The sequence below is a fragment of the Phycisphaerae bacterium genome (assembly GCA_019636475.1).
Taxonomy (GTDB): Bacteria; Planctomycetota; Phycisphaerae; order UBA1845; family UTPLA1; genus JADJRI01.
This window is the reverse complement of record JAHBXN010000012.1, coordinates 1-80897: the sequence shown is the minus strand read 5'-3', so window position 1 is coordinate 80897 and position 80897 is coordinate 1. Positions and strand designations below refer to the sequence as shown.

Sequence of the window (80897 nt, the reverse complement as noted above, 5' to 3'; positions counted from 1 at the left end):
GGATAGCTTGCAAAACCTGCAAATTCGCCATAAACTCCCTGATTATCAAGGTTTTAGGCCTTTCGGCAGGGTTGTCTCGGTACCGTTTACACCGAGGGGGTCGGGGGTTCGAGTCCCTCATCGCCCAGTGACAAAATTCTGATACATCCAACTCCCCCATGACATACACCCGAACGCGCCTCTTCGCCCCGAAGGGGCGCAAGGCAAGGTGTCGCGATCGCCTGAATTGAGCAGACGCATCTCTTCACCCCGCAGGAGCGCCGGCCTGTAGCCACAGGTGAAGCGCAGCGCAAACCGTGGAAGAAAAGGCCCCCCTCAAGCCAATCCCCGAAAAGGCCGATAACGACGTAACCGATTCCCCGCGCGGACAACGCGCGAGACAGATGACGAGCGCTTCCCATGACCGACGGCTCTCGACACCCCGATTCCGTCGACGCTTCGTCGGCCGGTCCGGATCAGATCGACGCATTGCTCGCCGAGGCCGAGGCTCTCTCCGCGGAGATCGTATCGGGCACGCTCGACACCATCTCCCCCCCCGATTCCGCGCTCGCCGCGGAGAATGTGGCCGAGGAAGTGGGAGTCTCAGTCGAGGACGTTCGGCCGGGCCCCGCAATCCTCGATGTGCCCGATCCGATCCGGGCCACCCAATCCGTTCAGGCGTCTGTGGACGAGTTGCGCGATCTGCTGAACGACCCCGATGGGAAGGTCGAATCACATCGGATAATCGAGTCGAACACCGGCGAAGAGCCATTCGCCGTCGAATCGAGCAAGCCGGGCGTCGACGTGGATGCAGGCCAGCCTCCCGCCGCGACGACGAAGAAAAAATCACGCAAAGGGGCCAGGTTCGATCTGTCCATGATGCAGCGCGAGGCGCCGCCGGCCCCGTCCATCGACCCATCAGCGCCGCCCGCGTCGCCTCCATCCACATCGGCCACAAACGAGAAAGTAACACCCGGCCCGGCCGAGGAGCTTGGGGAAGTGAGCCAGGCGGAATCTACCGAACGGCCGAGCAGGTCGCTCATCGTTTTCCGCATCATTGATCGAACGAAGTCAATGGCGATCGGGTCGGTGGCCGCTGTTCGCGGGTTGGTGATACTCTGTCTGAACGCGGTGCTCTCGGTCGTTTCCGTGATGGATTGGCCGTTCCGTTCGTTGTCCGGGGAGTTCAAGCGAGCCGTAGGGCTCTGCGGGATCGTCACGCTGGTGATGGGGGTCGCGGCATGGATTCTGCCGCTGCTGCTGAACGCCAATCCGTTCGAAGGCATGGAGACGGGCATTGCCGTGGAAGCGTCCGTATCGATGTGACGCGCATGTGGCACAACGGCGCGGCAATTTGCGGGAAGCCCGGCGAATTCCGTGGGGGATTACATGCCATAGGTGGCGGGTTCGAAGTCCGTTTCGGTCAGGCCCGTGTTGAATCGGACGCCGCGGTACTCGTATTTGCCGAGCAGGCTTTCGGGTTTCGCATCGGAATCCGAATAGCAGTAGACCGCGACCGGAATGTGGAGTTCCTGATCGATGTAGATCTCCGCCACTTGGTCGGGATACCGCCCCTCTTCACCGGTATAGGGCAGGCTTCGGCGGATCAGCCAGACAGGTCGGCCGTCAAAATGGGATTCGCCGCGGAACTCCAGCGCCAACTCGTTTCGATCCTTGGCAATCTCACAATACTTGATCAGCAGGTCGAGCGCGCGAACGAAGCCGAACTCATCGATCGCCCGACGAGAACTGCGCTTCGCGATGGTTCCGTTGATGGGCTGCTTGATGCTCTTGATGAGCAGATTCAGGCCCTTTCCGGGCATGCAGACCGCATGCTCGCGCAGTTCAGGATCCGGCTCGGTCTCATCCCGCCATTTGCCCTGCACGTAGATCACGCGCTTGGCCATGCCTTCGTTTCGCAGCCAGTGCATGACCACGCTGTACGGCTCAGGACGGAATTTGACCTCGATTTCCTGCTCGGCGCTCATTGCCGCGCCGATGCGCTCCTGTTTCACAAAAGTGCACGTATAGTCGCGTGAATCCCTGACAAGCCCCTCGCGAGCGACAATAAGGGCTTGAAGTGGGTCCATGCGAACAAGCTGTTCAAAGGGCGTTTGAACGATTTTGTCGTCAGCCAGTACGAACGGCAGGCCCTTATTGATCACGGGCGCATGTTCAGCATCGAACGCCAGCTCTGCGTAAAGAATTCCAGCCAGCAGCAGCGCGGAAACAATCTGGAGGCGCCGTCGCATTTTGGGATTGAGATCGCGGGGCATGAATACGACTTCCCTGATGGATATCGCGCGAACCGGAGGCCTAGTCGTTGGTTGCGTCAAATTGCATGATTGTCCAGTAATTATACACTACGGAACATCGATCGGCGCGTTCGGCAGCGGCTGGAAGCGCTCTTGATTTCATTTTCATCGGTCGGCAAGAGTTGCCGACTGAAGCAACCCGGCTGGTAACATTTGCGAATTTTTTCGCTCGCCGAAGTTCACTTGGCAGGCTCCGGCACTCCGCTCCGCATTGGCGTTGGTTACCGGACTTGGGGCGGCATTCAGGCAGAATCTGCGATGCTTCAATTGAGCGTCGCTCATCCATATAAACATACGTTTTCATGGTCGAAAATTCAACATCCGGATGCAATCCGACTTTGCACTTGCGACGATTATCTTATATCTGGAATTAGCTTAGGGCGAGCAATCGCCGCTAGGTATTTCCCTGATACAGCTTAAACTCGCGAATATACCGATCGACCGCGGCGGGAAGGAAATAGCGGATTGGGAGGTTCGAGGCAGCCCGTTGGCGAATTTCCGTTGAACTAATTTCGATGTGGGGTGTCTGAAGCACATGCCGCAGGAGAGACTGCGACTCGACCGTTCCAATCGTGGGGGCGAGGTGTTCCAGCGGCGGAGGCTGCCAACCCGGCCGTGCGGCCGTCACGATCTGCACGATGCGAACCAACTCACCAATTCGATACCAAGTCGGGAGCTGTGACAGCGAATCCGCGCCGATCAGCCAGAACAGTTCGTCCGAATCGCCCAGTCTTTTTCGAAACTCACTCACGGTTGCGAACGTGTAGCTCGGTCCCTTTTGATTGAGTTCGAATTCGTCGATATCGAATCGGGAATCGTCCTGAATTGCCAGGCGAATCATTTCAACGCGGTGCCGTCCATTTGACAGTGACTGGCCCGGTTTGTGCGGCGGCTTTCCACACGGGACGAAGATCACGCGGTCCAGCCGGAGTTGTTCAAGGATGCTCTGGGCCGCGATGAGATGGCCGTAGTGGATCGGGTCAAATCTGCCACCGTAGAGTCCGATTCGCATAAGGTCTCACCGCCACATCGCAACGGCCTGATCGTGGGCATGATCTGTCTTAGGACGACGACTCAAAATTCGTGATGATCCATCAGCCGGGCCGGCCCGCATTTTCCGGCGCGGTCTTCGACGATTCGTCAACGCGTGCGTCGATATCGAACTCCACGTTTGTCACGCGCACATCGGCGCTGATGTTCTCGCCTTTGGGCGAGGAGGTGACATCAGCTCGCCCGGCGATCACGAGATAGTAGCCGCGACTGGGTTCGAGTCTTGACTCGAAGATCAAATCGAACTTGCGTGATTCCTCGGTTGAGGCGCTGCCAATTGATGCGGCATGGAGTGTTTCCTGTCGGACGACCACACCGAGCGAGTCCTTGAGCACGAAATGGACCGAAGCGGCGCCGGATTGATCGACCCGGTCATCGGCGTATTTCCGCGCTTGCCGAAGCGCGCTGTCGACATCGAGCTTGAGGCGAATCGTCGCCGCCAGTGGCCGGCCGGTCATGTTGTCGAAGGTGTAACCCATTTGAAACGCGCCCCACGCAGTCCCCTCGCCCGTGACCTCGGCGGAGCAAATCGCTCCGTTCGGATCGAATCGGCCGGAGTTTCCCTGCGCGTTCGCGCCGTCCTGGCCGGAGGTGTACTTTGCAATATTGAATGGTTCGCCGGCGGGGATGGTCCGGCGGCCGGCGGCGACTGTCGCCGCGTCCCAATCCGGGCGATCTTTCTCAGCGACGCGCACATTGACATCCGCACCGCCGCCCGAGCTGCATCCGGCCGCAAGTTGCAAGCCGGCGAGCACGATGACGCTCGGCGCGATGGAGCGTATGTGTGACAGATGTCTGGTGTAGCGGGCGCTCATCGCGGGATGGACGATGAATCTGGCGAGGTGTTTCACGATACTGGCTCGCTTTCGTGAGTGGTGTTGGAGTCTGTTCCGACCTGGGAATTATCCTGTCTTCAAGGTTATGTCGCTGCCGCGTGACTGTAAAGCGGGCGCTCGCCACATGTGAGGGCGAGTTGGGCGTGGGCGGCCGGTGCCGGGAATGGAGGCTTCCGGCCGTGCATCCTTGACAATCCCGCCCGGTCGCCGTTCTGATCTACACTGGTCGTGCAGAATGTGGCGTTGCTTTCCGGGGGTATTGAGGGTCTATGTCGAAGCGAATCTGTGTCATCGGCGCTGGACGGTGGGGGCGTAATCATATCAAGACGCTCGACGCGCTGGGATCATTGGGTGGCATCGTCGAAGCGACGGAGGCCGGCCGTGACGCGATGCTGGCTGCTTATCCGTCGGCGAAGATTTTCTGTGACGTGCGTGAATCGCTCGATGACGGATTTGACGGCTACACGATTGCATCGCCGGCCGAGACGCATTTCGAGATCGCAAAGCTCCTGATCGAGAACGGCAAGCCCGTGCTGGTGGAGAAGCCCATCACATTGAATGCCGCGGACGCTCACGCTCTGAATCGCCTTGCGAAGGAGCGCAAGGTGCCGCTGATGACCGGGCATGTTCTGCTCTTTCATCCCGCGATTTCGAAGATCAAGGAGATGATCGATGGGGGCAAGATCGGGAAGCTTCAATATCTGTACAGCAATCGGCTGAATCTCGGCACGGTTCGCAGCGAGGAGAACATTCTCTGGAGTTTCGCGCCGCACGACATTTCGATATTTCAGCACCTGATCGGTAAACTGCCGACGGAGGTCGTCTCGCGGGGCGGCGCCTTCGTGCAGCCGCGAATTCACGACAGCACGATGACGATCCTGACTTATCCGGACAATATCGTCGGCCATATTTTCGTGAGCTGGCTGCACCCGTTCAAGGAGCATCGGCTCGTCGTGATCGGTTCGAAGGGCATGCTCTCGTTTGATGACTCGACAGAGGCGAAGGACGTTTTGTTTTACGAGAAAGGAATCGATTGGATCAAGGGCGAGCCGATCAAGCGCGACGGTCCGACCGAGTCGATTCCGTATGAGAAGCAGCAGCCGCTCACCGAGGAGATGCGGTACTTCCTCGACGGCGTGGCGGGCGCGCCGATCACGAAGGCGAATGGCGATAACGCGGCGGCCGTGCTGGAGATTCTGGAGCGGGCCACGGACAGCCTGCTGACCGGTCTGCCGGTCTCACTGGACGCGAAGAAGGTTACGACGGCCGATGCTCCGAAGCCGGCGTTCTATGTTCATCCGACATCATTCGTGGACGAGGGTGTGACCATCGGCGAGGGGACGAAGATCTGGCACTTCTCGCACGTGCAGACGGGTTCCCGGATTGGCAAAAAGTGCTCGCTGGGTCAGAACGTCAACGTCGGAAACAACGTGACGATCGGTGACCATGTAAAGATACAGAACAATGTTTCGGTGTATGAGGGCGTCACGCTGGAGGATTATGTCTTCTGCGGGCCGTCGATGGTTTTCACGAACGTGATGGACCCTCGCTGCAAGTATCCGCAGCGGGGTTCGGCGTTTTATCACAAGACGCTCGTGAAGGAAGGCGCTTCGATCGGCGCGAATGCGACGATCGTCTGCGGCAATACGATCGGGCGCCATGCATTCATCGCGGCGGGTGCGGTGGTGACGAAGGACGTTCCCGACTATGCCATCATGGTCGGCGTACCCGCACGGCAGCGCGGGTGGGCCTGCGAATGCGGGGAGTTTCTGCCGAAGTTCGATGTCACGACGGCGTGTCCGCGCTGCTCCATCGGGTACAAGCTCACCAATGGTCTATGCGCTCCGGCATGAGGCGTGGGGCGCCGGTTCGAATCTCGCAGAAGGAACCCCATCAGCGAATGTATCGTGACAAATCAATCGGCATCGTTGTTCCGGCCTATCGAGAGGAGACGCAGATTGAGCGGACGCTGCGGTCGATGCCGGGCTACGTGGATCATATCGTCGTCGTCGATGATTGCAGTCCTGACAGCACATCGGACGTGGTTCGGCGAATCGCCTCGACGGATTCGCGAGTCCACCTGATTCGGCATGAGAGGAATCGGGGCGTCGGCGGGGCGATTTCGACCGGCTATTGCTGGTGTCGTGATCATGACATTGATATCTCGGTGGTCATGGCGGGCGACGGGCAGATGGATCCGGACGACCTGCCGGCGCTGCTCGATCCGGTTGTGGAGGATCGAGCCGACTACACAAAGGGGAATCGGCTGGTCACGGGCGAGGCATGGCGGAAGATTCCGCGGGTGCGCTATCTTGGGAATTCCGTGCTGACGCTTCTGACCAAAATCGCCAGCGGCTACTGGCACGTTACAGACTCCCAGACGGGATACACGGCGCTTAACAAGCGCGGGTTGAAGCTCTTGCCGCTCGCCGACATCTACCCGCGCTACGGCATGCCGAATGACTTTCTCGTGACACTCAATATCCACAACATGCGCGTGATGGATGTGCCGGTGAAGCCGATTTACGGAATCGGCGAGCAGAGCAAGATTCGCATCCGATCCGTGGTCTTCACCATTTCCATGCTGCTTTGCAGGTTGTTCGTGAAGCGAATGGTGCAGAAGTACATCATCCGCGATTTTCATCCGCTGATTTTTTTCTATCTATTCGGCGTGGTCCTGCTCGTTCCGGGCGCGATCTTCGGCGTCTATCTGTTCATCGAGCGCCTTGTGGACGGCCCCATCGCCGCGACGAGCGCGTTATTTGCCGTGTTCATGTTTGTCTCCGGCCTTCAATCGCTGTTGTTCGCCATGCTCTTTGACATGGAGGCCAATCGAGACCTCAAGGGCGGCTGAAGCGCAGCGCGGGCGAAGTCGGATTGACGAAGTTCGGAAGAAGACTTGGATATCCTGATTGAAATCAACCATCCCGCGCAGCTTCACCTGTTTCGGCCAGTGATGGAGGCCTGGTCGCGCGAAGGAACGACGTTTCTTGTCGCCGCGCGTGAGAAGGACATCACGACGCGGTTGATGGACCGCTACGGCATTGAGTATGTGACGCTGGCGCCGGTGGGAAACGGCCTTGCGGGCCAGTTCCGGGAGCTGCTTCGGCGCGAGGCGGCGATGTTCGCTCTTGCGCGAAGATGCCGCCCTCGCGTCATCATGGGGACGAGTGTTCACGCGGCGCGAATTGCCCGATGCTGCGGAGCGAGATCGATGGTTCTTTGCGAGGATGATGCGAAGTATATTCCGCTGTTTCGGTGGCTGGCCTATCCCCTTGCGCACGCCATTGTCACTCCGGAGGCACTGGCATATGAGAATCACGGTCTGCGGCACTTCACCTATCCCGCATATCAGAAGCTGTTTTATCTTCATCCGGCGCGTTTTGCTCCGGACGCGGGGGTTCGGGGGGAACTGGGGCTGTCGGCGTCTGAGCGGTACGCCGTCATTCGGCTGAGCTCGCTTCAGGCGCATCACGACATCGGGGCGCGCGGCATGAGCGAGGAGATGATTCGCGACATCGTTGCGTTAACGTCTCCGGAGATGCGTGTTTTCATCAGCAGCGAGAAACCGCTCCCGGCGGAATTCGAATGCCATCGTATGCCGTTGCCGCCGGACCGGATGCACCATGTGCTGAGCCAGGCGGAGTTTCTGATCAGCGACAGCCAGTCGATGACGGTGGAGAGCGCGCTACTCGGGGTGCCTGCTTTCAAGATCAACACGTTTGCCGGCCGGATATCGGTGATTCGCGAACTGGAAGAGGCGGGTCTGGCGTTCGGGTATCGGCCGGGCCAGGAGGCGGACCTGGTGCGGGATGTGCGGTCGATACACGCCCTGCCCAATCGTCGCGACGTATTCGAGAAACGTCGGGCCACTATGCTGGCACGCCGGATCGATCCGGTGCCGTGGTTCCTTGAACTGACGCGGAGGATGTGCGATCGCCAGTCAACGGCGGAGATTCATGCCTGGTCGCGTGAGTACATTGCTCAGGCGCTCAGCCCGGCGCAGACTTGTCCTGTCGGCTGATGAAGTATCGCCGCAGCGCCGGCGGAATCTGTTCAGGCCACGGATTTGACAGCGGCAGCGTATCGAACGTGTGCCAGAATAGATGATGCCTGTCGTGGGTGCCGTGCAGTTCGATGAATTGAAGCGCTCCATCAAGCGTCTTGGACGTATAGGTGCCGTCGAGTCGAACGCATTCCAGATCGAGCATCTCCTGAATCAGGCGCCGGCCGCTCTCGGTCGGCTTCGCATAGCCTTCTCCGAGTGCATGATGGAAGACGGAAACATCGGATCTCGTTGGGTGGACATGCGGCACGGTGGGGTCATGGCGGTGCAGTAGCCGGATGGTGCGATTTGCGAGTCTCAGGAGCCGGCCGCGGGTGCAGTACAGCCGATACGAATTGGTGACGCCAACAATGTGCGCGTGAATTCCCGCCAGTTTGCAACCGAGTGCCAGACCGGCGGCAGTTCCGAGGCTGCCGAGCGGCACATAGATGTAATCAGGCATTGGCAGGATCCCGGCATCCACCTGATCTCGAAGCTCCATCGCCGCATTCACATGGCCGATGCACGTCAGGGGTGATGTGCCTCCGGGCGCGACATAGAGGCAGGGCGATCGCTCGCCCGAAGCGTTGCGCAGAACCTGCCCGAGAGTTTTGACCAGCACGGTGAGATAGCTGGCCGGAATGTATTCCGCGGCCGCGGTGATTCCGACGCCGAGATTCGCCTGAAGATATTCGGTCGGCGGCTGATCGACGATGACGGCGACGACGCCGATGTTGAATCTGCGGGCGTGAAATGCGGTCCGGCTGATGTGATGACTGCCTGCGGAACTGAAGGTGACAAGCGTCCTTATATCGCGGCTGCGCGCTTCGGCCAGGAGAAACTCGAGGCCGCGAACCTTGTTGCCGCCACAGAGCGGGTGGCTCTTGTCTTCTCGTTTGATGTGCAGGGATTTCAGGCCGTGCGCATTGGCGAAACGCGGCGCGTTGTGGACCGGCGTGGGCCACTCTCCCAGTTCGACCCTCGGCAACGCTTCACGCAGGCGCGGGAAACGGTCGAAGAGCGGCATCGCGATTGATCCGGACTGAGCGGTCGTCAAGCTTTTGCTCCCGCTTCGGCAAGCAGGTGTTCGATCACCCATTCGGCGACGGCCGCGATGGTCATGCTCGGGGCGACGCCGGTTGGAGTCGGAAAGAGGCTTGCATCCGCAAGATACAAGCCGGGATGTCCGAAGACCTCGCCAAACGGGTTTGTCACGCCTTGCGCCGGCGATTCCGCGATGACCGCGCCGCCCATTGGATGCACGGTGGAGGGCATGCGGCGGTCGAACCATGCCGGCGGCGCGAGCAACCTTCCGCCCACTGCCCGGGCCAGATCACGCAAGCGTGCGAGTCGTCGCTCGTCAAATGCAGAACTCCGCGCGGCATCGCGCGTGAATCGCCATCGGCCGCGTGGCGAGTGACCGTTGGTTTCCCAATTGAGCCGACAGGGATTGTCGTCGAAACCCATGACTCCGATCGACCAGGCGCGTCCCAGTGAAGTCGATAACGCCGTCAGACTGCCAATCGGCCAGACTCCTGTATCCATCAGGAACAGTCGATCATCGCTCCAGCAATCGATCCAGCCTGTGACGGGCGGCCCGCTGTCCGCGTCCGGCTCGGCCGCGCCGATGATGGCCGCTCCGAAGTCGCCGTTTGTATGGAATCGCCAGCCCAACGCGGCGCTGAGATGGGGCAGCGTGCCGATTGCGTCGCGGCAATGGAACAGCAGCTTCATTGTGCCGAATGTTCCGGCGGAGAGGACGACTCGCCTCGCCCTGAGCGAGCCTGCTTCGGTGCCGTATTCGTTTGAGGGGCGGTTGAATCGGACTTCGTAACCGCCGTCGATATCAAGCGGTGCAATAGCCGTGACATCGTGCATTGCACGGATTTCCGCGCCGGCCGATTCCGCCTGTGCGAGGTAGGTTCTGTCGAGTGTTCGTTTTCGGCATGTTCGACCGCCCTGCAGCCAGGTCGCGACTTCCCTGCGAAGGCCGGATGTTGTCGGCGGTTGTGCCATGTCGGAGGCATTTTCGGGCCAGTCCATGGCGAGCGGCAACCGGACGCAGCGGCCGCCGATGTGCGAAGCGGCAGACTGCATCGCGGCCGTTCGCGGCAGGGTGTGCGGCAGCCTTGTGGGCCGGATGATTGCCTCGACACGATCGTAATACGGATCCATGACCATACGAGAAAGCGCCGACCATTGTGGCGTGAAGGTTTCCTCCGGCGCGCGCAGGGTAACGGCTGTATAGAGATGGGACCCGCCGCCGACCGCGCTGGCGGTGACGGCGCAGAGTCCGCCCGCGAATTGGAGATCGACGATGCCGTCGGGAATGTCGGCGTTGCGCTGACGAGAAAACAAATCCTGCATTCGGAAGATCGGTCGGTTTCCGGCGGCGAGGTCTTCAAAGTGATCGGCTGACAATCGCGGTCCGCGTTCAAGAAGGACGACGCGGCATCCCGCTTGGGCGGCTCGAAGTGCGCAGACGGACCCACCAAAGCCGGATCCGATGATGCAGATGTCGCATTCGTAATCTCTCATGACGATGCCGCGGAGAGAATTGACCCACGTCTGTTACCGTGGCTTCGGACTGCGCCGCAAAGTCCGGCTGCAATCAGCGTACTCCGACAGGCCGATTCGTGGAATCCGAGGCGAAGATGCCGCAAAACGACGAGAGGCGAGGAATGGTCCTCGCCTCTCGCGGAAATACACTGAATGGACTCGGTCGGCCGCTACTGGGCTCTGGAACGCGATCCGAAGGACTTGGCGGATTCGCCGGATTCATCGGCGGCGGCCGCCTCCTTGTCCTCCTCCGAGGCGAAACCAGACACCCGAACCTTCACATCGGTCTTTTCAGCACCGCCTGCCTTGCAATTCGGGCAGGTGACGCCGGTTTCGGATCGGTACATCGCGGTAGATTCGGCCACGGTCAACTCGAACCGTGTGCCGCATTTTTCGCAGACAAATTCCTGCTTCTGGGCGGCGAGGTTCTGGTCGACCTCGTTCTCTCCCGGCCTTGTCCAGACATAGGCGCTGACCGCGGCTCCGAGAACCAGAATGGCAATTAGTATGACCTGACGTTTCATAGGGTTGACTCCTTAGGGCCGCCACAGCCAGTCGAGACACTGGATTCTAGTTGCAGGTCGGACCGGCAGCGGCACAATCGCCGGCACTGCTGTCAGGATACCACTGGTCGGGCAGGCAGTCCATGCGGCCCCAGGTGCCACGGATGTCGAGAAACTCCCGCTCGGCAGTGCGAGGATAGAATGTGCCTTTGCCCATGTCCACGTTGTTGGCGTGACCGTCCACAAAGCCGAGGTTGAAGAAGCCCAGTTTCTTGTGCGGCGTGGTCAATTCCAAGCCACCGGGAATGCTCAGGAAGCCGAAGATTTCGTTCGTCCAGAGCGTCTGAAATGCTCGAGCCTCCATGTAAGCGACGGTTACCGCCGTATCGGGAATTCGTGAGACCGGTCGGCCGAGCACGCCGAGCTGTCGGCCGTTGCTCCATGCCAACTGATTCAGGCGGAAGGAAGTTCCGTTGGATTTGAAGTACGGCTTCTCCAATTCGCGGGGATCGGCGCCGAAGCCCGGCACATCCTGCCAGCCGTAGTCGTCGCCTGCGCACTGGAAGTCCTGGAACCAGCCGCGGTCGCCGGGTGAACTATTCTGAGCGAGCGAGCCGTAGAGGAGCCTGTTGAGGGGGCGCGTATTCGGGCTGAATGCCTGATTCCAGTTCATTTCGTCCATGGTGCCCGGGCCTCCACCGTAGTCGGCGTAGCCGTCGTAGATCCAGCACGGGGCGCACGGGTGGACGGGGCCGTACACGCCTTTGACATCGTCGGCCGAGTAGGCGGTGGTGACCTGCAACACCGACTTCAGGGCGGCGAGGCACTTGACCCGCTGGCCAGTCACCTTCGCGCTGGTGAGCGCCGGCAGGAGAATGCTGATCAGAATCGCGATGATCGCGATGACCACCAGCAACTCGATTAATGTGAAAGCCTTATTCCTTCCAATGTATCGCTTCATCTCTTTGAGCTCCTTCATTCTCAATGTCTCTTTGCGTGGAGAGAGTGATTCTATTTTCTTCGGATGGTTTATCCGCCTCAATCCATTCGGTTTGCTGCGTCCGTCAAACGGAGGGAACACGCGACCGCCCGATTCGATTTCCTTGCCCACGTCGGCCGGTCATTGTGGTGCGGAGAGCGCAAAATAGTCACCCGGCCGACCTTGATTTTCGCAAAGCCGACGGATGCGGCGGATTCATGCGAAGTCAGTGTCCGAAAAACTACCTCGCCCCCACAGCGAGACCCCCTGTCGAATCAGCGGCACTCCCGCAACAATCGACAAACTGACTTCACTGCATGATAGCCGATCGACCCTTCCGAGGCAAAACGGCCGCGGAAGAATGTCCGGTATCCGCATTCCGCCACCTTCCTAGTCATAGGCGATGTGTGTCCTGTTTTCTTACGCCGAGTCGGTGGTCCAGGCCATTTTCCCGTTTGAGTCCCAGACCAAGAAAAACGGCGAGAGCCGGCAACCCGGTTTCTCGCCGCAGTTCTCGTATTAACATTTTGTAAAAGCGAAGCTTATGGTAGCTGTGGCGTCTTAGTGAAGCCCGGCATTCCATCGAAGGTCCATGGCGAGAACGGCGCGAGTTGCGGCGTCCAGGGCGTTACGAGCGCGTTCAGGTCCGGGACCGCCATCCAGCAGAGTGCCTTCGGCTGGCCGCCGAAGATCGACAACTGCTGGTCGAATGACACTGTCTGGGCCGGCGTCTGGGCGAGCTTGGCCGTTTCGAGGAGCGCGGTCACCCCGAAGAAACTCTCGGCCAGTTCTCCGAGCGAGCTGGGGCGGGGGTAGTGAACGAGCTTGATTTCGGCACTGGCCGGGATATCAGCCATGTTGCGGACAGCCGCGATCGCGTCATCGAGTCCGCCGAGCCGATCCACAAGGCCGATCTGCTGCGCTCGGCGTCCGGTATAGATTCGGCCGCCGGCAAGCTTGCGGAGTTCCTTCTTGGGCATCTTGCGGCCTTCGGCGACGCGGTCGAGGAACTGTTCGTATGTGTCGAGGATGTAGGTTTTGAACAGCTCTTTGTCTTCGGGTGACATGTCGCGATGACCTGATCCGAGCAAGGCGCGCTTGCCGCGTTTCATTTCATAGACATTGACGTCCATCCGATTGAGGGCCGATCGCTGATTGGCGAGCATTGCGATCACGCCGATGGAGCCCGTGATTGTTGTCGGCTCGGCGAAGATCAATCTGCCGGGCGCGGCAATGTAATAACCGCCGGAACCCGCAACGGTGCCCATGCTCACGACCAGCGGCTTCTCGTCGTTCAGTTCACAGAGCTTTTTCCAGATGATGTCCGATGCATAGGCCGATCCGCCGGGGCTGTCGATTCGGAGCACGACTGCGCGGATGGTCTTGTTCTTGCGGATTTCCTCGATTGTCTTGACGAAGTCGTCCCGCATGATCATCGACGACGCGAATCCGGCGCCGAGGCTCTGGTCCACGATGGGGCCGCGGGCGTGCAGGACAGCAATCTTCGGTCCGACCGCTTTGTAGCTGTCCTGGGCTTTGGACATTTCCTTTGTGATCTGCGTGAGCAGGTCCTGGAGCGACGTGATGTTTGCCATGCCGCTGGAGCCGTCGGAGCCCTTCTTGAATTTCTCACGGCGCAGAACGCGTTCGCGAAACTCCTCGTAGTATCCAAGCTCATCGACCAGTCCGGCGTTCTTCGCATTTTCGGCGTCGAACAGGCACTCGTCGATGATGCCACGAACCTTTTCCTCGCTCAGTTTTCGGCCTTCGGCGATCATCCGGACATAGTCGGCGTACTGGTTGTCCATGATCTCGTTCATCTCTTCGAGGAAGTGATTGTTCGGCTCTCGGCTGTTGTTAAAGCCGGGGTATTTGAATTCGCCGGCCGTGATCACCTCGTACTCAATTCCCTGAAGCTGGTACATTCCCTTCAGATAGGTGAAAACCCGGCCAAGTCCGGGCAGGGCGAGCGAGCCGCTGGGCGCCATTGCGATTTCGTCGGCGGCGCAGGCGAGGAGATAGCCGTTCGGATCTCCGGAGTTGAGATAGGCCTTCACCTTCTTTCCGGATGCGCGGAATTTGACCAGTCCCCGTCGAAGTTCCTCGATGTCAGGAATGGCGAGGGAAAGGCCGTCGAGGTTAAGCAGGATTGCGCCGACGGAGTCGTCCTTCGCAAGCTGCTCAAGGTTCTCCATGAATTCACGCGCGGTTCGGACGCGGCCGGGCAGCGGAACGTTGATCGCCCTGGCGGGGACGAGGAATGGGTCGACGCGGATTTCGATCAATCGTTTGATGGGATCGGCCTCGACGGCGGTCGCGCCCCCCTTTGCTTTGTCGGCGGCCCCGGACTCGGCGTCCGCCTTCTTCGATGCGGTCTTGTCCGCGTTCTTCTTTTCAGGCTCGTCGTCGGCACGAACCGGCGCGGCAACCACCGCCGCCACCAGCAGCATTGCAACCATTGTCATCCATTGCTTCCGCATCGCATTCACTCCTGTGTTGAATCGTTCGATCGAATCCCTGGTTCTTTGGTGATCCTGTCTTCGCTCGCGAATTTGCGTCGCGAGTTTTTATACGTGATTGCTGGGTGCTGCCGGGGTCAGCCGATCGCGGGTCAGAATCAATTCGCTCCCATTTCGTCAGATCGCCGGTCGCTTCCTTTTTTCTTCCTTCGCGGGCTTGCCATCACCTTTGCTCTTCTCTTTTTGTTTGTCGCCGGGTTTCCCTGCCTCTTCATTCACCGGCTCGGTCTTCGAGGCGTCGCTGGCCGGGGGCTCCGGCGCGGCGTCCCGCGTTGCTGCCGTCGGCGTGGCACTTATATCCGACTTTGTTTCGGTCGCCGAGGCGGGCGGGTCCTTCGGTACGCGATGGATCGTTCCGGCCGCATCGATGTAGATCGTCTTGAAGCTGTTGAACTCGTCGTCGCGGAATTTCAGTTGCCATTCGCTGTCGTCGGCAGACCACCGAATGACGTAGAGCGAGTCGTCGACCGCTTTTTCTTCGGCGTCGTCAGCAGGCTCTTTTGCACCGCGGCTCTTCGAGAACAGGGCGCTGGTCAGAGCCTCGCCAAACGACCGTCCGCGCCGGCTCAGATAGAGCAGGTTCGGGTTCGAGGCGAAATCCACATAGCCGTCCAGCTCCGCGACGTTGGCGGGCCAGCGTCCGTAGTCACGATTGAACAGCTTGGCGTGGTAGTGCAGCACGCGCAGGTTTCGGCAGGCAGTCTGCTCTCTGGCAATTTCGCTCGATGGGCTGGCCGACGCCGCCAGTGCCGCACCGGTGACAATTGGAACATAGATTGCGCCGATTGGAATGGGGCCTGTGTGCCGAGCGCGAATGCCACCGAAGCTGACTTCGACGCGAATGTCGGAATCAGACATCGCGTCGCTGATGGCCGAAGCGTCGGGCGGCATTGATGCGCCATCGGCGAAGCCCGCGAGGACACTGAGGTATGGCTGTGCCAGCTCGTAGGCACGAGACCAGTTGATTCGGGCCTGCCAGTGGTCGGACTTCGACGAGGGGAGCCTGATGGTGTCCTTCTTGACGGCGTTCCATCGCATGACCGCGTCGTCAGCCCACGTTGACGTATTGCAGATGACAAGACGTGCGACCTGTGATCCCGTTGAATCCGGATCGTCGGATGGAGGCCGGTCGACAAAAACGACCGATCGAAAAGTCATCGGCGTCAGGCCATAGATGCCGTCGGCCGCCGGATCCCGCCAGAACACGGCCTTTCCGCCTATTTTTTCTTCACGCCATCGCGGCGGCTGATCGTCGTCCGCCCGCTCCCGGTTTTCCTTCTTGATGGCCTGCCGGATTTCGTCTTCGATCAAGTCAGCTTGCTTTGTGCGGAGCACATAGAACAGATCCGGCACCGGCAGGAATCCGCTGCCGGGGACCACGGCGAACATCACCTCTGAATCCGCGAGATCAGCGATGGTATCGGCGGGCAAACCGGAGAGCATGTCGGCAACACCCTCGCCGACTCCGACGTGCACGACAGCCGTGGCATAGGCGTCGGTCGGACAATCGAACGGTTCCTTCACTTTTTGAAACACCAGCTTGAGGGCTGCGCCCAGCAGTGGATTCCAGGTGACTCCGAACTGCTCGTTCCATTCGCCGCGCTTGTTGAGCGATACGACGTATTGCACAGCGTTGACGCCCACCATGCCGGAGAACAAGGACGACCCGCGCTCCTCTTCGGTGCCGGCGTCGAGATTCAGACTGCAATAGACCAGGAACGGCCGCTTCTTCGGATTGTTGCGCACGGCCGATTCCCCGAACACATCTTCGGAGAGTTCAACCGGGGCTTCGGAGGCGAGCATCGCTCCGCTTCCCGTCGGCTTCAATTCGGCCAGCACCATGTCGGGGGTTTCGAGTCGATATCCGTCAGCCGGATTTTCTGCGGGCTTCAACTCGATGCCTTTGAACAGCTCTTTGGCTACTTCGTCGGCGAGCAATTCCCGAACGCGCTGGGCCAGATCATCGACAGGCCAATCAACGCGAATCAGCCATCGAGGACGGCCGTCACGATCCTGTGGGAACACAGCGATTGTGATGGCCGTATCGGGCCATGCTGCAATTCTGTCAAACAGTTCGATCAGGGAGGAGAGATCGACGCCCTCTCCGGTCTCGTTCTGCGGAACGGGGAACATGCCGTTCAGCGCATCGACGAGGCGAGCGGTCTTCGACTTGCTGGCGGCCTGTGACAGCGTGGTGACGGAAGGGATAAAGACCTCGACCTGCGGCTTGCCACTGCCCTTCGATGCTGCGGGCGCGCTTGTGGCGTCCGCCGGTTCCGGCGTCGTGATGGACGCGGTGTCGACTCCGGAGGCGACAAGGGAATTGCACCAGGCCAGAATCAGTACGACACCGAACAGCATTTTCTTGCAATGCACGACGGTCATCCCTCCCACAGACAAGACATTCCGGTTCCACATTCCCCCGTCGCGCGGTGCAGGTCACTTGGGTGCCTGATTGTGCGGCCCGTGCGCGGGGTGGTGCAGCCCGGGAAGGCGGCATGGCGTTGCCGCGCCGTATCTGACTTCCATCGAGCCGCCGATGTCTCGGCTGAAACATCCTCGGGGCGGACTCGAAATCGACTGTATTCGGACGATCGGATGGGGATGTAACGAGCTTGTATTATGCAATAATACCGGACGCGAAGTCAAAATGCGCCGCGCCGGCGCGACTTGATCGCTCGCACATCTGCCAAAGGCGTCTGGCCGCGACCATTCCTGCTTCGAATGCAGGTACAACCCTCGAATCCATCCCATAGACCGACAACCCTTCACACAACGATGCGATGCCGGCTGTCTCACGCGGGAGCAGTGTTTCGGTGGCGAACAGCCGGCGCGAACATCATGTCGCCGCGCTACTTGCCGTGGCAGTTTCGACACAGGTCCTGGCGGTCGTCGCGCAGCAGGAAGGCTGCATCCGCCTCCAGCGACGCTTGATGGCCCAACGGCGTGTTGTCGGCGAAGAGGCCGCGTTGATGAGGATTGTGGCAGGTGTAGCAGGCGACTCGGCCTTCATCAAGCGGATATGCCGCACCCGGCGGGGTTGAAGCCGAATCGGAGCTCGATGAATCGATGGCGGATTCCGCGCGGGCGGCGAGCAGTCGTTCGGCAATCCTGCCGGTGACCGCCTGGCCGAGGTGGCCGCCGGGAAAATAATCCCAGTGTTTGGAATGACAGCCGAGGCAGATTGATGATCCGGCGGCTCGTAGCTGCGGTTGGCCGGTACGATGACCATCGGCGGGTCGCGTCGGCGTTGCGGCGTGGCAGTAGGCACACGATTCTTCGCGAACGACGCCATTGGCGACAAGCTGTTGATGCGGGCTGATCCGCCATGCCTCGGCGTCGCCGTGGCACTGGAGGCAGAACTTCACGGAACCCTCAAGTCCTGAACCTCTCAGCATCGCCGAGTTTCGCGCGGGCCGGGTCGATGTGACATCGCAATGACGCCGGACGTCATGGCAGGTGAGGCAGCCGAGTCGGCCCTCATTCAACGGCCAGTCCTGCGGGACGGTTGTGTTGTTCGTCGTTCCGGGGCGGCCAACGGGATGGGCCTCGGCCACCGCGTGTATGCCGTCGTGGCATTTAATGCAGCCTGCATCCACGTCGGCGACTGGAATGGGCGCGGCCTGCGGGCCGGTCATCGTATGACATGTGTCGCAGCGGGTGGCGGACCAGTGCGGATTTTCGACGGTCGCCTGCACGAGCGATGTTGTCGACCTTTGACGCGATGCGCCGGCATCCGCGGCGCGATCGGCGAATCCGCGCCAGCCGAAGGCACGAATTCCGGGACGGCGAATTTGCTCGGCGACCAGCACGACATATTTCGGTTTGCGGGGACTCTCCTCGAGATTCGCGAGGAGCGTCGGGTCGTCGGAGATCAGTAGCCCGTTCGGCACGCTCAGCGCGGGAGCCGTTCGATCTTTTCGGCCCGAACTTTTCATCGATGTGACCGGATCGGAAGCGCCGCCAAACGCGGCCATAGCGCCGCCGGCTTCGTCGAATGCATGAACCCGTTGCGATGCGGCATCGGTGATGAAAATGGTGCCGTCCGGTCCGACTGCCACATCCTTCGGCCGCCCGAAGCAGCCGACCCGGTCGCCGGGCCGTCCGATGTATCGCCGCCAGGAGCCGTCGGCGTCGAGTTCCTGCACTCGGTCATTGAGCATGTCGACGACGAGCACGGTGCCTCGCGGTGTTCGTGCCATGCCAAGCGGTGAGCCAAATTGGCCGCGACCGGAGCCGCGATGCCCTATCGACCGGACGTGCTGTGCCGTCTTTGCATTGAAAACCTCGAGCCGGTGTGCTGCGGTGTTGCTGACCCAGACGGCATCGCCGACCTCGACCGAGGCGGCTGGACTAAACGAATCCGACTGAAGTGCATATCGAGCGACTTCCCGGCCGCGGGTGTCGAATCGAATGACCGCCTTTGCGCCGGCGTCGGTAATCAGCAGTTGTCCGTTTTCGGTTGATGCGATGGAGACCGGCCGCGAAACAAGCTCGCCGAAATCGAACGGTTTGAATCTTCCGGAGTGCGGCTCGTACCGGAAGATTGTCCGCAGGGCGGAATCGCAGATCCAGATCGCTCCGTCGACCTGTGCCATGGCCACGGGTTTGATGAGTCCGAGCGGAGTTTCGGGCGTGGTTCCGAAGAAGAATTCCGACAGCGCGATGGATGTTTCGCTCGGGCGTTCCGCGACGACGAGATTTCCGTAAGCGATGACGGGGCCGCCGCCGTGCGGCGCGGTGTCGTGTGAACCGTGGCGCTGCGTCACGCGCTGCGCGTCTTCGCGGCAGTTGAGAATGGCCAGGAGCATGGGCGCGGCAACGAGCAGGGCGCCTGCAATGCAGGCGCGTCGGCCGATGCCCTGCGCTCCTGACGAACTAATCAATCCTCGCCTCACAGTGCTTGGTGTCACTTGAAGGATTCGTTTTCTACAGGCGATGGCAGGCGAGACACAGTCGGCTGCCGCTGTTGGACTTCACCAGCATGCCCTCATGTCGTCCGGTGTTGTGCGGATCGTGACACGAAATGCACTGAACCCTTCCGTCGGGCAACTTGATACGTCCGTCGGCCGTGACGGCGGCCGGTGCTCGATAGGTCGATTCGGTTGCCGGGTACTTCACGCCGATCGGATGCCCCGCGAGCAAAGCGGTGCCGAGTCGCGAAGTTCCGAATTGGGCGGCGAATGTGGTCGCATGGGAGGCGGTATAGACGTCGCTGGCGATGACCCCATCGTGGCAACTCAGGCACAGCAGCGACGCTCCATCAAGCTCGACGCCATCGGCCTGATAGGAGACCAGGCGACCTCGGTCTTCCTCGCCGACGCCGGCGCCGCGCGGCAGGGGGAGGTGCGGTGTGTGGCAGGGTGTGCAGAGATCGAGCGATCGATCGCCTTGCTGGGTGAAATCGTGTCGACTGCCGACCAGCCCGGCTGAGTAGAGGACCTCTGTCTCAGAGACGCCGCCGAGCTTGCTGCCGGCGGAGGTCGAATCGCTGTTCTCGATGGGTGCGGTATCTTTGTCGCCGCAGGAGATCGTCACGCCGATAATGAGAAGGGATGCGCCGCAAAGCAGCAGCATGGTATTGAACGGATGTCGCGAGTTCTTATTCATGTGCGGGCCCCGGTGCGGGCGTCGACCAGACCGTGAGAATACCCGCATATTTTTTCGCGGGTAGTGCGGAAGTATACTCACTGCATTCCAAAATGCGACTCGTGCGGATATTCTCGCTGGACAGGCTTCGTCGGTATAAATAGCCTGTCGCGTGCTTGTCACTTCGACCCTCTGATTGATATTCACGGACGGCGCGGTGCTCCATCGGCTCGTCATCATGATCGCGGTCACGAGCCTCCTCGGAGTATCCACCGGGCTTGGCGATCAACCGGCGTCTACTCCGACGCGAAATGCAGAGAACGAAGGAACGCGCGCTGAGAACTCGCCGCCCGCCGAGGACGACCTGTCATCCGCCGAATCGGGCTCGGAGAATGGCGGTGCCGACGGATCGGAGCCTGATCCGACACAGAACGGCGCCGATTCGTCTGACGAGCGCGATGAGGGTTCGACCGATCGAATCAATCGGCCGGGCTTACGCCGCCGATCGCGTTCTTCGACCAGCCCGCGCGGGCCGATGAGCCTTGATGAACTGAATATGTCGCTCGGCCTGGACAGCGTCGCTGAGCGTCGAACCGTACGCACGGACGCGTACAACGCGTTCCGGCCGCGCTTTGCCCAGAAGAACAAGCGGTACTCAATTCTGGAATCGGTCGGACTTGATGCATCCGGCAGCCTCATCGATGAAAAAGTCCTGCTCTACGATGCGATGATGCGCTTCGGGCTTTCGCAGGAGGAATTCTGGGAATCGCGGCCGGGGATCGATCTGCATCGAAGTCCGGACGGCGAGTTATTTGAATATGACCTGAGCATGCAGCTATTTCCGGCCGGCAAGGTGTCTGCGTCGGCCTTTGCCTCGCAGTTGAACGATCGCGTGCCGCGGCCGTTCCTTCCGAGCCTGGATCGACGCCGTGAACGCTACGGCGGCGGCGTGTACCTGAATGATCCGAAGCTGCCGATGTCGCTCACCTATGAGCATTTGTTCGACGACGTCACGAGTCGATCGCGCGGCCTGTATGACGACGAGGAGCGCGGCGAAGATACACTGCGTTATGAAGCGACCTGGAATCAATCCGACGCCCACACCTTGAATGTGGAGTATGAGTACGAGCGTCGCAACGAGCAGTATTCCGGCACGCGGAACACGTTCAACACGACGCGAAACTACCTCGCCCTGACTGACACGATCCATTTCGGACGTGACAATCGCAGCCGGATCGAGTCGTTGATTCGTATGGAGGACGAGGCCGGCGATCTGCAGCGGGATTCGTTCGAGGTGTCGGAGAACCTTCGACTACAGCATACCGAATCCCTTTACTCCACCTATCGCGCGCAGTATCTGAAGGAGTCATACGGACGACTTGAGACCGATACCTATCGGGGAGATGTGGGATTGACCCACGAATGGGAGGATTTCCTCGTCAGCAACTTCGGAGCCTATGCCCTTCGACGAAATGCAAACGAAGTCGGCGACATCACCGAGTGGGGCGCGACGGCCGATTTCTCCTTCACCCGCGACAACCGGCTTGGGAAATTTTCCTCCAATCTGACTTACCAGCATACAAACTCGCGCATGGGTGATGGCCAGACGGGTGGCGTCGTTATCGACGAGTCGGTGACATTTCGCGATCCGCTGCCCTCGTTTCTGACACAGACCCGTGTGCAGCCGTTCAGCATCCTGGTGCGCGGCGCCGAGCGCGGCGAATTCCTTGTCCCGGGTACCGATTACTGGGTATTCACGAATGGCGATGTCACGCTGCTGGGCCGGGTTCCGACGGGACGGATCCGGGACGGGGACACGGTGCTCGTGAGTTATCGTTATGAATCGTACGATGACTTTCAGACCAGCCGGGATCGGGTCGATTACCGTGTTCAGCAGGAACTCTTGAAGGGGCTTGATGTCTATTACGCCGGCACGCTGCAGGATGAGGATGTCAGCCGTCGCCGATACCTGACTTATCGTGAGCGGGATATCAATCGGCATCGCGTCGGACTGACCTACAAGCGTCCACGGTGGTCAACAGGGAGCGAACTCGAGTATCACGACGACAATATCGACCCGTACAAGGCGGCTCACCTGAATGCGGATCTGGTGCTTCATCGCAGCGCCATTCAGGAGCTGGATGCCCGCGGCAGCTACTCTTACTACCGATTTCGCGGCGGGGGTTATTTCGATCCACGCCAGACGTCGCTGCTCGACTTCGGTCTGAACTATCGCTACACGCTCTCGACCAATCTGGAGGCGAACGCGTCCGCGATGTATCGCTTCCAGAATGATTCGCTCTTTGGAGAGACCAACGGTGTCGATATCACGGCATCCGTTGCATACAAGATCGGCAAATTCTCTCTGCTTGTTGAAGCGGAGTATGATATGCTCGACCTGCCGTCATCGACGGACAATTCCGCCGCGATATGGATCAAGCTGCGGCGAGACATTCCGATTGTCGAAAGGCGGGCTCAGCGATGACGCGACGTCTTCGATTTGTCCTTGCCCTTTTCGTGTCCGGGGCGTTCTGTGCCTGCCAGCAGCCTCAGCAGCCGATTTTTGAGCAGTCCGACGGTCGCGGCGCGCTCGTGTGGCCGGCCCCACCGGACGCGCCTCGGATTCGCTATATCGGAATGCTGTCGGGCGAGGCCAGCCTGAAGGCCCGCAAGACCGGCGGCGAGGTGTTTCGAGAATTACTGTCTGGGCCGATCGAGAAGGCGGTCTTTGTCACGCCCAATGCCGTCGCCGCGCGCGGTGATCGCGTCTATGTCGCGGATGGCCAGGCCGGATCGGTGTATGAGTTGGACCTGGCGGCCCGGACCTTCAAGTCCATTCGAGGTGCCGGCGGCGGACCGTTGGCGTGGCCGGCCGATGTGTGCCTTGCAGATGACACCCTGGCCGTTTGCGACAGCGGACGATCGGCGGTGTTTCTGCTCGATCTGGACGGCCGCACTCGGCGCGTGTTCGGTGAAGGGCTCCTTCAGCGTCCCAGCGCCGTGACATATCGGCGGGCGTCGGGCGAATGGTGGGTGCTTGACGCCGCCCTGCACGCGGTCATCGTCTTTGATCGGGATGGACAGGTCGTCCGGCGTTTTGGCACGCGCGGCGGCGGCCCCGGGCAGTTCAATTTCGCGGCTGGTCTGACGATGGATGCACGCCTTGGCGCGGTCATTGCGGATTCGATGAATTTTCGGGTGCAGTTCTTCGACGCCGAGGCGAGCGAATCTGCGGCCGAGCCGGTTCGAATGTTCGGACGCAAGGGCGATTCGGCCGGCGATTTCGCATTGCCGCGCGATGTCGCTGTGGATTCCGACGGACACCTGTATGTCCTGGACAGCCAGTTCGAGAATGTGCAGATTTTCGAGCCGGATGGACGCCTGCTGCTCGCGTTCGGCGAAGAGGGCGACGGGCCCGGTCAGTTCAGTCTGCCGTCCGGCATCTCGATTGATTCGCAGGATCGAATCTGGGTTGCGGACACCTACAATCGGCGCATTCAGGTCTTCCAATATCTTCGTGAGGAGGGACAATGATGCGCGCGATGGGTTGCCGCACTGAAGTCATTTTGTTCGTTGCCGGCTGGGCGTTTGCCTTCGCGCACGGCGGGCAGGCGCGCGCCGATCAGTCGGTCGTCAATTCGAAGCATAATTTGTCGGCGACAGGTCCGGGAACGGTTCGAGCGCTTCACGAAGACGAAGTGTGCATCTTCTGTCACGCTCCGCACCGGACGGATCCGCAGACGCCGCTGTGGAATCGATATAACCCGACGACGTATTACCGGATTTATTCAAGCTCAACGACCGACGCCCGCATCGATCAGCCCGGCCCCGCCAGCAAGATGTGCCTGTCGTGTCACGACGGCAGCATTGCGCTGGGCCTTGTGCAGAGCCGTGGCGCGACCGATCCGATCACGATGAACCAGCCGTTCATGCCGAGCGGGCCGTCGAACCTGACGAACAATCTGGCCGACGATCATCCGATCGGTTTTCGCTTCGATCGGCAGTTGTCCAATCGGGATCCGCAACTCCGGTCGCCCGATCTGGTCAGTCGCGACATCAAACTTGGCCCACGCGGTGAACTGGAGTGCACGGCCTGTCACGATCCGCACAACAACGAACTAGGCAACTTCCTGCGGGTCACCGATGAGCGGGGCACGCTGTGCATCACCTGTCACGATATGAAGGGCTGGCGGCAGAGCGCTCACGCCCTGAGCAATCGCTCCGTGCCGCCGACCGTGAATAACGGCGTGTCGCCGGCGAGACGGTCTCTGTCGGAGAATGCCTGCGGCTCCTGTCATGCCGCACACAGCGCGGGCCACCCCGAGCGGCTGCTTCACGACCGTCCGTACGATCTGTGCATGGATTGTCACAATGGCCTGTTCGGTCGAGACATGCAGGGTGTCGCCAATCTGCGCAGCGGCCATCGCGTCCAGCGCTGGCGCGACGCGCATGATCCCGCCGAGTCCGTGCTGATGCAGCGCATTCACGTGGACTGCGTCGATTGTCACAATCCGCATGCCGTGCGCGACGATCCGCTCGGCAGCAGGCTCTCGCAGTGGGATATCGGGCGCAATCGCGTCCCGCCGGCAATGCAGGAGGTCGCAGGCATCACGTCCGCCGGCACACCGACGGAGCGGGCCAATTTTTATTACGAGGTCTGCTTCCGCTGCCATTCGGATAATCCCGCGCCGGTTCGCGGCCGCATTATTCGGCAGCGAGACAACTGGGGCAACATTCGTCGCGAACTCAGTGCCACTGCCGCGTCGTCACATCCCATCACGCGGCAGGCTCGAAATCAGAACGAAGTGCCCAGCCTCACCCCGCAGGCCCGGCAGAAGACCTTCATCAGTTGCCAGGATTGTCACAACAATCCGGACGCGCGACAGCTCGGCGGCGGTGGGCCGAATGGGCCGCATGGATCGCGATACGAGTTTCTGCTGGCGGACCGATACGACACGGCCGACTTCACGGTCGAATCCGCACAGGCATACGCCCTGTGCTACCAGTGCCACGACCGTAACAGCATTCTTGGCGACGAGAGCTTCACGTTCCACAGGCGGCATGTGGTCGATGCGCGGACACCCTGCAGCGCCTGCCACGCGCCCCACGGCGTCAACGGGCCGCGTTCGCAGCATTCAGCACTCATCAATTTCGATTTGCGAATCGTCGGCGGCCGGCGGTTCTTCAATGACACCGGCCGATTTTCCGGATCGTGCACGCTTACGTGTCACGGCGTGAATCACGTAAACTTCACCTACACGAACCCGTGATCGCCGCCATGGTCCCAAACCGCTTCTAGTTTGTTCAGTCTGCGGGTATGCACCGACGCGGGCCGGGATGGTCCGTGTACGGCGTCGGCAGGGCGCCATTATCGGGTCACGTCGCGGACACATTCATGTTCGCGTATGCTCTCGCTTCGTGGAAATCGCTGGTCCGATCGAACCGATGAACTCGCATGACCCGCCTCCGCCGACAACTACAGGTTCTCCGCCTCATGGGCCTCCGGTGGGTCGCCTATCGAGCCTGGTACGCCTTGCGAAAGAATTCGGGTGCGCTGCGCCGCGCGACGCCGGCGGTCTCAATCGAGAGCTATTCACTTGCTGATCTGCCTGGCTCGACCACATCGAACGATCCGGGAAATTTTGGGCATGCCCTCGAACGACACATCGGGCGATTCCTTTTTGACCCTGGACGGATGCCCGAGCGCGCGCTGCTTCGCGAAACGGCCGGCAGCGCCGGCGTTGCTCAGACCCTTGCCATCGCGCACGACTATGCGGCAGGTAAGTTCCTCTACTACAGCCGAAGGCTCGTGGACCACGGCAGCCCGGTCGAATGGTTGCGCGTCCCCGGCGCCAGGGCGAGCCATCACGCCCGCACGCACTGGAGCGACTATCCGACCTTCTCACCTGACTTCGGCGATGTGAAGACGGTCTGGGAGCCCTCGCGCTTCGCGTGCGCGTTCTGGTTGGCGCGAGCGTACGCATTCAGTGGAGATGAAACGTTTCCTGAAGCGTACTGGCGATTGTTCGAGAGCTGGGTGGAGCAGAATCCGCCGAACATGGGACCGAACTGGAAATGCGGGCAGGAGGCTTCGCTCCGAGCCTTCGCATGGATCTTCGCGTTGCATGCGTTCTGGAAATCGTCGGCCACCACCCCGGCGCGCATCGATCTTGCGATCAAAATGCTTGCGATTACCGCAGATCGGGTCGCTGCGAATATCGATTTCGCCGTGTCGCAGAAGAACAACCACGGCATCAGCGAGGCCGTCGGGCTTTTTACCATCGGCACGCTGTTCCCCTTCCTTCGCCGTTCGGCCGGCTGGCGTTCGCTCGGCCGAAAAACGCTTGAGCGCGAAATCGCCCGGCAGATTTACGACGATGGCAGCTTCGTACAGCACTCGATGAACTATCATCGCGTCATGCTGCATGACTGCCTCTGGGCCATGCGGATTGCTGAATTGGCGGGCGCGCCGCTGTCGGCTGAACTCCGTCGTCGCGTGGCGCTCGCGGGCGAGTTCCTTCTTGGCATGCTCGATCCGGACTCGGGCCGCGTGCCGAATTACGGCAGCAACGACGGCGCGCTCGTTCTGCCGCTCGATTCCTGCGACTACACCGATTTCCGCCCGGTGGTGCAGGCCGCGATGTTCGCTGCGACCGGAACGCGCGTTCTCCCGCCTGGGCCGTGGGACGAAGCGGCCGTCTGGCTTTACGGCGATGCGTTTGCGTCGTCTCCATCGACGCCGCGTCCCGCCGTCTCCGCGCGTTTCGATGTCGGCGGCTACTACACGATTCGCGGCTCGGATACATGGTGCATGGCCCGATGTCACAGCTACCGCGATCGGCCCGCGCATGTCGATCCGCTTCATCTCGACATCTGGTACCGGGGCGCGAATATCGTCTCGGACAGCGGGTCGTTTCTGTACTATTCGCCGGACACTCCGCACTTCGAGAAGTTTTTCAAGGACATCGCCGCGCATAACACCATCGAAATCGGCGGGCGCGGCCCGCTCGATCCGGCGTCGCGATTCCTATGGGTGCCCTGGCCCGAAGCGCGCTGCGTGCGCCACGGGGTGGCGCAGTGGACCGGAGAACACCAGGGCTACAGCAGATATCCGTGGAATGTCGTGCACCGCCGGGATGTCGAACTACGGGCCGACCGCGAGTGGATCGTCACGGATTCCCTGACCGGCATCGGAGAGCACCCCGTCGTGTTGCGGTGGCATCTGGCCGATGCACCCTTCGTGCTGCACGCGGAACAGCGATGGCTCGAATTGATTCATCCGCGAGGTAGGGTTCGCTTCGCATTCGATCTGCCGGACGACATGCGAATCGACATACGACGCGGCGACGAATCTTCCGCTGGCGTGATGGGCTGGCAGTCGGAATATTATGGCGAAAAGTCCGCGCGGCCGACGATCGAGCTGAACGGCCGCGTGCTCCTGCCGATAAGAATTGTGACGCGCATCAGTCCGGGGAGTGACGCCCGCGCATGAGACTCATCTATATTCATCAGTACTTCGTGACCAACGAGGGCACCAGCGCCACACGCAGCTACGATGTCTCGCGCTACCTCATCGAAATGGGCCATCAGGTCACGATGATCACCGGTGTGCACGACCAGAGTTCGTTGCCGCGCATGCCCTGGTACCGTCTCTTTCAGACGCACCACATCGACGGTATCCGCGTCATCGCGTGCAATGCGTGGTATGCGAACCGCCTGCCGGTCTCCGGGCGCATGTGGGCGTGGCTGAAGTTCGCGATGCTGGCCACCTGGGCTGCCCTGCGTGCCGGAAAGGCCGATCTGATCTTCGCGACGAGCACGCCGCCGACGGTGGGCATTCCAGCTCGACTCGCCGCTGCTCTGAAGCGAATTCCTTATATCTTCGAAGTGAGGGATCTCTGGCCGGAGGATTTGATCGCTGCCGGCAGGATGAAACCCGGTTTGCAGTCGCGATTCTGGGAATGGCTGGAGCGTTTCTGCTATGCCCGGGCGCGGCGGATTCTTCTGGTCTCGCGGGGTTTTCACGATCGGCTGCTTGAGCGCGGATTCCCGCCCGAGAAGCTGCGAACGGTCGTGCTCGGCGCTGATGGGTCGCTCTACCGCGATGTCAGGCCCGATCACGACTATTGGCACGCCCGCGGTCTCGATGGCCGGATCAAAGCCGTCTATACCGGCGCGCATGGCGATGCCAACGGCCTGACTCAGTTGCTCGATGCAGCCGAGTTGCTTCGGCATCGGCCGGATATCGCCATCGTGCTGATCGGTGAAGGCAAGATGCGTCCAGTGCTGATCGATGAAGCCAAACGCCGCGGCCTCACGAATGTGCATCTGCTCGAACCGGTTCAGAAGTTGCAGATCCCGGGCATTCTTGCGGCCGCTGACATCGGCCTGATGATTCTCAAACAGATTGTCCGGCCGCGCTGGGTCACGCCCAACAAGATTTTTGACTACATGTTCGCCGGCCTGCCGACAATCGTGAATTTCGCGGGCACCACGGCCGATTTGGTTGAATCCGCCGGAATCGGCGTCGCGTCGAAGCCCGGCGATGCCGCGGACCTCGCCGCTCGAATCGAGCGATGGGCGGATCATCCCGATGAACGCCGCGCGATCGGCACTCGCGCGCGTGAAACGGCCTTCGCCCGATTCGATCGACGCATGATTGCGACGGAGTTGGCGAGCGTGTTCGAAGAAGCCATTCGAGAATGTGCTGCACCGGCCGGGAGGCGGCAGGCGTGAACGATGTGCCCGACCAATTGACGGCCCGGGGGGGACCATCGCCGCGCGATTCGGCCGCGCCGACCGTCTTTGTCATGGAAGCATCCGGCAAGGCCGCGCTGCCAGTCATCGAATCGATGGCCCGCGCGGGTTTTCGCGTCGCGGCGGGTAGCGAGCGGCGGCTAAACAGCGGCTTCTTCAGTCGCGGCTGTCGCGAGAGACACGTGTATCCGTCCACGCGCTTTCAGAAGGCGGCATTTCAGGAATGGCTGCTGAAGTTTCTTCGCTCACGACCGATCGACATGCTCTTTCAACTCGGGCACTACGGCGCGCTGGCCGTCAACGAGATTCAGGACGACGTGCGCCGGCACACCCGGATCATCATGCCGAGCGCCTCCAGCTTCCTCGCCGCATACGAGAAAATTCCCACCATGAAAACGGCGATGGCGGCCGGCGTTCCCATACCGGATTCATGGTTTCCCGCGGAGCATCCCGGCGGCCTGGAGGGTGTCCTGCCGCAGATTCAGCGGTGGCCGGTGCTGATTAAGCCGAGTGTCGGCGTCGGCGCGCGGGGCATCACCTGGTGTTACAACGCCGACGAGATCCGGTCGGCCTACGATCGACTGACGGCCGAGCATGGCGAATGCTACCTGCAGGACTTCATTCCACCCGGCGGAATGCAGTACAAGGTTGACATGCTGATGGACGAGCATCGAAGCGTGCTTGCCGCCATCGCCTATGGCAAGACGCGCATGTATCCGCCGGACGGCGGCAGCAGCGTACTGAACTTCTCCGCCGATCGGCCGGACGTGATTGAATATTCGCGAATGATGCTTGTCGCGCTGGACTGGCTGGGGTTCTGCGATTTCGATTACGTCGTGGATCCTCGCGACGATGTTGCGAAGCTGATGGAGATCAACCCGCGGTTTCCGGAGAGCTTTAATATGGGCATTTCGGTCGGCATCGATTTTCCCTTGATGATGTACCGAATGGCACACGGCGAACCCGTGGAGGCGGTGCTTGATTATCCAAAGAACCGGTTCCTCAGATTCCTGCCGGCCGATATTCTGTGGTTTCTTCGCGTAAGCAATAAGCAGCGATTCTCGACGTGGCCGAGCTGGTTTCAGTTTCGCAAGGACACCTCCTATCAGTTGCTGCGCGCCCGAGATCCCGGCCCGATCATCGGCTATCTGCTGGAGAATCTCGCGGCGCTGTTCAATCCCGCCTTGCTTCGCGATCGCCTTCGCCTGTCCAGCGGCGCGAAGAAAAAGGCTGCCGACCCGGCCGCGAAGCGTTCGACATCCTGATTCGTCGCAGCCATCGGATTCGACGGGGGCGTCAAAGGCGGCCTGTTCGGAAGTGCAATGGCATTGTCATCGGGTAGCGCCGCCGCGCCCTAGGAGGCGCTGCGCTTCTCGTCGATCACCAGGCGGAGAATTTCCTCGAGCGAAGTCGTCGGCTGATATCCGATCACGGTGCGTATCCGGTCCAGGCAAGGCACACGGCGCATCATGTCATCGAACGGGCGACCATACGCCTCCTCATACGAGAGATATCGCTTCCCGCCGGTGCTGCCCGTCATGGCGATAACCTTGTCGGCCAATTCGTCGATGGTGATTTCTTCGGTCGAACCGATGTTATACACCCGGCCGAACGCCTTGCTGCATTGCATCAGGTCGATCACGGCCTGCACCACATCGCCGACATATCCGAAGCATCGCGATTGCGTTCCGTTGCCGTGGATATCAAGCGGTTCGTTGCGCAGCGCGCGTTCAACGAATCGCGGAATCACCATGCCGTATTGCCCGGATTGGCGCGGCCCGACGGTATTGAAAAATCGCGCAACCACGACGGGCAGCTCGAATTGCTGGAAGTACGCCAGGCCGAGAAACTCGTCAATCATCTTCGAACACGCGTAAGACCATCGCGAGAAATGCGTCGCGCCAAGAACCGTGTCGTCGTCTTCGCGAAAGGGCACGCGCTCGCTCTTGCCGTACACTTCGCTGGTGGACGCGATGAGCATCGGTTTGCGAAACTTGTTCGCGACTTTCAGCAGCACCTCCGTGCCGTGAATGTTCGTTTCGATCGTGCGCACCGGTTCGTCCACGATGAGTTGCACTCCGACGGCCGCTGCGAGATGAAAGATCATGTCGCATTGCTCGGCGAGCAGCAGCATCGTCGACTCGTTGCGAACATCATCCAGCACGAATTCAAAGCGGGAGTGATCCTTGATTGTCGCAAGATTCGAGGCACGCCCGGTGCTCAGATCGTCAATGGCGATGACATCATGCCCCCAGTCGAGCAGTCGCTCGGCAAGATGGGAACCGATGAAGCCGGCGCCGCCGGTGATGAGTGCACGCATTTGAAGCCTTCCGGCGTCAGTGCCTTCTGGTCATTGATCTCAGTCCGTTCAGAGGGCGATCGGCCGCATTGGGTCAGTTTTCGTGTTCCGATCGCCCGACAATCACGATGCCCAGTTCGTCCGCGAGTTGAAGGGTTCGCGATTTCTCAAGTATCAGCGTCTTGCCGGCTTCGATCACGATCGCCGTCGCCCCGTGCTTGGCAAGCTTTTCGATCGTGTTCGGGCCAATCGTCGGCACGTCGAAGCGCATGTCCTGATTCGGCTTCGCGGTTTTCACGAGCAGCCAGCCGCCTTTCTTGCAGAGCGAGCCCGCGCGCTCGATCATCTTGTCGGTCCCTTCGATGGCCTCGACTGCGATGATGTCCTTGTGATGGACCGCCACCGCCTGCCCGACGTCCAGCCGGCCCATCTCCCGCGCGATCCGCCAACCCAGCGATGCGTCGGCTTCCTGCGAAGGCGAGAGCGTCCTGCGGGTGAGCTGGCCCTCCGATGCCATTGCATCGGTACAGTAGGTTGTTGAATCGATCAATGTCACACCTCGCCGCGCCATCGCTTCGGCCACCGCGCCGAGGAGCGTGTCATTGCGCCGGTCCGCGGCGGTGAACCACACTTTGATGCTAGCCCAGTCCGGCAAGTACGCCAACATCTGACGCCAGATCGGCATCTCGATGATCCGGGCCTTGCGCACCCGGCCCGCCATGATCGCCTGCGTCGCTCCTTCGCGACGAAACAGGCGAATCCATCGACCCAGCCGTGCGATCCCCGCTTGATAGTATTTGTCCGAGAGATCGCGGATTGCCGGATCATGCGTACCGGACAGACCGACCACCACCACGCGCATCCCGGCCGCCCTCGCGCCGCGCGCGACCAGTTTAGGAAACTCGCCTTCGCCCGCGAGCAGTCCAAGCGTCGTCTGTTTCACGTTCGTCATGGTCCTTCCATGCAGGAAACCGCGCTTCAGATCGTACGCCCCGCCGATCCGTTCGTCATCAGGGACCCGGCGATGACAGCCACGCAACCGCAGCCACCGCGGCCACCGCGGCCGCGGCGAAGACCCACCACATCCAGCGTCGGCCGCGACGCATTCCCCCGATATCAACCGTCTTCGCCCGATCGGCGTCAACATCCGCGCCCGATGCAACTCGTCCGGCAAGGCGAATCAGGTCAAGCGAAAGATCGTCCGCCGACTGATACCGCGCGGTTGGGTCGGCGTTCAGGCATTTCACGAGAATCTCGCGCAGCGAAGCCGGCCAGCTCGCCGGCAGGTCCTCCGTCCGAACGCTTTGCGCGTTCTTCTGCGCCGCGATCATGGCGCTTTTGGTCTTCGCCTTGATCAATCGTTTGCCGGTCAGTGCGTAGTAGAGGGTCAGCCCCAGGCCGTATATGTCGCTGGCCGGCGTGGCCGGCTCGCCGCGTGCAACTTCGGGCGAAATCCATCCCGGCGTGCCCAGCGCAAGACCGGCAAGCTCCGCGGATTCGTCCGCATCCGCCACGGCGGCGAGGCCGAAATCAGTCAGTTTCACGAAGCCGCGTTCGTCGATCAGAATGTTGCCAGGCTTCACATCGCGATGGATCACCTGCTGGGCATGTCCCACGGCGACCGCGCGTGCCGCGTGCGCGACAATGTATGCCGCCTGCTCGACCGGCAGCCGGCGACAGTATCGCACGAGTGCCATAAGCGTGACGCCGTGTACCAGCTCCATCGCAAGGAAGTGAACGCCGTCGGACTGTCCGACGTCATAGACAGTGACGATGTTCGGATGCTGGAGCCGTGCAGCGGTGCGCGCTTCCTGCTGGAAGAGCCGATGCCCAAGCGATTCTCGCTGATCGGCGCGGGGCGGCAACATCTTCAGCGCGACGGTGCGCTTCAGCTCCGTGTCCATGGCTTCATAGACGCAGCCCATCGCGCCCTGACCGATTACCGCTTTGATCTCGTATTTGCCGATACGCCGCCCCACCCATTCCCCGGCGGGAAGCCGTGCTTCCGCAGGCGTCTGTGAAACCAGGTGGCCGACGGTTGATGCATGATCCGCCGCATCGAGCAGCGTCGAACCGAGTTGCGACCAGCCCGAGGCGGCACTGCCGATCGCACTTGCAACGCGCGACGCGGCATTCGCGTCCTCGCGCCAGACGTGCCCGCAGACTCTGCACCGAACCCGCTTGCCTTCAAGGGCGTAGGCGGCGTCGTAAACCACTTTGCAATGCGGGCATGTCAGTAAATGGTGGGAGCATTCCGCGTCCGACCGGCCGTCTTGTGGTGTCGATTCGGGCATTGAACTGGTCGCGGTCGGGCGATGCGTGCTGGGTTCACTGTACGGGCTACAGTCGACAACGTGCGTTCCGCTCACGACGGAGGAGCACGTTGCCAACCGAGCGATTATACTGGATCGAAAGCGAATTCCGAGCCGGAAGCAACAGCGCGCGACCGTTCAGTTTGCCATGGAATCACGCCGGATGGATGACCAGTTCGCGACAACCGACTCCGAACAAACCGACCGTTGGCGCCGGACGGCATTGGAGTATCTGCGTGAGCAGCTTCGTGAAGACGCTCCCGCGGCACTCGGAGCGATGACCCTCTTTAAGCGGTCTCCGCTGGAAGGGGAAGGTCAAACGGTCGTGTTCGAGTTCACGGCCGCTCGTGGTGGACCCGATGTCTCGCGATACGCCGTCGTGGTCGGCGACACCGAACCGAACTACTACCCGGCCGAAGACCTGACGGCCGAGGAGTTGTTTGAACTGCATCTGGGCACGCGTTTCATGCTCGTGCTCGGTGTTTCGATGGTACCTCATGCCGAAATTCAGGCCGACGATCAATACGACATGCACCGCGATGCGAGGCAGATCGTGGCGCGAGTCGCGCCGGATGCGGTCCTGTCCGATCTGGAACCGGCCGCCACGTTTCGCGTCGGCGACGAACTGCACGCGGTCCTCCGATGCCGACTCAACGGCCGGCCGGTGTATGTCATGGGCCGCGATGCGCCGTTGGGATTCTCAACTCGAACGCACCTTCACCCCCATGTCGCTTACCGCCTTCATCTGGGGCATGTGCTCCGGCGCGAGATGAATTCGGACTCGTCACGATAGCCGTCGCGCGTTCTCGGACCTGCGCGATCACTGAATGCGATGTGGCATGGTCATGCGGCTGGGGTCGGCAATAATTTGCTAAACTGACGTGGCATGGCATCCGAACCGAGATATGGGAACATCAGGATTGGAGAAGACCCCATGATCGACATGGCCAGTGCCGACAAACGCCGGGAAGTTCGACTCGATTCCCAGGATATCATTCGATGGAAGCGGCCGGGCCGCATCGAGGATCACAAGGCCTGGACGATCGATCGTTCACCGTCCGGCTACGGTTTCATGGCTCGCGTTCATGAAGCGCCGCGCTTGGGGGATCTGATTCACATTCGCCGATTCGACCACGACCGCTGGGCGTCCTTCGAGGAGCCCTACAGGGTTTCGCGCGTTTTCCCCGCGACGGACGAACTGGTGGTCGTCGGCTGCTGCATTTCGGAGTGACGCGCTTCGAGCATTCGATCAGGGGCCGCTCACGCCGGTTTCCATCCGCCATCCGCTGAATTTCACCGCGGCTTGCAGAACCTTGTTCATGATGAAGCTTGCGTTGCGCATGATCGTCGAAGGATCGTTGCTGATCTGATAAAGCCGCATCTGTGCCGGGCTTTCCTGAACAAGCATCACGCCCGTATCGCCGACGGCGCGAACGCGCACTTCCGTGATCGGATTCGCCGCTGGGACGGCAACCAGCACCCGGTCATACGCCGGATCGCCCGGATTGATCTGAAACACCCCGCCCTGACGAAATCCGCCGAATCCGGCTGATCCGGCCGCCGCGGAGGCCAGCGCCGTCGCAAACCGATCGACGACGACCGGCAGGTCCGCCGCGAGTCGCTGCATCGCGGCGCGCTGTGCCGGTTCAATTTCGATCGGAATCACCGTCGACAGCGCATCGAGATCGATGCGAGGAATCAATGCGCGCACGCGCCGATGCAACGCGGCGGTCTGCGCCGCGAGCGCTCGCCCACCGATCTGTCCGCGCGCCTGGCGGTCAATGAGATCGCGAATGATCGGCAACAGGGCGCGGCCTTTTCGCTGTGAATCCGCCAGCGCCGACAACGCGCTTTCGACCGCCGCATCGCCGTATGTGATGCGGCATTCGGTGCAGATTTCGTCGAGGCCCTCAAGCGCGGCCAGCAATATCCGGAGTGTGTCCGGCAGACCGTCAGGCACGCTCGATTGCACTCCTTCGAGTTTTTCCACGCGGACGCGCAGCGTGCTTTGGCATCCCGCCGCCATGCAGAGGCAAACGGCTATTGCGGCTGGAAAGGCACGGATAGGAACGGATCGAAAATTCATGGAGTGTCTCCATCACGGTGCCAAGTGTTATTGTTCATGAGGTGGACCCAGCAGCGAGGTTACGGCATCCTTGAAGGGGGCCAGCTCGGGCTGTGTCTCAAGGAGCCGAATGATGAATTCACTGACGCTACGGCGCTGCGACGCATCCCGTTTTTCGCGCATCCGGGACGCACGTATGAGGGTCGTTGCGCTGTCAATCATCGCGTCGATCTCGCTTCCATAGGCGCGCAGGTCGATGTTCTGCGCCGACGACCAGAACACCAGCTTGCGAAACTCGAACGGGTTGTTCGATTGGTTCATTCCCATTGCGGCCACGTCGGCCGGCGAGAGCTGGCCGAACCAGACAAGCCGGGCATTCTGCAGTGCGAGGTCGTCGATGCCTGCAGGCAGGTCCGCGCCGCGGTTTTGTCGAGTCGCTTCCGACAAGGTGACCAGCGAGTCGTAGTACCCGGCCGTGAGGGCTTCGAATGCGGCGTCGCATTCGATCGGCAGATCAACCTCGGGAATCTGCGGAATCCGACCGCGAAGCACGTCGACGGACGCTGCTGAGAAGTACCCGGCCTGTAGCTGGTAGTTGACGCCGATTCCTCCTCCGCCTTCAAGCGTCATTCGGTAGTAGTTGATATTTCCCGAGTCCGGATCGACGACTTCGAAGTACTGTGTCTGGCGGTGGGCGACGCAGCCCGCGACAAAGAAGCAGGCGGCGATTGAAGCTCCTGCGCGGCGGATCGTGTGAACGGCCATGACAATCTCCATTCAGCCCCTGTATTGAGGCGCCGGCAGCCCGGCGTAAGAAGAAGCTTGATCAGCGCTCCGGGGAGCGACGCCGGATTGCGGCGTTTGGTGTGAATTCCGGGGTGGCCCACGATCGAAGGGGGTGATTATCGGGTGCGGCCGTCGCATGTGCGGCGCGGAGCGGGCTCGGCAAAGGCTGAAAGGCTGCTAGAATAGAATGCTTTATACCGGTCCTCGCCGACCCCGGGGTGCAGATTTGAGCATGGGAAAACAGAAATCGCTTTGGACGACGATGGTTCTTGGAGCATTCGCGCTGTGTTCGGGAATGGCTGCGTTGCAGGGGCAGTGCGGTTCGAACGGGCCGCCCTCGAACAACAACAACAGCACCTGCGGCACGCTGGGCAACCCGGCCATTCGCCTGACCATTACCGACGAAGACGGCGCGACGGTCGACCGAGCGCGGATTACCGTTCGGCGAAACCTCGGAACGGCCGACACGGGCGGCTGCTCCGCGGACTTTCCGTGTCAGAATTTTCCGATCGGGATCAACCTGTTCGGGCGCTTTGACATCACGGTTGCGCCGCCGGGCTATCAGCAGGCATCCCGGACAGTCAATGTCGGGTCCGCCGATGGATGTAACCCGACCACGCAGACGGTGATCATCGTGGTCACGCCGGATGCCACAGTTTCGGCACTCGCCGGCGCGTGGCGGACGACCAATGTGTTCGGCACGCAGGACATCCGGTTCAGCGACGAAGGCAAGATCATCGGCGCGATTCAGTACGCTCGCCAGGCGGGCGGTGACGGCAATTTCTACATCAGCTACAACAATCGGCCGATTCGCGGCGTGTTCGGGCAGGACATTTTTCTTACCAATGCCGACGAGCCGGTTCGAACCGGTGATCAATTCACCTGGAGCACGACGACGCTGGGCATGCCGATCGGCTTTGAGAGTGCGACGATGTCGGACGATTTCCTGACGATGCAGGGAACGCTCGCCTCGCAGACCGTCGTCTATCAGCGGCTGAGCGAGATTCCGGCGGCGCTGCAGACACCTTGATCGCCCGGGTGGCGGCCGCGACACGATCCGGATTTCCGGTTTCCCTGCTCGTCGGTCTGCGCGATACTTTCTTTCATGGGCGATGATTCCCCCTGTTCGACTCTATCTCGGCCTGCGCCGGCAGGGCGCGCCTTCGTCTTTCGCGCGGCGGCGGTTCTGCTTGTTGTGCTCGCGGGCGCGGGGCTCTGGCATATTTCAAATCTGATCGTGGCGATGCTCACATCGAATGTCGGGCCGATTGATCCGGATTCGGCGCTGCGAAGCCCGCGTCGACCAGACGGGCCGCGCGTTCCTCCGATTTATGTTGAAACGTCGCGCGGGATTCGGCTGCGCCGGCTGATGGATGCGGAGATTGTCGATCCGATCTCGAATCGCCGCGTGCGATTCCAAACAAACGCCCTGGGCATGCGAGGCGGCGACGTGCTGCCGAAGCAGCCCGGCGTCACGCGCATACTTGTGCTCGGAGATTCAATCACGCTTGGAGCCTACGTGGAGGAGTCGGAAACGTACCCGGCGCTGGTTCAGGAATCCCTGCGCCGTGACGGCTCTCACTGCGAGGTGCTGAACGGCGGGCTGGCCGGTGCGGCGCTGGCGACGGAGCTTGAATTGCTGTTGGAGACCGGCCTGCTGGTTCAGCCTGATGTGGTGCTGGTCGGATTATTTCTCAATGATGCCTCGGCCTCGGCATTCTTCGCTCCGCCCGAGGGGGTGCTGGCCGACAGTCCGATCGTGCAACGGCTGACCGCTCGGCGACTGGCGTATGATCTGGCGGAGCAAGGGCAGGCGCGGTGGGAACGTCTTTCGGGGCGGCCGTTTCCGGAGAAGCCGCTCGACGCCGAAGCATGGCGCACTGATCGAGCCACGTTTGAGTTCGAGGTCGCATCGGCCATGTCGGACTGGGGCGTAGCCTGGTTCGACTGGGCATGGGATCGGATGGGGGCGGAGCTGGAAGCGATGAAAGAGCTCTCAGCTCAGCACGGCTTCCAACTGCTTGTCGCTTTGTTTCCCGTGAAATACCAGGTCGAAGCGGAGTTTGTTGAAGATACGCCCCAACGCCATTTTGCGGCGACGCTTGGTCGGCTATCGATACCGGCTTGCGATCTGCTGCCAGCGCTCCGCGAGGCGTACCGCGAGAATCGTGCCCGGGGCTTGATCTACGATCATTGTCATCTGACGCCGGCGGGCTACGAAGTGGTGGCTCCGGTGCTGGCGCGATTTGTGCTGGATCGAATAAGTAGCTGACGCACGATTGCGGTCAATCGCTACTTCAGCTCGACGGACCAGTAGGCGTTGTCGAGGAAGGCCTTCCAGCTTGCGTAGCGGTCGTCCATGAGCTTGATGCTGATGCAGGGGTTCCGCCTGGGCTTCTTCGGCGGACGAATCAGCTTCATGTTGGCCTGATCGGGTGTGCGGCCGCCCTTCTTTATGTTGCATTTGAGACAGGCGCAGACGATGTTCTCCCACGTCGACGGGCCATTCTGGCTGCGGGGAACAACGTGGTCCAGCGACAATTCGGTTGTGGAGAATCGGATTCCGCAATATTGGCAGCGGTTGCTGTCGCGTGCGTAGAGGTTTCGCCGGTTGAACTTGACTTCCTGCTTGGGCAGCCGATCGAAAATGGCGAGCCTGATGATGCGCGGAACCGCAATATCGAAGCGGACAGTCCGGATCCAGTCGTGCGCGTGGGGTTCAAACTGCCTGGCCAGTTCGGACAGCTCGCGCCAGTCCTCGAAGTCGTAGGAGACGTACCGGTCCTGCTCGACGTGGACCACTTCGGCCAACTCGCGGCAGAGCAGGCTGAACGCGCGCTTGACGTTGATGATTCGAATCGCCAGGTAATGGCGATTGAGCACCAGAACGTTCAGACCCAAAGCCGATGCCGGAGCAGGCACAAAAACCTCCGATCGCGCTCGCGACTCCTTGGCTTTTCAGAGGGAGTCCCACCGGGGCGTTCCGGGCCGAACTTCGGACCCGTTTGTCGATCTGCACCGCCGCGCTTTCGGGTACAAATCGGATTTGCCCCTCTCAATTGATTGTATGTTCGGTGCACTCATATCGCAAGGCAGCGTCCGGCGCGCGGGTTGTTTCCGTGTCGAGCGAATGCTGGATTTCAGTCATATGCGGACGTGTTATTCCGAAATGAGTGATGCGTTGAGTTTGCATGAATATCCGATCCACCGTGTCAGACGGGAGCGGCGAAGTCGCGTCACCGGGCACGTCGTTCGGTCAGGTTGAAGGTATACCAGGCGATGGGTTCCGGACCGGAGTAGAGCTTTGCCTCGAACTGGCCCGGTCCGGCCTTTGCGAGCAGCGGAGCGATATCAAATGGAAAGCCCTGTCCCGCGTTCTGCTTGTTCCATTCGAATGAATGTTCCGCGAGCACTTCTCGTGCGTCCTTTTTCACGATCCGGATGGTGAAGCTGTTGCGATCGGCTTCGGGCGGGAGCGAGACCACCACTGTCATTGCGTTGGCATCGGCCGCGAAGGTGTCCTGCCAGTCCCATTGATTGTCGTACAATCCGGAAGCGGTGCGAAGGACCTTGCCTTTCAATTTGATCTGCGTCCTCGTGACAGCGATGCCGCGGACGATTTTTGCGATCTGATCCTCTTCGGCCATTCGCAAAACATCGGTTGCCTGATACTTCGGCGGGCTGCCTTCGGAGTAGATCGCGGACGGGTCGGTCACCGCGCCGATCTGGCGGCCGGTGTGGGTGTCGATGATGACGACGCGGCACTCGACGAACGCGTCGTGGCGCGTCCATTGATAGGGGACATTTACAAAGCCTGTGATGATGACATTGCCATAGGCGTCATAGCCGAACTGCGGCTGCTGCTGATAACGAACTTCCTGCTGGGAGACGGCTTCGAATCGGTCGCAGACGCCACAGATGAGAGCCTGTACGGACTTGAGGCGGCCGATCTCCATGGCCTGTTCGCCCTCGATGATGCCTGCATCCGCCATGTCTTTCTCGGCGAGGATGTCGGTGAGGTTCTGGCGCGTATAGACCTCGTAGGTGCCGTTGTTGGTAAGTATGGCGGAGATCCGGCCGCTGATTCGGTCGCCCGCCGCGAAATCCGGGCTGCGATTCGCGAAAGGCAACACGGCAACGTGCTTGAGATCGGGGGTGTAGAAGTCGGGATAGTGATAGACCCAGATTTTTCCTTTGTCGCCGCCGGAACAACCGAGAAGGTTGGCAGTGAGGCCCAGTGACACGAGGGCGAGAAAAGGAGCGTGTCGATGCGTGTGCGGGATACGGTTCATACTGTCGGAACTCCTTGTCAATCAGTGCGGGCCTATTCTCGGAGTGAATCGACAGATCGACAATGGGGCTCGAGCGGGCCACTGCCGAATCCCGGCTGCCGGGAGGCGTGGGACCGGTCTGAGATTCGAGACGGCGGGTGCCTTATAATGCGGTGCGAAGACCGGGCGACCGTGCCGGCGCGAAGGCGAGGAGCCGATCGAATGGGAGTTGAACGCATGGAGCGACGATCTCTGGTTGTCATTCTCGCGCTGGTGATCGCCTCGTTCGGTGCGGCCGATTTGGTTCATGCGGCGGCTGCTGATCGCGTCACGTTGAAGAACAATCTGCTGCCGGGGCATTTCACGCAGCATCGCGTCGTTCGCACGGTTCATCGCAAGATCAGGAAGGACCGCAAGACGGAGGAGCTGATCTATCGTCAGTCTCTCGACTGGACGCAGTTGAATGCGAACGAGACCAGTCCGGGTCATGTGCGTGTTGTGCACCAGATCGTGGACGGGCCTGCAAGGGTCGTGAGTCTGTTTGATGGTGCCGCAATGGTGACACCAACTCCCAGGCCGGCGTACTTCGGTCTTTCGCGCGGGGATATCCGGCTGTACAGCCTGGAGCGCAGCGCTTACGAATCGGAGGTGCTTGTCCCCAAGGGCGGCGCGCTTGATACCGCCGTGCTGAGGGTCATGCTTGATTTTGCATACTGGCCGAAGCACGCGCTGACGGCGGGCGGGAAATGGGAGCGCGACGTTCGCGACGCGGATTTCGAGGGCAAGCAGACGATGGAGTTCATCGAGCTGCTCAAGGGTAAGGATGAAACGGCTGCCGTCATGACGATGTACGTGACGGGAAATTTCAAGGGCTCGCTTGAGAGCGAATGCCGGTTCACGAAAGGGCAGGCGATCATCCACTGGGCACGAATGGACCGCACGCTTCTGAAGCTGGAGGCGCGGGCGGAGTACGAGCGGCGCCGTCCCGAGGGCGTCGAAACGTATGTGATGGAACTCGCGGCCGACGCAACGCGCGTGCAGACGTTGACGGCCGATCAGCGCGACGTGTTGATTGATCAGTTGATCGTCTTTGACAAGGCTGAGACATCGCTTCGCAAGGGCGATCGGAAGGAAGCGTTCGCGCTATGCACGGAGTATCGCCAGAAGTGGCCGAAGAGCGTGTGGATGCCGGCTCTGGAAGAATTGGAGCGTCGGATTTCGCCGCGTGAACGGGCGCCGGCCCTGATGAAATCCTCGGAACTGGCGCGAACGCTGGGCGAAGCGCTGATCAAGTATGAAGCTGCACGGTCGAAGCGCGACGTCGACGTGCTTGATCAGACGCGGCGGCTGCTCGCGGCGCTGACGAAGGAATATGGGTCGAAGATTCGGACGCTGGCGAAAAGCGGCGATGACAAGCAGCGTGCGCCGGCAGTCTTTGCGCTGGCATTCAGTGCGGAGGGTGATGATTTTTACATGGTTCAGAAGTACGCGCGGGATGAGTCGGCGGCGGTTCGGGCGATGGCGCTCGCGGGGATGGCGGCGCGTCGTGATCCGGAAACCAGCGTCGAACTACTGCTTTTGGTACTGGACGACCGAAAGGCCAACGTCCGGGCACGGGCGTGCGAAGCGGTGGCGGCCTGCGTGCCGAGGGAGCATTACTCGGTTGAGAAAATCTCGGAACGTCTTGGCGTGCTGATGCTGGAGGACGACTCCCGCGCGGTTCGACTGGAGGCGGTTCGGGCGTTGTCGGCGATCGGCGGTGCGGTGGATGTCGAACGCCTGGAGCGGGTTTTGTCTCGGGAAACGGATAGCGAAATTCGGAAGGAAGCGGAGGTCGCCGTCAAGCGACTGAGAAAACGCAAAGGATGAGGAATTGGAACGGGATAATCGAGGGCGTCCGGCAGGTTTTGCCCTTCCGGTTTGTCGCGGCTTCCGTTTGGCTGGGATTTCACTTAGAGTTTTCTCGATGAGACGGTTCCGGCCGATGTGTCGCGATGAAAGGGCCGGCCGGGAAGTCGCACCGCCGAACGCATGACGACGCTGCATCTCTATTTCGCACGCGAGCTATTGAGAACCTTTCTCATGACCGCGGCCTCGCTGACGCTCCTGATCGTCATGGGCGGAGGCGTGGCGAATATATTTCGCTCGGAAGGTATCGGCGCCGAGCAGATGTTCAGCATCTTTCTCTATCTGACGCCGGTTGCCATTACGCTGATTCTGCCGGTCGCCGCATTGTTCAGTGCGACGATCACCTACGGCCGGGCCGCGACGGATAACGAAGTGCTCGCGTGCCAGGCGGCGGGCATCAACATCCATCGCCTGCTGCTTGCTCCAATGCTGCTGGGCTTTGTCATTACGCTGGTCACCTACTTTTCGTGGAACAACATTATTCCGATGTTGACGGCCCGCATTTCGGAGGTGACCCGGCGCGACTTGCCGGCGATTGTTCTCGGGCAATTTCAGAAGAACAAGCCGCTAACCTACGGGGACCGGTATCGAATTACGGCGGGCCGCTGTGAGAGAGTTTCGTCTGAGCAACTGCCCGAGGAATTTCGGCGGAACCATACGTTTCTTCGGCTGATCGGCGTGGCATTCACCGAGCTGGAGGCATTGAACTACACACGATTCGGCACAGCTGACGAGGCGATCATCGATTTTGATGCGACGAATCGTTCTCCGCAGGTGACGATACTGATGGAAGGAGTGCGGGTGTTCGACACGACTCGCACGCAGTCCTATACGCTCAAGAGCCAGCGCATCGGGCCGATGGAAATTCCGCTGGCGATGGGGCGGAAAATCAAGTTTGAGAATCTGGCGACGCTGAAATCGTGGCTGGCGGATCCGGGGGAAATTCCTGAAATCAAGGATCTTACGCACGGTCTTCGCCGCGAGATGATGGTGTATTTTCTGAATCAGGTTGCGGAGGAATCGATCGGCAAGGAGGGTTCGGTTCGATTTCTGGATCGAAAGTTTTCGATCGATTTGTCGGCGGAGCGGTATTCCACCGATCGCGAGGACGGGCGATTACGCCTGAATGGCGTGACGGCTCGAGTGACTTATGCGGACCCGTCCAAGCCGGCGGACGTCTATCGTGCGAACGATGCGTCGATCGAGCTCCGATCAAGTATCACGACGGGTCAGCAGACGATCGGCATTGAACTGGTCGGGGATGTCGTTCTGACGCGCGAACCGGCCGGGCCGGGCGAGACGGTGGTGCGGAAGCCGAAAGAGACGCTTCCTCGTGTGAACTTCGCCGGGCAGCCGGAGATGAATCGGCGGTACGAGAACTTCGACTTCAGGTCGTTGTACGACAAGCAAGCTCCGATTCCGCTGTTCGCGAAGCAGGAGCGAATGCGCAAGAGCGTGGTGGCGCGGGTTCAGCGGTTTGTGTCGGAACTGCGTGGTGAGATTGAGTTTCGCTGGTCTTATGCGGCGGATGCGGTTGCGATCATACTGATCGGCGCGATGCTCGGCATCATCGTTCGTGGGGGGCAGGTGCTGACGGCCTTCGGGATCAGTTGTGTTCCGATGGTGGTGGTGATTGTCGCGAGCATTGTCGGGCGGAACCTTTCGGACAAGCCGGATTTCATTACAGCGAGTATTACGACGATGTGGGGTGCGACGGCATTTATGTACGCGTCGGTCGTTTTCATTGGATTGAAGTTTCTAAAACGATGACATCCGTTCCATGATCAAGACGCTGGATCGATACATTCTGCGGGCCTTTCTGACCAACTATCTCATCGCGATGGGAGTGCTGATCGGACTGTATATCATTCTCGATCTGTTTGTGAATCTGGATGAGTTCACGAAGATTCAGTCCGATTCGATGTTTCAGAAGATCGCCAAGGTGCTCGACTTCTACGGGCACAATCTATTTCTGTATTTCGCGCAGCTTGCGGGCGTGATCACGCTGGCGGCCGGCTGTTTCACGCTGGGCCGATTTCATCGGACGAATGAGCTGACGGCGATTCTTGCGTCGGGTACTTCGCTTTACCGTGTCGCGGCGCCCATTCTGGTCGCGGGACTGAGCCTGAATGTGCTGTGGTTTGTCGATCAGGAGTTCGTCATTCCATCGATCGCGGAGAAGCTGGCGCGCAAGCATGGTGACACGGAGGGGAAGGCATCATTCGCGATCTGGTTCGTGCCCGACGCGCAGTACGGTAATGCGCTGATATCGGCGATGGCGTTCAATCCGCGGGCGCGCGAGATGCGAAACGTGGTGATTTTGAAGAGAGACGCGGATAATCGCATGATCGGTGCGATACGCGCCGATCAGGCCCAGTGGGACGAGGAGCGGCAGGTCTGGCATCTGCGGAACGGCACCGAACTGGCGCTGGGAGACGCCTCCGATACAGGCGTTGACGAGAGCCTTCTGGGACGGACTCCGGTGACGGAGTATGTGTCCCGGGTGACGCCTCGGGAGCTGGCAATCCAGCAATCGGCCCAGTGGACCAACTTCCTCAGCCTGGCGAATCTGGATCGGTTGCAGAAGTACTATGCATCTTCGGGCAACAGCGAGTTCATCCGGGTGAAGCACACGCGACTGACGACGATCCTGATGAACATGGGCCTGCTCTGTCTTGGCATTCCGTTTTTTCTGAATCGGGAGCGGCCTTCGATTTATGTGCTGAGCGGAAAGTGCATGCTGGCGTGTTCGCTGTGCTACGTGATGACTTTCATGTGCAACAGCATCGACGGCAGCGCCTTTGGTGTGTCGCCGGCACTCCTGCCGTGGATTCCGGTGGTGATTTTCGGCCCAATCGTGATGCTGCTGCTGGATGGAATCAAAACCTAGATGGCTGATTCCGGTTTGCGGCCGATGTGAGGGGGATTCGGCAAAGGGGGGGGGATATCTCGTTTGTGCCCGGTCGGCGAAACGACCTGAGTGCGCGGAAATTCCTGCCCCCATCTGCAAAATTTTATCGGCGGAAGCCGGGTTCATCCCGTGTTCAAACGGGAAAATCGAACTTGTATTGTTCACGGCATCGAGTGTCATGCTGCGATGGCCGTGGCTATAATTCGCTCTGTCGAATGCTGACGAATTGGACTTGAGAGAAGCCTTCCTTGGACCTCTTCCTTGCCCGCAGCGTGCCGTTGATGGCGCGCCGCAATTATGTCATCGAGATGAAGCACCTCCTCTGGTGGGGCGTCTTCATCGGCATGTACGAGGGAGCGGGTTCGTCGATCGTCGTCGCAAAGACGTTTCATGCCGGTCCGTGGCTCATCACGATCGTGATGGCGATTCCGACAGTTGCGAATCTCGCGGGCTTGTTCTGGGGGAGCATTGCGGCATCTCGACCGAAGCTGCCGTTGTTCCTTACTTTCGGGCTGGGCACGGTGCTGCTGATTGCATCGATCGGCCTGACGCCCTATTCCGAATGGGGCGGATGGATCTTCGCCGGGCAAGTTGCATTGGCGCGAACACTTCTGGCGGGGTGCGTGACGGTTCGCTCGGGATTCTGGAAGCATAATTATCCCGTCAGCATGCGCGGGCGGATCGCCGCTCGTTTGCAAATCGTTCGATATTCACTGGGTATCGGCGTGGTGACGCTGGTCGCGTCGCTGTTCGATTTCAATCCAAGACTCTATCACTATGTGTATCCGGCCGTCGCGCTGATCGGTCTGTTCGGCCTGTTCCAGCTGCGGTCGTTGAAGGTTCGAGGCGAGCGGGCATCGTTGGCGCGGGTGCGCGCTTCGGCGGAGGGCCGCGTTGGTCATCGCGGTGTTTTGCGGCCGGCCCGGGAGGTGTACGAGGTTCTGAGGGACGATCGGGCATTTCGGCGTTACTGTATCGGCATGATGTTTCTGGGCATGGGAAACATCATGATTTTTCCGGTCATGGCGATCATTGTGACGCGCGAGCTGCCGCTGAACTACAAGTTCAGTTCGATCCTGCTTGAGACGCTTCCGCAGTTCATGATGATGATATCGATGATGTCGTGGGCGGGATTGTTCGACCGTCACGGCGTGGTGCGGTTTCGTGTGCTCAATGCGCTGACGTGGATGCTGGCGTCGGTTTTTGGAGGCCTGGCTTCGGTGGTCATGCTTGCGCCGGGCGCGATGGACACGGTCATGCTGTTCGCGACGGCGCTGACGCTGGTGGCGTTGTCGCGGTTTTTCGAGGGGGTCGGCCGCGGAGGCGGGGCGATCGGCTGGAATCTGGGGCACCTTCACTTTGCTGAGCCGGAGAAGGCCGAGATCTACATGGGCGCTCACGTGTTTCTGACGGGCATTCGTGGATTGAGCGCACCATTCATCGGGACATTTCTGTATTCGCGATACGGGCCGCTGGTGTTTCTTATTTCGTCCGCGCTCGGCTTGATGGGACTGTTGACGTTCCGCTCGCTGGCGAAATCGCAGCAGTCCGGTCATGACCTGACGAAGCTGGAAACGACGGAACTTGCGGCGGAGGCCGTGTCCGCTCCGATGGCGGCAGGGCTTGCGACGGAAGATCTGGTGAATCAGCGGGAGCAGGGCGTTGGTTCCGCGCCGTAGGCTCAGGCGTCTAGATGCGCCAGAATTTCGGCGGTTCCAGGAAGGATTCCGTCTTTGTCCCGTATTTGAACCGGCGTGAGCCAATCGAATTGCGCGACTTCCCGTGGGTTGGGCCGAATGCTGTCCGAGAGCAACTGCGCCGACCAGCAGTAGAGAATCAGCCGGCCTTCGTGCTTGGTCTGGGTCATGAGCAAGCGGCCGGGGAGGATTTCAGCGTCGAGTTCTTCGCGCATTTCGCGGATGAGTGCGTCGGCCTGGGATTCACCAGGCTCGATTTCCCCGCCAGGAAAGCACCAAGCCAGCGGCACTCTCACGAATTCCGATCGTTGAATGAGGAGCAGGCGGTCTTCGCGTCGAATGACGCCGATGACCCCGAGCATGGGATTGCAGGCAGATGTAGCGATTGGGCTGTCCCTGAATGCGAGATGGCCGATGATGGTCGCAGTTTGTTTGTCGCGGCAGAGCCGCCTATCCAGTGAAGTCGCGTGCGAACGACTGACTTGGGGCTCGGTCGTCAGGCCACCGCAGCGCGACGCTCAGGCGCTTTTTTTTCGGCGCCCTCGAACCAGCGAATGGTCGCGGGAATTCCCTCTTCGTAGGTGACGGAGGGCTTCCATCCCAGTTCGCGCCGGGCTTTGTCGGCTGAGAAGTAGGTGTCGCGTCCCATGAGCCAGACGGCGTATCGAGTGATCATCGGCGGCTTCTTCCACTTGAGGGCGTGGCCGAGACATTCGAGGACGAAGGCTGCGTTGTACGCAATTCGATAGGGGACGGCCTTCGTCACGCGCGGCGCTGCCAGGGCGTCCGCCAGCATGTCGAAGTACTGTCGCTGGGTCAGTTCGCCATCGTTGCTGCAGTTGTAGGCCTCGCCGACGGCGTTGGGATTGTCCGCCGCGAGAATACATCCTTCGGCGACGTTGCCGGCATAGACCACGTTGAGCCGGTTGTCCCCGGTGCCGAGCAGCTTGGCCTTGCCTCGGCGGATCATGCGCGACAAGCGGGCGATGGTGGCGCGATCTCGCGGGCCGTAAAGCCAACTCGGGCGGATGACGGAGTATTTCACTTTGCTGCCAGCGTTGTGCCGGCGCCATAGCTCCTGCTCCGCCGCGACCTTCGCGCGGGTGTAGTAGGACCACTTGTGGACGTTTACGCCGAGCGGCTCCTTCTCGTCGATGACGAGTCCCTTCTCGTTGCGGTGGCCGTAGACGCTGATTGAGCTGACGTGAATGAATCGGGGGACGCCGGCCTTTTCGGCCGCGTCGAAGAGGTTATTGGTGCCGTCGATGGTGATTCGTTGGAAGTCTTCCCATGGCCCCCAGTCGCCGACACGTGCGGCGGCATGGTAGATGCACTGGGCTCCGTCGCAGGCTCTTTCGATGGAGGCCTTGTTGGTCAGGTCTCCTTCGACGAGTTCGACACCCTGGGTTTTCAGCCAGGTCAGGTCCGCGCCGAATCGGACAAGGCATCGCACAGGGCGACCGCGCTTGCGAAGCTGTTCGACGATGTGGCTGCCCAAGAGTCCCGTCGCGCCGGTGACTAGATTCATCAGACCTAAACCTCCTGCTAACCAACTGGCGAATAGTCCAATGTAGAAGCGGTCCTGCCGATCGTCAAACGCACCGGTGCCAGCGTGGCGGTTTAACGCGGGGCCTCCTCGGTTTGCGTCCGAAAAAAAATCGCTATTTGAAGCGAAACTCGACGGTCCGAGGGGTGAGGGGTTCGCGGCCTGCCATGAGCAGGGCGACATAGCTTTCGGTGATGGACTGCTGATCGGAGAGGCCGAGTCGCGCCAATGTCGATTCGACAGCGGGTTCGGACGGGCCTTCGACCTCTACGAACAAGCCGAATTGGGGAATCTCATCCAATTCGATGGTGCAGGGGTCCAGGCGCCAGCTTTCACGCCGCTTCTCGAAGACGATTTTGTCGGTGTAGCCGAGGGCGGCCAGTATGGCTGCGAGGGCGTTTGCATCGTCAATACTGGTTTCGTGCTCTTCTCGCTGTTTGAACTTTCCGGGGATTTTGACACCTTTGAAGGTGATCGAATCGCGCGGACCGACACCGTCGAGAATGCTGATCTGCCGGATTCGCAATCCGCAGCCGGTGCGGAGGAGGTGGGCGTCGGGTCGGTCGAGAATACGGTTGGTCTCAAGCACTTTTCCGATGTAGCTGGCGCCGGCGTCGCGAAGTCGATCTCGGACGGGCTGATGTGAATCGACTTTGATTTTGGATTCGAGTTCAGTGGGCATGGTCCGCTTAGTCCTCGAAGTCGTATTCGAACGGTTTTGGCGCCATGTCGAGCGGCCGCGGGCGGGCTGTGCTGACGAGGATTCCCAGCATGAGATAGTTTGCGATGAGTCCGCTTCCGCCCATGCTGGCGAAGGGTAGCCCCATGCCGGTGACGGGCATGAGTCCGACAGTCATCCCGGTGTTGATGATGGTCTGGGCGCAGATCATGGCGCAGACGCCGACGGCAGTGAGGCGACCGAGCGGATCGTTGGTGGCAGATGCAATGGTGAGTCCTGCCGCGACGATGACGAGGTAGAGCGCGAGAATGATCATTCCGCCGAAGAATCCCCATTGATGTCCGAGCACAGCGAAGATGAAGTCGTTGTGTTCTTCGGGCAGGAGGTCGTGACGGAAGAACGCACCCTCCTGAAAGCCCTGTCCGAAAGCGCCGCCGCTTCCGAGTGCGATCTTTGACTGGTTGAGCTGATAGCCCTGATTGAGCCGCCAGGATTTGTCGTCGTCGTTTTGATGGAAGAGGGCGGTGATTCGATCGCGCTGGTAGGGGTTCATGAGGGGCGAGAAGTAAAAGGCCGGCGCGGCGATAGCCGCCAGGAGAATAATGATTATGAGGTGGCGTTTTCTGGCGCCCGCGACGAACAGCATGACGAACAAAGTGGGCAGGAGCAGCAGGCAGGTACCTAGGTCCGGCTCTTTGAGAATGAGCGCCATCGGAACGAGGGTGAGGATGAAGGGCATCAGCAGCCCGCCAAACGTGCGGTAATTTGTACGGTATCGCAGGTAGTATGAGAGGGCGACGATGTAGACGAACTTGGCGTATTCGGAGACCTGGATGTTGATGGGACCGATGAGAATCCAACGGTAGGTGTTGCGTTTCGGCACGATGAACGGAGCGAGATTGACCTTTCTGGCGATGAGCAGCAGGGTCAGGAGTATGAGCGTCACACCGAACATGAAGTAGGCCCATCTTCCGACTTCGCGGTAGCCGATCATCTGAACGAACGTGAACGCGGCGAGCCCGATGCCGAGGAACATGAGCTGTCGAAGAGTCTGGGCCGGCAATTCGCCGGTGCCGGCTTCGCTGGCGTACATTCCGAGCAGACCGACTCCGGTGAGCGCGACAGCGGCGAGCGTCACGATCCATCCGAGAGGCGGCATGATTCGTGGTGTCGATTCAATCATGGTCGGATGTCCGTACTTGCGAGCGTGCGTCCCGGCCGGAGATAGCCAAAGTCGATCAGCAGCCTGAAGATTTCCTTGCCGATGGGACCGGCGGCCTGGCCGCCGCCGCCGCCGTGTTCGAGGATGACGGCCAGGGCAATTTCCGGCTTGTCATATGGCGCGAAGCCGGCAAACCATGCGTGAGTTTGCGGTTCGTCCTTTCCTTCGCGATTCGGAGGCCATCGCTTGAGCACTTCGCGTTTCACGCAAGGAGTTTTTCGGCTGAGATCGAGCATTTCGCGGGCTTTTTCGATGGTCGGCGCGACGGCGGACTGAATTCTGCCGTCGACGTTGAAGGAGTATCTGGTTTCGATCGCGCGTGCGACGCATTGGGCGCTACCTGTTTTTCCGCAAATTTCCAGTTCGTCCAGCCGGGCATGTTTGTACGCCGTGCCGCCGGGGTCGTTGACGCAGCGGAACAGGCCGTTGCGCACCGTGCGCCATGCCTGTGGCGTGAGGCCGTCGATCGGGGTGGGAGGGCGATAGGTTCCGTCGTTGGCGACGAGCGTTGGATCTCGGTATTGTCCGCTGGCGAGGGTTGCGTACATGTTTGCGGCTTGTAGGGGTGTGAGTTGCAATTCGCCTTGTCCGATGGCGTAGTTACGGCCGTCTGCCGGTCGGAAGTCGCGTTTCTGGCGTGATCGAAGGTAATCAAGTGTTGGGATGATGCCGCTTCTTTCCTCGAGCAGTCCGGTGATGGATCTGCGGGAATTGGCGGCCTGGTTGGTGTCGAGGTCTGCGGGGCCGAGAATGAAATCGCGGTAGAACTGGGAGACGCGAGCGGCTCCGAGCCGATCTCCGAGCGTGTAGAAGAAGATGTTGCAACTGTGCTGGATTGCTTCTTCGGCGTTGAGGTTGCCGTGTCCGGGGAGATGCTTCCAGTGCGTCCAGCAGTGCCAATTGCTGGATCCGGGGACGTAACTTCCGTCGCAATGGACTGTCTGCCGCGGGTCGATGACTTTGTTTTTGAATGCGCCGAGGAGCAGGACCGGTTTGATGATCGAGCCGGGCTGGTATTCTTCAGCGACGGCCCGGAACAGGAGCGGGCGATACCGGGCGTCGTCGCGAAGCTGGTCGTAGTGCTTGCGGACTCCCTCCGCTGAGAACGTGGGTGCGCTGGCAAGTGCGAGAATCTCCCGCGTGTTGACATCGATGACGACGCAGGCCGCACCGGTGACGTACGGATCGGCGGAGATGGCCTCATCGAGAATCTGGTGAATCCGGCTTTGCAGCTTCAGGTCGACGGTGAGCTGTATGTCGAGGCCGTCTTTGGGCGGCTGTGAGGACTTGATTCGGCCGTCGAGGTATTTTTCTTCGTAGCCGCGTTTTCCGCGGAGCATGTCCTCGCAGAGGTACTCGATTCCCGACGCACCGGCTTCATCGCCGGGGCGATAGCATCCGAGCCAGTCGTCGGTGAGCGGGTCTCGCGCCATTCGGTCCGCGCTGACCTGACCGAGCGTGCCGAGGGCGTGAGAAAGGGGCTGGGCATCGAGATTCCAGATACGCCGGACGGAGGGTTCGATTCGAACAAAGGGCATGCCAGCCAGTTCCACTTCGAGCTGGGTTCGCACTTCGGGCGGGATGTCTCGGAGAATTGAATGATACTGGGATTCTTCACGGAGGCGCGTTTTGTGCAGCGGATCGTCGGAGCCCTGGGCCCGGCGTGCGTTCCAGATGTGCCGCCGCAGCGATTCAATGCGGTCGCAGATGGCATCGCGGCGTTTCTTCATGCGGCGCAGCGGCGTGCCTGAGGCTTTTTCGAGCGTGACCCACATTCTGCCGATCCGTTCGCGGATTTCTTCCTCGGCTTCGGCGAGGGTGGCTCGTTTCCATGCCGCGTCGTTGCGGCGAAGGTTCGAAGCGGCCTGCTGGAGATAGGACTCGTTGAGGCTCAGGACGCCATAGTGGACGGCGACGTCATTGGCCGGCGCGTCGGAGACGAGTGGACGTCCGAAACGATCGAGAATTCGCCCGCGGAGCGGCGGTAGAAACTTTTTGGGCGAGACCAGGGCGTCGTCGGCCTGCTGCTGGTAGGCGTCTCCCTGGACGATCTGCAGATTGAAAAGGCGCACGACAAGCACGATTGCGTAGACGCATGGGATGAGCAGCACGATTCTGAGTCGGCGTTCGAACATGTGGCGTTCGGGCGAAGATGCGGAGCTTCGGCGAGACAGTCGCACCGAGCCTCGTGATTATTGTCAAAAGCGAAGGATTCTAAAAGTGCAATTCGTTACGGCGATTGCGGAGTTGTGATTTCCTGGTGCAACGGGATTCTGGATTGTGCCGCGCCACGGCAAGAGTGATTACGTCTGGCCAAGGTGTTGGTTCGTCCCGGGCACGGTTGATTCGGTGGTGGTTCGTGGGCTTTTGTTGGGCGGCCATCGCGGCGCGACGAGCCGTTGATGAACGAGCAAATCGCGTGGGAGCCGGGAATCGGCCGCAGGGGCCAGAATTGCGATTACGACCCGATAACGCCCTGAGCCGGCGGGCTTTGATTACGATGCAGTTGCGGCTATGATTGGCAGGGGGAAAGACTTCATCCCACGGTCTGGACTGTCGGCGCGAAGCTCAGCGTGAGCAGTCCGGGTATTACCGCGCATCGGTACGCTGGTCGCATGTAATCGCAGCGCCGAAGTAGGCGGGTGTCGCGACATCGGATTTGATGTCGGTTATCCGTCGGGGCTTTGCGAACGCTGCACCGCACCCGCCGCTTGTTGTACGGCACGGACAACCCACATGGCTCGCAAACGACAAACGCTCGGAATCATTCTGCAGGAACAGAACCTGGTCTCTCGCGAGGACGCGGATCGTGCGGCCGAGTTCGGGCTGAACAGCGGGAAGCGCATTGGCGAGGCGTTGGTGGAACTGCAGTTGGTTTCGGAAGAGGACGTCACGAGGGCACTGGCACTTCAGCACGGCATGGAGTATGTGGAAATTACGCGCTCGTCGGTCAGTCCCGAAGCGCTGAGCCTGATTCCCGAGAAAATTATCAAGGCGAACGACATACTCCCGATGAGCAGCGTCAACGGTCGATTGCGGGTGGCGATTCCCGATCCGCTCGATCTGGATACGATTGACATGCTCCGGTTTCGATTGGGTGTGACGGACATCGAACCGGTTCTGGCTCCGCGATCGCGGATTCGCAACTACATTGAGAAGAATTTGAAAGGTCCCGAGGCTTCGCTTGACGAACTTTCGCGAAGTCTTGACGCATCGGTCGACGCCTCGCTGGACCAGGATGCGAAGGATGCGAAGAAGGACACCGGCGACGAGACCGACGCGCCGATCATCAAGCTCATCAATATGATGATCGCGGAGGCGGTTCGAACGCGTGCGAGCGATATTCATGTGGAGCCGTTCAACGACCGGGTTCGCGTCCGGTACCGCATTGACGGTGTGTGCATCGAGCGCGAGAGCGTACCGAAGCGCCTTCAGAATGCGGTTCTGACCCGCATGAAGATCATCGCCGGCGTGGATATCGCTGAGAAGCGCGTGCCGCAGGACGGCCGCATCAAGATGCGGATCAGCGGAAAGGACATCGACTTTCGCGTGGCGGTTTGTCCGGGGGTGCACGGCGAATCAGTGGTTCTTCGTATTCTGCGGCCGGATTCGGCATCGGTCGGCATTCAGCAGCTTGGCTTCGAGCCGGAGGACTATGAGCGGTTCGTGAAGATCATTCAGCGTCCGAACGGCATCTTTCTGGTCACGGGACCGACGGGTAGCGGCAAGACGACGACGCTCTACGCCGCGCTTCAGGAGTTGAACCGTCCCGACAAGAAGATCATCACGGCTGAGGATCCCGTGGAGTACGTTTTTCCGGGGATGAATCAGTGCCAAGTGAAAGATGACATCGGGATGAGTTTTTCGGTGATCCTGCGGTCGATGCTGCGGCAGGCGCCGAACATCATTCTTGTTGGTGAAATTCGCGACCTTGAAGTGGGTGAAATCGCGATTCAGGCGGCGCTGACCGGACACCTTGTGTTCTCGACGCTTCACACGAACGACGCGCCCAGCGCGCTGACTCGTCTGATTGACATGGGGATCAAGCCCTTTCTCGTGGCGAGCAGCATCCAGGCGATCATGGCCCAGCGTCTGGTTCGGACGCTGTGCCGCGAATGCAAGGCGCCGGATGAGAATCCGGATCGACAGATGATGAAGGTCGTCGGCATGCAACGAGAGTTGCTGGAAGGCAAGACGATTTACAAGGCCGTGGGTTGTCCGCGATGCAACAACACGGGCTATCGCGGCCGGCAGGGTATCTTCGAGCTTCTTCAGATGAACACGGAGCTTCGTGAACTGGCGTTCAATCGTGCGGGTCTGGCTGATTTGCGCCGCGCGGCGCGTGCGACGGGCATGAATTCTCTGTTGCAGGACGGCCAGAAGAAGATTCTTCGCGGCATGACGACCTTGGAAGAGTTGTCACGCCTGGCTCAGGCGGAAATCGCAGTTGATTAATGTCGAGCGCCGGCGTCGCATGATCGGCGGTAGCGAACGGCATCAAACAATCTGCGGGGATTGGAATGATTCCGTAGATGGAATGAGTACTCATGGCATCCCTTCATATTGATCGAATTCTTGAGACCTGCATCAAACGCGGCGCATCGGATATTCACCTGTCCGTGGGTCGCCCGCCGGTGCTTCGCCTTCACGGCCGGCTTCGCCAGCTTGAGACGAAAGTTCTGGAGCCGGAAGACACGGTCGGCCTGATGAAATCGATCACGCCGGACCGCAACCAGCAGGAACTCCAGGAGGAAGGCGGCACGGACTTCGGATTCGCTTTCGGTGACCAGGGTCGATTCCGCGTTTCGGTGTTTCGTCAGAAGGGCAATATCACAATGGTGTTGCGTCTGATTCCGAGCCGGTTTCTATCGTTCGAGGAGATTGGTCTTCCGGCGATCTGCCGCGCGTTGTGTCGGCGTCCTCGCGGATTGTTCCTCGTGACGGGGCCGACCGGCTCTGGCAAGACGACGACGCTGGCGTCGATGCTGAACTACATCAACAATGAACTCGATCGGCACATTGTGACGGTTGAGGACCCGATCGAATACTACCATTCGCACAAGAAGAGCATCATCAATCAGCGCGAGGTCGGCAATGACGTGCCGAGCTTCGCGGAGGCGCTTCGGCGCGTGCTGCGCTCCGACCCGGACGTGATCCTCGTCGGTGAAATGCGGGACCTTGAGACGATTTCGAACGCGATCCTCGCGGCGGAAACGGGCCACCTCGTGTTCTCGACGCTGCACACCACGGGCTGCCAGGGTACTGTCAACCGAATCATCGATGCGTTCCCACATGAGCAACAGGACCAGATCCGCGTGCAGCTTTCGACATCGCTTATTGCCATTCTTTCGCAGGCGCTGATGCCGCGCAAGCCGTCAGGCATGGTCGCTGCGTATGAGTTTCTTGTCGTGACGCCCGCGATTTCCAACCTGATTCGCGAGAACAAGACGTTTCGCATCGACTCGGCGATTCAGACCGGAAAGAAGTACGGCATGCAGCTACTCGACGATCACCTGTGGTCTCTCTACGAACGGAACCTGATCGACGCGGCTGAGATGCTCGATAAAGCCCGGCAGCCCGGCGAAATACAGGAGAAGTTGGAGCGTGCCGGCAAACTGCATGAGGCTGGTGACGCGTTGATCGAAGGTCTCACCTCCACGGTGGATAAGGAAGAAGTTGTCGAAGAGAAGGCAGGTGGCGCGAAGTAAGCCCGCCGAACGAAGTCGATCCTGGTATCGACTTGCCGGCCAAAGGGATTCATTGGGATGTCAGCAATCGCACCAAATCCATCCAGAGGCGGCGGCGGCTATAAAGGCCGTCCGCTCGGCCGCATCCTGATCAAGATGAACAAGGTGAACCGCACGCAGGTTCACGAGGCACTGGCGGTTCAGAAGTCGAAGCGCGGTCCGCTGGGTCAGATTCTGATTGACCTGGGTTACATCAAGGAAGCTGATCTGGAGTTGGCACTGGCCGCTCAGATCGGGATGGAGCCTGTCAGTCTCGATACGATCGACATTTCGCCGGATGTGATCAAGATGGTCGCCAACCAGATGGCGAACACGTATCGGATCGTTCCGACGGGCTTTGACGCCGCGACAAACACGCTGGACGTCGCGATGTCGTCTCCGGACAACTTTCAGGCGACGGACGATCTTCGCAAGCTGCTGGCAATGAACATCCGGCCGCTGATAGCGACGGAGGATGCGATTTCGACGGCGCTGAGTCGCTACTATCCTGAAGACGCCGGCAAGTCGATCAATGAGCTACTGGATGAGATCGGGAAAGACACGGATCTTGCAAAATTCGAGAATCGGGGCGAATCGCTCGATCTTGAGGAAATCAAGGAACTGGCCGACTCGAACCCCGTGAAGCAGTTGCTGACGCTTGTTCTGCTTGCGGCGATTCGCGACCACTCCAGCGACATCCACTTTGAACCATTCGAAGACGAATACAAGCTGCGCTATCGAATCGACGGCGTGCTTTACGAGATGATGCCTCCGCCGCGATTTTTGGCGATGGCCATCGCCAGTCGCATCAAGGTCATGGCGAATCTGGATATCGCCGAGCGGCGACTGCCGCAGGACGGCCGCATCAGCCTGACGGTCGCCGGCAATCCGGTTGACTTGCGCGTCGCGGTGCTTCCGACGATGTTCGGCGAATCCGTGGTGCTTCGTATTCTGGACCGCAGCAATGTCAAGCTGGACATGGATCAACTGGGTCTGCGCGAGGACGACCTGAAGACGTTTCGGTCGGTGATTGATCGACCTCACGGGATCGTGGTGAACACCGGTCCGACCGGCTCGGGCAAAACGACCACGCTGTACGCCGCGTTGAACTCGCTGAACTCGATTGATACGAAGATTCTCACGGTCGAGGACCCGGTTGAATACGACATTGACGGCATTGTGCAGGTTCAGGTCAACAATGAGACGGGGCTGACGTTCGGCCGTGCGCTGCGAAGCTTCCTTCGACAGGACCCGGACATCATTCTTGTCGGTGAAGTTCGCGACCTGGAGACGGCGCAGATTTCGATCCAGGCCGCCCTGACCGGACACCTTGTGTTCACAACACTTCACACGAACGACGCGCCCTCCGCGGTCGCGCGATTGCTGGACCTGGGTGTGGAGCCCTTCCTTATTACGGCGACTTTCGAGGCGATCGTTGCGCAGCGACTGGCGCGACGTATCTGCAAGCAGTGCAAGCAGGAGTACACTCCGACTGAGGAGCAGCTTATGGAACTGCACCTCAAGCCGGTGGATGTGGCGGATCGAAAGTTCTACTTCGGCAAGGGCTGCGACTATTGCAATGGCACCGGTTATCGCGGCCGGGTCGGCATTTACGAGATCATGGTCTTCGACGATCACCTTCGAGACCTGGTCATGCAGGGGGCGTCCACCAACGTGCTCATGGAGGCCGCATGCAAGAACGGCATGCGCACGCTGCGTGAGAGCGGTCTTCTGGCGATATTCGACGGCGTCACGACGATCGAGGAAGTGGTCAAGGAAACCGTTCTGACGGAATGATGTAGGGGAAGAATCTCGGAAGGTGCCACGGCGGAGGCATCTTCGCATCCAGCACTCGCTCGCAGTAATCGTCGATTCGCCGTTGCAATTCGAGTATATCAATTCCCATGAAAGGCAATTGTTGGCCTTGCGCGGCCGCCGCGGCTGCGAGATGTTCCCGGCTGGTTATTCGCAGCCGCGCGACTCCCTCGGCATGACCTTGAAAGAGCTGCAGGTGTATCGCCGCGATCTGGATGATCCCCTGCAGATACCTTCGCCGCGCGCTATCGGCGGGCACGACGCGCCAGAGACCTTCCCATGCTTCGTGTGACTCCCACCAGAATCCGTGGTTGTAGAGATCGCAGCCGAACAGGTACGGTTGTGATTGTGGCCAGCGCTCCGGTGGAACCGGTTCGACGCTCGGTTCGGGTTGCCCTGGCGGGCGATGGCTGTGTCCTTGCGGGTGGGCGATCGGGTGTGGGTGGCGTCCCGGGATGAACCGATATGGCGGGAAGGGCGTATCGGTGAAACGCTTTGCAGCGAAGTGGAGTGTATTGACTTCGACCGGAGGCATTGATGGAGATGATAACGAAAGATGGGCCATGCTGTCGCCCGCGATCAGTCGTGCGTTTGTTCCGAGTCAATTGATGTACTGTTCGATCGGCGCTTCGGGGATATACTCACGTCAAGTTGACCAAGCCAAGGATGGGATCGCCGCCGTGCAGACGAAGTACGCCATCATCTTACCTGACGGAGCAGCCGACGAACCGCTTGAGCAGTTCGGCGGGAAGACTCCGCTGGAAGCCGCCCGCATTCCAAATATCGACTCAATCGTGGAGGAAGGCCGGATCGGAACGGTTCGTACCGTTCCGGAGTCTTTCGCACCAGGCAGCGATGTCGCGACCATGTCGCTTCTGGGATATGACGTTCGTGAGTTTTATTCAGGCCGAGCGCCGATTGAAGCGGTCGCAAGGAAGCTGCCACTTCAGCCGGATGACATCATTTTCCGCTGCAATCTCGTGAATGTGACGAACGGAGACATGAGCGATTTCACGGCTGGTCATATTCGTTCAGCTGAGGCGGCTCAGATCATCGAATCGTTGAATGCGGCGATGGACGATCTGGGAGTGAGGTTTTATCCGGGGGTGTCGTATCGCAATCTGATGGTGATTCGGGACGAGACCGCAATGACGGCACAATGCGCGGCGCCGCATGACATTCCGAATGAGCCAATCGCGGACTACTGGCCGAGCGGCCGGGGCGGGCGGCTGATTCGCGAGATCATGGATCGGGCCCGACCCATCGTGGCGGGACACGATGTGAACAAAGTTCGCGCCGATCTTGGCGAGGTGCCCGCAACGGACATCTGGCTGTGGGGCCAGGGGATGGTACCGATTCTGCCGCGCTTCAAGCAGCGTTTCGGGGTTCGCGGCGCGGTGATCGCGGCCGTGGACCTGATCCGCGGGCTGGGCCGTCTTGTCGGTTGGTCGGTGATCGACGTGCCTGGGGCAACAGGCTATATCGATACGGATTATGTCGCCAAGGGACGCTACGCGGTGGAGGCCCTGGATGCGTACGACCTGGTCGCGGTTCACATCGAGGCTCCGGACGAAGCGGGTCACATGGGTGATGCGGCGGCAAAACTGGAGGCGCTGGAGCGGATCGACGAGCATATCGTCGGCCCAGTTCTGGAGAAGCTGCGGAGTTTCGAAAGGTGGCGCATCCTGATTGCGCCGGATCATCCGACGCCGGTGGCTCATCGAACGCATACGGATGTTCCTCCGCCGTTCTGCATGGCGGGAACGGATGTTCCGGCAGGCATTCTGAAGCGCGCATTTAGCGAACGCGCGGCTTTGGAGAGTGATTTTCATGTGGCACTTGGTCATGAACTCATGGACCACTTCCTGAGGCGGTGAGCGGCCCAATGCTTCGGTGTGAATGGACGATTCGATTGGCGAGCCCGTGGCAAACGCGGCCGTGCGTCCGGCGAATTGCGTCGGTTCGGCTCGGATAGAGAAATGCAGCAAATGATTCAGACCAAGATTGTCGCGACGCTCGGACCGGCCACGGACACCGTGGAGATTCTGAAACAACTGATTGATGCAGGTGTCGATGTGTTCCGGATCAATTTCTCGCACGGCAACCTCGAACAGCATGCGCGAACACTGGCGAACATTCGCACGGCCTGCGAGCAGACGGGCTCGATGGCTGCGGTGCTGGGTGATCTCTGCGGTCCGAAGATTCGTATCGACGCTGTTGAGGCCGATGGGTTCGAGGTTCATCGCGGGGATCAGATCGCGATCGTCAACGGACATGTCGTGGGTAATGCGACGCGGATTTCGACCAATCGTTCTGAACTGGTCAGCGAAGTAAAGGCAGGACATCGCGTATTGATCGACGATGGGTCGGTGCGGCTTCGCGTGGAGTCGGCGGGCGCGGACCTGCTGACGTGTCGAGTGGAAGTGGGTGGAGTCATCCGGACGCGCAAGGGGTTGAACCTGCCGGATAGTGATCTTCAGATGTCCGCGATGACTGACAAGGACAGGCAGGACCTTGCGTGGGCTCTTGAGAATAAGCTGGATTATGTCGCGTTGTCATTTGTGCGAAGCGCTGCCGACCTTCAGGAATTGCACGGGCTCCTGCCGCTGTCGGGCAGCGAAATCCGGGTTGTTGCAAAAATCGAGACGATGGCGGCGATCGGCCATCTGGAGGAGATCATCGAGGCGGCGGATGTCGTGATGGTGGCACGCGGCGATCTCGGGGTGGAGACGGAACTCGCGCAGGTTCCGGTGTTGCAGAAGAAGATCGTGCGGATGTGCCAGAACGCCGGCAAGCCGGTGATCGTCGCGACCCAGATGCTGCAATCGATGGTGGAGAACGCCGTGGCGACCCGGGCGGAGGTGAGCGACGTCGCCAACGCGATCCTTGATGGCGGCGACGCGATCATGCTTAGTGCGGAGACGTCGGTCGGCAAGTACCCGGTCGAGGCGGTGCGAGTGATGTGCGACATTGCTCGCGAGACGGAGCGTTATCTTCGGGATCGGAACGAATCCGCGCGGGTGGACGCCTCTCGCACACTTCGGCGGATCACCACGGCGGTCGCGCATGGCGCGAGTCTTCTGTCCCGCGAACTGGATGCCAAGCTTGTGGCAGTCTGGACGGATACGGGCAACACGGGCCGGCTGTTGAGCAAGACGCGGCTGAACACGCCGGTGATCGGGCTTTCGCCGGATCTGCACGTTTGCCGGCGCATGTCGATGTACTATGGGGTGACGCCGATACGCGCGACGCGACCGGTGAGAATTCTTCAGATGCTGAGTGAACTTGATGAGAAGCTGATCGCGGCCGGTCATGTATCACCGGGGGATCTGATTGTCGTGGTCGCTGGCACGCGTCTGGACAAGGAAGGCGCAACAAATGCGCTTCTGATGCACCTCGTCGGCGATGCTTCGCATGCGCCGGTATTTGCATAGGCGGCAATTCAGGCAGGCCGGGCCCTCCGGCCGCTCCGCTCGCCGCATGGTTCCCACTTCGCCGATAGGTAAAGGAGTCATCATGCGTTGATGCGTTCGCTGACGTGTCGGCGCCCGGGAGTCTCCATGCCGAAAGCACCCGCCGCGACGTTGGTCGCGCAGAACGGTTTGTCGCAAGATTCACGATCCACGTTGATCGACTCGAATCCGGCTTCGGGCCCGATCACGGTCTGCCACCCGGTCTGGCGGCTTGGCCGCGGCGGACTGGAATTGCAACTGATCCATGCGGTGAACGGCCTTCTGGAAGACCGGTTTCGGCATGTGGTGGTGGTGCTTGACTGGAGTGACGAGAATGAGGCACTTGTCCAGCGAATCGACCCATGCGTGACCATTGTGCGCCAGTCTGCGGCGCTCAAGTCGCGCAATTGGTCGCGCGTGCTGGCGGGGATCCTCGCGGAGCAATCCGTGGACGTCGTTCATGTTCGCGGGATGTCGCTGCTGCTGGATTCACTGATGGCGGTCGAGCTGTATGGCGAGGCCCGCATCGCCTGTAGCTTTCACGGATTTCAAACCGGCATTGGGGAATTTCAGGGCGTGCGCCGCAAGGTTTACCGCGAGGCGCTTCTGCGCTGTGACGACCGATGGGCTGTCGGATGTACCGCCGCCCGGGCGATCGCCAACGAATTGAATCTGCCAGCGGACGCGTTCGGCGTGGTTCGAAACGGCGTGGATACCGAGCGATTCGCACCGGCGATTGATCGGATCGCGGTGCGTCGGGATCTGGGTTTGCCGGTGGACAAAGCGGTTGTGCTCTGCCTCGGCAATCTGAAGCCGATCAAAGGACAATCGATTCTTCTGGAAGCGATCGGACGAATGGGCGCCGTTGCGGAACAAGCCTGTTTCGTATTTGTGGGGGCGGATGGGATGGGCGGGCTCCTCAGTCGATGGGCGAACGAACGGCTGGAGGACATCGATATTCGATTTGTCGGGGAGGCGGACGATCCGGTGTCCTGGTACCAAGCGGCTGATTTGTTTGTGCAGCCATCGATATCCGAGGGGCTTTCCAATTCATTGCTTGAAGCGATGTCTTGCGGGCTAGCTGTGGCTGCTTCGAATGCGGGGGGCAATTCGGAGGTTGTTGAGGACGGCCGCACGGGGATGCTTGTTCCGGCGGGGGATCCCGCGTCGTTGGCGCTGGCGGTCAGTCATCTGGTCGCTCGGCCGGCTGTTGGCATTGAGATGGCGCGAGCGAGCCGTGAGCGGGTGATTCGCGATTTTGCAATGCAGTCGATGGTCACCCAATTGGCGGACCGGTACATCGCGCTGGCTGATCAGACGGAGGCGAGCAGCGAGGATCCCGACGTTGGGGAAACGGCAAATGCGCCGCGACGCTTCGCTTCGGCCGGGCGATGAGATTCACTGAGCCAATCGATGACAACGATCTCGCGAACTGGGTATTTGCATATTGGCGCGCCGCGATCGCGGATTGCATTGTTGTGGCATTATCGCGAGCTGATGTGGATGCTGGCTTGGCGTGATATCCGTGTTCGTTATAAACATTCGCTGCTCGGGGCCGCGTGGGCGGTGCTTCCGGCCGTCGCGATGATGGTGATCTTCGGTTTCGTGTTTAACCAGGTCGTGCAGGTTGACAAGGCGAAGCTGACGGGCAGTGCGTCATTGCCTTACGGGCTGTTTGCATTCTGCGGGCTTGTTCCGTGGACGTTTTTTGCGAACGGGCTTTCGAACTCGATTGGCTCGCTTGTCGCGAACCGACCGCTGGTGACGAAGATATATTTCCCTCGCGAGGTTTTTCCGATCTCGGCCGTGATCAGCGCGTTTGTCGACTTCCTGGTGGGGCTGGGTGTGCTCGCGTGCTACGTCGCTATTCAGCATTTTCAGGAGAACGGCTGGCAGTATGAGTTGAGCGCCGCCGTGATGTATCTGCCGGTTGTGGTCGGCGTTCAGATTGTCCTCATGACGGGGCTGGGCCTTGTTCTGTCGATGGCGAATCTATTCTATCGGGACGTTGGCTTTCTTTTTCGTTCTGTCATTCAGCTCTGGATGTTCATCACCTGCGTGATCTATCAACTGGAAGCCGCTTCGGGCTGGAAGCGGATGCTGATTCAGATGAACCCGATGACGCCGATCATTCGAGGCTACCGTGACTGCCTGATACACGGTCGATCTCCGTTGGATGTGGCGTTTGGATCGGCAGCGGTGGTATCGATCTGCGTGCTGCTGGCGGGTTGGGCGTGGTTTCGACGGCGTGAGCACGAGTTTGCGGAGATGATCTAGCGGCGGAATCGGAGGAACGGGCTTGCAGTCGGGCAGCGCTATTGAGGTCGAGCATGTCGCGAAGCGCTTTCGCCGCGGCACGAGCCGAAGTTCGCTGCGCGGACTCATTCGGACAAATCGTGCGATGGGGCTGACGGGCGAAGTCGCGGACGCTGGCGCGTTCTGGGCGCTTGAGGACCTGACATTTCAAGTTGCACAGGGCGAAGCGCTCGCGATCATCGGGCCGAACGGCGCTGGCAAAAGCACCGCGCTGAAGTTGTTGTCGGGAATCATGCCGCCGACGCGTGGACGGATCGTGGTGCGAGGTAGAATTTCCGCGCTCATCGAAGTGGGTGCCGGATTTCATCCTGATCTGACCGGTCGAGAGAACATTCATTTGAACGCATCGGTGCTGGGCATCGGACGTTCTCAGTCGCGGCGGATATTCAATGACATCGTCGAATTCGCCGGCATTGCGCCGTTTCTGGATACACCGCTCAAGCGATATTCAAGCGGGATGTACGCACGACTGGGCTTCGCTGTCGCGGCGCATGTCGAGCCCGATGTGCTCCTGGTCGACGAGGTTCTGTCGGTCGGGGATCGGGTGTTCCGTGCCAAGTGCATGGACCGGATGCGACAGTTCCGACAGCAGGGTGTTGCCGTCATACTCGTTTCGCACGATCTGAATGCCGTGACTGGTTTTTGCGATCGTGCCGTTGTGCTCGATCGCGGGCGAACCACTTTTACCGGTGGTGCGACAGAGGCCGTGTCGCATTATCACCGCGCGTGTTTTCCAGCGTCGACGGGCCGTAACGGTTCAGACTCCGTCACACGGCGCGAAATGACGATATCCATGTTCAATTCGCGTGGAGAGCCGTCGCTTTCATTCGTGTCCTGTGAGCGCATCGCCGTGGTGTGCGATGAAGTCGCTGCGACGGCCGGTTCGGTGGCGGTGTTCCAGCTTCTGCGGCTGCGGGATGGATTCGTGGTGTTCGAGGAGAACTGCGAACCTGCTCGCTGGGGCTTTGGGAGAGGCGGTGAGGATGCGGGCGTCGGTTGCGCTCAACTTCGATTCGATCTGGCGTTGAACGTGCCTCCGGGAGAATACATTGTTCGAATTGGAGTCAGAGGCCGAGACAACACGCCGTCCGCACTAAGCGTTGTCCTTGGGGAGTGCCGTTTCATGGTCACTGGTCCGGTCCGATCGGGTGGAGTGATCGAAGTGTCTCCAAGGTTTGAGGCGACGGCGCACTGATCCACGGTGATGTCGGGGGCCCAACTCATTGAAGGAATCTTGCAGGCGATTTCGGTGATTCCCGAGATCTCTCATTGCCCGATGTTTCGCGGCTTCCGGGAAAGGTCCGGAGGTTGATTCTCATGTCTATGTTTCTTTGAAAGTTCGCCCGTTTCCGAATCGCGTAAGGATCCAACGGCACGCGATTTGCCGGGAATTCAATATCGCTGACTGCACCCATTTCCTTGCGCGCCTGAGCAACTGGCGTTCAATTTCTGTGCCCGAAATGACTGGTGGTCGGTGCGGTTAATTTCTCAGGTCATTCTCGCGACTTGCAATTCTCGGCAGTGGCAGACGCGCGTACTCACGCCATTCGTGGCCAAGAGGAGTTACGGCATGTCTACCACACGATTGATACCTGTCGGATTGAGTTCGGTTGTGATCATGCTCTTTGCGGTCATTGTGCCGGTGAAGGCTGATCACTGGATTTCTGCTTCAGCTCCCGCGAAGGCGGACACGCCGCCGCCGGATTCCGCCCAGCGTCCCGCGGCGCTCGTTGCGGAGAATACCGCGGCCGTGCTTCGATTTACGGTTCGCACGCCAGGGATTCGCGTGACATCGTTCAAATCCGCAGATGGCGAATTCGTACGCATCAATTGGCCGGACGCCGCGGTTTTCGGACAGGAAGGCGAGCCGGCCATTCCAGTGTTTCGGCGACTGATCGTCGTGCCGGAGAATGCCGTTGTCACTGCGTCGGCGACGATTTCGGTTGAGCCGACATTGATAGAGGCGTCGGTATTGGGCGGCGCTTTCCGTGTCGAACCCGTGCGCGCGCCGATACCCAAGCTTCCCGGGGCTGCCGATGCCGCGCGGCTTGCACCGGACGCGGCAATCTATGGGGCGGATGCCGATCTACCGACAGAACGGATTTCGTTATCCGAGGCCGGCATGGCATCGAGTCGGCGTCTGATGCTCGTTGAGGTGCGGCCGGTGGCCTACAACCCGGTGCGACAGACCGTGCGGGTCTATCCCGAACTTGCGATTGAGATTTCCTTCGGTGGGGTCGCGCCGGGAACCACCCAGGAGGCTTTGCCGGGCGGACTTGATCGCGTTGTATTGAATCCGTCGCCCGAGGGCCTCCCCCGCGATCCGGGAAAGAACTTCCTGATTGTCGTTGCGAACGCGTTTGCCGGTGACATTGCTGAATTCGTGAATGCGAAGGAAGCACAGGGGAACAAGGTGTTTGTTTATATTGCCGCCCCTGGTGCGACTGCGGCGCAGATCAAGACATACATTCAAAACCAGTATGCATCGCCGGAGAATCGGCCGGACTTTGTTCTGCTGATCGGCGATACCAACACCATCCCGAACTGGACCGGCGGCGGCGATGGCGCGCCACCGACGGATCTGCCTTATACGTGCATGGACGGCGCAGCGGATTGGTACCCGGACATTGCGATCGGCCGGTTTCCGGTTCGCAGCTCAGCGCAGCTTGCGGATGTAATAGAGAAGACGCTCTATTTTGAGAATGGGCCTCTCGCGGACCCGACCTATCTGTCGCGTGCCGTGTTCATGGCATCTCAGGACAACTACACGGTGTCCGAGGGCACGCATGAGTATTGCATCACGAACTACATGGATCCTTTCAATATCGAGTCCGATCGCCTCTACTCACATACCTACAATGCGACGACCCAACAAGTTCGAAATGCGTTCAATGCCGGTCGCCTGTACGGAATTTACAGCGGTCATGGCGGCGACTTCGAATGGGCTGACGGCCCTCCGTTCACTCAGGCCGACGTAAACGGCCTTTTCAACGCGGGCATGTATTCGTTCGTGTGCAGCTTCGCCTGCGTGACGGGAAACTACACGCAGACCGAGTGCTTCAGCGAGACCTGGCTTCTCGCGCCCCACAAGGGTGCGGCCGCCATCTGGGCTTCGTCCGTGAACAGCTACTGGACCGAGGACGACGTGCTGCAGCGCACTTTGTTTTCCGTTCTGTTTGACGATTACATCCGCGAGATCGGGTTGAGCTTCAATCAGGCCCGGGCGCGATACCTGACGCAGATGGGCGCCGGTTCGACAACCCGCCGGTACTTCGAAATGTACAACCTCATGGGTGACCCCAGCCTGTACATTGTCGAGGCAGAGGCTGCGCTTCGAGTAAGCCCTTCGGGAGAGATTCGCAGCGCGGGGCCGGAAGGCGGACCGTTCGCGCCGGCGCTTTTCGAATTCACGTTGCGAAACGTCAGTGACAATCCGATCGAATATGAAGTCGCGCCGAGTGACTGGTTGTATGTGCAGCGGGGCGACTCAACGGGGACGCTACAGCCCGGCGAATCGATTCCGATCACGATCGGACTCAGTCCGGAGACGGCTTCGCTGCCGATCGGCATTCACAGCGCCCGCGTGAGTTTCATCAATCAGACGAACCACATCGGGGACGCTTTTCGCGATGTGTATCTCGAAGTCGGTCGATTTGCCTTCAGTTCGATGGATGTGCCGAAACCAATCCTCGACAATGCGACGGCTGCGAGCGTGTTGAACGTGGATCAGCAGGTCTGCGTGGGCGATGTTAATGTGGATGTCAACATCACCCACACCTACATCGGGGACCTGCTGATTCGCTTGCAGTCGCCTCGCGGCACGGTTGTCGCGTTGCATAATCGCACCGGCGGCGGCACAGACAATCTTGTGGTCACCTACGATGACGAAGGCCTCGCTCCTGACGGGCCGGGCGTACTTGCGAACTTCATTCGCGAATCGGCCTTCGGGACATGGACGCTTACGGTTGCCGATCAGGCCGGCGGCGACACGGGCACCTTAAACGGCTGGACGCTTCGCATTCTACCGCTCGGGGATATCTGCCCACCGCTCGCGCACGATGTGTCAGTCCAGACTTCCGTCAATTTGCCGGTCCTGTTCGAGCTTTCCGGAGAGACTGAGAGTGCCGAACCACTGGCATTCGTAATTGAGTCGCTGCCACAGCATGGTGTCATACTGGACGTGGAGGCTGCAATGCTCGTCCCGGCGGTTCCGTATGAGTTGATCGACCATGGTCGATTGCTTCGCTATCGCGCGGCAAACGGATACCAGGGACCCGATCAGTTCACCTATCGTGTGTACGATGTGGCGACCGGCTCTTCGGAGATCGCTACCGTGTCAATTAGTGTCGGTGGGCCGCAGCGTCTTTATCAATTCCCGCTCGATACGAATCCGGGCTGGACAACGACGGGGCAGTGGCAGTTTGGACAACCGCTTGGACAAGGATCGCACAATCCGGATCCGCTGGCAGGGTTCACAGGAGTAAATGTGTATGGGTACAACCTGTCGGGTGACTATCCGAACAGCATGAGTTCGACACTTTATCTAACCACCACGGCCATCAACTGCAGCGGCGCGAGCGATGTGGCGCTCAAATTCCGGCGCTGGCTTGGCGTGGAATCCGCGACGTATGACCACGCGAACATTCAGGTGTCCAACAATGGTTCGACCTGGACGAACGTCTGGGATCACACGGGCGCCGCGCTGGCGGAAACCGAATGGTCGCTTCAGTCCTACAGCATTTCGGCGATCGCCGATGGGCGGCCGTCGGTTTATGTCCGATGGGGTATGGGGCCGACCGATTCGTCGATCACCTATTCCGGCTGGAATATCGACGATGTTGAGATCTGGGGCGTTGTCCCCGGACCGATTCTCGGCGACATGAACTGCGATGGTGTTCTTGATCCGGGCGATATCGATCCGTTCGTGCTGGCGCTGCTGGATAAGGACGCTTATCTCGCAGTGTATCCGAGCTGCAACATCGATCTTGCGGATACAAATGCCGACCTGAGCCTGAGCGGCTCTGATGTGAGCAGCTTCGTGCAACTTCTGCTTGGTTCATGATCGAGCCGGCAAATTGGAACGGTTACGCGCCTGGTGATCGGCGCGGGATTGAGACCTTGCGTGGCGCTGCAATGGCGCCTCGGCCGCGGCATGTGTCCGCGCAAATAACCCACTTTTCGTCGCAAAAAGTGTGATATTCGGGGCGAATATCGTCTTTTTCGCTCCGGATTCCGACATTTTCGGGCCGGAGGGGTAGACTTCGCTTCCGAATGGAGTCTCTTTTGACGTGAATGTCGTTCCATTCGCGGCGAATGTGTGCGGATTCTGCGCGGAGATCGACACATTTCCGGCGTGCGGGGCCATTCCCGGGTCGGCGCAGCTCATGCCCGCGCCGGCGCGGCCTTCTTTTACGAAAGTGGCGGGCGGCGCGGACCGAAGGGGGGCTGGCGGCGACTGACGAAAGGGCCGAAATCGACATCGAGGCGGTCCCGCTCAAAAAGCGCGAGGACCTCATTCCGCGGACGGAACCGGACGTTCGCCGCCTGCTGATCCAAATCATCTGGCCGCGAATGAACGACGCCGCGCGCGGACCTGGTCAAGCGGGAGGCGCAGTCGCCAGGCCATCGCCAAACGATGTCACTGCAAAACGCGAAAACGTAAAACGCAACTGTAGCACCAAAGGCAGGCTTATTGCATCTGCGGCACCGGGAAACGCTCGCTCATCCACGTCTGCCAGGCCGGTTCGTCATGCCCAACGGCTGCCTTGGCCTTGTCACCATACAGATACACGCTTATGCACAACATCACCATGCCGCCGCAGGAGAACGCGCCGATGTATGCGGACCCGGGCGCGGGCGCGTCGAGGCGAAGCAGCACGGTGTGCTTGTGCATACCCTTCCCCAGCGAGTCCACCACACCGGCCATCTTTGGAATTCCGCCCGGCGTGCTCCACTTCTGTCCTTCGGCAAGATCGAGAAGCCCCAGTTCCCCGCCCGCCTTCGTCCAGACCTCCGCCTCGGAATCGCGGGAGATGCCCACAAACTGCATCGCCGAACAGGGCATGCCCTTGAATCGCTCCAGATACATTCGCAGGATGCGGAAGTAGGTCGGCCAGCCCTGCTCCAAACCATCAAGCTGATTGTCCCAGTCGTCAGTGTCGGCGAACAGACTGTGCACCACGCGAACCAGACACTTCCCGCCCGCGCGCGCTTCGACTGACCACTCCGTGGCCACCCTGGGAGAGCCGGGCATTCCCATATCGCCTTCTGTCGTGAAACGCCTGGGAGCCTCCCAAGCGGTTATTGTCGCCGACGAGTCCATGCCCGGTCCGAAAGTGCACACCACTTCACCTCCAGCGCGCTCCTCGCTGCGCGTGGGAACGAACCACGACGAGATGCCGGGCCCGGTGGCAATCGCCTTCCAGACTTCCTCGGGTGTCCCCGGGACTTCGAATTCAACCTGCACCGATCGGCGCCCGGACTGCTCTTTCTTCACGCTCATGTTCATTCCTCTGCTTTGGATTCTTCGGGTTTCGGATACGCCCCGATCATGAGGCGATGTCGACGCCCGCCCGGTGCGGATTCGTCGTGATAGCGCGAGACCAACTCGGCGACCGCGTCGGTCAGTTCACGGCTGAAGGCGGCGCGGTCTACGGCGGACCGGAATCTCACCTCGGTGTCGATGGAGAGCGTCGCAAGGCGCTTGTTGAGCTCTTCGGACTTGCGAAACAAATGTCCGATCTCGCGAATCACTCGGGCCGCCAGTGCCACGAGATAGCTCGCGGATAGTCGATCCATTCCCTTTCCATCCACTTCCTGTGCCGGATCCGCCGCGACAGGCCCGAGCGCGGCCGGCGAAACGACATACGATGAGGCTGTCGCCACAAGGTGTCGCTCTGTCAGTCCGCCCCAGCGCTTCTTACTGACCACCCGAATCAATCCGTGTTGTTCCAGAGTTCGAAGATGATAGTTCACCTTCTGTCGTGCGAGCCCGATTCGGGTGGCGAGCGTCGCTGCGGATGCCGGCTTGCGCAGTTCCGCGAGAAGTCGACTGCGCATCGGATCTAAGGCCACGCTGGCAGACGCCGGATCGTCGATGACTCGCAGGTTCACCATGACGACTAGATTAGCCTTGACAATTTTTTTTGTCAAGGCTCCCTCCACGATGCAGAATTTTGATTGAGAAAAGCCGCGCTACGTAGCCCCGCCGTCATCCGCGACGAAGTCTGCGACGAACTGGAGCATGGGTGACACCCGCACATTTCGCCTTCGGACTCCCAAACAAAGCGAACTCGCCTTGCTTGAAAGGGGACGTGCAACAGTAGAATAGGACAATGGCGAAAAGGCAGATTGTCGCAATGGGAGGGGGCGGATTCCTCATGGCTGCCGGGGACTGCCCGTTGGACGATTACACATTGTCACTCGCGCGAAAGCGCCGGCCGCGCATCTGCTTTCTGCCGACTGCCGGAGGTGACAATCGCGATAACATAGTGAGATTTCACGAAGCGTTTCCGGCGAAGCGCGCGGAGGCGTCGCATCTTCGGCTTTTCGGCGTGCCGCGAAACGATATCCGCGAGTTTCTGCTGTCGCAGGACGTGATCTACGTGGGTGGAGGCAACACGGCGAACATGCTGGCCGTTTGGCGCGCCCATGGAGTTGATCGTGTGTTGGGCGAGGCGTGGCGACGCGGAATCGTGCTCACCGGAGTGAGCGCGGGGATGTTGTGCTGGTTTGAGAGCGGGGTGACCGACTCGTTCGGGCGACCGCTTTCGGCGATCCGCGACGGACTCGGATTCCTTCGCGGTAGCGCGTGTCCGCACTACGATGGCGAGAAGGACCGTCGGCCGACTTATCACCAGCTGTTGCGGGACGGACTGGCAGCGGGGGTCGCCGCGGATGACTGGGCGGCCATTCACTACATCGGCGTGAGAATTCACGCGTGTATCGGCTCCAGGCTCGGCGCAAGATGTTATCGGCTTGACGTATACCGGGGCGCGGTCCGCGAAGTCGCGTTCAAGACTCGTTACATCGGAGCATAATCTCGGCATAGGGTGTCGAACTCGAATTTACCCACGACTTCTCGACCGGCGCCGCAAAATACCGATGCCGTGGACAGGCTGAGCGCCGTCGAGAAAAGTCGAAACACAAACTTTGCTCGAACACGACGCCATCCGTGAAAGCCCGAGCCAGACGAGAAATCGCCGAAGATGCTCAAGCCAAGACCGCTCTTAAAAATCCATCCTCGATCGTGCTGGTCCGGTTTGCTCAACGAGAAAGCCCGTCGACGCGCTCACCGGGGCGCTCGGTCGATCGGGGATTCGGCGCGACAGTCTGCCGACAGAACGGTTCGCACAGGAAACTCGATACGGCGGGGAACTTCAGGCGGATGCCGTGCAGGTGAGCCGCGCGGAATGGCATTCCGCGGTTTGCCGAGGATGCTCATCGGTGCGTCGGCGATCCGAGCATCTCCTTCATCACGCCGTCCAAGTCGAGAAGGGCCCCCGCGCAGTCACCTCGGTACGAGCTGCCGTGCATGATCGCCAGCGTTTTGGGGCGAAGCGCGGCCAGTCCCTCCAGCAGGGGGCGCGTGTTCGGTGTATAGGGCATGTAGTCCATCAGCGGCCCGGCCTGAAATGCGGCGAGCGACTCGCGCGTTCGCCCGAGAACATCCGAATCGGTCAGAGGTTCTACGTCGCCGTTGTGCGTGAACAGATCGCCACAGAACAACACGCGCTGCGTCTCCTCGAAAAGCACGCCTGCGTCCCATCCGTGCGGCAGGTGCGGCGTTGGCTGGTGTCTGAAGCGGAAAGCGCCGGTGACCAGCGTGTCGTCCGGCGTTAGCACTCGAGGCGGACGGTCGGCGTAGTCGTTGAGATTCACCAGTGATCCGACCACACCCGAAACAGCCTGTGCCTGCGGTGCAACCTTAAGCCACTCATTGAGCGAACCGCATTCGTCCACTTCGAAGTGGCCGAACCCGATCCAGCGGAGCGTGGCGGGGTCGATCACATGTCGCACCGCTTCCAGCACCTCCGGAAACATGCGCCGCATACCGGTGTGGTAGAGCAGTGGCTCCTCATCAACCACCAGGAAGTGATTGAATTGCAGGTTGATCTCGGGGTAGAGGATGCTGATCCGATGGATGCCGGGTGATATCTCGTTGATCGATGTCATGTCGAATCTTCCCCGGGAACGGCCCAGTCGGAACCGAGTCCCTGATTATCCAGATGCTCCGCTGCGGTCGATGGGTAGCCGCGCGGGCGGCAAGAAAAGCGAGATGGACCTTACTCCGTGTGGATGGTTCGCACAAGAATTTCGGACCGGGTTTGCCCCGGAAAGGCCCTGCTTCCGATCCCATCATGTTTGACCCCTCAACCTGCCTGTCGATAGAATATCGAGGTAATGCTACGAATGTCCGTTCGGACGGATCGCCATTCCGCGTTCGAATCCGTGAAGTCTGAATTGAATTCACGGAGACGGGGAGCGGCGGTTCGCACGCGGGCTTCGATTTGCCACGGAGTGGCTTGTGATTGGCGCTTCCGAACAACTCACGGCACACCTGATTCAGTGCTGGCAACACGGCATCCGTCGCTGGTTCGGCGTGCTCGCGCGCAGGCACACAATCGGCCACGCGGACTTCATGTCCAAAATCTTCAACGAATGAGCGCCCCTCGGGCCATCCCGTGACAATGCGCCGCGAATGATTGCAATTTTGCTTCGGCCTGCGCGTCGCCTTGTTCAGAGACGCAGCGGCTTTCAAGCCGATCAATTCGTCAACAATCCCTGCGAATCAGACTTTTTCCGTCGCCTCGCCTGGCGTCAGCCCATGCGAAGGCCATTGGTATGTGGAGATGTCCAATGCGAACTCAATCCCCGACTGCCGCCAAGATCAATCCGACCAACGTTCTTGCCGAACTCAAGAAGCACATACTCGTCGACGGCTTCGAGATTGTCGTCGATCTGGAGCGAAGTCACGGATGTCGGCTTTATGACGCACACTCTGATCGTTCGCTCATTGATCTGTATAGCTTCTATGCATCCATGCCCGTCGGGTTCAACCATCCGCATTTCCAGCGATCGGAAGTTCAGGACGATTTGCTCGCGGCAGCTTCGATCAAAGTAGCGAATTCCGATGTCTACAGCGTCCAGATGGCGAGGTTCGTGAACACGTTTGTTCGTGTCGTGGGTACGCCGGAATTGCCGAAGTTGTTTTTCATTGAAGGCGGGGCGCTGGCCGTCGAGAATGCGCTCAAGGCCGCGATGGATTGGAAGGTGCAGAAGAATCTGGCAGCCGGTCGCGGCGAAATCGGGACGGAGGTGTTGCATCTGCGGCACTGCTTCCACGGCCGATCCGGGTACACAATGTCTTTGACAAACACGGATCCAAACAAGACAGCCTACTTCGCGAAGTTCGATTGGCCGCGTGTCAGTTCGCCGGCGATTGATTTTTCTCTGCCTGAACCGCGGAGGGTGGAGAAAGCCGTCGCGGATGAGAAGCAGTCCGAAGCGGAAATCATGAAGGCCATTGCATCGCGGCCGCATCGCATCTGTGCGATCATCATCGAGCCGATACAGGGCGAGGGCGGCGACCGGCACTTTCGAAAGGAGTGGTTCGAAACGCTGCGCCGCATCGCCGATGAGCACGAAATGCTGCTGATATTCGACGAGGTGCAGTCGGGCATGGGCGTAACGGGTCGGAACTGGTGTTACCAGCACTTCGGCGTGACTCCGGATCTGCTCTGCTTCGGAAAGAAGGCGCAGGTCTGCGGTGTCATGGCAGGGGCACGTCTCGACGAAGTAAAGGACAATGTGTGGCGAAAGCCCAGCCGCATCAATTCCACCTGGGGCGGCAACTTCACGGACATGGTCCGATCGACACACTATCTCGATATCGTCGAGAAGGAGGGGCTCGTTGAAAACGCCCGGGAGATGGGTCAACTCTTCCTGGACAAGCTCAGCCGACTTGCCGATTCGACGCCGCAGATCACCACAGTTCGCGGTCGTGGCCTGTTGTTGGCGTTCGATATGGCCGATGCCGAGACTCGCAACCGATTCTGGCGTAACTGCTTCGCGAGTGGGCTGCTCGTTCTAAGAAGCGGAGATCGGTCGATCCGCCTGCGACCCGTGCTGGACATCCGTCCCGAGATCATCGAAGAGTCGATCACATTGATGCAGGACGCGCTGAAGCGATAGGTGGACGTAGCAGTGGGGCGTCGTGTGCCGTGGTCGATGAACCGGAGACAGCGTGGTATTGCGCATGAGTTAAGCACGATCGGAATAATTTCCGTTGATCTCATGTGCGATCGGCGGATCCAGCTGAGTTGGCTTGTGATCGGGACTGACGCGCTGGGTGGGATTGCGTGAATCCCCGACGGGAGGGCGTTCGTCCCCGCATCCACCGGAATATGGTCCGGCACGATCTGCGCTTCGCGGGCGAAAGTTGCCAGTCAGTGAACCCCGGCAAAATTGATGGCCCTGCACCCCGCGCAGTGTCTTGCCATCGATCGACACGGACTGCCATCCGGCCGACACCCGACCCATGGTCCGGCGACGGATGGTCTGTTCGAAGGTTTTGTGATCCAGCGCGGTGAACAGATTGTGCAACGTCGCGCAGCACGGCAGATGCTCACGAGTGATTCAAGCGCCGCCGCAGCGCAAACGACCGGCCATGATTGCGGCCGAACTGGTCTATCGCGTGCAAACTCCTCGCGCCTGGCAGCATGGTCAACACCGACAACATCAAGATCGCCTGAAGGGGATGCCGGCGCTCCGAAGCTTCCTGTGGATCCGGAATCACCGATCACGCTATCTCCAGCGACGTTGGATTCGACATGATGCGGGCTTCCATGATCTATCATCACAATTGGCAGGCTGTCGTCTTAGAATTGGAACACGTTGGCGAGAGTGCTGCAGGCCTTGACAGATTAGGCCACAGGCCCTAAGTTGCCCGGCTCACGATTGCGGGGTAGAGCAGTTGGTAGCTCGTCGGGCTCATAACCCGGAGGTCGCTGGTTCGAGTCCAGCCCCCGCTAGTTTCCTTAAAGCACGCCGATCGCAGGATTTGCGAACCCGCCTGATGTCAGGGCGGTGCGGCCTGAAGCGAAAAGCAACCCGGTAATTACCGGATTGTCGCTTCGAGGTTCGCACCATGTCCTTGCAATTGCTCGAAAAATCCGTATCCAATCAACCCCGCGTTCCTTCCCTCCGGCTGCATAAGCCCTCCGGCCGTGCCGTGGTCACGCTCTCCGGTCGCGATCATTACTTGGGGCCGTACGATGCCGATTCTTCGCGGCTGGCGTATGAAAAGCTGATCGGCGAATGGCTCGCCAACGGTCGGCGGCTGATAGCAAACGAGGATTCACCCGGTGGCGTTGAGTCGAAGTGCGAGAGCGTCTCGGTCGCCGAAGTGCTGCTCGCCTTCCTGGAGCATTGCCAGCGGAAATACGGGGCAAGGCGGCAGTTCCCGCGCATCATGAGCCGGATCAAGACGGCGCTTTCCGTCATCAAGAACCTGTTCGGGATGATCCCGGCGGCGAAGTTCGGGCCGAAGGCGCTCGTTCAGGCGCGCGACTATTGGATCGGGACGGGGCGATCGCGGAAGACGGTCAACGACAACACAAAAGTCGTAAAGATGTGCTTCAAGTGGGCCGTGCGGGAAGAGATGATCCCGCCGGTTGTGTGGCACGGGCTTTCATCGGTCGAGGGCCTTCGTCGCGGCGAATCGGTTGCTGCGGAACCGAAGAAGGTGCGGCCGGTCGCTGACTCTCATGTCGATGTGGTGCTGCCCTACCTGCTGCCGCCGGTGAGGGCGATGGTGGAGTTGCAGCGACTCACCGGGATGCGGCCTGGCGAAGTGTGCATCATGCGGGCTTGCGATCTTGATATGACCGGCTCGCTGTGGAAATACACGCCTGCCTTTCATAAGACGGACTACGCGGAACACGACCGTGAGATTTTCCTGGGGCCACAGTCGCAGGCGGTCTTGCGGCCGTGGCTTACCAATGTGCTTGAAGCCTTTCTGTTCCGGCCGGCGGACGCGGTCGCCGAGTGGCTCAAGCGCCGGGGAGAGAAACGACAAACGCCGCTCGTCTTCGGAAATCGACCGGGGACGAATCGCAAGCAGAAGCCGCGTCGCGTGCCGCGCGAAGCGTATGACGTGGGCTCCTATCGTCGGGCGATTGATCGGGCGTGTGTGCGGGCCGATCGCGATGCACGAGCGAAGGCTGGACAACCGAAGTGCGAATCGTGCGAAGGCCGTGGCGAAATCACGCTTGAATCGAAGCGACGGCGGATGTGCAAGACGTGCAACGGTGTCGGCCGATCAGGCGACGTGCTGATTCCCCGCTGGCATCCGCATCAACTGCGGCACAGCTATGCGACGCGAGTCCGAAAGGAATACGGCATCGAGGCGGCGCGGGTGATGCTTGGTCATCAGCATGTGGGCGTGACGGAAGTTTACGCCGAACGTGATACAGCGGTTGCGGCGGTCGTTGCTCAGAAGATTGGTTGAAATCAATAGACTTGCCCGGACAGACACACGGCACTTTGTGCCGACGAGCCTCGCTCGACTATCCAGGAATCCTAATTTCACTGGAAAACGCTACGAATGATCGCTCGATTATTTGATCTGGCGCACTTCCTCCACTGCGCCAAGATCGTTGCGAATCAAGATCGTATTCAGCTTTCCGAGTGAATGCAGCAATTCGGGTGATGCCAGCGGGCACTTCAGTTCCTGGATGTAGATGATTCCATCATCGGTGTGCGCAGCGATGTTGATAGATTCAGAGTCCAGTTGGTTGTAGTCATCCGCAGATGCCGCCAGTATCGTCACGCTCGCCCTATCCTTTCCTCCAGAGATTCGGATCGCCACAGGACACCACTTTGAAAGGTCGATGCCGCATTTCTCCGCGAACTGCTCGATTCCGCTTGCAGAATTCCATTGCAGGATCGCCGTACCGAATAAGTCGCCAGACGGGGTTTCGACTGGAAATGCTACTTCGTACTTTCTCTGAGTCCTCTGAGGCGCACGCGGCCAGTCCTTCTTATCGATTGGCCTTCCATGGAATGTGGAGGGTTCAACGACCTGATCTAGAATTTCGTACGATAAGCCATTCCAAAAAGACACGGTCTTTTTCCAGTCAATGAACGGCCGATCTTTACAAAACCGCTCCTGAGCTTCTCGTGTCTGTTGGAAATCCACGATCTTGAGGTTTGTCGGCTTGAAGCGTCCGGGGTCGTTGTGATTCTGAAAGTTAGCAATTGCCTTTATTACAGGTGCCAAGGCGTACTCGTCCTGTGCAGGAAAAGAGAAGCCTATGACGATCAATTGAGACTTGGAAACACCCATCGTATTGAAACCATACCAGAATTCGAGCAAGGGACTTAAGTAAACGATCTTTGAATGCGATGGAGCAACCAAGAATGGTGTTGGGCTTACCGCCTGCGGATCGGAAAAGAGCGGGGCCAGATTGCGAGCTCGATATAGATAAGAAAATGGATCATCCTCTGGATAAGGCTGCTCGACCAGAGGCTCGACCTTAAATTCTGTTTCGTTATCGAAGACGGCGTGCCGTGGTTCGGAATTGAGCGGGTTCTTCCGATGTAAAGATTTCCCGCGATCGTACCGCTCGCGGGAAAACCAATCTATCGATCCGTGCAATTTGCAGATTATGATCTCATCGTCTGGAAATCGTAGCGTTCCCGATCCACTCCGATGAACCTCGTCAAAGCGACTAGGACATAGTCGATACTTAATGCCAGCCCTGTCGCAGGCAGTTTCTAATATTGTATCGTAATTGAACGTCAGGATGACATCCCCAGGGCTCAGCCGCTTTGCAAAATCAATGTAGAGTTTCCACTGGGTCTCACTCATCCTTATCTGGCATTCGTAGAGTAATCTCGCAATCAAGAATCTTACATATATTTGTGTATCGTTCCCTTCGATGGATAACGTATCGCTACCTTTCAGACCTAGGTAGTGTTCCAAGTCCAGGTAGCTTATGAAGTCTTCAAGGTTTATGGTTTCAGCGCCTGGCTTTGCGCCGGTCCTGAGACGTCGATATTCGCGATAGTCCTCTATGGCCCGCTTAGCGCGAAAACGAGCGCCATTCGGCATGCTGTCAAAGCGTGATAAGAGAAGAGACATGAGTTTGTTGTTGATGGGCAAGCCTGCCGGTACTGAAAAACCCGCTCCCAAAATGATCAGCCGATGCGGTTCCATGATCCGAATTGAACGGGTTCAGCCACCCTGTTGCAAGCGGGATGTACGAGAGGCAGCCTCGCCGATGTGAGCGAGGCCGCCATTGGGCTTGGCTATTCGGCGGCTTTTCGGTCTTCAAACAAGTTCCCCACCTGCTGAGCGGCCCCGGCGGCGACGATCACAAGACGCTTGTCTCCGCGAAGGTACTGTAGCCAACCTTGCGGTTACGCGGATTGGTTCTCGATGGTTGCAGGCGGGATAAGAAAATACTCTTGATGTGGCAGTGCGGCAACCGCACACTCCGGCCTTGCAATCGATGGGAGGCAAAATAAGCGGCCGCGCGCAGCGGTCAACGGTGGATCGCCCGGAGGGAAGGGACCCTTTGGGAAGGGACCTTGACGGCGAGCACGGTTGCTACAATCTTGTCTTTTTCTGAATGCCAAGGCGGGGTGTTATTGGTGCATGGGAGCCGCTGCATGAATCTGATGGATGAACTGCTGGGTGGAGCGATCGGTCACTATGGATTGGCTGGTTCATTTGAGACGCTCAAAGAACTCGTTCAGCGAATTCACGTCTGGGGGGATGAAAAAGACGCATCGATCAGCAACGGAGATTTTTCAGGGGAGTATGGCGGCGACATATATGCAGATCTCTGTATCGGGCGGTGTTTTGTGGACGCGGCTTGCAGTCAAACTGTCGTCGCGGCCATCTGCCCGTTTATCGAATCCCTGTTTACCCGCGCATTTGCGATCATGAGGCCGGCCTGGCAGGCCGGTTCGGCAATTAAGAGCCATCTGCGTTGGACCAAGCAGCTAAAGCCCGGTGATGAATATAAGCGCTGGAGTCCTTCGTGGGTCTTCAATGTCAAGTCTTATCCGCGTCAGGGATTTATTGAGGGCACGCAGCAGTTGCTCGAAGCTTTAGGGTTTGGCTCAGCCATCCCAACGGATTCCCCTGAATTCAACCTGGTATCGGCACTCTTCCTTTACCGTAATAAGTCGCTGCATCACGGATATGAATGGCCAACCGACCCACTAAACGCATTCAAGCTCAATATGGACGCGGCAAGCCGGAAAGATTCGCGATGGCAGCAGTGGTTCGATATATCAACGATTGGTGCTGACTTGTGGATGATCACGATCACCAAACAACTTGTCGTTGATTCACTCGGTGCAATGCAATCGATTGCAACAAGTCTCCGAGAAATAGAAAATGAGATTCTGCTCTTGTCGAAATGAGGTTTGACCGTGATGCCGAAGCTTGAGATCATTACCTTGTATCGTTACTTTGCGTATGCTGCACAAATGCGCAAGCTCTTTCGCAATTCCCTCTCTGAAGAATCGCTACAGGAGTTTATGCGAGATGAAGCATCGCTTGTGCTGTTTTTCTACTCTGAACCCGGCATCTATCTGAGCTATTCATACTCAGGTCTGTACCTAACAATAGAGGGCTGGAGGGACTTAAGACTGCGCGACGCAAAACTCGACGCGCTCCTCGCGTCGCCATTCGTCGATCGTTTGCGGCTATTTCGCAATGCTACCTTTCACTATCAGAAGGAACCC

At 59.9% G+C, this 80897-nt stretch carries 61 protein-coding genes, 1 tRNA gene and 1 pseudogene; 34 read left to right on the top strand and 29 right to left on the bottom strand.

Annotation, left to right across the window (positions count from 1 at the left end):
* The first annotated feature begins 399 nt into the window (after window positions 1-399).
* Window positions 400-1305, top strand: a complete 906-nt coding sequence (locus KF841_15855; protein ID MBX3396831.1) for a hypothetical protein — start codon at window positions 400-402, stop codon at window positions 1303-1305.
* A 59-nt stretch (window positions 1306-1364) separates the two neighbouring features.
* Here KF841_15855 and KF841_15850 read toward each other — a convergent pair whose 3' ends face one another.
* From KF841_15850 to KF841_15840, 3 genes are all read right to left on the bottom strand, one after another.
* Window positions 1365-2255 (bottom strand): DUF1571 domain-containing protein, encoded by an 891-nt coding sequence (locus KF841_15850; protein MBX3396830.1) that lies wholly within the window; start codon window positions 2253-2255, stop codon window positions 1365-1367.
* A 433-nt stretch (window positions 2256-2688) separates the two neighbouring features.
* A complete protein-coding gene (nadD, locus tag KF841_15845) occupies window positions 2689-3306 on the bottom strand; it encodes a nicotinate-nucleotide adenylyltransferase (protein ID MBX3396829.1) in 618 nt (205 codons plus the stop codon).
* 82 nt (window positions 3307-3388) lie between these two features.
* Window positions 3389-4195 carry a hypothetical protein gene (locus KF841_15840; GenBank protein MBX3396828.1) on the bottom strand — a complete coding sequence of 269 codons (807 nt, stop codon included), beginning with the start codon at window positions 4193-4195 and terminating at the stop codon, window positions 3389-3391.
* A gap of 254 nt (window positions 4196-4449) precedes the next feature.
* Here KF841_15840 and KF841_15835 point away from each other — a divergent pair, with 254 nt between their 5' ends.
* From KF841_15835 to KF841_15825, 3 genes are read left to right on the top strand one after another with little or no spacing between them, the layout of a single operon-like run.
* Window positions 4450-6033, top strand: a complete 1584-nt coding sequence (locus KF841_15835) for a Gfo/Idh/MocA family oxidoreductase (protein MBX3396827.1) — start codon at window positions 4450-4452, stop codon at window positions 6031-6033.
* A 47-nt stretch (window positions 6034-6080) separates the two neighbouring features.
* On the top strand, window positions 6081-7034 hold the full coding sequence (locus tag KF841_15830) for a glycosyltransferase family 2 protein (protein MBX3396826.1): 954 nt from the start codon (window positions 6081-6083) through the stop codon (window positions 7032-7034).
* Between the two features lie 45 nt (window positions 7035-7079).
* On the top strand, window positions 7080-8204 hold the full coding sequence (locus tag KF841_15825) for a DUF354 domain-containing protein (protein MBX3396825.1): 1125 nt from the start codon (window positions 7080-7082) through the stop codon (window positions 8202-8204).
* On the opposite strand, the gene KF841_15820 is transcribed toward KF841_15825, so the two are convergent.
* The 8 genes and pseudogenes from KF841_15820 to KF841_15785 form a co-directional block, all read right to left on the bottom strand.
* The gene (locus KF841_15820) at window positions 8173-9282 is read right to left on the bottom strand and encodes a pyridoxal-phosphate dependent enzyme (protein MBX3396824.1); all 1110 of its coding nucleotides are present in this window, start codon (window positions 9280-9282) and stop codon (window positions 8173-8175) included. The two genes, KF841_15825 and KF841_15820, sit on opposite strands and share 32 nt — an antisense overlap.
* Complete coding sequence (locus tag KF841_15815) at window positions 9279-10763, bottom strand: GMC family oxidoreductase (protein ID MBX3396823.1); 1485 nt, start codon at window positions 10761-10763, stop codon at window positions 9279-9281. The genes KF841_15820 and KF841_15815 overlap by 4 nt, the downstream gene beginning before the upstream one ends.
* A 191-nt stretch (window positions 10764-10954) precedes the next feature.
* Window positions 10955-11308, bottom strand: coding sequence for a zinc ribbon domain-containing protein (locus KF841_15810; protein MBX3396822.1), 354 nt, complete (start codon window positions 11306-11308; stop codon window positions 10955-10957).
* 826 nt (window positions 11309-12134) lie between these two features.
* A pseudogene (locus tag KF841_15805) lies at window positions 12135-12248 on the bottom strand (prepilin-type N-terminal cleavage/methylation domain-containing protein).
* Between the two features lie 560 nt (window positions 12249-12808).
* Complete coding sequence (gene sppA, locus KF841_15800; GenBank protein ID MBX3396821.1) at window positions 12809-14746, bottom strand: signal peptide peptidase SppA; 1938 nt, start codon at window positions 14744-14746, stop codon at window positions 12809-12811.
* Between the two features lie 156 nt (window positions 14747-14902).
* Window positions 14903-17161: a hypothetical protein gene (locus tag KF841_15795; protein ID MBX3396820.1), complete on the bottom strand. Its 2259-nt coding sequence runs from the start codon at window positions 17159-17161 to the stop codon at window positions 14903-14905.
* Window positions 17162-17637: 476 nt separating this feature from the next.
* Window positions 17638-19671 (bottom strand): hypothetical protein, encoded by a 2034-nt coding sequence (locus KF841_15790; GenBank protein MBX3396819.1) that lies wholly within the window; start codon window positions 19669-19671, stop codon window positions 17638-17640.
* A 43-nt stretch (window positions 19672-19714) separates the two neighbouring features.
* Entirely contained in the window at window positions 19715-20395 is a 681-nt protein-coding gene (locus KF841_15785) for a cytochrome c3 family protein (GenBank protein MBX3396818.1), read from the bottom strand.
* Between the two features lie 196 nt (window positions 20396-20591).
* Between KF841_15785 and KF841_15780 the strand changes: the two genes are divergently transcribed.
* The 6 genes from KF841_15780 (at window position 20592) to KF841_15755 (ending at window position 30396) form a co-directional block, all read left to right on the top strand.
* A complete protein-coding gene (locus tag KF841_15780; protein ID MBX3396817.1) occupies window positions 20592-22859 on the top strand; it encodes a hypothetical protein in 2268 nt (755 codons plus the stop codon).
* Window positions 22856-23908 carry a 6-bladed beta-propeller gene (locus KF841_15775; protein MBX3396816.1) on the top strand — a complete coding sequence of 351 codons (1053 nt, stop codon included), beginning with the start codon at window positions 22856-22858 and terminating at the stop codon, window positions 23906-23908. Before KF841_15780 ends, KF841_15775 begins: the two co-directional genes overlap by 4 nt.
* 8 nt (window positions 23909-23916) lie before the next feature.
* Entirely contained in the window at window positions 23917-25644 is a 1728-nt protein-coding gene (locus tag KF841_15770) for a cytochrome c3 family protein (protein ID MBX3396815.1), read from the top strand.
* 185 nt (window positions 25645-25829) lie between these two features.
* Complete coding sequence (locus tag KF841_15765; protein ID MBX3396814.1) at window positions 25830-27866, top strand: alginate lyase family protein; 2037 nt, start codon at window positions 25830-25832, stop codon at window positions 27864-27866.
* Window positions 27863-29110 (top strand): glycosyltransferase family 4 protein, encoded by a 1248-nt coding sequence (locus tag KF841_15760; protein MBX3396813.1) that lies wholly within the window; start codon window positions 27863-27865, stop codon window positions 29108-29110. Before KF841_15765 ends, KF841_15760 begins: the two co-directional genes overlap by 4 nt.
* Window positions 29077-30396, top strand: a complete 1320-nt coding sequence (locus tag KF841_15755) for a hypothetical protein (protein MBX3396812.1) — start codon at window positions 29077-29079, stop codon at window positions 30394-30396. The genes KF841_15760 and KF841_15755 overlap by 34 nt, the downstream gene beginning before the upstream one ends.
* Window positions 30397-30485: 89 nt before the next feature.
* Here KF841_15755 and KF841_15750 read toward each other — a convergent pair whose 3' ends face one another.
* The 3 genes from KF841_15750 to KF841_15740 form a co-directional block, all read right to left on the bottom strand.
* On the bottom strand, window positions 30486-31451 hold the full coding sequence (locus KF841_15750) for a GDP-mannose 4,6-dehydratase (protein ID MBX3396811.1): 966 nt from the start codon (window positions 31449-31451) through the stop codon (window positions 30486-30488).
* 73 nt (window positions 31452-31524) lie between these two features.
* Window positions 31525-32382, bottom strand: a complete 858-nt coding sequence (gene lpxI, locus KF841_15745) for a UDP-2,3-diacylglucosamine diphosphatase LpxI (protein ID MBX3396810.1) — start codon at window positions 32380-32382, stop codon at window positions 31525-31527.
* A 58-nt stretch (window positions 32383-32440) separates the two neighbouring features.
* Window positions 32441-33724, bottom strand: coding sequence for a protein kinase (locus KF841_15740; protein ID MBX3396809.1), 1284 nt, complete (start codon window positions 33722-33724; stop codon window positions 32441-32443).
* Between the two features lie 181 nt (window positions 33725-33905).
* Between KF841_15740 and KF841_15735 the strand changes: the two genes are divergently transcribed.
* Window positions 33906-34535, top strand: a complete 630-nt coding sequence (locus KF841_15735) for a hypothetical protein (GenBank protein ID MBX3396808.1) — start codon at window positions 33906-33908, stop codon at window positions 34533-34535.
* A gap of 141 nt (window positions 34536-34676) precedes the next feature.
* The gene (locus tag KF841_15730; protein ID MBX3396807.1) at window positions 34677-34973 is read left to right on the top strand and encodes a hypothetical protein; all 297 of its coding nucleotides are present in this window, start codon (window positions 34677-34679) and stop codon (window positions 34971-34973) included.
* Window positions 34974-34991: 18 nt separating this feature from the next.
* On the opposite strand, the gene KF841_15725 is transcribed toward KF841_15730, so the two are convergent.
* Together KF841_15725 and KF841_15720 are read right to left on the bottom strand one after the other, a co-directional pair.
* Window positions 34992-35828: a hypothetical protein gene (locus KF841_15725; GenBank protein ID MBX3396806.1), complete on the bottom strand. Its 837-nt coding sequence runs from the start codon at window positions 35826-35828 to the stop codon at window positions 34992-34994.
* 27 nt (window positions 35829-35855) lie between these two features.
* Entirely contained in the window at window positions 35856-36572 is a 717-nt protein-coding gene (locus KF841_15720) for a hypothetical protein (GenBank protein MBX3396805.1), read from the bottom strand.
* Between the two features lie 253 nt (window positions 36573-36825).
* Between KF841_15720 and KF841_15715 the strand changes: the two genes are divergently transcribed.
* Both KF841_15715 and KF841_15710 read left to right on the top strand, forming a co-directional pair.
* Entirely contained in the window at window positions 36826-37623 is a 798-nt protein-coding gene (locus KF841_15715; protein ID MBX3396804.1) for a hypothetical protein, read from the top strand.
* Window positions 37624-37698: 75 nt separating this feature from the next.
* Window positions 37699-38865, top strand: coding sequence for a hypothetical protein (locus KF841_15710; protein MBX3396803.1), 1167 nt, complete (start codon window positions 37699-37701; stop codon window positions 38863-38865).
* A gap of 20 nt (window positions 38866-38885) precedes the next feature.
* On the opposite strand, the gene KF841_15705 is transcribed toward KF841_15710, so the two are convergent.
* Window positions 38886-39515, bottom strand: a complete 630-nt coding sequence (locus KF841_15705) for an HNH endonuclease (protein ID MBX3396802.1) — start codon at window positions 39513-39515, stop codon at window positions 38886-38888.
* A gap of 314 nt (window positions 39516-39829) precedes the next feature.
* Complete coding sequence (locus KF841_15700; GenBank protein MBX3396801.1) at window positions 39830-40885, bottom strand: hypothetical protein; 1056 nt, start codon at window positions 40883-40885, stop codon at window positions 39830-39832.
* A 201-nt stretch (window positions 40886-41086) separates the two neighbouring features.
* On the opposite strand from KF841_15700, the gene KF841_15695 reads away from it, so the two are divergent.
* The 4 genes from KF841_15695 (at window position 41087) to KF841_15680 (ending at window position 47362) form a co-directional block, all read left to right on the top strand.
* Window positions 41087-42733 carry a HEAT repeat domain-containing protein gene (locus KF841_15695; protein ID MBX3396800.1) on the top strand — a complete coding sequence of 549 codons (1647 nt, stop codon included), beginning with the start codon at window positions 41087-41089 and terminating at the stop codon, window positions 42731-42733.
* A gap of 162 nt (window positions 42734-42895) precedes the next feature.
* On the top strand, window positions 42896-44542 hold the full coding sequence (locus KF841_15690; protein ID MBX3396799.1) for an LptF/LptG family permease: 1647 nt from the start codon (window positions 42896-42898) through the stop codon (window positions 44540-44542).
* A 10-nt stretch (window positions 44543-44552) separates the two neighbouring features.
* A complete protein-coding gene (locus KF841_15685) occupies window positions 44553-45662 on the top strand; it encodes an LptF/LptG family permease (protein ID MBX3396798.1) in 1110 nt (369 codons plus the stop codon).
* A 269-nt stretch (window positions 45663-45931) separates the two neighbouring features.
* Window positions 45932-47362 (top strand): hypothetical protein, encoded by a 1431-nt coding sequence (locus KF841_15680; protein MBX3396797.1) that lies wholly within the window; start codon window positions 45932-45934, stop codon window positions 47360-47362.
* Window positions 47363-47364: 2 nt separating this feature from the next.
* Here KF841_15680 and KF841_15675 read toward each other — a convergent pair whose 3' ends face one another.
* The 5 genes from KF841_15675 to KF841_15655 all read right to left on the bottom strand — a co-directional run bounded on the left by KF841_15675 (window position 47365) and on the right by KF841_15655 (window position 52962).
* Window positions 47365-47742, bottom strand: a complete 378-nt coding sequence (locus KF841_15675; protein ID MBX3396796.1) for an NUDIX domain-containing protein — start codon at window positions 47740-47742, stop codon at window positions 47365-47367.
* Between the two features lie 134 nt (window positions 47743-47876).
* A complete protein-coding gene (locus tag KF841_15670) occupies window positions 47877-48908 on the bottom strand; it encodes an NAD-dependent epimerase/dehydratase family protein (GenBank protein ID MBX3396795.1) in 1032 nt (343 codons plus the stop codon).
* Window positions 48909-49041: 133 nt separating this feature from the next.
* Window positions 49042-49608, bottom strand: coding sequence for a class IV adenylate cyclase (gene cyaB, locus KF841_15665; protein ID MBX3396794.1), 567 nt, complete (start codon window positions 49606-49608; stop codon window positions 49042-49044).
* Window positions 49609-49615: 7 nt separating this feature from the next.
* Window positions 49616-50788: a rod shape-determining protein RodA gene (locus KF841_15660; GenBank protein MBX3396793.1), complete on the bottom strand. Its 1173-nt coding sequence runs from the start codon at window positions 50786-50788 to the stop codon at window positions 49616-49618.
* Window positions 50785-52962, bottom strand: a complete 2178-nt coding sequence (locus tag KF841_15655) for a hypothetical protein (GenBank protein MBX3396792.1) — start codon at window positions 52960-52962, stop codon at window positions 50785-50787. Before KF841_15655 ends, KF841_15660 begins: the two co-directional genes overlap by 4 nt.
* Window positions 52963-53563: 601 nt before the next feature.
* On the opposite strand from KF841_15655, the gene tadA (KF841_15650) reads away from it, so the two are divergent.
* The 3 genes from tadA (KF841_15650) to tadA (KF841_15640) all read left to right on the top strand — a co-directional run bounded on the left by tadA (KF841_15650) (window position 53564) and on the right by tadA (KF841_15640) (window position 58350).
* On the top strand, window positions 53564-55282 hold the full coding sequence (tadA, locus tag KF841_15650) for a Flp pilus assembly complex ATPase component TadA (protein ID MBX3396791.1): 1719 nt from the start codon (window positions 53564-53566) through the stop codon (window positions 55280-55282).
* A gap of 92 nt (window positions 55283-55374) precedes the next feature.
* Window positions 55375-56535, top strand: a complete 1161-nt coding sequence (locus KF841_15645) for a type IV pilus twitching motility protein PilT (protein ID MBX3396790.1) — start codon at window positions 55375-55377, stop codon at window positions 56533-56535.
* 57 nt (window positions 56536-56592) lie between these two features.
* On the top strand, window positions 56593-58350 hold the full coding sequence (gene tadA, locus KF841_15640; GenBank protein ID MBX3396789.1) for a Flp pilus assembly complex ATPase component TadA: 1758 nt from the start codon (window positions 56593-56595) through the stop codon (window positions 58348-58350).
* On the opposite strand, the gene KF841_15635 is transcribed toward tadA (KF841_15640), so the two are convergent.
* A complete protein-coding gene (locus KF841_15635) occupies window positions 58325-58903 on the bottom strand; it encodes a DUF309 domain-containing protein (protein ID MBX3396788.1) in 579 nt (192 codons plus the stop codon). The genes tadA (KF841_15640) and KF841_15635 overlap by 26 nt on opposite strands.
* Before the next feature lie 73 nt (window positions 58904-58976).
* Between KF841_15635 and KF841_15630 the strand changes: the two genes are divergently transcribed.
* The 6 genes from KF841_15630 (at window position 58977) to KF841_15605 (ending at window position 69198) form a co-directional block, all read left to right on the top strand.
* Entirely contained in the window at window positions 58977-60245 is a 1269-nt protein-coding gene (locus tag KF841_15630) for a cofactor-independent phosphoglycerate mutase (protein MBX3396787.1), read from the top strand.
* A gap of 102 nt (window positions 60246-60347) precedes the next feature.
* On the top strand, window positions 60348-61802 hold the full coding sequence (gene pyk, locus KF841_15625) for a pyruvate kinase (protein MBX3396786.1): 1455 nt from the start codon (window positions 60348-60350) through the stop codon (window positions 61800-61802).
* A 126-nt stretch (window positions 61803-61928) separates the two neighbouring features.
* Window positions 61929-63215, top strand: a complete 1287-nt coding sequence (locus KF841_15620) for a glycosyltransferase family 4 protein (GenBank protein MBX3396785.1) — start codon at window positions 61929-61931, stop codon at window positions 63213-63215.
* An 18-nt stretch (window positions 63216-63233) separates the two neighbouring features.
* Window positions 63234-64097 carry an ABC transporter permease gene (locus tag KF841_15615; protein ID MBX3396784.1) on the top strand — a complete coding sequence of 288 codons (864 nt, stop codon included), beginning with the start codon at window positions 63234-63236 and terminating at the stop codon, window positions 64095-64097.
* A gap of 124 nt (window positions 64098-64221) precedes the next feature.
* Window positions 64222-65331 carry an ATP-binding cassette domain-containing protein gene (locus KF841_15610; protein ID MBX3396783.1) on the top strand — a complete coding sequence of 370 codons (1110 nt, stop codon included), beginning with the start codon at window positions 64222-64224 and terminating at the stop codon, window positions 65329-65331.
* Window positions 65332-65706: 375 nt separating this feature from the next.
* Complete coding sequence (locus tag KF841_15605) at window positions 65707-69198, top strand: proprotein convertase P-domain-containing protein (GenBank protein ID MBX3396782.1); 3492 nt, start codon at window positions 65707-65709, stop codon at window positions 69196-69198.
* A 627-nt stretch (window positions 69199-69825) separates the two neighbouring features.
* Here KF841_15605 and KF841_15600 read toward each other — a convergent pair.
* Together KF841_15600 and KF841_15595 are read right to left on the bottom strand one after the other, a co-directional pair.
* On the bottom strand, window positions 69826-70638 hold the full coding sequence (locus tag KF841_15600) for an SRPBCC domain-containing protein (GenBank protein MBX3396781.1): 813 nt from the start codon (window positions 70636-70638) through the stop codon (window positions 69826-69828).
* A gap of 2 nt (window positions 70639-70640) precedes the next feature.
* Window positions 70641-71252 carry a helix-turn-helix transcriptional regulator gene (locus KF841_15595; GenBank protein ID MBX3396780.1) on the bottom strand — a complete coding sequence of 204 codons (612 nt, stop codon included), beginning with the start codon at window positions 71250-71252 and terminating at the stop codon, window positions 70641-70643.
* 218 nt (window positions 71253-71470) lie between these two features.
* Here KF841_15595 and KF841_15590 point away from each other — a divergent pair, with 218 nt between their 5' ends.
* The gene (locus KF841_15590; protein MBX3396779.1) at window positions 71471-72175 is read left to right on the top strand and encodes a peptidase E; all 705 of its coding nucleotides are present in this window, start codon (window positions 71471-71473) and stop codon (window positions 72173-72175) included.
* A gap of 400 nt (window positions 72176-72575) precedes the next feature.
* Here KF841_15590 and KF841_15585 read toward each other — a convergent pair whose 3' ends face one another.
* The gene (locus tag KF841_15585) at window positions 72576-73310 is read right to left on the bottom strand and encodes an MBL fold metallo-hydrolase (GenBank protein ID MBX3396778.1); all 735 of its coding nucleotides are present in this window, start codon (window positions 73308-73310) and stop codon (window positions 72576-72578) included.
* A 352-nt stretch (window positions 73311-73662) separates the two neighbouring features.
* Between KF841_15585 and KF841_15580 the strand changes: the two genes are divergently transcribed.
* Together KF841_15580 and lat are read left to right on the top strand one after the other, a co-directional pair.
* Window positions 73663-73800 carry a hypothetical protein gene (locus tag KF841_15580; protein MBX3396777.1) on the top strand — a complete coding sequence of 46 codons (138 nt, stop codon included), beginning with the start codon at window positions 73663-73665 and terminating at the stop codon, window positions 73798-73800.
* Between the two features lie 194 nt (window positions 73801-73994).
* A complete protein-coding gene (gene lat / locus KF841_15575; GenBank protein ID MBX3396776.1) occupies window positions 73995-75329 on the top strand; it encodes an L-lysine 6-transaminase in 1335 nt (444 codons plus the stop codon).
* A 433-nt stretch (window positions 75330-75762) separates the two neighbouring features.
* Here the strand turns inward: lat and KF841_15570 are convergent, their stop codons facing one another.
* Window positions 75763-75933 (bottom strand): transposase family protein, encoded by a 171-nt coding sequence (locus KF841_15570; GenBank protein MBX3396775.1) that lies wholly within the window; start codon window positions 75931-75933, stop codon window positions 75763-75765.
* A 162-nt stretch (window positions 75934-76095) separates the two neighbouring features.
* Here KF841_15570 and KF841_15565 point away from each other — a divergent pair.
* A tRNA-Met gene (locus KF841_15565) sits at window positions 76096-76168 on the top strand.
* A 116-nt stretch (window positions 76169-76284) separates the two neighbouring features.
* A complete protein-coding gene (locus KF841_15560) occupies window positions 76285-77646 on the top strand; it encodes a tyrosine-type recombinase/integrase (protein MBX3396774.1) in 1362 nt (453 codons plus the stop codon).
* 108 nt (window positions 77647-77754) lie between these two features.
* Here KF841_15560 and KF841_15555 read toward each other — a convergent pair whose 3' ends face one another.
* The gene (locus KF841_15555; protein ID MBX3396773.1) at window positions 77755-79356 is read right to left on the bottom strand and encodes an SIR2 family protein; all 1602 of its coding nucleotides are present in this window, start codon (window positions 79354-79356) and stop codon (window positions 77755-77757) included.
* Window positions 79357-79811: 455 nt separating this feature from the next.
* Between KF841_15555 and KF841_15550 the strand changes: the two genes are divergently transcribed.
* Together KF841_15550 and KF841_15545 are read left to right on the top strand one after the other, a co-directional pair.
* Complete coding sequence (locus KF841_15550; GenBank protein MBX3396772.1) at window positions 79812-80573, top strand: hypothetical protein; 762 nt, start codon at window positions 79812-79814, stop codon at window positions 80571-80573.
* A 9-nt stretch (window positions 80574-80582) separates the two neighbouring features.
* The coding region (locus KF841_15545) for a hypothetical protein (GenBank protein MBX3396771.1) at window positions 80583-80897 on the top strand (315 nt) is incomplete at its 3' end.

Coding starts and splice junctions, on each gene's coding strand:
- KF841_15690 (MBX3396799.1), top strand. CDS start 42,896: ATGACGACGCTGCATCTCTATTTCGCACGCGAGCTATTGAGAACCTTT.
- pyk (MBX3396786.1), top strand. CDS start 60,348: ATGCAGCAAATGATTCAGACCAAGATTGTCGCGACGCTCGGACCGGCC.
- KF841_15600 (MBX3396781.1), bottom strand. CDS start 70,638: ATGAGCGTGAAGAAAGAGCAGTCCGGGCGCCGATCGGTGCAGGTTGAA.
- KF841_15830 (MBX3396826.1), top strand. CDS start 6,081: ATGTATCGTGACAAATCAATCGGCATCGTTGTTCCGGCCTATCGAGAG.
- KF841_15610 (MBX3396783.1), top strand. CDS start 64,222: ATGGGGCTGACGGGCGAAGTCGCGGACGCTGGCGCGTTCTGGGCGCTT.
- KF841_15630 (MBX3396787.1), top strand. CDS start 58,977: ATGTACTGTTCGATCGGCGCTTCGGGGATATACTCACGTCAAGTTGAC.
- KF841_15655 (MBX3396792.1), bottom strand. CDS start 52,962: ATGTTCGAACGCCGACTCAGAATCGTGCTGCTCATCCCATGCGTCTAC.
- KF841_15675 (MBX3396796.1), bottom strand. CDS start 47,742: ATGCTCGGGGTCATCGGCGTCATTCGACGCGAAGACCGCCTGCTCCTC.
- KF841_15775 (MBX3396816.1), top strand. CDS start 22,856: ATGACGCGACGTCTTCGATTTGTCCTTGCCCTTTTCGTGTCCGGGGCG.
- lpxI (MBX3396810.1), bottom strand. CDS start 32,382: ATGACGAACGTGAAACAGACGACGCTTGGACTGCTCGCGGGCGAAGGC.
- KF841_15785 (MBX3396818.1), bottom strand. CDS start 20,395: ATGAATAAGAACTCGCGACATCCGTTCAATACCATGCTGCTGCTTTGC.
- KF841_15730 (MBX3396807.1), top strand. CDS start 34,677: ATGATCGACATGGCCAGTGCCGACAAACGCCGGGAAGTTCGACTCGAT.
- KF841_15855 (MBX3396831.1), top strand. CDS start 400: ATGACCGACGGCTCTCGACACCCCGATTCCGTCGACGCTTCGTCGGCC.
- KF841_15770 (MBX3396815.1), top strand. CDS start 23,917: ATGGGTTGCCGCACTGAAGTCATTTTGTTCGTTGCCGGCTGGGCGTTT.
- KF841_15700 (MBX3396801.1), bottom strand. CDS start 40,885: ATGAACCGTATCCCGCACACGCATCGACACGCTCCTTTTCTCGCCCTC.
- KF841_15850 (MBX3396830.1), bottom strand. CDS start 2,255: ATGCCCCGCGATCTCAATCCCAAAATGCGACGGCGCCTCCAGATTGTT.
- KF841_15760 (MBX3396813.1), top strand. CDS start 27,863: ATGAGACTCATCTATATTCATCAGTACTTCGTGACCAACGAGGGCACC.
- KF841_15620 (MBX3396785.1), top strand. CDS start 61,929: ATGCCGAAAGCACCCGCCGCGACGTTGGTCGCGCAGAACGGTTTGTCG.
- KF841_15695 (MBX3396800.1), top strand. CDS start 41,087: ATGGGAGTTGAACGCATGGAGCGACGATCTCTGGTTGTCATTCTCGCG.
- KF841_15555 (MBX3396773.1), bottom strand. CDS start 79,356: ATGGAACCGCATCGGCTGATCATTTTGGGAGCGGGTTTTTCAGTACCG.
- nadD (MBX3396829.1), bottom strand. CDS start 3,306: ATGCGAATCGGACTCTACGGTGGCAGATTTGACCCGATCCACTACGGC.
- KF841_15585 (MBX3396778.1), bottom strand. CDS start 73,310: ATGACATCGATCAACGAGATATCACCCGGCATCCATCGGATCAGCATC.
- KF841_15615 (MBX3396784.1), top strand. CDS start 63,234: ATGACAACGATCTCGCGAACTGGGTATTTGCATATTGGCGCGCCGCGA.
- KF841_15670 (MBX3396795.1), bottom strand. CDS start 48,908: ATGAATCTAGTCACCGGCGCGACGGGACTCTTGGGCAGCCACATCGTC.
- KF841_15740 (MBX3396809.1), bottom strand. CDS start 33,724: ATGCCCGAATCGACACCACAAGACGGCCGGTCGGACGCGGAATGCTCC.
- KF841_15715 (MBX3396804.1), top strand. CDS start 36,826: ATGGGAAAACAGAAATCGCTTTGGACGACGATGGTTCTTGGAGCATTC.
- KF841_15685 (MBX3396798.1), top strand. CDS start 44,553: ATGATCAAGACGCTGGATCGATACATTCTGCGGGCCTTTCTGACCAAC.
- KF841_15725 (MBX3396806.1), bottom strand. CDS start 35,828: ATGAATTTTCGATCCGTTCCTATCCGTGCCTTTCCAGCCGCAATAGCC.
- KF841_15750 (MBX3396811.1), bottom strand. CDS start 31,451: ATGCGTGCACTCATCACCGGCGGCGCCGGCTTCATCGGTTCCCATCTT.
- KF841_15835 (MBX3396827.1), top strand. CDS start 4,450: ATGTCGAAGCGAATCTGTGTCATCGGCGCTGGACGGTGGGGGCGTAAT.
- KF841_15595 (MBX3396780.1), bottom strand. CDS start 71,252: ATGGTGAACCTGCGAGTCATCGACGATCCGGCGTCTGCCAGCGTGGCC.
- KF841_15605 (MBX3396782.1), top strand. CDS start 65,707: ATGTCTACCACACGATTGATACCTGTCGGATTGAGTTCGGTTGTGATC.
- KF841_15660 (MBX3396793.1), bottom strand. CDS start 50,788: ATGATTGAATCGACACCACGAATCATGCCGCCTCTCGGATGGATCGTG.
- KF841_15720 (MBX3396805.1), bottom strand. CDS start 36,572: ATGGCCGTTCACACGATCCGCCGCGCAGGAGCTTCAATCGCCGCCTGC.
- KF841_15645 (MBX3396790.1), top strand. CDS start 55,375: ATGGCATCCCTTCATATTGATCGAATTCTTGAGACCTGCATCAAACGC.
- lat (MBX3396776.1), top strand. CDS start 73,995: ATGCGAACTCAATCCCCGACTGCCGCCAAGATCAATCCGACCAACGTT.
- KF841_15710 (MBX3396803.1), top strand. CDS start 37,699: ATGGGCGATGATTCCCCCTGTTCGACTCTATCTCGGCCTGCGCCGGCA.
- KF841_15815 (MBX3396823.1), bottom strand. CDS start 10,763: ATGAGAGATTACGAATGCGACATCTGCATCATCGGATCCGGCTTTGGT.
- sppA (MBX3396821.1), bottom strand. CDS start 14,746: ATGCGGAAGCAATGGATGACAATGGTTGCAATGCTGCTGGTGGCGGCG.
- KF841_15560 (MBX3396774.1), top strand. CDS start 76,285: ATGTCCTTGCAATTGCTCGAAAAATCCGTATCCAATCAACCCCGCGTT.
- KF841_15735 (MBX3396808.1), top strand. CDS start 33,906: ATGGATGACCAGTTCGCGACAACCGACTCCGAACAAACCGACCGTTGG.
- KF841_15765 (MBX3396814.1), top strand. CDS start 25,830: ATGACCCGCCTCCGCCGACAACTACAGGTTCTCCGCCTCATGGGCCTC.
- KF841_15590 (MBX3396779.1), top strand. CDS start 71,471: ATGGCGAAAAGGCAGATTGTCGCAATGGGAGGGGGCGGATTCCTCATG.
- KF841_15550 (MBX3396772.1), top strand. CDS start 79,812: ATGAATCTGATGGATGAACTGCTGGGTGGAGCGATCGGTCACTATGGA.
- KF841_15810 (MBX3396822.1), bottom strand. CDS start 11,308: ATGAAACGTCAGGTCATACTAATTGCCATTCTGGTTCTCGGAGCCGCG.
- cyaB (MBX3396794.1), bottom strand. CDS start 49,608: ATGCCCACTGAACTCGAATCCAAAATCAAAGTCGATTCACATCAGCCC.
- tadA (MBX3396789.1), top strand. CDS start 56,593: ATGTCAGCAATCGCACCAAATCCATCCAGAGGCGGCGGCGGCTATAAA.
- tadA (MBX3396791.1), top strand. CDS start 53,564: ATGGCTCGCAAACGACAAACGCTCGGAATCATTCTGCAGGAACAGAAC.
- KF841_15755 (MBX3396812.1), top strand. CDS start 29,077: ATGTGCTGCACCGGCCGGGAGGCGGCAGGCGTGAACGATGTGCCCGAC.
- KF841_15635 (MBX3396788.1), bottom strand. CDS start 58,903: ATGCCTCCGGTCGAAGTCAATACACTCCACTTCGCTGCAAAGCGTTTC.